The 112,500-nt window shown below is 64.1% G+C and carries 96 protein-coding genes, 1 tRNA gene and 2 riboswitches; of the genes, 59 read left to right on the top strand and 38 right to left on the bottom strand.

All coding sequences use genetic code 11. The annotated features are described in order from the left end of the window. Positions 1-14: 14 nt before the first annotated feature. Entirely contained in the window at positions 15-1,835 is a 1,821-nt protein-coding gene (locus A9D15_RS07870) for an ABCB family ABC transporter ATP-binding protein/permease (RefSeq protein WP_066763729.1), read from the top strand. 3 nt (positions 1,836-1,838) lie between these two features. Here A9D15_RS07870 and A9D15_RS07865 read toward each other — a convergent pair whose 3' ends face one another. Both A9D15_RS07865 and A9D15_RS07860 read right to left on the bottom strand, forming a co-directional pair. Next, positions 1,839-2,234 carry a GFA family protein gene (locus A9D15_RS07865; RefSeq protein WP_066763728.1) on the bottom strand — a complete coding sequence of 132 codons (396 nt, stop codon included), beginning with the start codon at positions 2,232-2,234 and terminating at the stop codon, positions 1,839-1,841. Between the two features lie 60 nt (positions 2,235-2,294). Then, positions 2,295-2,699, bottom strand: a complete 405-nt coding sequence (locus A9D15_RS07860; protein WP_066763727.1) for a hypothetical protein — start codon at positions 2,697-2,699, stop codon at positions 2,295-2,297. Between the two features lie 196 nt (positions 2,700-2,895). Between A9D15_RS07860 and A9D15_RS07855 the strand changes: the two genes are divergently transcribed. Continuing rightward, positions 2,896-4,386 (top strand): SulP family inorganic anion transporter, encoded by a 1,491-nt coding sequence (locus A9D15_RS07855; RefSeq protein WP_066763724.1) that lies wholly within the window; start codon positions 2,896-2,898, stop codon positions 4,384-4,386. Between the two features lie 229 nt (positions 4,387-4,615). Here A9D15_RS07855 and A9D15_RS07850 read toward each other — a convergent pair whose 3' ends face one another. The 4 genes from A9D15_RS07850 to A9D15_RS07835 all read right to left on the bottom strand — a co-directional run bounded on the left by A9D15_RS07850 (position 4,616) and on the right by A9D15_RS07835 (position 7,629). Next, positions 4,616-4,966, bottom strand: a complete 351-nt coding sequence (locus A9D15_RS07850; RefSeq protein ID WP_066763722.1) for a helix-turn-helix domain-containing protein — start codon at positions 4,964-4,966, stop codon at positions 4,616-4,618. 205 nt (positions 4,967-5,171) lie between these two features. Further along, complete coding sequence (gene hslU / locus A9D15_RS07845) at positions 5,172-6,473, bottom strand: ATP-dependent protease ATPase subunit HslU (protein WP_156521704.1); 1,302 nt, start codon at positions 6,471-6,473, stop codon at positions 5,172-5,174. Between the two features lie 11 nt (positions 6,474-6,484). Then, on the bottom strand, positions 6,485-7,072 hold the full coding sequence (gene hslV, locus A9D15_RS07840) for an ATP-dependent protease subunit HslV (protein ID WP_066763719.1): 588 nt from the start codon (positions 7,070-7,072) through the stop codon (positions 6,485-6,487). A 56-nt stretch (positions 7,073-7,128) separates the two neighbouring features. Further along, positions 7,129-7,629, bottom strand: coding sequence for an outer membrane protein assembly factor BamE (locus A9D15_RS07835; RefSeq protein WP_082924340.1), 501 nt, complete (start codon positions 7,627-7,629; stop codon positions 7,129-7,131). 214 nt (positions 7,630-7,843) lie between these two features. On the opposite strand from A9D15_RS07835, the gene A9D15_RS07830 reads away from it, so the two are divergent. Together A9D15_RS07830 and A9D15_RS07825 are read left to right on the top strand one after the other, a co-directional pair. Next, positions 7,844-8,356, top strand: a complete 513-nt coding sequence (locus tag A9D15_RS07830) for a ubiquinol-cytochrome C chaperone family protein (RefSeq protein ID WP_156521703.1) — start codon at positions 7,844-7,846, stop codon at positions 8,354-8,356. Then, on the top strand, positions 8,353-8,868 hold the full coding sequence (locus A9D15_RS07825; RefSeq protein ID WP_066763717.1) for a YceD family protein: 516 nt from the start codon (positions 8,353-8,355) through the stop codon (positions 8,866-8,868). Before A9D15_RS07830 ends, A9D15_RS07825 begins: the two co-directional genes overlap by 4 nt. A 10-nt stretch (positions 8,869-8,878) precedes the next feature. On the opposite strand, the gene putA is transcribed toward A9D15_RS07825, so the two are convergent. Then, a complete protein-coding gene (gene putA / locus A9D15_RS07820; protein WP_066763713.1) occupies positions 8,879-12,391 on the bottom strand; it encodes a bifunctional proline dehydrogenase/L-glutamate gamma-semialdehyde dehydrogenase PutA in 3,513 nt (1,170 codons plus the stop codon). Between the two features lie 121 nt (positions 12,392-12,512). On the opposite strand from putA, the gene A9D15_RS07815 reads away from it, so the two are divergent. Further along, positions 12,513-12,986: an Lrp/AsnC family transcriptional regulator gene (locus A9D15_RS07815; RefSeq protein WP_066763710.1), complete on the top strand. Its 474-nt coding sequence runs from the start codon at positions 12,513-12,515 to the stop codon at positions 12,984-12,986. Between the two features lie 4 nt (positions 12,987-12,990). Here A9D15_RS07815 and A9D15_RS07810 read toward each other — a convergent pair whose 3' ends face one another. The 6 genes from A9D15_RS07810 to A9D15_RS07785 form a co-directional block, all read right to left on the bottom strand. Then, complete coding sequence (locus A9D15_RS07810) at positions 12,991-13,791, bottom strand: TlpA disulfide reductase family protein (RefSeq protein WP_082924338.1); 801 nt, start codon at positions 13,789-13,791, stop codon at positions 12,991-12,993. Between the two features lie 21 nt (positions 13,792-13,812). Beyond that, positions 13,813-14,367 (bottom strand): single-stranded DNA-binding protein, encoded by a 555-nt coding sequence (gene ssb / locus A9D15_RS07805; protein WP_066763708.1) that lies wholly within the window; start codon positions 14,365-14,367, stop codon positions 13,813-13,815. Between the two features lie 150 nt (positions 14,368-14,517). Beyond that, positions 14,518-16,368: a ferrous iron transporter B gene (gene feoB, locus A9D15_RS07800; protein ID WP_066763706.1), complete on the bottom strand. Its 1,851-nt coding sequence runs from the start codon at positions 16,366-16,368 to the stop codon at positions 14,518-14,520. Continuing rightward, positions 16,365-16,673: a FeoA family protein gene (locus A9D15_RS07795; RefSeq protein ID WP_308419929.1), complete on the bottom strand. Its 309-nt coding sequence runs from the start codon at positions 16,671-16,673 to the stop codon at positions 16,365-16,367. The genes feoB and A9D15_RS07795 overlap by 4 nt, the downstream gene beginning before the upstream one ends. Positions 16,674-16,747: 74 nt before the next feature. After that, positions 16,748-17,413 carry a COQ9 family protein gene (locus tag A9D15_RS07790; protein ID WP_066763703.1) on the bottom strand — a complete coding sequence of 222 codons (666 nt, stop codon included), beginning with the start codon at positions 17,411-17,413 and terminating at the stop codon, positions 16,748-16,750. 6 nt (positions 17,414-17,419) lie between these two features. Beyond that, the gene (locus tag A9D15_RS07785) at positions 17,420-18,049 is read right to left on the bottom strand and encodes an ankyrin repeat domain-containing protein (protein WP_229660407.1); all 630 of its coding nucleotides are present in this window, start codon (positions 18,047-18,049) and stop codon (positions 17,420-17,422) included. A gap of 99 nt (positions 18,050-18,148) precedes the next feature. On the opposite strand from A9D15_RS07785, the gene A9D15_RS07780 reads away from it, so the two are divergent. Genes A9D15_RS07780 through A9D15_RS07755 form a run of 6 tightly spaced genes read left to right on the top strand, consistent with a single transcriptional unit; the run spans position 18,149 to position 22,089 of the window. Next, positions 18,149-18,751, top strand: a complete 603-nt coding sequence (locus tag A9D15_RS07780; RefSeq protein WP_229660406.1) for an SCO family protein — start codon at positions 18,149-18,151, stop codon at positions 18,749-18,751. Next, entirely contained in the window at positions 18,739-19,209 is a 471-nt protein-coding gene (locus tag A9D15_RS07775) for a YcgN family cysteine cluster protein (protein ID WP_066763699.1), read from the top strand. The genes A9D15_RS07780 and A9D15_RS07775 overlap by 13 nt, the downstream gene beginning before the upstream one ends. Further along, positions 19,206-19,970: a M48 family metallopeptidase gene (locus tag A9D15_RS07770; protein WP_082924337.1), complete on the top strand. Its 765-nt coding sequence runs from the start codon at positions 19,206-19,208 to the stop codon at positions 19,968-19,970. Before A9D15_RS07775 ends, A9D15_RS07770 begins: the two co-directional genes overlap by 4 nt. Positions 19,971-20,011: 41 nt before the next feature. After that, positions 20,012-20,479 carry a hypothetical protein gene (locus tag A9D15_RS07765; protein ID WP_066763697.1) on the top strand — a complete coding sequence of 156 codons (468 nt, stop codon included), beginning with the start codon at positions 20,012-20,014 and terminating at the stop codon, positions 20,477-20,479. A gap of 11 nt (positions 20,480-20,490) precedes the next feature. Then, complete coding sequence (ribD, locus tag A9D15_RS07760) at positions 20,491-21,459, top strand: bifunctional diaminohydroxyphosphoribosylaminopyrimidine deaminase/5-amino-6-(5-phosphoribosylamino)uracil reductase RibD (protein ID WP_066763753.1); 969 nt, start codon at positions 20,491-20,493, stop codon at positions 21,457-21,459. Between the two features lie 9 nt (positions 21,460-21,468). Beyond that, positions 21,469-22,089: a riboflavin synthase gene (locus tag A9D15_RS07755; RefSeq protein WP_066763696.1), complete on the top strand. Its 621-nt coding sequence runs from the start codon at positions 21,469-21,471 to the stop codon at positions 22,087-22,089. 22 nt (positions 22,090-22,111) lie between these two features. Here A9D15_RS07755 and A9D15_RS07750 read toward each other — a convergent pair whose 3' ends face one another. Both A9D15_RS07750 and A9D15_RS07745 read right to left on the bottom strand, forming a co-directional pair. Continuing rightward, a complete protein-coding gene (locus A9D15_RS07750) occupies positions 22,112-23,281 on the bottom strand; it encodes an amino acid aminotransferase (RefSeq protein WP_066763694.1) in 1,170 nt (389 codons plus the stop codon). 165 nt (positions 23,282-23,446) lie between these two features. Continuing rightward, the gene (locus A9D15_RS07745; RefSeq protein WP_066763751.1) at positions 23,447-24,298 is read right to left on the bottom strand and encodes a DUF1134 domain-containing protein; all 852 of its coding nucleotides are present in this window, start codon (positions 24,296-24,298) and stop codon (positions 23,447-23,449) included. A gap of 290 nt (positions 24,299-24,588) precedes the next feature. Between A9D15_RS07745 and A9D15_RS07740 the strand changes: the two genes are divergently transcribed. Both A9D15_RS07740 and A9D15_RS07735 read left to right on the top strand, forming a co-directional pair. Then, positions 24,589-24,680, top strand: a tRNA-Ser gene (locus A9D15_RS07740). A 92-nt stretch (positions 24,681-24,772) separates the two neighbouring features. Further along, on the top strand, positions 24,773-25,228 hold the full coding sequence (locus tag A9D15_RS07735; protein WP_066763692.1) for a DUF411 domain-containing protein: 456 nt from the start codon (positions 24,773-24,775) through the stop codon (positions 25,226-25,228). Between the two features lie 16 nt (positions 25,229-25,244). On the opposite strand, the gene A9D15_RS07730 is transcribed toward A9D15_RS07735, so the two are convergent. From A9D15_RS07730 to A9D15_RS07720, 3 genes are read right to left on the bottom strand one after another with little or no spacing between them, the layout of a single operon-like run. Beyond that, on the bottom strand, positions 25,245-26,228 hold the full coding sequence (locus A9D15_RS07730) for a HupE/UreJ family protein (RefSeq protein WP_066763690.1): 984 nt from the start codon (positions 26,226-26,228) through the stop codon (positions 25,245-25,247). Next, complete coding sequence (locus A9D15_RS07725) at positions 26,228-27,085, bottom strand: peptidyl-prolyl cis-trans isomerase (protein ID WP_066763689.1); 858 nt, start codon at positions 27,083-27,085, stop codon at positions 26,228-26,230. The genes A9D15_RS07730 and A9D15_RS07725 overlap by 1 nt, the downstream gene beginning before the upstream one ends. Further along, positions 27,082-28,995 (bottom strand): DUF3604 domain-containing protein, encoded by a 1,914-nt coding sequence (locus A9D15_RS07720; protein WP_216634382.1) that lies wholly within the window; start codon positions 28,993-28,995, stop codon positions 27,082-27,084. Before A9D15_RS07720 ends, A9D15_RS07725 begins: the two co-directional genes overlap by 4 nt. A gap of 142 nt (positions 28,996-29,137) precedes the next feature. Between A9D15_RS07720 and A9D15_RS07715 the strand changes: the two genes are divergently transcribed. Further along, entirely contained in the window at positions 29,138-29,794 is a 657-nt protein-coding gene (locus A9D15_RS07715; protein WP_066763688.1) for a TetR/AcrR family transcriptional regulator, read from the top strand. A 63-nt stretch (positions 29,795-29,857) separates the two neighbouring features. Here the strand turns inward: A9D15_RS07715 and A9D15_RS07710 are convergent, their stop codons facing one another. Beyond that, positions 29,858-32,317 (bottom strand): TonB-dependent receptor, encoded by a 2,460-nt coding sequence (locus A9D15_RS07710; RefSeq protein WP_066763747.1) that lies wholly within the window; start codon positions 32,315-32,317, stop codon positions 29,858-29,860. A gap of 192 nt (positions 32,318-32,509) precedes the next feature. Here A9D15_RS07710 and A9D15_RS17060 point away from each other — a divergent pair, with 192 nt between their 5' ends. The 8 genes from A9D15_RS17060 to A9D15_RS07680 are packed head-to-tail and all read left to right on the top strand — an operon-like array spanning position 32,510 to position 39,919. Then, positions 32,510-32,632 carry a hypothetical protein gene (locus tag A9D15_RS17060; protein WP_268237099.1) on the top strand — a complete coding sequence of 41 codons (123 nt, stop codon included), beginning with the start codon at positions 32,510-32,512 and terminating at the stop codon, positions 32,630-32,632. Positions 32,633-32,648: 16 nt separating this feature from the next. Then, positions 32,649-32,816, top strand: a complete 168-nt coding sequence (locus A9D15_RS16520; RefSeq protein WP_156521702.1) for a hypothetical protein — start codon at positions 32,649-32,651, stop codon at positions 32,814-32,816. Continuing rightward, positions 32,813-33,472 (top strand): CerR family C-terminal domain-containing protein, encoded by a 660-nt coding sequence (locus A9D15_RS07705; protein ID WP_066763686.1) that lies wholly within the window; start codon positions 32,813-32,815, stop codon positions 33,470-33,472. Before A9D15_RS16520 ends, A9D15_RS07705 begins: the two co-directional genes overlap by 4 nt. Continuing rightward, positions 33,469-34,470: an HlyD family secretion protein gene (locus A9D15_RS07700; RefSeq protein ID WP_066763684.1), complete on the top strand. Its 1,002-nt coding sequence runs from the start codon at positions 33,469-33,471 to the stop codon at positions 34,468-34,470. The genes A9D15_RS07705 and A9D15_RS07700 overlap by 4 nt, the downstream gene beginning before the upstream one ends. A gap of 1 nt (position 34,471) precedes the next feature. Continuing rightward, the gene (locus A9D15_RS07695) at positions 34,472-36,202 is read left to right on the top strand and encodes an ATP-binding cassette domain-containing protein (protein WP_066763681.1); all 1,731 of its coding nucleotides are present in this window, start codon (positions 34,472-34,474) and stop codon (positions 36,200-36,202) included. Next, positions 36,199-37,332 (top strand): ABC transporter permease, encoded by a 1,134-nt coding sequence (locus tag A9D15_RS07690; RefSeq protein WP_066763680.1) that lies wholly within the window; start codon positions 36,199-36,201, stop codon positions 37,330-37,332. Before A9D15_RS07695 ends, A9D15_RS07690 begins: the two co-directional genes overlap by 4 nt. Next, a complete protein-coding gene (locus A9D15_RS07685) occupies positions 37,329-38,489 on the top strand; it encodes an ABC transporter permease (protein WP_229660404.1) in 1,161 nt (386 codons plus the stop codon). The genes A9D15_RS07690 and A9D15_RS07685 overlap by 4 nt, the downstream gene beginning before the upstream one ends. Before the next feature lie 5 nt (positions 38,490-38,494). Further along, positions 38,495-39,919 (top strand): efflux transporter outer membrane subunit, encoded by a 1,425-nt coding sequence (locus A9D15_RS07680; RefSeq protein WP_066763678.1) that lies wholly within the window; start codon positions 38,495-38,497, stop codon positions 39,917-39,919. Here A9D15_RS07680 and A9D15_RS16515 read toward each other — a convergent pair. The 4 genes from A9D15_RS16515 to rpoB form a co-directional block, all read right to left on the bottom strand. Beyond that, positions 39,916-40,083, bottom strand: a complete 168-nt coding sequence (locus tag A9D15_RS16515) for a DUF2964 family protein (RefSeq protein ID WP_156521701.1) — start codon at positions 40,081-40,083, stop codon at positions 39,916-39,918. The two genes, A9D15_RS07680 and A9D15_RS16515, sit on opposite strands and share 4 nt — an antisense overlap. A gap of 89 nt (positions 40,084-40,172) precedes the next feature. Continuing rightward, the gene (locus tag A9D15_RS07675) at positions 40,173-42,494 is read right to left on the bottom strand and encodes a putative bifunctional diguanylate cyclase/phosphodiesterase (RefSeq protein WP_172807491.1); all 2,322 of its coding nucleotides are present in this window, start codon (positions 42,492-42,494) and stop codon (positions 40,173-40,175) included. A gap of 221 nt (positions 42,495-42,715) precedes the next feature. Continuing rightward, positions 42,716-47,035 carry a DNA-directed RNA polymerase subunit beta' gene (gene rpoC, locus A9D15_RS07670; RefSeq protein WP_066763674.1) on the bottom strand — a complete coding sequence of 1,440 codons (4,320 nt, stop codon included), beginning with the start codon at positions 47,033-47,035 and terminating at the stop codon, positions 42,716-42,718. Positions 47,036-47,109: 74 nt separating this feature from the next. After that, complete coding sequence (gene rpoB / locus A9D15_RS07665) at positions 47,110-51,273, bottom strand: DNA-directed RNA polymerase subunit beta (RefSeq protein WP_066763744.1); 4,164 nt, start codon at positions 51,271-51,273, stop codon at positions 47,110-47,112. A gap of 470 nt (positions 51,274-51,743) precedes the next feature. On the opposite strand from rpoB, the gene A9D15_RS16510 reads away from it, so the two are divergent. The 5 genes from A9D15_RS16510 to rplL all read left to right on the top strand — a co-directional run bounded on the left by A9D15_RS16510 (position 51,744) and on the right by rplL (position 53,989). Continuing rightward, complete coding sequence (locus tag A9D15_RS16510; protein WP_156521700.1) at positions 51,744-51,881, top strand: hypothetical protein; 138 nt, start codon at positions 51,744-51,746, stop codon at positions 51,879-51,881. 48 nt (positions 51,882-51,929) lie between these two features. After that, complete coding sequence (locus tag A9D15_RS07660; RefSeq protein ID WP_066763672.1) at positions 51,930-52,454, top strand: DUF2975 domain-containing protein; 525 nt, start codon at positions 51,930-51,932, stop codon at positions 52,452-52,454. Further along, positions 52,454-52,660 (top strand): helix-turn-helix domain-containing protein, encoded by a 207-nt coding sequence (locus A9D15_RS07655; RefSeq protein WP_066763670.1) that lies wholly within the window; start codon positions 52,454-52,456, stop codon positions 52,658-52,660. The genes A9D15_RS07660 and A9D15_RS07655 overlap by 1 nt, the downstream gene beginning before the upstream one ends. 363 nt (positions 52,661-53,023) lie before the next feature. Next, entirely contained in the window at positions 53,024-53,539 is a 516-nt protein-coding gene (gene rplJ / locus A9D15_RS07650; RefSeq protein ID WP_066763668.1) for a 50S ribosomal protein L10, read from the top strand. Between the two features lie 72 nt (positions 53,540-53,611). Beyond that, a complete protein-coding gene (gene rplL, locus A9D15_RS07645) occupies positions 53,612-53,989 on the top strand; it encodes a 50S ribosomal protein L7/L12 (RefSeq protein WP_066763667.1) in 378 nt (125 codons plus the stop codon). Between the two features lie 123 nt (positions 53,990-54,112). Here the strand turns inward: rplL and A9D15_RS07640 are convergent, their stop codons facing one another. After that, positions 54,113-54,400 (bottom strand): hypothetical protein, encoded by a 288-nt coding sequence (locus A9D15_RS07640; protein ID WP_066763665.1) that lies wholly within the window; start codon positions 54,398-54,400, stop codon positions 54,113-54,115. A 530-nt stretch (positions 54,401-54,930) separates the two neighbouring features. Here A9D15_RS07640 and rfbF point away from each other — a divergent pair. The 13 genes from rfbF (at position 54,931) to A9D15_RS07575 (ending at position 69,983) form a co-directional block, all read left to right on the top strand. After that, positions 54,931-55,698: a glucose-1-phosphate cytidylyltransferase gene (gene rfbF / locus A9D15_RS07635; RefSeq protein ID WP_066763663.1), complete on the top strand. Its 768-nt coding sequence runs from the start codon at positions 54,931-54,933 to the stop codon at positions 55,696-55,698. Beyond that, entirely contained in the window at positions 55,683-56,768 is a 1,086-nt protein-coding gene (gene rfbG, locus A9D15_RS07630) for a CDP-glucose 4,6-dehydratase (RefSeq protein ID WP_156521699.1), read from the top strand. The genes rfbF and rfbG overlap by 16 nt, the downstream gene beginning before the upstream one ends. Before the next feature lie 7 nt (positions 56,769-56,775). Next, on the top strand, positions 56,776-58,137 hold the full coding sequence (gene rfbH, locus A9D15_RS07625; protein WP_066763661.1) for a lipopolysaccharide biosynthesis protein RfbH: 1,362 nt from the start codon (positions 56,776-56,778) through the stop codon (positions 58,135-58,137). Between the two features lie 46 nt (positions 58,138-58,183). Then, positions 58,184-58,885 (top strand): hypothetical protein, encoded by a 702-nt coding sequence (locus tag A9D15_RS07620; RefSeq protein WP_066763658.1) that lies wholly within the window; start codon positions 58,184-58,186, stop codon positions 58,883-58,885. 3 nt (positions 58,886-58,888) lie between these two features. Beyond that, positions 58,889-59,602: a hypothetical protein gene (locus A9D15_RS07615; RefSeq protein WP_066763657.1), complete on the top strand. Its 714-nt coding sequence runs from the start codon at positions 58,889-58,891 to the stop codon at positions 59,600-59,602. After that, on the top strand, positions 59,589-61,370 hold the full coding sequence (locus tag A9D15_RS07610; protein WP_172807490.1) for a thiamine pyrophosphate-binding protein: 1,782 nt from the start codon (positions 59,589-59,591) through the stop codon (positions 61,368-61,370). The genes A9D15_RS07615 and A9D15_RS07610 overlap by 14 nt, the downstream gene beginning before the upstream one ends. Before the next feature lie 2 nt (positions 61,371-61,372). After that, the gene (locus A9D15_RS07605) at positions 61,373-62,359 is read left to right on the top strand and encodes an NAD-dependent epimerase/dehydratase family protein (RefSeq protein ID WP_066763656.1); all 987 of its coding nucleotides are present in this window, start codon (positions 61,373-61,375) and stop codon (positions 62,357-62,359) included. A gap of 137 nt (positions 62,360-62,496) precedes the next feature. Further along, positions 62,497-64,398, top strand: coding sequence for an SLBB domain-containing protein (locus A9D15_RS07600; RefSeq protein WP_066763655.1), 1,902 nt, complete (start codon positions 62,497-62,499; stop codon positions 64,396-64,398). A gap of 11 nt (positions 64,399-64,409) precedes the next feature. Continuing rightward, positions 64,410-65,525 (top strand): GumC domain-containing protein, encoded by a 1,116-nt coding sequence (locus tag A9D15_RS07595; protein WP_156521698.1) that lies wholly within the window; start codon positions 64,410-64,412, stop codon positions 65,523-65,525. Between the two features lie 2 nt (positions 65,526-65,527). Continuing rightward, complete coding sequence (locus tag A9D15_RS07590) at positions 65,528-66,526, top strand: glycosyltransferase family 2 protein (protein ID WP_066763653.1); 999 nt, start codon at positions 65,528-65,530, stop codon at positions 66,524-66,526. Beyond that, entirely contained in the window at positions 66,519-66,911 is a 393-nt protein-coding gene (locus A9D15_RS07585) for a GtrA family protein (RefSeq protein ID WP_066763651.1), read from the top strand. Before A9D15_RS07590 ends, A9D15_RS07585 begins: the two co-directional genes overlap by 8 nt. After that, positions 66,908-68,296: a glycosyltransferase 87 family protein gene (locus A9D15_RS07580; RefSeq protein WP_066763649.1), complete on the top strand. Its 1,389-nt coding sequence runs from the start codon at positions 66,908-66,910 to the stop codon at positions 68,294-68,296. The genes A9D15_RS07585 and A9D15_RS07580 overlap by 4 nt, the downstream gene beginning before the upstream one ends. A gap of 10 nt (positions 68,297-68,306) precedes the next feature. Next, a complete protein-coding gene (locus A9D15_RS07575; protein WP_066763648.1) occupies positions 68,307-69,983 on the top strand; it encodes an ArnT family glycosyltransferase in 1,677 nt (558 codons plus the stop codon). Here A9D15_RS07575 and A9D15_RS07570 read toward each other — a convergent pair. The 4 genes from A9D15_RS07570 to A9D15_RS07555 form a co-directional block, all read right to left on the bottom strand. Continuing rightward, a complete protein-coding gene (locus A9D15_RS07570; RefSeq protein ID WP_066763646.1) occupies positions 69,980-71,302 on the bottom strand; it encodes a sugar porter family MFS transporter in 1,323 nt (440 codons plus the stop codon). The genes A9D15_RS07575 and A9D15_RS07570 overlap by 4 nt on opposite strands. Positions 71,303-71,326: 24 nt before the next feature. Continuing rightward, positions 71,327-72,748 (bottom strand): alpha-amylase family glycosyl hydrolase, encoded by a 1,422-nt coding sequence (locus A9D15_RS07565; RefSeq protein WP_229660403.1) that lies wholly within the window; start codon positions 72,746-72,748, stop codon positions 71,327-71,329. Further along, the gene (locus A9D15_RS07560) at positions 72,745-74,259 is read right to left on the bottom strand and encodes an MFS transporter (RefSeq protein ID WP_066763645.1); all 1,515 of its coding nucleotides are present in this window, start codon (positions 74,257-74,259) and stop codon (positions 72,745-72,747) included. Before A9D15_RS07560 ends, A9D15_RS07565 begins: the two co-directional genes overlap by 4 nt. 134 nt (positions 74,260-74,393) lie before the next feature. Further along, positions 74,394-75,431: a LacI family DNA-binding transcriptional regulator gene (locus A9D15_RS07555; RefSeq protein WP_066763644.1), complete on the bottom strand. Its 1,038-nt coding sequence runs from the start codon at positions 75,429-75,431 to the stop codon at positions 74,394-74,396. 277 nt (positions 75,432-75,708) lie between these two features. Between A9D15_RS07555 and A9D15_RS07550 the strand changes: the two genes are divergently transcribed. The 10 genes from A9D15_RS07550 to A9D15_RS07505 all read left to right on the top strand — a co-directional run bounded on the left by A9D15_RS07550 (position 75,709) and on the right by A9D15_RS07505 (position 92,202). Beyond that, positions 75,709-78,516, top strand: coding sequence for a TonB-dependent receptor (locus A9D15_RS07550; protein WP_066763642.1), 2,808 nt, complete (start codon positions 75,709-75,711; stop codon positions 78,514-78,516). A gap of 155 nt (positions 78,517-78,671) precedes the next feature. Then, complete coding sequence (locus tag A9D15_RS07545; protein WP_066763639.1) at positions 78,672-80,174, top strand: tryptophan halogenase family protein; 1,503 nt, start codon at positions 78,672-78,674, stop codon at positions 80,172-80,174. Further along, the gene (locus tag A9D15_RS07540) at positions 80,171-82,012 is read left to right on the top strand and encodes an alpha-amylase family glycosyl hydrolase (protein WP_066763635.1); all 1,842 of its coding nucleotides are present in this window, start codon (positions 80,171-80,173) and stop codon (positions 82,010-82,012) included. The genes A9D15_RS07545 and A9D15_RS07540 overlap by 4 nt, the downstream gene beginning before the upstream one ends. Further along, positions 82,009-83,586, top strand: coding sequence for an alpha-amylase family glycosyl hydrolase (locus A9D15_RS07535; protein WP_066763633.1), 1,578 nt, complete (start codon positions 82,009-82,011; stop codon positions 83,584-83,586). The genes A9D15_RS07540 and A9D15_RS07535 overlap by 4 nt, the downstream gene beginning before the upstream one ends. Beyond that, a complete protein-coding gene (locus A9D15_RS07530; RefSeq protein ID WP_066763628.1) occupies positions 83,583-85,625 on the top strand; it encodes a glycoside hydrolase family 97 protein in 2,043 nt (680 codons plus the stop codon). Before A9D15_RS07535 ends, A9D15_RS07530 begins: the two co-directional genes overlap by 4 nt. Further along, entirely contained in the window at positions 85,622-87,109 is a 1,488-nt protein-coding gene (locus A9D15_RS07525) for a tryptophan halogenase family protein (protein WP_229660402.1), read from the top strand. The genes A9D15_RS07530 and A9D15_RS07525 overlap by 4 nt, the downstream gene beginning before the upstream one ends. A 299-nt stretch (positions 87,110-87,408) precedes the next feature. Continuing rightward, positions 87,409-88,038, top strand: coding sequence for a TetR/AcrR family transcriptional regulator (locus tag A9D15_RS07520; protein WP_066763627.1), 630 nt, complete (start codon positions 87,409-87,411; stop codon positions 88,036-88,038). Then, positions 88,035-89,720: an MFS transporter gene (locus tag A9D15_RS07515; protein ID WP_066763626.1), complete on the top strand. Its 1,686-nt coding sequence runs from the start codon at positions 88,035-88,037 to the stop codon at positions 89,718-89,720. The genes A9D15_RS07520 and A9D15_RS07515 overlap by 4 nt, the downstream gene beginning before the upstream one ends. Then, complete coding sequence (locus A9D15_RS07510) at positions 89,717-90,832, top strand: HlyD family secretion protein (RefSeq protein WP_066763623.1); 1,116 nt, start codon at positions 89,717-89,719, stop codon at positions 90,830-90,832. The genes A9D15_RS07515 and A9D15_RS07510 overlap by 4 nt, the downstream gene beginning before the upstream one ends. A gap of 2 nt (positions 90,833-90,834) precedes the next feature. Continuing rightward, on the top strand, positions 90,835-92,202 hold the full coding sequence (locus A9D15_RS07505) for an efflux transporter outer membrane subunit (RefSeq protein ID WP_066763622.1): 1,368 nt from the start codon (positions 90,835-90,837) through the stop codon (positions 92,200-92,202). Positions 92,203-92,394: 192 nt separating this feature from the next. Here A9D15_RS07505 and cobU read toward each other — a convergent pair whose 3' ends face one another. From cobU to A9D15_RS07460, 9 genes are read right to left on the bottom strand one after another with little or no spacing between them, the layout of a single operon-like run. Next, on the bottom strand, positions 92,395-92,898 hold the full coding sequence (gene cobU / locus A9D15_RS07500; RefSeq protein WP_172807489.1) for a bifunctional adenosylcobinamide kinase/adenosylcobinamide-phosphate guanylyltransferase: 504 nt from the start codon (positions 92,896-92,898) through the stop codon (positions 92,395-92,397). Next, positions 92,895-94,370 carry a cobyric acid synthase gene (locus A9D15_RS07495; protein ID WP_066763621.1) on the bottom strand — a complete coding sequence of 492 codons (1,476 nt, stop codon included), beginning with the start codon at positions 94,368-94,370 and terminating at the stop codon, positions 92,895-92,897. The genes cobU and A9D15_RS07495 overlap by 4 nt, the downstream gene beginning before the upstream one ends. After that, positions 94,358-95,293, bottom strand: a complete 936-nt coding sequence (cbiB, locus tag A9D15_RS07490) for an adenosylcobinamide-phosphate synthase CbiB (RefSeq protein WP_066763619.1) — start codon at positions 95,291-95,293, stop codon at positions 94,358-94,360. The genes A9D15_RS07495 and cbiB overlap by 13 nt, the downstream gene beginning before the upstream one ends. Then, on the bottom strand, positions 95,286-96,269 hold the full coding sequence (locus A9D15_RS07485; RefSeq protein ID WP_066763617.1) for a threonine-phosphate decarboxylase: 984 nt from the start codon (positions 96,267-96,269) through the stop codon (positions 95,286-95,288). Before A9D15_RS07485 ends, cbiB begins: the two co-directional genes overlap by 8 nt. Continuing rightward, positions 96,266-96,976, bottom strand: coding sequence for an adenosylcobinamide-GDP ribazoletransferase (locus A9D15_RS07480; RefSeq protein WP_066763615.1), 711 nt, complete (start codon positions 96,974-96,976; stop codon positions 96,266-96,268). The genes A9D15_RS07485 and A9D15_RS07480 overlap by 4 nt, the downstream gene beginning before the upstream one ends. After that, entirely contained in the window at positions 96,973-97,527 is a 555-nt protein-coding gene (locus A9D15_RS07475) for a histidine phosphatase family protein (protein ID WP_066763613.1), read from the bottom strand. Before A9D15_RS07475 ends, A9D15_RS07480 begins: the two co-directional genes overlap by 4 nt. A 20-nt stretch (positions 97,528-97,547) precedes the next feature. Further along, a complete protein-coding gene (gene cobT / locus A9D15_RS07470; RefSeq protein ID WP_066763610.1) occupies positions 97,548-98,564 on the bottom strand; it encodes a nicotinate-nucleotide--dimethylbenzimidazole phosphoribosyltransferase in 1,017 nt (338 codons plus the stop codon). Next, positions 98,561-98,968: a DUF1636 domain-containing protein gene (locus A9D15_RS07465; RefSeq protein ID WP_066763608.1), complete on the bottom strand. Its 408-nt coding sequence runs from the start codon at positions 98,966-98,968 to the stop codon at positions 98,561-98,563. The genes cobT and A9D15_RS07465 overlap by 4 nt, the downstream gene beginning before the upstream one ends. Further along, entirely contained in the window at positions 98,968-100,875 is a 1,908-nt protein-coding gene (locus A9D15_RS07460) for a TonB-dependent receptor plug domain-containing protein (RefSeq protein ID WP_066763606.1), read from the bottom strand. Before A9D15_RS07460 ends, A9D15_RS07465 begins: the two co-directional genes overlap by 1 nt. A 162-nt stretch (positions 100,876-101,037) precedes the next feature. Next, positions 101,038-101,227, bottom strand: a riboswitch (cobalamin riboswitch). A 74-nt stretch (positions 101,228-101,301) separates the two neighbouring features. Then, positions 101,302-101,509, top strand: a riboswitch (cobalamin riboswitch). 193 nt (positions 101,510-101,702) lie between these two features. On the opposite strand from A9D15_RS07460, the gene A9D15_RS07455 reads away from it, so the two are divergent. The 3 genes from A9D15_RS07455 to A9D15_RS07445 are packed head-to-tail and all read left to right on the top strand — an operon-like array spanning position 101,703 to position 104,286. After that, on the top strand, positions 101,703-102,308 hold the full coding sequence (locus tag A9D15_RS07455) for a hypothetical protein (RefSeq protein WP_082924332.1): 606 nt from the start codon (positions 101,703-101,705) through the stop codon (positions 102,306-102,308). Beyond that, a complete protein-coding gene (gene cobO / locus A9D15_RS07450) occupies positions 102,308-102,919 on the top strand; it encodes a cob(I)yrinic acid a,c-diamide adenosyltransferase (RefSeq protein WP_066763603.1) in 612 nt (203 codons plus the stop codon). The genes A9D15_RS07455 and cobO overlap by 1 nt, the downstream gene beginning before the upstream one ends. Further along, positions 102,916-104,286, top strand: a complete 1,371-nt coding sequence (locus A9D15_RS07445) for a cobyrinic acid a,c-diamide synthase CobB (protein WP_229660401.1) — start codon at positions 102,916-102,918, stop codon at positions 104,284-104,286. The genes cobO and A9D15_RS07445 overlap by 4 nt, the downstream gene beginning before the upstream one ends. Positions 104,287-104,294: 8 nt before the next feature. Here A9D15_RS07445 and A9D15_RS07440 read toward each other — a convergent pair whose 3' ends face one another. Then, positions 104,295-105,071, bottom strand: coding sequence for a ferredoxin--NADP reductase (locus A9D15_RS07440; RefSeq protein WP_066763602.1), 777 nt, complete (start codon positions 105,069-105,071; stop codon positions 104,295-104,297). A 92-nt stretch (positions 105,072-105,163) separates the two neighbouring features. Here A9D15_RS07440 and A9D15_RS07435 point away from each other — a divergent pair, with 92 nt between their 5' ends. The 6 genes from A9D15_RS07435 to istB all read left to right on the top strand — a co-directional run bounded on the left by A9D15_RS07435 (position 105,164) and on the right by istB (position 112,451). After that, positions 105,164-106,042: a LysR substrate-binding domain-containing protein gene (locus tag A9D15_RS07435; RefSeq protein ID WP_066763601.1), complete on the top strand. Its 879-nt coding sequence runs from the start codon at positions 105,164-105,166 to the stop codon at positions 106,040-106,042. A 455-nt stretch (positions 106,043-106,497) separates the two neighbouring features. Then, positions 106,498-108,012, top strand: a complete 1,515-nt coding sequence (locus A9D15_RS07430; RefSeq protein WP_066763600.1) for an alkaline phosphatase PhoX — start codon at positions 106,498-106,500, stop codon at positions 108,010-108,012. A 71-nt stretch (positions 108,013-108,083) separates the two neighbouring features. Next, a complete protein-coding gene (locus A9D15_RS07425) occupies positions 108,084-108,596 on the top strand; it encodes a hypothetical protein (protein WP_156521696.1) in 513 nt (170 codons plus the stop codon). A 123-nt stretch (positions 108,597-108,719) separates the two neighbouring features. Then, positions 108,720-109,679, top strand: a complete 960-nt coding sequence (locus tag A9D15_RS07420) for a LysR family transcriptional regulator (protein ID WP_082924331.1) — start codon at positions 108,720-108,722, stop codon at positions 109,677-109,679. A gap of 499 nt (positions 109,680-110,178) precedes the next feature. After that, positions 110,179-111,687 carry an IS21 family transposase gene (gene istA, locus A9D15_RS07410; RefSeq protein ID WP_082924210.1) on the top strand — a complete coding sequence of 503 codons (1,509 nt, stop codon included), beginning with the start codon at positions 110,179-110,181 and terminating at the stop codon, positions 111,685-111,687. Continuing rightward, positions 111,684-112,451: an IS21-like element helper ATPase IstB gene (istB, locus tag A9D15_RS07405; RefSeq protein ID WP_066761576.1), complete on the top strand. Its 768-nt coding sequence runs from the start codon at positions 111,684-111,686 to the stop codon at positions 112,449-112,451. Before istA ends, istB begins: the two co-directional genes overlap by 4 nt. The last annotated feature ends 49 nt before the right edge of the window (positions 112,452-112,500 follow it).

Genomic DNA, 112,500 nt, shown 5'->3' with positions numbered 1-112,500 from the left:
CTAGATAAGGGGCGATGCCGCCCGATCATGCCACGACAAAAACGCTCGACACCGCTGCCGACTGGCGGGTGATGAAGCGTTTCCTTCCTTACCTCTGGCCCAAGGGCAATACGCCCCTGCGCCGCCGGATCGTCATCGCCATGTTCATGGTGCTGATCGCCAAGGCGACGACGCTGGCGCTGCCCTTTGCCTACAAGAACGCCATCGATGCGATGACGACGCCGAGCAACGCGGCGGCGATGGCGGCCATGGCTTTGGTCATCGCCTATGCCGCGGGCAGGTTTGCGGGCGTCTTGTTCAACAACTTGCGCAACATCGCGTTCGAGCGGGTGGCGCAGGACGCGACGCAGACCCTGGCCGCCGACGTGTTCGCTCGGCTTCACCGCCTGTCGCTCAAATTCCACCTGTCGCGCCGAACCGGGGAGGTTACCAAGACGATCGAGCGCGGGACCAAGAGCATCGACACCATGCTCTACTTCCTGCTGTTCAACATTGCGCCGACCGTGATCGAGCTGATCGCGGTGGCGGTCGTCTTCTATATCAACTTCGGGTGGACACTTGTGGCCGCGACGGCCGCGACGGTCGTCGCCTATGTCCTCGTCACCCGCTGGATCACCGAGTGGCGCACCCAGTTGCGCGCGCAGATGAACGACCTTGACGGACAGGCGCTGTCGCGCGCGGTCGACAGCCTGCTGAATTACGAAACGGTCAAGTACTTCGGTGCAGAGCATCGCGAGCAGGAGCGGTACGAGCGCGCCACCCGTGCCTATGCCAACGCAGCAACCAAGAGCGAGAATTCGCTCGGCCTGCTCAACATCGCGCAGGCCGTGATCATGAACCTGCTGATGGGCGGGGCCATGGCCTATACCGTGTGGGGATGGAGCCAGGGACGCCTGACGACCGGCGATCTGGTTCTGGTGAACACCTACCTCACCCAGCTCTTCCGCCCGCTCGACATGCTCGGCATGGTCTATCGCACGATCCGGCAGGGCCTGATCGACATGGCCGAGATGTTCAAGTTGATGGATACGCCGCTGGAAGTGTCCGATGCGCCGAACGCGCCTGCACTGGACATGCGACGGCCTACCGTGGTCTTCGACAAGGTGCGCTTCGGTTACGAGAAGCACCGCGAGATCCTGCATGGCCTGACTTTCGCGGTCGAAGCCGGAGAGCGCGTCGCAATCGTTGGCCCGTCGGGCGCGGGCAAGTCGACGATCGCACGGCTCCTGTTCCGCTTCTACGATCCGCAAGCCGGGCGCATCCTGATTTCGGGCAAGGACATTCGCACCGTCACGCAGGAATCGCTGCGCCGACATATCGGCGTGGTGCCGCAGGATTCGGTGCTGTTCAACGACACCATCGGCTACAACATCGCCTATGGCCGTGAAGGCGCGACCCGCGGAGAGATCGAGGCAGCGGCGCGCGGTGCGGCGATTGCCGACTTCATCGAACGACTGCCCGACGGCTACGAAACCGAAGTGGGCGAACGTGGCCTGAAGCTGTCGGGCGGAGAGAAGCAGCGCGTGGCGATCGCGCGCACCCTGCTCAAAAATCCTGAGATCATCCTGTTCGACGAGGCGACAAGCGCGCTCGATTCCCGGACCGAGCAGGACATCCTGAAGACGATGCGGGCCGTGGCGCGCAACCGCACCACGCTGACCATCGCGCACCGCCTGTCGACGGTGGCCGATGCCGACCGCATCCTCGTGCTCGACGGTGGCAAGCTGGCCGAAAGCGGCAGCCACAACGACCTTTTGCGTATGGGCGGGCTCTATGCCGACATGTGGTCGCGCCAGCAGGCGGAGAGCGACGATCTGTCGAACGCGGCGGAATAGCGCCTAGTCGTTTTCCGGAAACCGCTGATAGCGGGGCAATTCGTGAAGGTTCGCTTCCCAGCCGACCGCATCGGCCAGTTGGACGTGCTTGGTCGGCGCAAGTTCGTCAGGCTCGTCGAGCGTGGCGATCTGGATATCGACTTGCTCCGGAGCCTCTACACTCGTGTAGAACAGGCCCGTCCCGCAGATCAGGCAGAAGCGCCGCTCAACCCCCGGCGTCGAGCAATAGACCGCGGTGTCTCCGCTCAGCGACAGGTTCTCGATCGGAAAGCCCGCCCAGGCAACGCTCGTCGCGCCGCCACACCGACGGCAGTCGGTGCAGTGGCAGACCGAGACGTGGTTCGGGTCGCCGGTAACTTCGTAGCGCACCGCCCCGCAGTGGCATCCGCCTTCAAGCATTGCGCCCCCTTGTCAGGAAACGACGCCGTGAGCCAACGCAACCCACGGCGTTTGTAAAGATCAGCCCTCGACCCGTTCGACTGTCGCGACATTCGCCGGATCGGCATTGCTGGTCGCAGTCCAGGTGCCGTCCTCGTTCATCGTTTCGGTGTAGCAAGCCTCTTCCCCGCCTTCGGGGGTTTCGCACCATGCACCGGGCGTGGCCTCGGTCCAGGTACCGGTGACGTTCGAACCATCGCTGCCAACGGCTGTATAAGTACCGTCTTCGCGCACGTCGTAATCGTAAGTCGTGCCGTCGCCGGCGGTCACCTTGTACTTGCCCCACGAAGGATTGCCGTCGACGCCCATCGCGGCTGCCTCGACCGGTTCGGCGGTCATGGTCTCTTCGACAACGGGCGGTTCGCTTGCAGTGTCATTGCACGCGGCCAAGGCAAGGACCGCGACGATAGTGGCCATCTTCTTCATGTCATCTACCCCCAAACTTCGCCGACTCGTGGCCGGCGCGCGAGGCTACCCCACCCGTGACCCCAAGGACACGCAATTCGTCCCGCGTCCCGGGCGGGGCTTGCCAAACGGCGGACAAGCGGGCAGTTCGCAGGCGCAACATGAAGGCGGGACGCGCCCGCCTCTCCTGAAGAAGACACAGTGGAAAGCTGAGCCCATGACCCAGCCCGGAGCGTTGAAGCGCGACTGGTTCTCGAACATTCGTGCCGATGTCCTTGCCGGTATCGTCGTCGCCCTTGCCCTCATTCCCGAGGCGATCGGCTTCTCGATAATCGCGGGCGTCGATCCACGCGTGGGCCTTTATGCCTCGGTCGCCATCGCGATCATCATCTCGTTCACCGGCGGCCGTCCGGGCATGATCTCGGCGGCGACGGCGGCGGTTGCCGTGCTGGTCGTGCCGCTGGTGCGCGATCACGGGGTGGAATACCTGTTTGCCGCGACGATCCTGATGGGCCTGTTCCAGATCATCGCATCGGTCCTGCGGCTCGACCTCCTGATGCAGTTCGTCTCCCGTTCGGTCATCACCGGCTTCGTCAACGCGCTCGCCATCCTGATTTTCATGGCGCAGCTGCCGCAGCTGACGAACGTGACCTGGCATACTTACGCCATGGTGCTGGGCGGCCTCGCGATCATCTACCTGTTGCCGCGCGTAACCAAGGCGGTGCCTTCGCCGCTGGTCGCGATCATCGTGCTCTCGGCAATCTCCATTCCGCTGGGCCTGCCGGTCTTTACCGTTGGCGACATGGGCGACCTGCCGCAAGGCCTGCCCAGCCTCGTCCTGCCCAACGTCCCGCTGACGTGGGAAACGCTGCAGATCATCGCGCCCTATTCGGCGGCGATGGCGGCGGTCGGTCTGCTGGAATCGCTGCTTACGGCGCAGATCGTGGACGACATGACGCACACCGATTCCAACAAGCGCCGCGAATGCTGGGGCCAGGGCGTGGCGAATATCGGCGCCTCTCTGGTCGGCGGCATGGGCGGCTGCGCGATGATCGGACAGTCGGTCATCAACGTGACGAGCGGGGGCCGCACGCGCCTTTCGACACTGACCGCAGGCGTCACGCTGCTGATCCTTCTGGCGGCGCTTGGCCCCTATGTTGGTCAGATCCCGATGCCCGCGCTGGTCGCCGTCATGATCATGGTCTCGATCGGCACGTTCTCGTGGAACTCGATCCCGAACCTTCGCAAGCACCCCTGGCCGTCCTCTGTCGTCATGGTGACGACGGTCGTCATGGTCGTGGCGACGCACGACTTGTCGATCGGCGTGCTTTCGGGCGTGCTGCTGTCAGGCATCTTCTTCGCCGGCAAGGTCCAGCGCATGTTCTCGGTGGTGCGTGTCCGCGAAGGCGACAAGGCGATCTACAAGGTCGAAGGCCAGATCTTCTTCGCCTCGGTCAACCGGTTCGAAAAGGCATTGGGCCCCGAAGGCCAGTACGAGGACGCGGCGATGCACGTGGTCATCGACGTGACCGCCGCGCATTTCTGGGACATTTCGGCCGTCGGCGCGCTGGACAAGGTGGTGGAACGTATGCGCCGCCATGGGCGCAGCGTTCAGGTTGTCGGGCTGAACACGGCAAGCGCGGACCTGGTCGACAAGTTCGCGCTGACCGACAAGACCGGGGTGGAAATCGGGCTGGCCCCTCATTGAGTCTGGGCCCCTCAGTGAACCTGGGTCTCCGCACCGATCGGGTTTGCAGCGGGTGACAAAGGTGACACCCTGTCACCCACTCGCGCCACATCGCAAAGCCGCGGCCTAGGCGGGTTTCGCACACGACCAGCTTGGGTGACAGGTCAGCGGCAGGATCGACGACAGGAAAGAACGGCGCCCATCATGACGCCGCCGTCGGATGTAGGAAAATTTTTTCGAAACGCTCGCGTCAGAGCGAGAAGAAGGACCGCGCCGCTCCGATCATGTTGGCGACGGGACGGCCCCGGCGCTTGCGTTCGTGGCGGATGTCCGACGCGCCCTGCCCGTCGCCCGACTTATTCAGGCACGCACGCACGGCATCGGCAATCTCGTCCGCGTCGATGCAAACGCAATTCGCAAAGGCGCGGGCAAAGCCGAGCGCGTGGATCTTGCTGGGAAGTTCGGAAAATGCGTCGTGTTCGAGCGCTTTTAAATAGCGCGTCGAAACCTTGGTAGAGGAAGCAATATCGGCAAGAGTAAGGCCCTGCCGAAGCCTTGCTTCGGACAGGATCGTTCCGACCTGACCAGTGCGACCGTCCATGTAAGCATCGTCCCGTATGCTGCGCGACTCGAGTCCCAAGAGCCGCGTTACGCATTGGGTAACATTACTTTTACACAGGAGCGAGTCCGCGGGTTGACCGCCATCGCAACCGAAAAACGGTTCGGCGTGAAACCATGTTGCAGCTGTGGATGGCCGCGGCACGAAAGCGCCGGAAGCGGTCGCTCCGCGACCGGCGCGTTAGCGATCAGAGGATATACTTCGACAGGTCCGCGTCGCCGGCCAGTTCGCCCAGCTTGTCGCGCACGTACTTTTCGTCGATCGTGACGGTCGTGCCGGTGCGTTCCTCGGCGTCGAAGCTGACTTCTTCCAGCAGCTTTTCCATTACCGTCTGCAGGCGGCGGGCGCCGATGTTCTCGACGCTTTCGTTCACGCGCGCCGCTGTCGCGGCGATTTCGCGGATCGCGTCGGGCTGGAAGTCCAGGGTGACTTCTTCCGTCGCGATCAGGGCCTTGTACTGTTCGACAAGGTTCGCCCGCGTTTCCGACAGGATGCGGATGAAGTCTTCCTCGGTCAACGCGCGCAGTTCGACGCGGATCGGCAACCGGCCCTGAAGCTCGGGCAGCATGTCGCTAGGCTTGGACACGTGGAACGCGCCGGATGCGATGAAGAGGATGTGATCGGTCTTCATCGGGCCGTACTTGGTGGCCACCGTCGTCCCCTCGATCAGCGGCAACAGGTCGCGCTGCACGCCTTCGCGCGAAACCGAACCGCCGCGAACGTCCGACACGGCGATCTTGTCGATCTCATCCAGGAAGACGATGCCGTTGGTTTCCGCGTTCTGCAGCGCGACGCGGGCAACGTCGTCCTGGTCCATCCGCTTTTCGGATTCCTCGTCGACCAGTTTGTCCCAGGCCTGCGCCACGGTCAGCTTGCGGCGTTTCATCTTGGCCCCGCCGAACGCCTTGCCCATCATGTCGGACAGGTTGATCATGCCGACATTGCCGCCAAGGCCGGGGATCTCCATCGAGGGATTGGGCGTGTCCTCCACCTCAATCTCGATCTCCTTGTCGTTGAGGTGGTTGTCGACCACGCGCTGGCGGAAGCTTTCGCGCGTCGCCTCGCTGGCGGAATCGCCGACAAGCGCGTCGAGCAACCGCTTCATCGCCGCGGCACTGGCCGCCTCACGAACGGCCTCGCGGCGGCGGTCCTTCTCCAGCCGGATCGCTTCTTCGGCCAGATCGCGGGCGATCTGTTCGACGTCGCGGCCGACATAGCCAACCTCGGTGAACTTGGTCGCTTCGACCTTCACGAAAGGCGCGTCGGCAAGCTTGGCCAGCCGGCGGCTGATCTCCGTCTTGCCGCAGCCGGTGGGGCCGATCATCAGGATATTCTTGGGCGTGACCTCGTCGCGCAGTTCGTCCTTCAGACGCTGACGGCGCCAGCGGTTTCGCAGGGCAACGGCAACGGCGCGCTTGGCGTCCTTCTGGCCGACGATGTGTTCATCGAGCGCGGCGACGATGGCCTTGGGGGTCAGGTTTTTCATGATTGTCTTTTCGATCAGGATTCGACGGATTCGAGCGTCACGTTGTCATTCGTGAAGACGCAGATATCGGCGGCGACCTTCATCGCCTTCCGGGCGATCGTTTCGGGATCGTCCTCGTAGTCGACCAGCGCGCGTGCGGCGGACAGGGCGTAGTTTCCGCCCGACCCGATCGCCGTGATCCCGCCTTCGGGTTCCAGCACGTCACCGTTACCGGTGATGACGAGGAGGACGTCCTTGTCCGCCACGATCATCAGCGCCTCGAGGTTGCGCAGATACTTGTCGGTACGCCAGTCCTTGGCCAGTTCCACCGCGGCGCGCATCAGCTGGCCGCGATACTGTTCAAGCTTGCGTTCAAGCCTGTCGAACAGGGTGAAGGCATCGGCGGTCGCGCCAGCGAACCCGGCGATGACCTTGCCCTTTTCCGGGCCGCCTTCGCCAAGGCGGCGTACCTTGCGGGCGTTGGGCTTCATCACGGTATTGCCCATGGAAACCTGCCCGTCACCGGCGACGACGGTCTTGCCGCCGCGCTTCACGCCGATGATGGTGGTGCCGTGCCACGGGGTGAGCCCGTGGGCCGAATGATGATGTGAATTTCCGTCCATGGCCGCGATATGGGATCGCGGCACGAGGGTTCAATATCGAACGGGTTCGGCCTGCCTCAGCTGCCGTTCGTTCCCCCGCCGACCCCGCCGCCCATGCCGCCGGCACCGACCGCGCCGATGTTGCCGAACAGGTCTTCGAGGAAGCCGCGGTCGCGGCCCAGGGTCGGCGTCTTGTCGCCGTCGGGGTTGATGTCGCGTACGTCGTCCATGCCCGCCGTCGTCACCGACGACACGTTACCGGCCGCATCGAATGCGACCTTCAGCACTTCGTGACCCTCGATCTCGGGCTGGCCGAACACGCGCTGTTCGGTCGTGCTGGAAACGTAGTAATAGACCGGATCGCCGAACTGGCTGGCGAAGCTGGGCTGGCCCAGTGTGCCTTCGACCGACTGGCGATTGTCGAGACCCGGCGTGATCGCGGTGGTCAACGCCTGGTCCATGACATAGCCGCGACGATCCTTGATCGACGTGCAGCCCGCCAGCAGCATCGGCGTCAGGGCCGCGAAAGCCGCGATCTTCAGCACGGAAACAGTCTTCTCGCTGCGGTTCGTCGCCATTGTGTTCCTACGCGCCTTTCGCCAATCGCACGGTGTGCCTATATCTTCGCACGAAGCCTTAGTGTCAGTGCGCCGCGCGCACAAGGCGCCGGGCACAGTCCCTGTGAACTTAAGGGTGCCCGCCCCGGCGGTTCGAGCGCTTGGCGCTTGGGCCTTGCGGGTTTAATCTTGGATGAATGACCGTGCGGGTGCGCGGCGTGAATGGAGCGTTTCGATGTTGCGACTGCTGGACCGGATCTTCGGGCGACCGCGCGAAGGCGACCTGACGAAGCTGTGGCACCGGATCGTCGAAATCGCGCGCGAGCCGCACTGGTACGCGATGCGCGATGTTGCGGATACCGTCGAAGGCCGGTTCGACATGGTGACGGCGGCAACCGCACTCGTCATCATCCGCCTGAACGAAGAAGGTGACGTAGAGGCCGCGGCGCGGCTGACCGAGCTTTTCATCGACGACATGGATGGCCAGCTGCGCGAAGCGGGCGTGGGCGATCTTGTCGTCGGCAAGTCGATGGGCAAGCTGGTCTCTGCGCTCGGCGGGCGGATCGGGGCCTACAAGGACGGGCTGGACGGCACGGACGCGGATCTTGCCGAGGCGGCGGAGCGTAACGTGACGCGGAACGATGGCGCGGGCAGTGCCCTGCCGCTGGCCGAGGGCTTGCGCGCCTTGCACGCCGACATTTCGGCGACTCCTTTCGAAAAGCTACTTGCAGGGGAGATCACGCGATGACCCATGAACTGTCCGAACTTTCCCGCTGGGTCTCCGTCGGCCAGGCGCAGGGGCGCGAGATCGTGGTGACCGCCGACGCGGCAGAACGCGACCGGCTGGCCGAACGCTTCGGCCTTGTCAGCGTCGAATCGCTCGACGCCAGCGTCGTGCTCGAAAAGGACGGCATGGTCGTTACCGCGACGGGCCGCCTTCAGGCATCCATCGTGCAGTCCTGCGCCATTTCGGGCGAGGACCTTCCTGCCGAGATCGACGAACCGCTGCTTTTCCGCTTCGTCCCCGAGGGCGAGGCAAGCGCACCGGACGAGGAAATCGAGCTTGACGCCAGCGATTGTGACGAAATCACCTATTCGGGCGACCGTTTCGACGTCGGCGAGGCCGTAGCGCAGAGCCTTGCGCTGGCCATCGATCCCTTCGCGACCGGCCCCGATGCGGAACGTATCCGCACCGAGGTCGGCCTGGAAGAGCCGGAGAAGGAGAACCCCTTCGCCGCGCTGAAGGGGCTCAATACCTAGGCCATCAAGATCAAGCGAGCGCCATCAGGCTCGCATTGCCGCCCGCCGCCGTGGTGTTGGTCGAGGTCGAGACTTCTTCCAGCAACCATTCGCGGTGGTAATGGCCATCGGGGCCCGGTGCCTGAAGCAGCGGGATCTGGCCGCCCATCGCCGCGATATTGCCCAGCGTGTCGGTATCGGGAGTCTCGATCAGGGCAGCGCCCCAGCGGCAATCGTCGGGCAGCACGTCCAGCCAGCGGACCGACAGCCCGTCGGGCACCACGATGTCGCGCATGTGTTCGCCCGCAAGGATCGCCGCGCTGCCGCCAGCCGAAAGCACGGTCATCAGCTGCTTCACCAACCCGTCCCGCGTGCTGGGCACGACGAGCACTTCGCCGCGCGGTTTCAGTTCATAGACGTTCTTCTCGCCCACCGGTCCCGGCAGTTCGACCGGCGCATCGGGAAGCGCGACCTTGGCACCGGTACGGACGAGGCGGCCCAGATAGAGCGGACCGCCCGCTTTCGGACCCGTCCCCGACAGCCCGCAGCCGCCGAAAGGCTGCACGCCGACAATCGCGCCGATGGTGTTGCGATTGACATAGACGTTGCCGACCTCGATCCGGTCGGTCACCTGCCTGATCGTCTCATCCAGCCGCGTGTGCAGGCCGAATGTCAGACCATATCCGGTATCGTTGATCGCATCGATCAGCTTCATCAGGTCGCGGCGCTTGTAGCGCACGACGTGCAGCACCGGGCCAAAGACCTCGCGGCCCAGCCAGTCGATGGAGGCGATCTCGATGATCGTGGGAGCAACGAACGTGCCGCGCTCCGTCTCAGGCGGAAGGGCGACGCGTTCAACCTTGCACCCTGCCTCTTCCATGCGGGCGACATGGCCCTCGATCATCTCGCGCGCTTCTTGCGTGATGACGGGGCCGACGTCGGTGTGCAGCATCTCGGTATTGCCGATGCACAGTTCGTTGAGTGCGCCTCTCAGCATGGCAAGCTGACGATCGGCGATCTCTTCCTGCAGGCACAGGACGCGCAGCGCCGAACAACGCTGCCCCGCGCTGTCGAAGGCACTGCCGATAACGTCGGAGACGACCTGTTCGGCCAGCGCCGAGCTGTCGACGATCATCGCGTTCTGCCCGCCGGTTTCCGCGATGAGCGGGATCGGCGCGCCGTGGCGCGACAGCCGCGTGGCCAGTTCCTTTTCGATCAGCTTGGCCACTTCGGTCGAGCCGGTGAACATCACGCCCTCGATTTCGGGCGCGGCAACCAGCGCCGCGCCGACATCGCCCGCGCCGGGAAGGAACAGCAGTGCGCTTTCGGGAATGCCCGCACGGTGCAGCAGACGCACCGCCTCTGCCGCGATCAGCGGGGTTTCCTCGGCAGGCTTGGCCAGAACGCTGTTGCCTGCGACCAGCGCGGCAACGGCCTGCCCGACGAAGATCGCCAGCGGGAAGTTCCACGGACTGATGCAGACGATAGGGCCGAGCGGTTCGGCTTCTGCCAACATCTCGCGTGCCTGCACCGCGTAATAGCGCAGGAAGTCGACCGCCTCGCGCACTTCGGCGATGGCGTTGGCCGCGCTTTTGCCCGCCTCGCGCATGGTGAGGCCCATGAGGCGTTCCATGTCCGCCTCCATCATGTCGGCCGCGCGTTCGAGGCAGGCGGCGCGTTCCTCGACCGGAACTTCGGCCCATTTCGCTTCGCCCTTGGCCGCTTCGCGCGCGGCATGGCGCACGTCGCGTTCGACGGCAAAGGCGCAGTATCCGACGATCTCCTGCAGGTCGGCGGGATTGCGAACCGGCATCCGCTTGCGTTCGACGCCAAGGCCCGGGACCATCGGCCCTGCCACCGGCATCTCGCGGCCCGACTGCTCCAGCTTGTCCGACAGCGCGGCGAGCGAGAATTCATTCGACAAGTCGATCCCGCGGGAATTGCGACGTTCGGGGTAGAGGTCGCGCGGGTTCAGGATTTCATCGTGCGAAGACCCGCGCGGAACGATCGTCTTCGCCTGCTCAACCGGATCGGTGGCAAGGTCGGAAACCGAAACGCCCTCGTCCCAGATGCGATGCACGAAGCTTGAGTTCGCGCCGTTTTCAAGCAGGCGGCGCACGAGATAGGCCAGCAGCGTCTCATGCGTGCCGACCGGCGCATAGATGCGGCACGGACGGTTCAGCTTTTTCGCCGCGACGACTTCCTCGTAAAGCGGCTCACCCATGCCGTGCAGGCACTGGTATTCCCAGTCGCCGATTTTGAAGTCGGGCCCGGCAAGGTGATAGATCGCGGCCAGCGTCTGCGCATTGTGCGTCGCGAACTGTGGGAACAACACGTCACGGTTGTCGAGGAGCTTCTTCGCGCAGGCGAGGTATGACACGTCGGTGTGGACCTTGCGCGTGAAGACGGGAAAATCTTCCAGCCCGTCGACTTGCGCGCGCTTGATCTCGCTGTCCCAGTAGGCGCCCTTGACCAGACGCACCATGATGCGGCGATCGGCGCGGCGGGCAAGATCGACCAGCCAGTCGATGACATAGGGGCAACGCTTGCCATAGGCCTGCACGACGAAACCCAGCCCGTCCCAACCGGCCAGCGCCTCGTCGGTGGCAAGGTCTTCGAGGATGTCGAGCGAGAGTTCGAGGCGGTCGGCCTCTTCCGCGTCGATGTTGAGGCCGATGTCGTAGGACTTGGCGAGCTTCGCCAGTTCCAGCACCTTGGGCGTCAGTTCCTCGATCACGCGGTGTGCCTGCGAACGGGCATAACGCGGGAAGAGCGCGGAAAGCTTGATCGAGATGCCCGGGCCGGAGTGAATGCCGCGCCCTGCCGAAGCCTTGCCGATCGCGTGGATCGCGCGTTCGTAGTCGGCGTAGTACCGATCCGCGTCCGAAGCGGTCGTCGCCGCCTCACCCAGCATGTCGTAGCTGTAGGAAAAGCCCTTCGTTTCATAGACGCGGGCGCGCTTCAGCGCCTCCTTGATCGTCTCGCCGGTCACGAACTGTTCGCCCATCAGTTCCATCGCGATGTCGACGCCCTGGCGGATGACGGGTTCGCCGGCGCGGGCAATCACGCGGGTCAGAGCGGTGGCAAGCGACTTGTCGTTGACACTCGACACCAGCTTGCGCGTGACGACGAGGCCCCACGTAGCCGCGTTGACGAACAGCGGGCGGCCCTGCCCCAGGTGCGACTGCCAGTCACCGTTGGCGATCTTGTCGCGGATCAGCGCATCGCGCGTGTCGGCATCGGGAATACGCAGCAAGGCCTCGGCAAGGCACATCAGTGCCACGCCTTCCTGGCTGGAGAGCGAGTATTCCTTTACCAGTCCCTCGACCCCGCCGCGCTGGCCCTTCTTACGCAGGGAACGGACGAGATTCTCGGTCAGGTCGCGCACGGGCGCGCGCAGATCGACCGGCAATTCGGCCTGCGGGATCAGCGCCTCGACACAGTCGGGTTCGGAACGTCGGTATGCCGCCGTGATCGCCTTGCGAAGGCGCGACGCGGGTCGAACGGGGGGAGCAAAGGAAGCAAACGGGTAGTGAAAGTCCACGGGCGGGCCTTCTCGGTCAGTGTGATGCTGCAAGGTATCACCGAGCAGATAGGAAAAGGCACCAAAGAGTGGCATATCGCATGCCGGTTCGTACCTTTCTTCACGGGACTAACTGATCGAAATGCCTAAATATCCCGAAAGCCAAGGTCCGATCGACCGACTGGACCGTCGGATCATCGAAGAATTGCGCACGGACGGGCGGCTCACCGTGACCGAACTCGCGCGCCGTGTCGGTCTGTCCAAGACGCCGTGCCAGCTGCGCATGAAGCGGCTGATGGACGAAGGGTACATACGCGGCTTCCGCGCGGTGATCGACCCGGTGAAGTTGGGCCTTGGCCAGATCGCCTTTGCCGAAGTGAAGCTGCTCGACACCGGCGACAAGTCGATGCGCGAATTCCGCAAAGCCGTGCTGGAGGTTCAGGAGGTGGAGGAGTGCCATATGATCGCGGGCAACTTCGACTTCCTGCTGAAAGTGAGAACCGCCGACATCGCCAGCTACCGGCAGGTTCTGGGCGAACGGATATCCACCCTGCCCAACGTGTCGAGCACGTCATCCTTCGTGGTGATGGAAACGATCGTCGAAGCAGGCGACTAGGCCGCTATTCGCTGATCCCGGCAACTTCTTCGCGGAAGCCGGCTCGCGAGATTTCGCCGACGTGTGTTGTCACCACTTTTCCCGAGGCATCGACGAAAACCGTCGTCGGGATCGTACCGTTGCCAAGATCGCGGCCAAGAACGCCTTCTTCGTCGAGAACGACACCGCTGGGCAGGAAGCCCGCGTCGTCAAAATATAGCATGATCGATTCGGCGTCCTCGCGCTGGTTCGCCAAAAGCACCGGTATGTCGCTGCGGGCTGCTTCGTCGGTCAGCATGGGCAGTTCGCGGCGACAGGGCGCGCACCAGATGGCCCAGACGTTCACGACGTAGGGCCGCCCCTTCAGCGAGGCGGTATCGAACGGCTCGCCCTCCAGCGTCGTCAGCGCGGGCAGGTCCGGCATCGGATAAGGCGCAGGCTTCAGTGCCGCGGCGCCCGCGAACCACACGAGAGCGCATAGGGCCAGCGCCGCCTCGGCCAAGATCAGCGCCCGCCCCTTGCGCAGCCGCCAGCCGAGAAACAGCGCCGCCGCGACGAAACCGGCCCATGCGACGAAGCCGCCCTGCCAGATCGCGATGGTGTCGAGATAGTCGTAGGAAAATGCCGTCCAATGCTTGGCCACATAGGCCGCGCGTGCCGCGACGATGGCCACCAGCAAGGTGGCACCCAGCGCTTTCGCATCGGTCCGGCCCGAACGCACCGCAATCCTGTCCATCGCGAACAGGAAAGCGAGCATGAGGGCCACCGCCAGAAGCCGGTCCGCCGCCAGCGCGATCGGCCCGAGTTGGACGATGCCGTCAGTCATTTACGATTGGAAAATCCGCGATCAGAACGGAATATCGTCGTCGAGATCGTCGTAGCCGCCGCCCGAGCCGCCGGAGCCACCCTTCGAACCGCCGCCCTGGTTCCAGCCGCCACCCGAGGAGCCGCCCGACGAGCCGCCACCCTGGTTCCAGCCGCCGCCGGAGCCACCGCCTGAGGAGCCACCCCAATCACCTCCGCCGCGGTTGCCTCCGCCTGCGCCGCCCGACGCACCGTCGAGCATGGTGAGCGTGCCGTTCATGCCGCGCAGCACGACTTCGGTGCTGTAACGGTCGTTGCCCTGCTGATCCTGCCACTTGCGGGTCTGCAGCTGGCCTTCGATGTAGACCTTCGAACCTTTGCGCAGGAAGCGTTCGACCACGCCGACCAGACCTTCGGAGAAGATCGCGACGGTGTGCCACTCGGTCCGTTCCTGGCGTTCGCCGGTGTTGCGGTCCTTCCACGTCTCGCTCGTCGCGATGCGCAGGTTCGCGACCTTGCCGCCGTTCTGGAAGCTGCGGATTTCGGGGTCCGCGCCGAGGTTGCCGATCAGCATGACCTTGTTGAGTGAGCCCGCCATGTTCTCTCCGCCTTGGATGGATTGAGGGCGCACGCAACGACTGGCTGCGCCCGGAAGGTGATTCTGCGGAAACGGATATAGGACTGCCCCCGCGCCCGCGCCAATGGCGACGGGGCGGATTGTGCGGGCTTATCGACAGTCGTGCGCGCGCTACAGCCCGGCGGCGGTCGCTATCCAGAAGGTCGCGCCAGCCGCGATGTAGGCAAGCACGAACAGGTAGGTGAGCATGACGATCGGCCACTTCCAGCCGTTCGTCTCGCGCCGGGCGACGGCGATGGTGGAGAGGCACTGCGGGGCGAAGACGAACCAGGCGAGGAAGGACAGCGCCATCGGCAGAGTCCAGTCTGCGACGAGGCGCGGGCCCAGTGCCTCCGCGGTCTCGTCCTCGTCGTCGCTTGCCACCGCGTAAGTCGTAGCCAGCGAGGACACGGCGACTTCGCGCGCGGCCATCGCGGGGATGAGCGAGAGGGCCATGTCGCGATTGAAGCCGATGGGTTCCACCACCACGGCAAGGCCATTGGCAAGCTGGCCCGCGATGGAGGCATCGACCTGGTTCTCGCCCGGCTCAGCCTGCGGGAACGACAACAACAGCCACAGGATGATCGTGACGCTGAAGATGATCGTACCCGCACGACGCAGGAAGATGTAGCCGCGCTGCCACAGACCGATGGCGACGTCGCGCACGCGTGGCACCTGGTAACGCGGCAGTTCCATGATGAAGCCGGAAACGCCCCCTTCCGTCACGCTGCGACGAAGGACAAAGGCAACCAGCATCGCGCCGACGATACCCGCAACGTAGAGCGCGAGAAGCACCAGCCCCTGAAGCCCGATGCCCGGCCCGACCGAACGGGCAGGAATGAAGGCGGCGATGATGACGGCATAGACCGGCAAGCGCGCCGAACAGGTCATGAGCGGCGCAATCAGGATCGTGGTCAGCCGGTCCTTGGGATCGGTAATCGAACGCGTCGCCATGATGCCGGGAATGGCGCAGGCGAAGCTGGACAGCAGCGGAATGAAGCTGCGGCCGGACAGGCCGACGAAAGCCATCAGCCGGTCCATAAGATAGGCCGCGCGCGCCATGTACCCGGTCGCCTCCATCACAAGGATGAAGAAGAACAGGATGATGATCTGCGGCAGGAACACGACGACGGAGCCGACACCGGCAAGAAGACCTTCCGTCACCGCGTCGCGAAGGAGACCGGCCGGGAAGTTCGCGACGACCGCGTCGGACACGAGCCCGACGACGGCTTCGAGCGCATCGGCAAAGGGCGTCGCCCATGCGAAAACTGCCTGGAAAACGATGAACAGCAGCGCGAAAAGGATGACCGGGCCGACCCACGGATTCAACAGAACCTTGTCCAACCCGCGGTGCAACCGGCGCTGTTTCGTTTCCGAAATGATCGCGCCCTTGGCCATGGCCCGCGCGCTGACGCGGCGTTCGACCATGTCGACATGGGTGGGCAGGGTCGGTTCGTGCGCGCCCTGTTCGGTCACTTTAGCGACTTCGGCGGTGAGTTCGGTGAGCCCCTTGCGGCGCACGGCCACAGTCTCGATCACCGGCACGCCAAGCGATTCTTCCAGCGCCTTGGGATCGAGCACCAGCCCGTCGCGCGCAGCAAGGTCCAGCATGTTGAGCGCGACGACCGTCGGCATGCCAAGCGCAATGACTTCCTGCGCGAAGACGAGATGCTGTTCGAGATTGTTGGCATCGACCACGACGATCAGCGCGTCGGGACGGCGCTGGCCTTCCTGGCGGCCCATCACGACATCGCGGGTCACCGCCTCGTCAGGGCTCGACGGTTCGAACGAATAGGAACCGGGAAGGTCGACCAGTTCTGCCGGCTCACCGCTGGCAAAGGTCATCCGCCCTGCCTTGCGTTCCACCGTCACGCCGGGATAGTTCGCGATCTTCTGACGGGCACCGGTGAGCGCGTTGAACAGCGCACTTTTCCCTGCATTGGGGTTGCCGACAAGCGCGATGGTGCGGGGGGCGCGGCTCACTTCACATACTCCGATGCCGAATGGCCAGCCGCGTGCACGCCTTCGTCGGGCGCGTCCTCTACCTTGATGGCCAGCGCGTGGGCGCGGCGCAGGGCTACGGTCATGCGGCCGATTTCGACGGCGATGGGATCGCGGCCCGAAAAGATTCCGCGATGGGCGATCTTGAGCACCGCCCCGCTATCGATGCCGAGCGCGCGCAGGCGGCGGGCCTCGCCCTCGTCAAGCACGGCCCAGTCGACCGCGACGACGCGGAGGGCGTTTCCAAGTGGCCTGTCGGCCAGCGACATCTCGGATTTTGCAGTCATGAGAATCGGGCGGGTCGCACAAGTCAGACGACTTTGCAACTCATTCTCAATAATTGACCTGAATCAAATTCGCCTCAGCGGGCGGGATAGCGCAGGCGCCCCATCAGGCGCGCAAGGCTGAAATGCTCGCGGTCCGCGCCAGTGAACTTCGCCTTGGCCTTGCCGAAGCGGGCCACGTCCTGCAGCCGCCGGTCGAGAAAAGCGTAAGTCTCCGCCTGGTTCGCGCTGCCGTCATCGACCAGCACCGCGAGAGTCGCGGCATAGATCGAGGCGAGGATCGCGCGTTTGGAATAGTGGTTGAAGTCGGTCGCGGTATCGCCCGCCATGCGCCACATCAGGTCTGCCGTTCGCCAGCTCAGCTTTGCGGTGCGCACTGCGTTTTGCGGCATCGCCATGACGACGAGCGCGCGGCGCAGCGCCTCTCGCTTTTTCGCGGCCTGTTCGATGCGGAAGACGACGAGCGAGCGGATGCGCTGCGAAAAGCCCATCTGCCGGATCATTTCGGCCGGAAGCGCTTCGGCCATGGCGCGGTCGGTCGCCGAAATCCACGCCTCGATCATGTCCATCGCGCCGCCGGGATAGGCGAGGCGCGCGACATCGGGGTCCAGCCCCTCGAACTCGGCGGCAGAGGCCACCGCCTTGTCGGTCCAGCCGTCGAAAATGGCGGCATCGGCAACGGCCGGAGCCAGCGCCTGCGCCATTTCGTCGAGCGTCATCGATGCATATTCGGGCTTGTCCATAAGGGCCTAACGCATGTCGGGGCCGTAGGTGCCCCCGTCCGTGCCTTCGCCGTCCGCGGCCTCGATCGCGGCAAGGACCGGGCTGTTACGCCCGTCGCGCACGGCATAGTCGCGCGCGCTGCGGCCCGAATTGTCCGCCTTGTCGGGGTTCGCCCCGTTTTCCAGCAGGATCTTGGCCATGTCGGCATCGCGTAGATGCGCGGCCAGCATCAACGGCGTTTCGCCGGTCGAGTTCGTCTCGTCCACTTGCGCGCCCGCTTCGGCCAACGCTTCCATCCCTTCGATGAAGCGCAGCGATGCGGCGAGTTCGAGCGGGGTCACGCCCTTGTTGTCGCGGATGTTGGGGTTCGCGCCCTTCTGCAGCAGGAACTTCACCCAGACGAGATCGCGGCGTTCGACCACTATGTGCAGACCGCTTTCGCCGGTCGTGATGTTGCGCGTGTTGACGATCGTCGTACCCGGTTCGGACAGGTATTCCGTCACCGCGTCGCCGTCGCGCTTCTTCACCGCTTCCAGGAACTTGTAGCCATCGGAGAACTGAGCGAGCGCCGGGGCGGCGACGGCAAGGCCGAGGCCTGCCATGGCCAGTGCGGCGGTCCGCATTATCGTGCGAAACAATTCAAGACCCTCTTTCATCGTGTCCAGCCCCTGCGGTTCGGCGTTCCATCCAAACCAAGGCTCTTGCGTCCGGCCTCTTAGCAGGACATGAACCGCCCCGCCATGCCCCGATACAATATGACACGTTCGCTCCTTCGCGCCCTCCCGCTTGCCGCGGCAGCCCTGCTTGCCGGCTGCGGCCCGCAAGGCGGCAGCGCCCTCGAAATCGAACCTCCGCTGGAAGGCGCGGCCATCGGCGGCGACTTCACGCTTGTCGGCAAGGACGGGCAGGCTGTCAGCTGGTCCGATTTTAACGGCCAGTGGCGCATCGTTTATTTCGGCTATACCTTCTGCCCCGACGTCTGCCCGGTCGATGCCGCGGCCATCGGACAGGGGTTGAGCGCGTTTGAAAAGGCGCACCCCGACCTTGGCAAGCAGGTCACGCCGATCTTCATCACGGTGGACCCCGAACGCGACACCCCCGAAGTCGTCGGCGAATTCGCGGCCAACTTCCACCCGCGCATGGTGGGCCTGACCGGCACGCAGGACGTCATCGACGCAACCGCCAAGAAATTCGTCGTCTATCACGAAAAGGGCGAACCGTCCGAAGGCGGCGGCTATCTCGTCAATCACACCAACCAGACCGTGCTGTTCGACCCCGAAGGCGAACCGGTGGCCCTGCTGCCGACCGACATGGGCGGGCCTGCCGTGGCCGAAGAACTGGCGAAATGGGTGAAGTGACGCCCCCGTTCTGGGAACGTCCGCTTGGTACGCTGGACGAAACCGAATGGGAAGCGCTGTGCGACGGGTGCGGGCAGTGCTGCCTGGTGAAGCTCGAGGACGCGGACACGGGTGAGATCTACGACACCGACGTGTCGTGCACGCTGCTCGACACCTGCACTGCGCGCTGCACCGACTATCCCAATCGCAAGGCCAAGGTCCCCGACTGCCAGCAGATGACCCGCGAGAATGCGGGCACGCTGCCGTGGCTGCCCGAAACCTGCGCCTATCGCCTCCGGGCAGAGGGCAAGCCTCTCTACGACTGGCACTATCTCATCAGCGGGGACCGCGAGGCCGTGGTACGCGCCGGCATTTCGGTCGCGGGCCGCGTCATCAGCGAGGATGAGGTCGACGCAATCGAGGACCATGTCCAGATCGAGGGCTTTGAGGCGATTCGCGTCGAGGATGAGGAGGAATGACCAACAGGGCGCGGCGCGGGCTTGAGGCTTTCCTCAAACGCAAGGCCGCCGTACCGACCGAGGACGTGTCGGCGCTCACCCTGCGCGATGGCCGAGAGCTGACCTTGCGCATCCGCCGCCACCCGACCGCACGCCGCCTGACCCTGCGGATTGCGCCCGACGGCAGCGAGGCGCGCGTCTCGATCCCGCGTTGGGCACCCTTTGGCGAAGGCCGCGTCTTTGCCGCATCGCGCATCGATTGGCTGACCGCGCAGCTTGCCAAGGTGCCGCAGCCGGAAACGGTCGGCGCAGGCTCTGCCCTGTCGTTCCGCGGCCGCGATCTTGTCGTGACATGGCGTCCCGACCTGCCGCGCAGCCCTGCGATTGTCGGCGACGCGCTCCAGCTTGGCGGACCTGCCGACAATGTCTCGCGCCGGGTGCAACGCTGGCTGGAGGCCGAGGCGATTGCCCTGATGCGGGCCGATCTCGCCTATTACTGCGATGCTGCCGGCATGGCCGCGCCCGACATCCGGTTGAGCCGCGCGCAACGACGCTGGGGTTCGTGCTCGACCAGCGGGACAATACGCGTGAATTGGCGACTGGTCATGGCGCCCGATCACGTGCGCCGCTCGGTCGTCGCGCACGAGGTCGCGCACCTTGCCCACTTCGACCACTCGCCCGCGTTCCACGCCTTCCTCGCCTCGATCTACGAACATGACATCGCCGTCGCCGACCGCTGGCTGAAACGGCACGGCCGCTCGCTCCACGCGCCGTTCGGGTAATTAGTGGCACATTCAGGCAGAAAGCCTTATTGAGCCGGGCAATGGCCCAGACATCTGCCTTTTCCCGTTTCTTCTCGCTGTTCAACCCGGTGAGCGCCATCCGCGACTTCAAGGAAGTCTGGGTGCAGGAAAACCCGTATCGCTGGCGCATCGCGCTTGTCTCGCTGGTCGCGACGGGGTCGATCTTCTCGATAATGTTCGGCGAATCGCAGCGCATCGAACCACGTGCGCCCGAAATCACGTGGATCTCGACGCTGGATGAAACCCGCACGGACGAGGAAATCATGGCCTCGAACATCGCGAACCAGAAAGAGAAAGACCGCATCCGGGCCGAGCGCGAGCAACTGGAGGCAGAAAAGCGCGAGATCTACGAAGCGATCGGCCGCGCATCGGGCATGGACGTCGAGGAAGCCCGCGCCAAGGGCGAGGCCGAACGCGCCGCCAAGGCCAAGGCCGAGGAAGAAGCCCGCCAGCGCGCGCTTGCCGAGATCGAGGCCCGCCAGAATTGACGAAAGCGGGGGTGCATGTTCGGGACTTGCGCTGGCTTTCCGCCGCCGCCCGCATTGCAGAGCGTGGCCGCCCGCTATCACGCCCCAATCCCGCCGTCGGTTGTATCCTGGTGAAAGACGGCCGCGTGATCGCGCGCGGCTGGACCCAGCCAGGCGGTCGCCCGCATGCCGAGGCGATGGCGCTGGCCGCCGCTGGCAACATGGCGAAAGGCGCGACGGCCTATGTCACGCTGGAACCCTGCGCTCATGAAAGCGAGCGCGGCCCGTGCTGCGCGGGCCTGCTGGCGCGTGCAGGCGTCGCAAAAGTCGTCGTCGGCGCGTACGACCCCGATCTGCGCACGGCGGGCAGCGGCAATGCCATGTTGCGCGATGCCGGTATCGAGGTGGCCGAAGTCGCGCACGAAGGCTGCGCTGATTCGCTGGCCGGATACCTGACGCGGGCGTCGCTGGACCGGCCTTTCGTGACACTGAAACTTGCGCTCTCGCTCGACGGCTGCATCGCACTGGCGAGCGGGGAGAGCCAATGGATCACCGGAGCCGCAGCACGGGCGCACACCCACCTCGAACGGGCGCAGCATGATGCGATACTCGTCGGTGGCGGGACTTTGCGGACGGACAATCCACGCCTCGACGTGCGCCTGCCAGGTTTAGAAGCGCGCAGCCCCGAACGCTGGGCGCTGACGCGCGGCGATGTGCCCGACGGGTGGCGGGCGCTGCGCGATCCGGCGGACCTGTCGGCGCTTGCGCCTGCGCAGTATCTCTTCGTCGAAGGCGGGGCGCAGACCGCTGCCGCTTTCCTTGCCGCCGACGCGGTCGACCGCTTGCTGATCTACCGCGCCCCCATCGTCGTCGGCGCGGGCCAAACCGGCGTTGCGGACATCGGGCTCGGTTCACTGTCCGATGCCCATGGCCGCTGGCGACAGGTGGACCGGCGCACGCTCGGCACGGACACGCTGGAAGTCTACGCCCGCACCCGCTAGCAGGGCGTCATGTTCACCGGAATCGTCACCGCCCTCGGCACCGTAACCTCCGTCGCCCGCACCGGCGACACGCGCCTCACCATCGCTTGCCCGTTCGATCCGGCAAAGATCGCCATCGGCGCATCGATCGCCTGTTCGGGCGTGTGCCTGACGGTCGTGGAACGCGGCGGACAGGCGGGCGATGCGTGGTTCGCTGTCGACGTTTCGGACGAGACGATCAGCAAGACGGCGCCGCAACAGTGGTCGGACGGGGCAACGGTCAACCTCGAACCGGCGCTGAAGCTGGGCGACGAATTGGGCGGGCATATCGTCACCGGCCATGTCGATGCCGTGGGCCGTGTCGCCGTTCGGGAAGAGCGCGGCGGTTCGCTGCACATCGAGATCGACGCGCCCGCTGCAATAGCGGCCTATATCGCCACCAAGGGTTCGATCACGGTGGACGGCGTCTCGCTGACGGTGAACGCTCTCGAAGACCTTGCCGACGGGTCTGCGCGTTTTTCGCTCAACATCATTCCGCATACCGCCCAAGTGACGACGCTGGGCACCTTGCAGCAGGGTTCCGCCGTCAATTTGGAGATCGACGTGCTGGCGCGCTACCTCAAGCGGATGAACGACCTGCGCGCCACCTGAGGCAGCGCGCAGACTTTGAAAATCAGGCGCTGACTTCTGCGACTGCGGCGATGAACTTGTCGATGTTGCCCATCGTCAGGCCCGCCACGTTGATGCGCCCCGAACCCGCCATGTAGATCGCGTGATCGTCGCGCAGCGACTGGATCTGTTCCTTCGACAGCGGCAGCATCGCGAACAGGCCGTTCTGCGTGCCATAGGGCGTCATGTCGACGCTACCCGCGGTGCCGGCGGCGGCCAGTCGCCCGCGAACCTGGCGCATGCGGGTACGCATCTGGTCAAGCTCGTCCAGCCACTGTGCGGTCAGCGCCTCGTCTTCAAGGATGACGCGAACCGCTGCCGCGCCGTGATCGGGCGGCATCGACCAGTTCGCACGGGCCAGCGAAGCACCGTTCGACATGATCGCGGGCATCGCGCCCTTGTCGGCCATGACGTAGATCGCGCCGACGCGGTCGCGATAGAGGCCGAAATTCTTGTCGCACGAATAGGCCAGCAGCGCCTCGGGCACCGCGTTCATCACGATGCGAATCCCTTGCGCATCCTCTTCCATCCCGTAACCGAGGCCCTGGTAGGCGAGGTCGAGGATCGGCAGCAGGCCCTTGTCCTTCAGCAGCGCGGCGATCTCTTCCCACTGTGCATCGGTGTAATCGATACCGGTCGGGTTGTGGCAGCAGCCGTGCAGCAGGATCGCATCGTTCGGACCAGCCGCGGCGATCGCGGCCTTCAGCGCGTCCATGTCGACGACGCCGCCCGACGCGTGGTTGAAGGCCACGGTGTCGAGGTCGAGATCTTTCATGATCTGCGCGTGGTTGGGCCAGCTGGGCGTGCCCATGATGACGCGCTGGATGCCGGCCTTCTTGGCAAGACCGACGGCAAGACGCACGCCGCCCGTGCCGCCCGGGGTCTGCATCCCGTCTATCTGGTCGATCTTGGCAAAGCCTTCGCCGAAGATGAAAGGCTTCAATGCATTCACGAAACCCATGTCGCCTTCGGGGCCGAGGTAGGCCTTGGAATCCTGCGTTTCGAGCAGTTTCTTCTCCGCGCCCTTGATCGCGCCGAAGACCGGGGTTTCGCCCTGTCCGGTACGGTAGACGCCGACGCCGAGATCGATCTTGTCCGCACGCTCGTCTGCGGCATAGAGCTTGATCAGCGCGAGCAGCGCATCGGCGGGCTGGGCGGGAAGGTTAGCGAGCATCGTGTGTAGTCCTGCTGTGATCGCGCCGCGCAGGTTTCCATGTTTGGAGTCGCGGCGCGCGCTCCATGCCCACGCAGGCGCGCGGGGGCAAGCCCCAGCGGGGACTTACTGGTGCTATAGGCAGGGAATCGCAGCGGTGTGGTCAATCATAAAGGGCTGCGCCGATCAGAACGGCAGCCAGCGCTGCTTTTCCGAAAACTTCATGTAGCCCGCGTTGACGCCAAGCCGCAGGCCTGCACCAACGCGGATCGGGATCAGCACGACGTCGCCCTTGCGCATGTAGCTCGCGTTGAAACCGCCGACGAGATAGGCCTGCCCTTCACCGGCGGGGTAACGCTCATAGAGCTCCTGCGAATCCCATAGGTTGTAGACCAGCACGAAAGTCGAACCGGCATTGGCGCCCGCGTCAAAACCGATCGACGGGCCGGTCCAGTAGACCTTGCGCTCACCCTCCACCTTGTGATGCAGCGTGCCCGAGCCATAGCGCACGCCAATGCCCAGCGCGCCGCCCGCTTCACGCCCGACGATATAGGCGTTGGGCTGTCCCTGCTTTTTCAGGATGTCGCGGATCAGGCCCGCCAGTCCTTCCGCGCCTTTGCCGAACACACCTTCGGCCGCGCCGATCAGGTCGTCTTCCTGGTAAGTCTGGTTGGTTTCGGTCGTTTGCACCGGGGCTGCGGACTGAGCCGGAGTGGCCGGATACTGCGGTGCCGGACCGGGCGCGACAGGCTCTTCATAGGGATCGGTCGGGTCGACGGGATAGCTGTCGGTCGCTGGCGGAACTTCGGTGCCATAGGCGCTGGCATAGGGGTCGCCGCTGACCGGCGGCAGTTCCGCGCTTTCGGCAGAGCCGGGAACGGGAGCCGCGCTGCCCCCGCCTGCCAGATCGCCGTCGATGGCGGTATCGGGATCGATCGTCTGCATCTGCGCGCTCGCCGGATTGGCCGAAAGACCCGCCATTGCCGCAAGCGCTACGGCCCAGCCGAAGCCGCGAGTGGATTTGGAGATGCGCGTCATGGTCTTTCCCTGTCCGTTTGTTCTTGCGGCCAACTTGTTCTTGCCGCCAGCCGCTTTGCGGCCCGCGGGCGCACGGCAAGCGATGCCCCTTCGGGCCTTGGCATGGATCCACACAGAGGCTGCGGGCAATGAATGGGCGGTGAATCGAATCGAATGTGCGGCGAAACGAGTCCGCATGTCGCCGGATGACCATCATTTTCACCAAATGTGAGACGCCCCTTGATGGCCCCGATTGCCCCCGCTATAGGCCGCGCTTCAGCGCCGGGGCCAAAGCCCCAATCGGCGCATGCGGAGACGTGGGTGAGTGGCTGAAACCAGCTCCCTGCTAAGGAGCCATACCTCTATCGGGGTATCGAGGGTTCGAATCCCTCCGTCTCCGCCACTTTCTTTTAAAAGCTGTCAAAGTTGAGCGACCGCGAATCTGGCGCTAGACAGCATGTCGGCACCCGCTCGCAACGAAACGAAAGTGACTTCATGAAGACTGCAAAGCTGGCCCGCATGGCAACGATCGTCGCGGCTTTCATCCTCTCGGCCTGCACCGTGGCCGCGCAGGCTGCGCCCTATGTCATGTATCGCGATCCCAATTGCGGGTGCTGCCACAAGTGGGCAGAGCACATTCGCGCCGACATGAAGGCCGAAGTCGTGATGCGCGAAGACGTGCCGATGCCGGAAGTGAAGGCGGCACTCGGCGTGCCCGCCGATCTGGTCTCGTGCCACACGATGAAGGTCGAGAGCTACGTGATCGAAGGCCACGTGCCTGCTGCCGAAGTCGCGCGGCTGCTGCGCGAAAAGCCTGCGGACGTGAAGGGACTTGCCGTGGCCGGTATGCCGATCGGGTCGCCCGGCATGGAAATGGGCGGCCAGACGCAGTCCTACCAGGTCATCGCGTTCGGCGATTTCGGGCAGCGGGTCTACGCCAGCTACAACTGAGGCGGTGCGCGGGACCTCAAGTGATCCGGCTGCCCTCCAGCAAGATGCCGACGCTGCGCTCGACGAACCAATAACCGCCGACTGAGCCGACGAGGGTGAGAAAAGCGAGCATCGCGTATTCGCCGATCCTTGGCGACGCGATCCGGTCGCGCAGGCAGACGAGCGCCTGACCCAGCAGCAATGCCGCCGCCACGAAGGCCAGCTGCCCCGCCTCTACCCCGAAGTTGAAGCCGACGAGCGAGAGGATCGGCCGCGTCTGTGCCGTGCCGACCCCCATCAGCGCGCCGGCAAAGCCCAGCCCGTGCAACAGGCCGAAGGCCGTGGCGATGATGGCGGGTTTGCGGAACACCAGCCCGCCGCGGTCACCCCGCACCAGTTCGGCGGCAAGAAACACGATCGAGAGCGCGATGATAGCCTCGACCGCGCCGGAATTGACGCGAACGAGGCCGAGCGTTGCCAAAGTGATCGTGACCGCGTGGCCGATTGTAAATCCCGTTACCGTGATCGCGGTGCGCCGCCATGTCCGCGCGATGAGCACGAGACAGGCGAGGAACAGCAGGTGGTCGAAACCGGTGAGGATGTGGACAACGCCGATCTTTACGTATCCGGTCAGTACCCCGCTCACGGTTTCCTCACGGGGCAGGAGCAGGCTGCCGCTGCCCGGCGGGGCCGCGGCGCTGAGCCGTTCTCCATTGGCGAAGCTGGCTTTCAAAAGGACAGCGGGTGCGCCTGACGCAGCGGGCTTGCCGATCGCGAGTTCGGTAGGGCGCCCGGCGCACGCGAACTGCCGTGCGCGGCCCGAGGGTGGGAGTTGCTCGCACGACCCGCGCAGGGACACGGGCGGCACGTCCTGCGGGCTCAAATTGCCGGGTGCGCGGGTGACGAGCGAATAGCGGGTCGCGTCCTGCTGGGTCAGTTCGACGATGACCGGCAGGCTTTCGTGCGCGGCCGCCGGGGCGACCATTGCGAACGCGAGCAGCAGGGCGATCAGCAGCCGCATCACTGTACCAAGACCGGATCGATCTGCGCGTCGTAAGTCGAGACGATGGCATCGACCCGCTTTTCCAGGTCCGCCGATTGCCGCGTCCGCTGCCAGTCGTCGAGTACGGCGGGGCGCACTTGGGCAAAGTCCGCCTCACCCGCCCGGTCATGCCGCACAACCCGCACGAGATGCGCTCCGAGGTCCGAGATCATCGGCCCTTGCCATGACTCTGAAGGCTTCATGGCGAAGACCTGCTTCGCGAAATCCTCGCCAAGCTGAGACGCGACCTGTTCGGCCCGAGCGCCGACGTAAGTGCGCTGATAGGCAAAGCGGTCGCCTGCGGCCTGCCAGTCGCTGCCGGGTCTATAGGCGCTTGCCCGCCGTACCGCGTCGCCGGCTCCGCCGCGGGCGGCGTCGAAAAAGACGTGTTCGAAAGTGACGAGATCGCCTTCGACATAGTCGGCCTTGTGAGATTCGAAAAACTTGCGCAGTTCGGCATCGTCCGGATCGGCGGCTACTTCGGGCCGCAGGGCAAAGCGCATAGACTGGCCCAGCCGCCGCCGGATCGCGGGGTCGTCCTTGTCGAGACCCCACGACTGCGCCTCGCGGAACAGGGCTTCTTCCTCGACATAGCGCTCGACCAGCGCCTTGCGTGCACTCGGCGCCATCGCGTCGAGCGTCAGCGGTTCGGACGACAGCGTTTCTGCAAGCCCGTTGCCCCCGCCCGACGCGAGATAGGCTTCGAGCGCAGGCCGGTCCACGCGAATGACCGAGGCATCGTCCGCGCCGTCGGGATCGATGAACGCGGCGAGCACGAAGATCGCCGTCCCAGCGCCGAGGAACCACCAGAGCGGATCGATCCGGCGGCGCGTCACGGGTGGTACCAGATCGGAGAGCTGTAGGCGCGGTCCTGCACGGTGCGCGGGACTTCGGCGGGCATCTCGATACCGAAATAGGCCATGTCGTAAGTCGTCCAGCGCGGGCGTGGGATCTCGATCACGCGGACATAGTAGAACGCGGGCTGGCTGGCGTCGAAATCCGGGTCGCGCCACCATGTCGCAAGTTCGGGATCGCCGATGGAGTTGTCGTAGGTCGCGTTGGCAATGTCGACCGTGCTTCCGACCGGCGGAGCCTTGCCGTCCCGCCCGACCTTCCGGCCATCGGACAGGGCGACGTCATAGACTCTCTCGTGCGTCCGGCCCTTCGCGTCGAGCCAGCCCTTCACCACCTGCACCCTGTCGAGGTTCGGCCCGTCGGGATCACGGACCGCGTGGACCATGAACGACGGCGCGGTACCATCGCTCGCCCTGCCCAGATCGCCGCCCATCGGCACGCCGCGGCGATAGCCGATGCGCGCATAGTCGGGCTTGTCGATGTCGTCTTTCCGGAAGCCGTAGCCGCCGAAGAACCGCAGGCGGATACGCGATCCGGTCGTGCCGTAAGTCTCGCGCCGCTTCAGTGCATCGAAGATCGCCTCGCGCGAATTTTCGGGCGCCCAGACGGCGGCAAGGCCCGACGCGGTCAGTTCCCAGCTTTCCTGCAGCACGGCCGACATCTTCTCGCGCCAGCGGTGGTCCGATGGTTCGGATTCGGGAAACTTGCCGAAGAAGTTGTCCTCGGCTGCGGTGGAGAGGCCGGTGTGCTGGTCGGTGCTGCCGATCATGCCGAATTCGAACGGGTTCGCGCCCAGCATGCGTTCGTAGCGCAGGCCTTCCTTCAGGGCCGAGCGTGCATATTCGTAAGGCAGCATCGCCTTCGTCTTGGGCTGAGAGAGAGTGATGTTGCCCTGGTCCCAGGTCTCGAAATCGGCAAATTCGTCATCGGGCGAAAGATCGGGATGCGTCTCTCCGTCGCCCTTCACTTGCGTGACTTCGTAGACCGGCTCCCACCGGCTGCGCTTGCGGGCATAGGCGGCGTTCAGTGGCTGGCCGCTGATCGTGACGGGGGCGAACATGCGCCCGTTCGACACGTTGCCGTTGTGCGCGATGGCCAGCGTGCGGACGCCCGCCTTCTCGTACTGCTCCAGCGCATTCCAAAGGTCTTCGGGGTCGGTCGAATCCTGCGCGGTATAGGGCAGGACCTTCTTCGCCTCGGCCCCGTCGCCGCGGAACAGCACGACGCGGTGCAGGTTGTCGCCGTTGATCATCGAGGTCCATTCATAACCGACAAGCGCGGTGAACTGCCCGGGCCGGTTGTAGCGGTCGGCGTTGTCGGCAACCTCGTTCCAGACGCTGCGGTTGGTGGCATCCGGCGTGCGCAGCGACGGATCGCTCGACTGGATCGCGTCGGCAAAGGCGACGCCGACCTTGGCGCGTTCGTTGCGCTGAAGATAACCCAGCCACTCGAATCCCAGCGGCCAGCGGGTCAGTTCCTCGTCCTCGTTCAAAAGGCGCGGGAAAACGCCGAGGTATTCGGCGTGGTCGGTGATAGCGATGAAGTCGAGCGGGCGGCGCAGCTTTGCCGGAACGCCGTTGTCGGCATCGACCGCCTGCCCCATGGCGAACCGGTAGGCTTCATCAGGCGTAACCGCGCGCGTTCCGTTCAAAAAGGCATCGGGCGAATAGCTGGTGTGAAGATGCAGGTCGCCGAAATAGAGATTGTTTTCGAGCGGAGTGCGTAGCGGCGGCGAATAGGCCATGGTGCGCGAAGGCTCGACGGTTTCGGGCACGGTGGCGGCCATCGGATCGGCAAGGGCGGCCTCGCCCTCCGGGACCAGAAGGCCAATAGCCGAGGCGGCAACAGCAGTCGTCCCGATGGCCAGCCACGGCCACGCTTTCGCAAGCATACCTATCTCCGATGTCCTATTTTTAAAACACACGCATTAGAAATGCAATTGAGCGAACGGTCAAGCGTCCCGCGGCCGAACTATGACAAGGTGCAGGTTCGCCTACTTACATTACAAAGGGTCGCAAGCTAATGCTCGGACAATGGCCAGCACCACGACCCAGAGCAGCGGCGAGAACGAACGCGGTATACGCTCGCGCCTGAAGATGATTCTCGTCGCCGAGGATCTCTTCGCACGAGAAGGCATCAACGAGGTTTCGCTGCGCACGATCGCATCGGCCGCGGGCCAGTCGAACGTGGCGGCGGTGCAGTATCACTTCGGCGGACGCGACGGTCTGTTGCGCGCGATCTTCGACTATCGCGTCCGCCAGATGGAAGTTACGCGGCGAGCACGGCTTGAGCAGTTGGGTCCGTTAGATGCGATTGCACCGCGCGATCTGATCGGGCTGGTCTACGAGCCCTATCTCGACCTCACGAACGAGGCGGGCGACCACTGCTATGCACGCCTGCTGCTGACGTATCTTACCCGCTTCGGTCGCCATGCCCTGCCCCACCCTGCCGAAGACGAAGGCGCGGTCGATTTCGTCATCCCTCAGATCCTTGCCGAGATGCGCGGGCGGCTGGAAATGGTCGATCCGGGTAAGGCGGACGCGCGAACGATGATGATGACGACCGGCTTTCTCTCGCTCCTGTGCGAACACGACGTGCGCCGCGCCGCAGGGTTGGAGGTGGGCGACGTGCGCGAACTGGCTAACTGGTCGCTCGACCTGATGGCGGCGGCCTTTACGCTTCGCGCTTAAGAAAAAGACCGGGACAGCTCGGCATGAGCTGCCCCGGCAGGAATGGCGCTTGATCGGGAGAGATCAGAAGCGCTTGGTCAATTCGATCTGAACAGTGCGCGGCAGGCTGCCGAAGCCGAGCTGGTCGGCCTTGGTGCCGTTCGCCGTACCGGTGCCGGCACCGGTGAACGGCCCGTCGACGACGCCCGTCACGTAGAACTCATTCGTCAGGTTCTTGCCGATCAGCGCGATCTTCCAGTTGTCGTCGGCAGCGCCGAAGCGGACACCGGCGTCGAGCGTGACGTAGCTGTCCTGAAGCGACAGCGGGTTGCCGAAGCCGGACGCGAGGTAGCTGTCCGAGTAACGGGCATCGACGCTGAACCCGATGCGGAAATCGCGGCCGACGTCGCGGTCGTAGGCAATACCCAGGTTGCCGGTCCATTCGGGCGAGACCGACAGGCGTTCGCCGGTCAGGTCCTGCCGCGATGCGATCGGGCTGATCGCCGCGCAGCCTTCCGCCGTCGTCTGGCCGGCATAGCAGGGAGCGCCTTCGAAGTCGGTGTACTTCGCCTCGGTGTAGTTGATCGAACCGTAAACGTTCAGCCCGTCGACCGCGTGGGGCGCGAACTCGAATTCCAGCTCGACACCGCGCGAGCGCGAGTCCGCAGTCAGCGTCTGGAACGCGAAGATCGGAGAGTTGAAGAAGTCGACCTGCAGGTTGTTGTAGTCATAAGTGAAGGCCGTGAGATTCAGGCGCAGCTGGTTGTCAAGGACCGTCGACTTCACGCCGAATTCAAAGCCTTCCGCCGTTTCCGGATCGAAAGTCAGGTCTCCCTGCGGATCGGGCGAGAAGCGCGAGTTGATGCCGCCGTTGGAGAACCCGCCCGACTTGTAGGCCGTCTTGTAAGCGCCATAGACCAGCACGTCGGGTGTCGCCCGCCAAGTCAGCGTCGCTTCGGGCGACACGTCGGTGAAGTGCTGACGCGCGGTGACGTACCCCAGCGGATCGGTGCCGATGCGGAAGATGCCCGCAAGGCCCGGATTGACGTAGGGCTGGACGAAGTAGCTGTCTTTGACCTCGTCGGTATAGCGCGCACCGCCCGCCAGTTCGAGTTCGGGCGTGATCGCATAAGTCAGCTGGCCGAATACGGCGAAGGTTTCGCCCTTCGTCTGGCTGAACTTCTGGTTGCCGAGGAACTCCAGCCCCGCGGGCGCCGCGCTGTTGTAGAGGTTCGCCTGCGCTGCCTGCTGGTTAAAGTCGCGCGTCGTGTTCTGGTATAGACCGCCCAGCATGAAATTGATCGGCCCATCGAAGGTCGAAAGGAAACGCAGCTCTTCCGACCATGCCTTCCACGTCGAATTTTCGGTCGCCCAGACGCTGGTCGGGGTCGACTGGAAGTCGCACGCGCAAGTCCATTTGTTGTTGACCCACTGGTAGTTCGTGACCGACGTGATCTGCAGGAAATCGGTCTCGTACACGGTGTTGAGCGTAGACGATGCCGATTCGTAACGGTTGTAGAGCGCCCCGTCGTCGCGCGACCACGGCACGTTGCCGGCCAACGCTTCGGGCAGGTTGTTCTGGAACGTCACGAAGTCGGTGCGGCACGGCTGGCCGGTCTGCTGCGACAGCCCGTCCTCGCGCCCACAGGCATAGGCAACGTAGTTCCACGACGAGTTGTTGACCGTGTTCCAATCGTAGTTGCCCTTCAGCGTCAGGGTCAGGCTATCGGTGGGTTCCCACTTCAGCGTGGCGCGGGCCAGCACTTCTTCTTGGCCCGGTTCGTTGCGTGCAGCCGGGGTTGCGGTCGAAGTGATCGGGTTGCCGTCACCGCCTGCAAGGATGTCGGCAATGTCGCGGGTGGTGTATTCGAAGGGTTCGGCAAGGTTGGTGTAATACCCGTCCTCCATCTTCGAATAGCGCGCGGCAAGGCGGAAGCCGAGCCGGTCGCCCAGCGGCACCGAGCCCATGGCCTCCAGCTTGTATTCCTGCGCTTCGAACTCGTACCCGGCCTTGACCATGAATTCTGGCGCGGAGCCGGGGTCCTTGGTGGTGATCGAGATGACGCCTGCCGTCGCGTTCTTGCCGAAGAACAGCGCCTGCGGGCCCTTTAGAACCTCGACGCGGGCAAGGTCGAAGAAGCCTTCGTTGATGACGCGGCCCTGCCCGTAATAGGCGCCGTCGACGACGACCGCGACCGACTGTTCGATACCGATCGAGGTCGAGGACGAACCGATGCCGCGAAGGGTAAGCTGCGCGCCCGACCCGTTCGATGCCCGGCCCACGTTGAATTGCGGTGCAATGGCGGCGATCTTCTCGACGCTAGTGATATCGCGGTTCTCGATCAGTTCTTCGGAAAGCGCGGTGACGGCAACCGGCACGTCCTGAACCGATTCCTCGCGCTTGCGCGCCGTGACGATGATTTCGGACAGGCCGCCGCTACGGGCCTCGGCTGTTTCGTCGTCTGTCTGGGCAAAGCCCGGCTGCGCGACGAGCGCACCGAACGCTGCTCCTACCAACAAAACGGATTTTCGGCGTGAACGCATAAACCACTCTCCCTTGTGAACCCCGGCGACCATCCGGCTCCGACTCTTATAATTCGCGTGTTTTAATTAAGCGGAGTTTGCGCGGCTACCTGTCGGAATGATGAGGTCGCATTTTGGCTAGGTCGGACAAGCGGGCACCTCGGCGCGGGGTGGCCGGAAGGGCTGCAGGGCAATCACCGCCGGTCGATCCGCATGGTGTTCTTCGACGCGCCGATCCATTTCGAGCTTGCCCAACGCATCGACGTGCCTCCGGGCACGGTGAGAAGCGGGATCCGGCGCGGGCTGGAAAGCCTGAAGGGCTGCCTCGCTGGCTGATCCGGCGGACAAGGCGATGCTGCCCGGCGGAAACGACCTTCGCGCGCCGGAAGGCGACCACCTGGCCAAGGCACGCTGCCGCCTGCTGTCCGACCCCGAATTCGTGCGCAAGGTGCAATGGTGGGAAGACCTGGCGGCATTGTCCTTGCCTGAACGGAAAAGCGAGCGTAATTCGTTCGAATGAACGAGATTCGCGAAGCGCCTCACGCCGACCTCCTGAACGCCGCGATCGAATTGTTCGGACGGTCCGGTTTCGAAGGGGCCAGCACCCGCGCAATTGCTTCGGCCTGCGACAAGCCAATGTCGGCGATCACTTATCACTTCGGGGGCAAACAGGGCCTCTATCTCGCCTGTGCAAGGCACATTGCCGAGATTCTCGGCGAGCGTATCCAGCCGGTGGTGGAAGGCATCGACGCGCTCAATGCGCTGAGCGCAACGCGCGAGGAGATCGAGGCCGCACTGATCCCGCTCGTGGAAGCGGGCGTTGCCATCGTCACCGATCCCCGGCTCGACACCGTGGCGATGTTCATGCTGCGCGAACAGGCCGCCCCTACCGAAGCGTTCGATCTTCTCTACGAACGCGTGATGTGCCCGCTGCTGACCAGCATCGCCGGGCTGCTTGCCGCTGCCGCGAACCCGCCGATCGAGCCTGAGCGCGCCCGTGTTCTGGCGATCATGCTGATGGGCCAGATCCTCATGTTCCGCACCTGCCGCGCCACCACCATGCGCTTTAGCGAGTGGGAGGAGATCGGCGCGGACCAGAAACGCCAACTGGTCGGCGCAGCCCGCGTCCACCTTTCGGCCATCCTGCACAGCCTGAGTTCGGGAGAACACGCGTGAACCGTCGCAACATCATCATCGCGGCACTCGTCGTCGTGCTCGGCGTCATCCTGTTCACCACGCGCGGCTTCGGCCTGTTCGCTGCGGACGAGACCGGCCTGAAGCTCTATGGCAATGTCGACGTGCGTCAGGTCGATCTCGCCTTCCGCACCGGCGGCCGGATCGAGGCGATCGCGCCCGAAGAAGGCCAGGCGGTCGAGGCGGGACAGGCCGTTGCGCGGCTCGACATGGCGCCGATGCGCGATGCCCTCGCCGCTGCCGACGCGCAGTGGGGCGTGGCCCGCGCCGAACTGGCCAAGGCCCGCGCCGGAAGCCGCCCGCAGGAAATCGCACAGGCACAGGCGCGGCTCAATCAGGCACAGGCCGCTCTCACCACGGCGCGGGAGGATTACGAACGCCGCGCCGCACTGGTCGAAACGGGCGCCGTCAGCCGACAGGTATTCGAGGCGACCAAGGCGCGATACGAGAGTGCACAAGCCGATGCCCGCGCAGCCTCTGCTGCACTCTCGCTCGCCCGCGAAGGTGCGCGGGTAGAAGACAAGCGAGCCGCCGCGGCCCAGGTCGATGCCGCCCGCGCCCGACGCGATGCCGCCCGCACCGATTTGGAAGACGGTATCCTGCGCGCGCCGAATGCAGGCCGCGTGCTGACCCGCGCCCGTGAACCGGGGGCCATCGTCGGGCCGGGAGAGACTGTACTAACGCTCACCATCGATCGCCCGATGCGCGTGCGCGCTTATGTCGGTGCCGAAGACCTGTCGCGCATTTCGCCGGGCATGGACGCGGTGGTGACGGCCAGCGGCAACGCGAAACAGTACAAGGCAAAGATCGCCCAGATCGCGCCCAAGGCGGAATTCACACCCAAGACCGTCCAGACAGAGGACTTGCGCGCAGACCTCGTCTACCGCGTCCGCATCCTGATATCCGACCCCGACGACGGCTTGCGTCAGGGCCAGCCGGTGACCGTCGCCATCCCTGCCGCACGTCCGGCCGCCGACTGACGTGACCGAGCCCGTCGCTCTTGCTCCGGTCGCATCGGCCAAGGGCCTGACCAAACGCTTCGACGGGCTGGACCGTCCCGCGCTCGACGATGTGGCAATCACCATCGCGCCGGGCGAAATGACGGGGCTGGTCGGTCCCGACGGAGCGGGCAAGACGACGCTGATCCGCATCCTTGCGGGATTGATCGATCCGGATGCGGGCGAAGCGACCGTGGGCGGCAGGCCCGCGACGGTGCAGGATCGCAATGCTCTGGGCTATATGCCGCAGCGCTTCGGGCTCTACGAAGACCTGACTGTTCGCGAGAACCTCGATCTCTACGCCGACTTGCGCGCATTGCCGCATGACGAGCGCGCCGACAGGTTCGCCACCCTGCTCGACTTCACCGATCTCGACCGGTTTCAGGCACGCCTTGCAGGGAAGCTGTCGGGCGGCATGAAGCAGAAGCTTGGTCTTGCCTGCGCGCTCACCCGCGAACCGCGTCTGCTCCTGCTCGACGAACCGGGCGTCGGCGTCGATCCCGTCTCGCGGCGCGAGTTGTGGGCGATGGTAAGCCAGCTTGCGGGCGAAGGCATCGGCATCCTGTGGTCCACCGCCTATCTGGACGAGGCGGAAAAGTGCGACACCGTATTCCTGCTGAACGAGGGCAAGATCCTCGCCTCTGGCGAACCGGACGAACTGACCGGCCAGATGGATGGCCGCGTCGTGCGCTATCCGGTGGCGAGCGACCGCCGCCGCGTCCTGCGCGAGGCGCTCGACGAGGACAGCGTGATCGACGGCATGGTGCAGGGCGATTCGATCCGACTGCTGCTGAAGGACGGGGCCGACGCACCGCCCGCATCCGCGATCGACGCATCGGGAGAGCCGCGACAGGCCCGCCCGCGCTATGAAGACGCATTCGTCGATCTGCTTGGCGGCGGGCCCGGCGGCACTTCGGCGCTGGCCGCGCGGTATCCCGAGGTCCCGGCAAGCGACAAACCCGCGATCGAGGCCCACGGCCTGACCCGTCGGTTCGGCGATTTCACTGCCGCCCACGACATTCGTTTTTCGGTGGGTCGCGGGCAGGTGTTCGGGCTGCTCGGCCCCAATGGCGCGGGCAAGTCGACGACGTTCAAGATGCTGTGCGGGTTGCTCACGCCTAGTGAAGGTACCGGCACCGTCAATGGCTTCGATCTTCGCACCGCACGCGCCGATGCGCGGCAGTCGCTGGGCTACATGGCGCAGAAATTCTCGCTCTACGCCGACCTGTCGGTGCGGCAGAACCTCGCATTCTTTGCGGGCGCCTACGGGCTCGACAATTCCGCCGCGCGCGAGGCGGTGGAGAGCGCGATCGAGACGTTCCACCTCGGTCCCTATCTCGCCAGCGATTCCGGCCTGCTGCCGCTGGGTTACAAACAACGTCTCGCGCTCGCCTGCGCGGTGCTGCACCGCCCGCCGGTGCTGTTCCTCGACGAGCCGACATCGGGCGTCGATCCCATCGTGCGGCGCGAGTTCTGGAGCCACATCAACGGCCTTGTCGAACGCGGCGTCTCGGTCCTCGTCACGACCCATTTCATGGACGAGGCCGAATACTGCGACGAGATCGCCCTTATCTATCGCGGCGAGCAGATCGCCACCGGCAGTCCCGATCACCTGAAGGAGGTCGCAGGCACCGGCGACGCACCGATGGAAGACGCCTTCATCGCTCTGATCGAACAGTCAGACGCGCGGCGCGAGGAAATGGAGGCGGCATGATCGATCCGGCCAGCCACCCGCGCCTCGCCCGCTTTGCCGCGATGATGAGCAAGGAAACGCGCCAGATCCTGCGCGATCCCTCGACCTTTCTCATCGCCTTCCTGCTGCCGGTCATGCTGCTGTTCCTGATGGGGTATGGCGTGAACCTCGATGCCACCAGCACGCGGGTCGGCATGGCGGTGGAGGATGACAGCGGCGAAGCCAGCTCGCTCGCCGGGGCATATGCTTCGTCGCGCTATTTCGACGTGGTGGAAACCGGACCGCTGCAAAGGCTGCGAAAGTCGCTGGTCTCCGACGACATCCGCGCGATCATCGTCATTCCGCAGGACTTCGGCCGCGACGTTGCCGCCGGCGGCGGCGAAGTTCGCGTCATCACCGACGGCTCGCTGCCCAACACGGCCAGCTTTGTCGCGGGCCAGGCCGAGGGCGTGCGCGCGACATGGGCGGCCCAGCGGGCAAGCGACAGGGGCATGGCGGCAGACCCGCCGATCGACCTGCTCTCGCGATTCTGGTTCAACCCCGAACTCGCCAGCCGCAACTTCCTCGTCCCCGGCTCCATCGCCATCGTCATGACGATGATCGGGTCGCTGCTCACCGCGCTCGTCGTTGCGCGCGAATGGGAGCGTGGCACGCTGGAGGCGTTGATGGCGACGCCCATCGGCATGGGCGAATTCCTGCTGACCAAGGTGATCCCCTACTTTGCGCTCGGCATCGTTTCGATGGCGCTGTGCACGCTGCTCGCCATCTTCGTGTTCGGCGTGCCGTTTCGCGGCTCGGTCTTCGCGCTATTCCTGATCGCGTCGGTCTATCTCGTCCCCGCGCTGGGGCAAGGATTGCTGATCTCCTCGGCCCTGAAGAACCAGTTCGTGGCAAGCCAGGTCGCGCTACTCACCGCGTTCCTGCCGACGATGCTGCTGTCGGGATTCGTCTTCGAAATCGCCTCGATGCCAAAGCCGATCCAGGCGCTGACCTACATCGTGCCTGCGCGCTACCTGATCCCGCAGATCCAGACGGTTTTCATCGCGGGCGACGATTGGGGCCTGTTCCTGCCCGACATGGCGATCCTGCTGGCATTCGGCGCGGTCCTCTTCGGCCTGTGCCTGCGGTTCACGCGGCGGAGGATCGCGTGAGCTTCAGGTGGCCCGAGTTCCTGCGAAAATCCCTCATCGGCCCGCGCCTGCGCGCCATTTTCGCCAAGGAAATGCTGGCGGTCCTGCGCGATCCGCGCGCGCGGCTGATCCTCGTCACCCCGCCGCTGATCCAGTTCTTCCTGTTCTCCTTCGCCTCGACCATGGAAGTCACCAATATCCGGGTCGGCGTGCTGGACCTCGACGGCGGGCAGTGGAGCCGCGAGATCGTGGAGCGGATCGAGGGTAGCCCCAACATGCGCGAGGTTCGTGCCCTGCGATCCGACGCTGCGCTGAAGACGGCGATAGACCGGCAGGAAGTCATCGCGGTCCTGCGCTTCGGGCCCGAGTTTTCCGCCGATGTCGCGGCGGGCCGTCCGGCGTCGGTCGGCGCGGTCTATGACGGCCGGCGATCCAACGCCGCGCAGATCGTATCGAGCTACATGCAGCGGATCGTCGGCGACGTCTCGGCGCAGACCCCTCGCGGGTCGGCCATCGCAGTGCGTCTGGAGGGGCGCGGATCGGGCACGGCGGTGCGGCACTGGTTCAACCCGAACCTCGATTACATCTGGTTCGTCATGCCCGCGCTCATCGCGATCATCGCGGCGGTATCCTCGATCGCCGTCGTCTCGCAGTCGGTGGCGCGCGAACGCGAACTGGGCACGCTGGACCAGCTGCTCGTCTCGCCCCTGCGCACGCATGAAATCCTGATCGGCAAGATGTTTCCGCCCATTGTTGTCGGCCTTTTCAACGTGACGATGTTCGTGATCCTGACACCGCTGGTCTTCGGCGTGCCGCTGACCGGATCGGTGCCGCTGTTCTACCTCTCGCTGTTCTTCTACCTGCTGGCGCTGACCGGCATCGGGATGCTGATCTCGGTCGTCTCGGCCACGCAGCAGCAGGCGTTTCTGGGCATGTTCGCGCTGACCGTGCCGATGATCATCCTGTCGGGCTATGCCAGCCCGGTCGACAATATGCCCGGCTGGCTTCAGGCGATCACCTGGCTCAACCCGCCGACGTGGTTCCTCGTCGTGTCCGAAGGCACGTTCCTGAAGGCCATGCCGGCATCCGATATCCTTTCCAACACCTGGCCGCTTGCGGTGCAGGCGGCGGTGTCGCTCTGGGCGGCATCGGCGCTGTTCCGTTCGCGGATGGAGTAGAACCGTTGCGCAAGCTTCTCGTCCTTGCCCTGCCGCTCGTCGCCCTGTCGGCCTGCACCGTCGGGCCCGATTACGAGCGTCCAGAAATCACCGGCGAAGTCGGCGAGTGGTCGCAAGGCGACATCGACAGTGCCGCCCCCGATGTCGAGGCATGGCGCGAACTGGGCGATCCGGTGCTGGCCCGTCTTGTCGAAGAAGCCGTCGCCGCCAATCTCGACATCGCGCAGGCAGAGGCGCGGCTACGGCAGGCGCGCGCTGGGCTCGATGCGGCAGCAGGCGGACGCGTGCCCGAAGTTGCCGCCAATGCATCGGCCACGCGCCAACGCCTGTCCGAGAACGGCCAGCTACCCGTAGGCTCGCTGCCCGGTTTCGCACCCGAATACTCTCTGTTCGACGCAGGGTTCGACGCCTCGTGGGAACTGGACCTGTGGGGCGGCACGAAGCGCGGGATCGAAGCTGCACGCTATCGGCTTGGCGCTGCCGATGCGCTGGCGGCAGAGTCTCGCCTGCGCGTCGTGGCCGAGACGGTCCGCGCCTATGTCCAGCTTCGCGAGGCCCAGGCCGAAGGTGAACTTGCAAGGCGCGACGTATCGGCCCGCGAAACCATCGCAAGGCTCGCCCGCCAGAGCTACGAGGCGGGTGAAATCGCGCGCGGCCCCGCCGCCGATGCCGACGCGGCGCTCTCCGCAGCCCGTGCCCGCGTTCCTGCTGCCGAGGCCAAGGCGGTTGCCGCCGCAAATGCCCTTGCGGTCCTGACCGGCAAGCCACCCGAAGGCACCGCCGATCTTCTGGACGAGCCTGCCCCCGTCCCCACCCCTCCGCGAGCTGTGCGCGCAGGGCTTCGCGCCGATGTCCTGCGCCGCCGCCCCGACGTGATCGCAGCCGAGTACCAGCTAGCCGCCGCGACCGCCGACGTCGGAGTGCAGACCGCGCAGCTTTTCCCGAAGATCTCTCTCCTCGGCTCGATCGGACAGCAGGCGCGGTCGGTCGGCGATCTGGCGTCAGGGGACTCGCTGCGCTTTACGGTCGGACCGACGCTGGCGTGGCCGATCTTTGCAGGCGGGCGGATCCGCGCGCAGATCAGGGCGGCGGATGCCAGGGCCGACGAAGCCGCGGCCACATACGAACAGGCCGTGCTGTCAGCGCTGGCCGACAGCGAGACCGCGCTCAACCGCTACAACGCGGCGCGGGCGGCATGGGCCGCGCTGGAGACCGCGCGGGCCGATGCAGCGACGAGCGTGGAGATGGCTCGGCAGCGGTACGAAGCGGGCGAGGATTCGCTTATCGCCTTCAACCGGGCGCGGCTTGCCTATGACGAGGCGGAGCGCGCAGCCCTGTCGGCCAAGGCGCAGGCGATCGATGCCCATGCCGCCGCGATCAAGGCGCTGGGCGGCGGGTGGAGTTATCCTGAAGAGGGCGCATCCGGTTAGATTACGGCGAGGACGATACCGAGGACAGCGAGCACGACGCCCGAGGCGATCAGCTTCTTGTTGTCGCCTTCTCCGCCCTTACGCATGTGGTCGACGCCCATCAGCGTCACGAAGATGCCGATCGTTGCAAAGACGATGCCGAGCAGGAGTTGGGGCGTAAACATGGGGCGAGGCTAAAAACGGCCGCGCGTGTCAGCAATCCGGAAAAGCGCCCAATCCACGAGCATGACGGCAATTGTCATGCCCGAAGCGATCAGGCCGCGTCTTCGAGCGCGTCCCCGTCGCCTGCACTGCGGGCCTCACCTTCGTCATCGCATTTTTTGCCGCGCATTTCAGGCGGCCTGAACCACTGGGCGCGATCCTCGTTGAAGGGGCGTCCGTCGCTCAGTTCCTCGGCATTGACGGGATAGGAGATGAGATAGCCCTGGATCTGCGTGATCCCTTCGGCGCGCAGCCATTCCAGCTGGCTCTTGCGCTCCACCCCTTCGGCCACTGTCGACATTCCCAGCGCGCCCGCGAGATGCATGACGGCGCGCACGATCGCCTGACAGTCCTCGCGGTCCTCGATGTCCTCGACGAAGCACTTGTCGATCTTGATCTTGTCGAAGGGGAACGAGCGCAAATAGTTCAGCGAGGAATACCCGGTCCCGAAGTCGTCGAGAGAGATGCGCATACCCATGTCGCGCAGTTCGTGGAGCATGGCCACGTTCCGCTCGCTGTCGTGCATCAGCATGTTCTCGGTGATTTCCAGCTCGATCCGCGCAGGGTCGATGCCGGTCGTGCAGATTGCCTCGGCCAGGGTCGGGATCAGTCGGGGCGACCGCATCTGCAGCGGCGACAGGTTGATCGCCACCGTTTCCTTCTCTTCCCAGCTCGCCGCTTCCTCGATGGCGTTGCGAATGATCCATTCACCCAGCGAGACGATGAGGCCGCTGTCTTCGGCGAGCGAGATGAATTCGCCGGGCATGACGACGCCCCAGATCGGGCTCTGCCAGCGCACCAGTGTCTCGAAGCCGAGAGTCCTGCGCTGGGCAATGTCGTAGAGCGGCTGGTAGTGGAGCGTGAACTCGTCGTTCTGGATCGCGGTCTTGAGATCGGCTTCGAGCTGTGCGCGTTCGCGGTCGCGTTCCTCCAGCCACGGCTCGAACTCCGCAAAAGTGCCCCGGCCCAGCGCCTTGGCGGCATAGAGCGCAAGGTCGGCTTGGCGCAGCAGCGTATCGGGACTGCGCGCCGCGCCTTCCATTGTGCGATCGACATGCGCGATGCCGATCGAGGTGCTGGTCGACAGCTTCTGGTCACCCAGGACAAAGGGCTTTTCCATCTCGTCGACGATGCGCTGCGCGACGACCTTGGCGGTTTCCTGATCCGAGAGGCGCGTCAGCAGGACCGCGAATTCGTCACCGCCAAGGCGCGCGACGAGATCATGGGACTTGACGGCGCCGCTGATCCGCTTCGATGCTTCGGTCAGAAGGCGGTCGCCGGTCGAATGCCCGAAAGTGTCGTTGATCTGCTTGAAATGGTCGAGATCGAGATAGAGCAGCGCCAGCCCACCTGCCGTCTGCTTTCGATCCAGCACTTCGGCCAGCGTTTCGCCGAACAGGAAGCGGTTGGCGATGCCGGTCAGCATGTCGTGGTGCGCCATGAAGCTGACGCGTTCGACCGCCTGGCGCGTATCGGTGGTATCGCGCGCCACGCCATGCATCGTGCCGTCGTCCCAGACGTTTGCCGACATCGTCCACCAGCGGGTTTCGCCGCCGACGGTAAGGCTGATCGTCAGGTCGCGGAACGGCTGGCGCACCAGCAGGCGATGGGCCAGCAGTTCGCGCTGCGGCCCGTGATCGAATAGCGAGACCATTTCCCGCCCTTCGAGGTTCCACGATTCGCAGCCCGCAGCTTCACCGAAACGGTCGCAGACCGCGACGAGACAGGCGCCCTTGTCGACCTGCCACAACCAGTCGGCACTCTGCGCTTCGTAGTCGTGGAGGAGCAGCTGGATGGTTTCCGCGCTTTCGGCCAGCTCCGCCTCGCCCTCGAACTTGCGCTTGTAGAGCTTGGCGTCATCGTAGATCCCGCGAAACAAAATCATGGCGAGCGCGGTGATCAGCGCGAAGGAAACAACCTCGATCCGTCCGAACGTCGCGTAGCTGATGCCGTATCCGGTCAGCGCCATTGTGCCGACGAATACTGCGCAGATGCGCGGCAGCGCGCGATAGTAGATCATCGATGCGGTCACCACCCCGGCGACGAGGACCGAGAGAAGGTAGAGTTCGGCATCCTGTGCGAAAGTGGCGAACATCGCGATGCCCACGCCCCAGCCGATCGAATCGGCAATGCCGAGGGCAATGACGTAGCGCTGCTGTTTCTGGAAATAGGTCAGGTCGATCGATTCGGGGACGAACCGGCGGATCAGTTCCACGCGGGCGAGGCTGATCGCAAGCATGAAGCCGAGCCACGCGAACTGGATCAGCACGCCCTGCCCGCCAATGCGGATGACACATGTGATGAAGGCCCCGAAAGCCGACGTTGCCGCCGCGAGTTGGCCGCGATCGGCATAGTCCTGCAGACGGCGGACCATCAAATAGTCCGAGCGACCAAAAAGGGCGGCCTGTCTGCCTCCCATAACCGGTTCATTCCCCCGAATAAGCAAAACCGTTCAGGGGGGCGAGCGTAAAGCGGGAAGGTAAATCGCCAGTAAACGACGAAAACGGCGATCATGTTGTTCCAAAACGAAACCCCCGCCGGATTGCTCCGGCGAGGGCTCATTGTTTCAGGATTTGGAAAATCCGCGGAGAACTATCAGTTCTCGCGCTTTTCCTCGCTACCGTCGTGATCGGCAGCATCTTCGTTCAGATAATCGCCCGCATCGGCGTCGAGACCGTGGGTCTCGCCTTCGACGGCGGCCAGCGGATCGTCACCGATTGCCGCTTCGGGGCCCTGTGCCAGTTCGGCCGCGTGCTCTTCCTCGGCCGTGTCGGCAGCGATCAGCGCTTCCTGCATCTTGCGATACTGGGCGCGCAGGGCCGCGTCGCGGCTGGAAGCGGCCACGCGGACGCGGTTCATGCCCGCGCCGGTACCGGCGGGGATGAGACGGCCGACGATGACGTTTTCCTTCAGACCGATCAGCGAGTCCTTCTTGCCTTCGACCGCGGCCTGCGTGAGCACGCGCGTGGTTTCCTGGAAGGATGCTGCCGAGATGAACGAACGGGTCTGCAGCGAAGCCTTGGTAATGCCGAGGAGGACAGGCTTGCCCTCTGCCGGCTGCTTACCCTTGTCGAGCTTCGCGTTGTACTCGAGCATTTCCTCGTAATCGACCTGTTCACCGGGAAGCAGCGTTGTGTCGCCGCCGTTGGTGATCTCGACCTTCTGCAGCATCTGGCGAACGATCACCTCGATGTGCTTGTCGTTGATCTTCACGCCCTGCAAACGATAGACTTCCTGGATCTCGTTCACGAGATATTCGGCCAGCGCCTCGACGCCGAGCACTTCCAGGATGTCGTGCGGATCGGGCGAGCCGGAGATCAGGTTGTCGCCCTTCTTCACGAAGTCGCCTTCCTGAACGTCGATCACCTTCGACTTCGGGATTAGGTACTCGACCGGATCACCCTCTTCCGGAATGATCGCGATCTTGCGCTTGGCCTTGTAGTCGCGAACGAATTCGACACGGCCCGAGACCTTGGCGATAACCGCGTTGTCCTTCGGCTTGCGGGCCTCGAACAGCTCGGCAACACGCGGCAGACCGCCGGTGATGTCGCGGGTCTTGGCAGCTTCGCGCGAAGCACGGGCGAGAATGTCACCGGCCTGCACTTCCTGGCCGTCCTCGACCGACAGGGTCGTGCCGGGTGCCAGCATGTAGCGGGCGGCCTCGGTCTCGTCACCTGCCTGGCCCAGAAGGGTGATGCGCGGACGCAGGTCTTCCTTCTTGGCACGACCGGCCGAGCGATACTCGATCACGACGCGCTGGGCGATGCCGGTGGCTTCGTCGACGCGCTCTTCCAGGGTCTTGGTGTCGACCAGGTCCTGGTACTTCACGATGCCCGACTGCTCGGTGATGATCGGCAGGGTGAACGGATCCCATTCGGCCATGCGGTCGCCCTGCTTCACCTGGGCACCGTCCTCGAACATGATGACGGTACCGTAGGGTACGCGGTGCATCTCGCGCTCGCGCCCTTCGGCGTCGATGACGAGGATTTCACCGCTGCGGGCCATCGACAGACGGCGACCACGCTTGTCGACGATTGTCGGCATGTCGCGATAGACGACCTTGCCGTCCGAAACCGCCTCGAGGTGCGAGGTTTCGTTAAGCTGCGCCGCACCACCGATGTGGAACGTACGCATCGTCAGCTGCGTGCCGGGTTCACCGATCGACTGCGCCGCGATGACGCCGACGGCTTCGCCGATGTTCACCGGCGTACCGCGGGCAAGGTCACGGCCGTAGCACGTGCCGCAAACGCCCTGCTGCGCTTCGCAGACCAGCGGCGAACGGATCTTCGCCACCTGCGTTTCGGCTTCCTCGATAACCTTGATCGCCGCTTCGTCGAGCAGGTCGCCCGCCTTGGCCAGCACTTCGCCAGTCTTGGCGTGGACGATGTCCTCGGCCAGCGTGCGGCCAAGAATACGTTCGCCAAGCGACGCGATGGTCGAACCGCCCTGGACGATCGCGCGCATTTCGAGCGCGTTTTCGGTGCCGCAGTCGTTTTCGACGATGACGCAGTCCTGCGACACGTCGACCAGACGACGGGTCAGGTAACCCGAGTTCGCGGTCTTCAGTGCGGTATCGGCAAGGCCCTTACGCGCGCCGTGGGTCGAGTTGAAGTATTCAAGAACGGTCAGACCTTCCTTGAAGTTCGAGATGATCGGCGTTTCGATGATCTCGCCCGACGGCTTGGCCATCAGGCCGCGCATACCGGCCAGCTGCTTCATCTGGGCCGGGCTACCACGCGCACCCGAGTGGCTCATCATGTAGATCGAGTTGATCGGCTTCATGCGGCCGGTCTCTTCGTCCACGGGCTGGGACTTGATTCGGTCCATCATCTCGGCAGCGACCTTGTCACCGCACTGGGACCAGGCGTCGATCGCCTTGTTGTACTTTTCCTGCCAGGTGATGAGACCGTCCTGGTACTGCTGCTCGTACTCGGCAACCTGCGCCTTGGTCTCCGCGATCATCTCCTCCTTAGTTTCGGGGATGATCATGTCGTCCTTGCCGAACGAGATGCCGGCGCGGCAGGCGTGACGGAAGCCGAGGACCATGATCGCGTCGGCAAACAGGACCGTGTCCTTCTGGCCGGTGTGACGATAGACCTCGTCGATGACGTCACCGATGTCCTTCTTGGTGAGAAGGCGGTTGACGACTTCGAAGGGCACCTTGTGGCTCTTCGGCAGGCACTCTGCGATGAGCATGCGGCCCGGCGTCGTTTCGACGCGGGCGGTGTACTCGTTGCCGTCCTCGTCCGTCTGCGGGACGCGGGCGGTAATTTTCGAGTGCAGCGTAACGGCCCCTACCTGAAGTGCCTGGTGCACTTCGGCCATGTCGGCGAAGGCCATGCCCTGCCCCGGCTCGTTCTCCAGCTCCATCGAAAGGTAGTAGAGACCCAGGACCATGTCCTGCGAAGGCACGATGATCGGCTTGCCGTTTGCGGGCGAGAGGATGTTGTTGGTCGACATCATCAGCACGCGTGCTTCGAGCTGGGCTTCCAGCGACAGGGGCACGTGGACGGCCATCTGGTCACCGTCGAAGTCGGCGTTGAAGGCCGAGCAGACGAGCGGGTGCAGCTGGATCGCCTTGCCCTCGATCAGCACGGGCTCGAAAGCCTGGATGCCGAGGCGGTGCAGCGTCGGTGCGCGGTTCAGGAGGACGGGGTGTTCGCGGATGACTTCATCCAGGATGTCCCAGACTTCCTTGCGCTCCTTCTCGACCCACTTCTTGGCCTGCTTCAGGGTCATCGAAAGACCCTTGGCATCGAGGCGGGCGTAGATGAACGGCTTGAACAGCTCGAGCGCCATCTTCTTGGGCAGGCCGCACTGGTGCAGCTTGAGTTCCGGGCCGGTCACGATGACCGAACGGCCCGAATAGTCGACGCGCTTACCCAGAAGGTTCTGGCGGAAGCGGCCCTGCTTGCCCTTGAGCATGTCGGACAGCGACTTCAGCGGACGCTTGTTGGCGCCCGTGATGACGCGGCCGCGGCGGCCGTTGTCGAACAGGGCGTCGACGGCTTCCTGCAGCATGCGCTTTTCGTTGCGGACGATGATGTCCGGCGCGCGCAGTTCCATCAGGCGCTTCAAGCGGTTGTTGCGGTTGATGACGCGGCGATAGAGATCGTTGAGATCCGAAGTCGCGAAACGGCCGCCGTCCAGCGGAACCAGCGGGCGCAGTTCGGGCGGAATGACCGGAACGACGTCGAGGATCATCCATTCGGGGCGGTTGCCCGAATCGATGAAGCTTTCGACGACCTTCAGGCGCTTGATGATCTTGGCAGGCTTGAGCGTCGACTTGGTCGTCGCCAGCTCTTCCATCAGGTCATCGCGTTCCTTCTCAAGGTCCAGTTCCATGAGCATGATCTTGACCGCTTCGGCGCCGATGCCGGCACTGAACGCGTCTTCGCCATACTCGTCCTGCGCGTCGAGCAGTTCGTCTTCGGTGAGAAGCTGGAACTTCTCCATCGGGGTCAGGCCCGGTTCGATGACGACGTAGCTTTCGAAGTAGAGCACGCGCTCCAGCTGCTTGAGCTGCATGTCGAGCAAAAGGCCGATGCGCGAGGGCAGCGACTTCAGGAACCAGATGTGCGCGACGGGCGCGGCCAGTTCGATGTGGCCCATACGCTCACGGCGGACCTTGGTCACGGTGACTTCGACGCCGCACTTTTCGCAGACCACGCCCTTGTACTTCATGCGCTTGTACTTGCCGCACAGGCACTCGTAGTCCTTCACGGGGCCGAAGATGCGCGCGCAGAACAGGCCGTCACGTTCGGGCTTGAACGTGCGGTAGTTGATCGTTTCCGGCTTCTTGATCTCGCCGAACGACCAGGAACGGATGCGCTCGGGCGAGGCAAGGCCGATCTGGATCTGGTCGAACGTTTCCGGCTTGGCCACCGGGTTTGCGAATTTGGTCAGTTCGTTCATTTTTCAAATCCCTTGAGGGGAAAAACCTTCAGCGAATGGGGTGCGGGCGGGCGCGTGGGCCCGCCCGCGCTTCCTCATTCGGCAGCCTCGGCCATGCCGTCTTCGTCGCTCTCGTCGGTGAGCGAGGACAGTTCGACGTTGAGACCCAGCGAGCGCATTTCCTTCACGAGCACGTTGAAGCTTTCCGGAATGCCGGCCTCGAAGGTGTCGTCGCCCTTGACGATCGCTTCGTAGACCTTGGTACGGCCGACAACGTCGTCCGATTTCACGGTCAGCATTTCCTGCAGCGTGTAGGCCGCGCCGTAGGCCTGGAGAGCCCAGACCTCCATTTCACCGAAGCGCTGGCCACCGAACTGCGCCTTACCGCCCAGCGGCTGCTGGGTGACGAGCGAGTAGGGGCCGATCGAACGCGCGTGGATCTTGTCGTCGACGAGGTGGTGCAGCTTGAGCATGTAGATGATGCCCACGGTGACCTTGCGGTCGAAGGCTTCACCGGTACGACCGTCGTAAAGCACCGACTGGCCCGAGCTTTCGTAGCCTGCCTTTTCCAGCATCGTCGTCACGTCGCCTTCGCGCGCGCCGTCGAAGACCGGGGTGCCCATCGGGACACCGCGGCGCAGGTTGTTCGCCAGTTCGGCGACCTCCTCGCTGGTGCGGTTCTCGATGTCGTCGTAGTAGTTTTCGCCGTAGACGTCCTTCAACTTGTCGATCAGCGCGGCGGGCGGAGGGCCGGCCATCGCGTCGGGGTTGTTGGAGCGCCATTCGTCGAGCTGCTCTGCGATCTGCATGCCAAGACCACGTGCGGCAAAGCCGAGGTGGGTCTCGAAGATCTGACCGACGTTCATGCGCGACGGCACGCCCAGCGGGTTCAGAACCAGATCGACCGGAGTGCCGTCTTCGAGGAAGGGCATGTCTTCGGCCGGCAGGATGCGCGAGATGACGCCCTTGTTGCCGTGACGGCCGGCCATCTTGTCGCCCGGCTGCAGCTTGCGCTTCACCGCGACGAAAACCTTGACCATCTTCAGCACGCCCGGTGCCAGTTCGTCACCGCGTTCGAGCTTTTCCTTGCGGTCCTCGAACTTGGCGTTGATGGCCTTCACGGCCTCGTCGTACTGTTCCTTGACGGCTTCGATCTGGGCCTGGCGACCATCGTCGGCAACCGCGAACTTGAACCATTCGTGGCGTTCGACTTCGTCGAGCAGTTCCTCGGTGATCTCGCCGCCCTTCTTCACGCCCTTCGGAGCCGCCGAGGCGGTCTGGCCGACGAGCATGTCGCGAAGGCGGTTGTAGGTCGCACGGTTGAGGATGGCGCGTTCGTCCTCGCGGTCCTTGGCGAGGCGTTCGATTTCCTCGTTCTGAATCGCGCGGGTACGGTCGTCGACCTCGATGCCGTGACGGTTGAAGACGCGAACGTCGACAATCGTGCCCGACACGCCCGGCGGCAGGCGAAGCGAGGTGTCGCGCACATCGCTTGCCTTTTCACCGAAGATGGCGCGCAGAAGCTTTTCTTCCGGCGTCATCGGGCTTTCGCCCTTCGGCGTGATCTTGCCGACCAGGATGTCGCCCGGGTGCACTTCGGCACCGATATAGACGATGCCTGCCTCGTCGAGGTTGCGCAGCGCTTCCTCGCCGACGTTCGGGATGTCGCGGGTGATATCCTCGGGGCCGAGCTTCGTATCGCGGGCCATGACCTCGAACTCGTCGATGTGGATCGACGTGAACACGTCGTCCTTCACGATGCGTTCGCTGATCAGGATCGAGTCTTCGTAGTTGTAGCCGTTCCACGGCATGAACGCGACGAGGCTGTTACGGCCCAGCGCCAGTTCGCCCATGTCGGTCGACGGGCCGTCGGCGATGATGTCGCCGGCCTGCACGACTTCGCCCACCTTCACCAGCGGACGCTGGTTGATGCAGGTCGACTGGTTCGAGCGCTCGAACTTCTGGAGGCGGTAAATGTCGACGCCCGACTGGCCGGGTTCGACATCGCCAATGGCGCGGATCACGATACGGGTCGCGTCGACCTGGTCGACCACGCCGCCGCGGCGGGCCGAGATGGCGGCGCCGGAATCGCGGGCCACCGTTTCTTCCATGCCGGTGCCGACCCAAGGCGCTTCGGCCTTGACCAGCGGCACGGCCTGACGCTGCATGTTCGAGCCCATGAGTGCGCGGTTGGCGTCATCGTTTTCCAGGAACGGAATGAGCGATGCGGCGACCGAGACGAGCTGCTTGGGCGACACGTCCATCAGCGTGACCTGTTCGGACGGGCTCATCACAAACTCGCCGTTCTGGCGGGCCGAGACGAGATCCTCGACGAACGTACCTTCGCTGGTGAGGTCTGCCGAGGCCTGCGCCACGGTGTTCTTCTGCTCTTCCATGGCAGACAGGTACTGGACCTCGCCGGTCACCTTACCATCGATCACCTTGCGGTACGGAGTTTCGATGAAGCCGTACTTGTTGACGCGGGCGAAAGTCGAAAGCGAGTTGATCAGACCGATGTTCGGGCCTTCGGGCGTTTCGATCGGGCAGATGCGGCCATAGTGCGTCGGGTGGACGTCGCGGACTTCGAAGCCTGCGCGCTCACGGGTAAGACCACCCGGGCCAAGCGCCGAAACGCGGCGCTTGTGGGTGACTTCCGACAGCGGGTTGGTCTGGTCCATGAACTGCGAGAGCTGTGAAGAACCGAAGAATTCACGAACGGCAGCCACCGCGGGCTTCGCGTTGATGAGATCGTTCGGCATCACGGTCGACACGTCGACCGAGCTCATGCGTTCCTTGACCGCGCGTTCCATGCGCAACAGGCCGACGCGGTACTGGTTTTCCAGCAGCTCGCCGACCGAACGGACGCGGCGGTTGGCGAGGTTGTCGATGTCGTCGACTTCGCCCTTGCCGTCCTTGAGGTCGACCAGTTCCTTGACGACGGCGAGGATGTCCTCGTTGCGCAGGGTCGTGATCGTGTCTTCGGCGTCGAGGCCAAGACGCATGTTGAGCTTCACGCGCCCGACGGCCGAAAGGTCATAGCGTTCGCCGTCGAAGAACAGGCCTTCGAACAGCGCTTCGGCGGTTTCCTTCGTCGGCGGTTCGCCCGGGCGCATGACCTTGTAGATGGCCTCGAGACCCATGTCGCGGTTCTCTGCCTTGTCGGCCTGCATCGTGTTGCGGATCCACGGACCCTTGTTGATATGGTCGATGTCGAGCAGCTCGAGCTTGTCGACGCCCGCGTTGTCCAGCGCTTCGAGATTCTCGGGGCTGACTTCCTCGCCGGCCTCGATCCAGATGCGACCGGTCGATTCGTCGATCATGTCCTTGGCTGCATAGCGGCCGAAGATTTCCTCGGTCGGGATCAGCAGGTTGGCAAGACCGTCCTTGGCCGCCTTGTTGGCAGCGCGCGGGGAAATCTTGGTGCCGGCCGGGAAGACGACTTCGCCCGATGCCGCGTCGACGATGTCGAACGCCGGCTTCTGGCCGCGCCAGCCTTCTGCGGTGAACGGGATCTTCCAGCCGCCTTCGCCGCGTTCCCACACGACGGTGTCGTAGAAGTGGTCGAGGATCTGTTCGCTGTCGAGGCCCAGTGCATAGAGCAGCGCGGTGACCGGCAGCTTGCGCTTGCGGTCGATACGCACGTTGACGATGTCCTTGGCGTCGAATTCGAAGTCCAGCCACGAACCGCGGTACGGAATGACGCGGGCGGCGAACAGGTACTTGCCCGACGAGTGCGTCTTGCCGCGGTCATGGTCGAACAGGACACCGGGTGAGCGGTGCATCTGCGAGACGATGACGCGCTCGGTGCCGTTGACGATGAACGTGCCGTTCTCGGTCATGAGCGGCATGTCGCCCATGTAAACGTCCTGTTCCTTGATATCGAGGACCGAACGGGCCTCGGTGTCAGGATCGATCTCGAACACGATCAGGCGCAGCGTGACCTTCATCGGGGCCGCGTAAGTGATGCCGCGCTGACGGCACTCGGTCGTGTCGTACTTGGGCTCTTCCAGTTCGTAGTGGACGAAGTCCAGTTCCGCCGTGCCCGCAAAGTCGCGGATCGGGAAAACCGAGCGCAGGGTCTTTTCAAGGCCCGAGACATAGCCGGTCGCCGGATCGGAGCGCAGGAACTGTTCATAGCTCTCGCGCTGAACCTCGATCAGGTTCGGCATTTCGACGACTTCGTGAATGTCGCCGAAGATCTTGCGGATGCGCTTCTTGGCAGTCGGGCGGATGCCCGCCTCGTTCAGCTGGGTTGCCATAAAGGTATGGAGCCTCTGCTTCGTGTTGTGCCGATTCGGACCTGCCGACATTCGAGTCGGTCTGCCGCCCCGGCAGGGGATTTCGTCGCACGCGTGCGATACTGCAAAAACGACAAAAGGCCGCAGGACAAACGGGAATCCGCCCCTTTCCGAGGTATTCCCGGCCCACAGCCGTCGCGTCGTTTCGCTGAATCCGAGGCCTCCATCCCGGGTCGGCCCCCGCGCCAGGGCCGCCTTGCTCGAAGCCTTCGAACGAGGCCGCATATAGGAGCCGCCCCCGCCCCTGTCAAAGGGTGCGGACCGCGTTTCGATCCTGCTTTTTTGCTGTCTCGGCCGGCCTGATGCGCTCTGCCGCACCTGGATTTTCCGTAAAACAATCAACGACATATCGTTTTTCGATATTTATCGATTGACGATAATTGCATCCCGTATTATTGAATATCGATATCACCCATATCGGAGTTCGGAAAATGACGTTCAATCAGACCAACCTCACCGCCGTGTTCGCCGCCATCTTGCTGACGGTCGGCATGTGGGCATCCACGGTCACCACGCCCGCCATGACTTACGCCTCGGCAGCGGTTGCGGTTGCGCCGGTCGTCGCCTGACGACCGGTCCTTCCCGACCTGACACTCTTACACGAAGGAGCCCCGCCCATGTCGCTAAAACGCATCGACCCCTTGCTTGCCATCGCGCGGGTCATCCTCATCATCATCCAGGTGATCACCGGGCTCGCGGCCGTCATCTGCACCGTCGCGGTCCCGGCCATCTTCCTGTTCCGCGCCCAGATCATCGCAGAGCTGAACGCCGAAGGCGTCGTGCCCGACGCGCTGCCCGTGCTTGCCGGCATGGCCGGGCTTGGTGCGATCGTCCTTGGCATGGTCTTCGTCGTGACATGGCTGTGCCGCCGCATCGTCAATACCGTGGGCGAAGGTGATCCCTTCGTGCCGGAAAACGCGACGCGCCTTGCCCGCATGGCCTGGCTCATGCTTGCCATCCAGATCATCAGCCTGCCGCTTTCCGCAGGGGCCGTCATGCTGGAACAGATGACCGAAGGTAATACCATCGAAGGCGATGGCATCTCGCTCAGCGCGATCCTGCTGGTCATCATCCTCTTCGTCCTCGCCCGCGTTTTCCGCAAGGGAACCGAGATGCGCGCCGACCTGGAAGGAACCGTGTGATGCCCGTGACCGTGAAACTGGACGACCTGCTCCACGAACGCCGCATGACGCTGACCGAGCTGGCAGACCGCGTCGGCCTCACTCTTGCCAACCTCTCGATCCTGAAGACCGGCAAGGCCAAGGCCATCCGGTTCTCCACGCTGGAGGCGATCTGCCGGGAGCTCGACTGCCAGCCGGGCGACCTGCTGGGCTACGACGGAGAGTAAGGGGGACGCAGAGTAAGGGGGACGCAGAGTAGGAGGAAGGCCCGGTCCCGGCTTGACTCTCTCGCCAAACCCTTTAGAGGCCCGCCGCGATGTCGGTGGGCCTTTTCGGTTTGCCGTCGTCATCCGTCCGAGACAGTTGGTGACCGGAATATGCCGGTCTTAATTTCCAGCCTAGACGGGGAAACGAGATTTCAGGCGACTTTCGGGTCTGCCATTCGCGCCCATCCTTTTGCGAAAGGGCAAGCGCTCCTCCTTCCCTGATCGAACGGACTCGCCCGCACGCCGGAGCCTTCGGGCAATGGCGCGTGGACACAATGAGCCGATCGCCTGTTTCGGCAGGCGATCAAACGTGAAGGAGCAAACATGGATCGTTCGCAAAAAGCCGACGCGGTCGCAGAGCTCAACGCAACCTTCAACGAGGTCGGCGTGGTGGTTGTCACCCGCAACCTCGGCCTCTCGGTCGCCCAGTCGACCGAGCTGCGCTCGAAGATGCGTGACGCTGGTGCGACTTACAAGGTTGCGAAGAACCGTCTTGCCAAGCGGGCAATCGTGGACACCGACTATGCCGGTATCGACGATTTCCTGACCGGCCCCACCGCGCTGGCGACTTCGGTCGATCCGGTTGCGGCGGCAAAGGTCGTCATCGACTTCGCCAAGACCACCGACAAGCTCGAGGTCGTTGGCGGTTCGATGGGTTCGCAGGTGCTCGATGCCGATGGTGTGAAGGCGCTCGCCTCTATGCCCTCGCTCGACGAACTGCGCGCCAAGCTGGTTGGTCTTGTCAACGCACCGGCGACGAAGATCGCCCAGCTGTCGACTGCCCCGGCTGCGAAGCTTGCCCGTGTCTTCGGCGCATACGCCGCCAAGGACGCTGCATAAGACGTTTCAAGCGATTTGCCGGCGGACAGGCAATTTCAGCCGCGCCGGGCATGAACTTAGGAGTGAATACAAATGGCTGATATCCAGAAGATCGTCGAAGAACTGTCGCAGCTGACCGTTCTCGAAGCCGCTGAACTTGCAACTGCCCTTGAAGAAGCATGGGGCGTTTCGGCTGCCGCTGCTGTTGCTGTTGCCGCACCTGCTGGTGGTGGCGACGGCGCTGCCGCCGCTGAAGAAAAGGACGAATTCGACGTGATCCTCACCGGCGACGGTGGCAAGAAGATCCAGGTCATCAAGGAAGTCCGCGCCATCACCGGCCTGGGCCTCGCCGATGCCAAGGCTCTCGTCGAAGGTGCGCCGAAGGCCGTCAAGGAAGGCGTCAACAAGGCAGAAGCCGAAGAGATCAAGGGCAAGATCGAAGCAGCTGGCGGCACCGTCGAGCTCAAGTAAGCCTTATCGCTTACCTTCGATCTCGTTCAGCGAGATCATACGGGAAAGGGCAGCTTTCGCGGGCTGCCCTTTTCTTATGCGTCTTCGGTTTTTACAAATAGCACGTCGTGTGTTCGTCGCAGATCAGCCGTTGGGCGAAGCCATCGTCCGCCCTACGCTGCCCGAACCGCGCTCCAGCATGTGCCGGTTGAGCCGCGCCTCTTCCTCGGCCTGCGCGCGCGTGCGGCAGATCTTCTCGCGGATGCGGCTGCCTGTCGGACGGCGGTATTCGCAGACGATCTCGTTGGGATCGGGCTTCTGCGCGTTCTCGCCATCGTCGGTGACGGCGGTCTCGTCGTTTTCTCCCGCCACGACCGGCACCGCCATGGCCAGTGCGGCACACCAGACAACGGTGCGATAAAAGTTCGTCATGTCGATTGTCCCGATAGAATGGCGGACCGTGTGTCCCCAGACGTCGTTAGGATAACATATCCAAGGCGATTGCCCAGAGCCGCTGTCGAACTACTCATTGCCGAATTTCTACAAAGCAGGATTCGGATGCGAGCTTGCCACCCGATTGTCACATTCAGGTCAATTCGTCGTTTGTCGGGAACTACTCGTCGATTTCGGGCGTTGTGCATCCCGGTCTGTCTATAGCCATACTCGAAAGCTATCATTTATGCTGCACTGCAGGTTGACGGTTGCTTCAGGTTGGTTGAGAGAGCCGCAACATTGAGTAAGATTTTCCAAGCTTTCCGGGGGGATAGCTATATCATTTGTTAAGTTTGCTGTACCCGCAGAGTAATGTGCCGAACCGACGGTGAAAATTATTGTGCAGTGCAGCATAAGTTTGTATCATACCACGGGTCGCCAACCGACCGTCCGGCCATGCGCGGGGCGGTCGTTCAATTATGCATTTCCGGTGCCCGGAGACCTTTCGAGGCAACCTACGAGAGAGAAACTTGAAAGCAGTAATTCTGGCAGGTGGCCTCGGCACGAGGCTCGGTGAAGAAACTTCCGTTCGCCCCAAACCGATGGTCGAAGTCGGCGGGATGCCGATTCTCTGGCACATCATGAAGATCTATTCTTCGCATGGTATCAAAGACTTCGTGATCTGCCTTGGCTACAAGGGCTACCTGATCAAGGAGTATTTCGCGAACTACTTCCTCCACACCGCCGACGTCACGATCGATCTGGCGGAAAACAAGATGGAAGTGCATCGCAACTGGAACGAGGGCTGGCGCATCACGCTGGTCGAAACCGGACCCGAGACGATGACCGGCGGCCGCCTCAAGGCCGTTCGCTCCTACCTCGATGAAGGCGAGGCCTTCTGCTTCACCTACGGCGACGGCGTTGCCGACATCGACGTGACCGCGCTGGTAAACTTCCACAAGTCGCACGGCGGCAAGGGCACTGTCACCGCGGTTGCCCCTCCGGGCCGCTTCGGCGCGCTGGAATTCGATGGCGACCGGGTCAGCGGCTTCCGCGAAAAGCCGGCTGGTGACGGCGGTCTCATCAACGGCGGCTTCTTTGTGCTCGATCCCTCGGTGATCGATTACATCGACGGGCCTTCCTCGATCTGGGAGCGTGAGCCGATGGAAGCCCTTGCCAACGACGGTGAACTGCACGGCTACCATCACAAGGGCTTCTGGCAGCCGATGGACACGCTGCGCGACAAGCTGCATCTCGAAGAACTTTGGGAAAAGGGTGCTCCTTGGAAAACTTGGTAAACCCGGACTTCTGGGAAGGCCGCAGGGTCTTCCTCACCGGTCACACCGGTTTCAAGGGGTCATGGCTCGCGCTCTGGCTGGTTGAGATGGGGGCCGAAGTTACCGGCTTCGCTCTTCCGGCAGAGGACGTTAGCCTGTTCAATCAAGCAGGCATCGCGAATCTCGTCACGCATATCGAAGGCGACATTCGGGATCTTGACGCAGTCGATGCGGCGATGGCCGCCTGCGACCCGCAAGTCGTCTTCCATCTCGCCGCACAGCCGATCGTACGCACGTCCTACGACGATCCGGTCGGCACTTACGCGACGAACGTGCAGGGCACGGTCCACGTGCTCGACGCGTGTCGCCGCGCGGCCTCGCTAGATGCCATCGTCTGCGTGACGAGCGACAAGTGCTACGAGAACCGCGAATGGATCTGGCCCTACCGCGAAAGCGACCCGATGGGCGGTCACGATCCTTACAGTTCGTCGAAGGGCGCGGCCGAAATCGCCATTGCATCCTACCGCCGCTCCTTCTTCGAGGGAGAGGGCGCGCCCCTGCTCGCCTCGGTCCGCGCCGGTAACGTCATCGGCGGCGGCGACTGGGCGGTCGACCGGCTGATTCCCGACATCGTGCGCGCCATGGTCGCAGGCGAACGCGTCCAGATCCGCTCGCCCCACGCGGTCCGCCCGTGGCAGCACGTTCTGGAGGCGCTTGGCGGCTACCTTTTGATCGCGCAGCGTCTTGCCAAGGGCGAGCGCGACTATGCCGACGGCTGGAACTTCGGTCCGGCCGACAGCGATACACAGCCCGTCGGCTGGATCGTCGAGAAGATGATCAACGAATGGGGCGAAGGCGGCTTCGATCTCGACGACGGCCCCAAACCGCACGAGGCGAACCTCCTGCGGCTCGACTGTTCCAAGGCCCGTGCGAAACTGGGCTGGCAGCCCGCCCTCGGCCTTGCCGAAACCATCCGCTGGATCGTCGCATGGCACCGATCGGTCGCCGACGGCGGCGATGCCCGCGCAATTACATCCGAACAACTCACACAATACCGTGCACGCATGGAGCGTGCCCTCCAGGGAGCCTAATTTTCCGATGAACGACAAACCCGCAATCGATCCGCGGCAGGTTCCCGGCGACCTCTCCGAACCCGAGTTCCGCAACCTGATCGTCGATCTCGTCGGCCAGTATGCGCGCAACTTCCACGCACCCAAGGAATTCGTCCCCGGCGAGAGCCCGGTGCCGGTTTCGGGCAAGGTCTACGGCGATACCGACATGCAGCTGCTGGCCGAAAGCTGCCTCGACTTCTGGCTGACCACCGGCCGCTTCAACACCGAGTTCGAGGCAAAGCTTGCCGCTCGCATCGGTGTCGAGCATGCGATCACGGTGAACTCGGGCTCGTCGGCGAACCTCGTCGCTTTCCAGACGCTGACCTCGCACTATCACCGCAGCGAAGCGCTGAAGCCCGGCGATGAAGTCATCACCGTCGCTACCGGCTTCCCCACCACGGTGAATCCGGCGCTGCAGTTCGGCGCGGTTCCGGTCTTCGTCGACGTCGATATCCCGACTTACAACATCAAGCCCGAGATGATCGAGGCCGCCGTCACCGACAAGACGCGCGCGATCATGATCGCGCACACGCTCGGCAACCCGTTCGATCTCGGCGAAGTCATGCGCGTGGCTGAAAAGCACAACCTGTGGGTGGTCGAAGACTGCTGCGACGCGCTCGGCGCGACGTACAACGGGCAGAGCGTCGGCACCTTCGGCGACCTCGGCACGCTCAGCTTCTACCCCGCCCACCACATCACGATGGGCGAAGGCGGCGCGGTCTTCACCAACAAGCCGCGCCTCAAGCGCGTCATGGAATCGTTCCGCGACTGGGGCCGCGACTGCTGGTGCGCGCCGGGCGAGGATAACACGTGCGGCAAACGCTTCGGACGCCGCCTCGGTTCGCTGCCCTTCGGCTACGACCACAAGTACACCTACAGCCACTGCGGCTATAACCTGAAGATCACCGACATGCAGGCCGCCGTCGGCCTTGCCCAGCTCGGCCGCCTCGACGGGTTCATCGCCGACCGTTCACGCAACTTCGCGCTGCTGACCGAAATGCTCAGCGACTTAGAGGACGTGATGATCCTGCCCAAGGCCACGCCCAACAGCGAGCCGAGCTGGTTCGGTTTCCCGATCACGCTGCGCGAGGACGTGGGCTTCAGCCGCGACGACCTCGTGAAGTTCCTCAACGACAAGAAGATCGGCACGCGCCTGCTGTTCGGCGGCAACCTTCTGCGCCAGCCTTACATGAAGGATCGCAACTATCGCGTCGTTGGTGAGTTGACCAATGCCGACGCAGTTACCGAGCGTTGCTTCTGGATCGGTCTCTACCCCGGTCTGACCGAGGCACACCTCAACTACGTTTCCGAGACGATCCACGGGTTCGTCGCGGGCAACCGTTCCTGACGGTCGTTTCAGGGTCGCCAACAAGAAAAGAAAAGACGAGGGAAACATGGATCTATCGAGAATCGTCGGCCTGAAGGGAGAGTTCGAGGCCGAGGGACTATCGCGTGATACCGTCGCTGCGGAGTTTGCCTTCGCACTGCGAAACAACCTGCCGTACCTGATAAAGATCGGCGGTTGCGAGGCGAAATCCGACATCCGCTTCCTGCAAATGCTCGGCATTCGCTCGGTCGTCGCGCCGATGATCGAAAGCGGCTTTGCCATGTCGAAGTATATGGACATGCTGCCCAACGGCGCATTCGACCACGTCGGCGTCACGGTGGAAACGAAGAATGCGGTCGAACGCATCGAGGAACTGCTCGACGCCGGCACCAAGCTGACCGAAGTGACCGTCGGACGCACCGACCTAACCGCCAGCTTCGGCGGCAACGGGGTCAACTGCGACGAAACGATCGCGATGGTGAAGACCGTCGCCCGCGCTGCGCTCAAGCGTGGCCTCAAAACCACGATGGGCGGTTCGGTGAACCGCGAGACGCGCGAAACCCTTCTGGCCGACGACGAGCTTCGTTCGCTCGTCGCCTGTGTCGAGACGCGCAAGTGCGTCATGCCCGTCGACAAGTTCCTCGACGAAGGCGCGCTGGCCGATGCTTTTGCGGTCGAGGTCGCACTTCTGGACATGCAGGAAGCCCATCACGGCGCAATCTCGCGCGCTGCGCAGGAACGCGCCAAGGCACTCAGGGAAAGGCTCTGATCCATGGACGTCAAATTCGTACTCGATTTCGACGGGGTGCTCTTCAACAGCGCCTACGAGGCCTACTCGGTCGCCGAGAAATGCACCAAGGGGCGGGAAGGTTTCCGCCAGGACATCGAGTACGAGGAGTTTCTGGAATTCCGGAAAGTCGTCACCGACGCCTGGCAGTACAACCGTCTTTATAGCGTCACCCGCTATACCCAGCCTGCCGCCGTCCCGATGATCAAACCGATCGACGAGGACTGGGACTTCGCCAAGGCGTTCTTTGCCGCGCGCGAGGAAATCATGGCCGATCCCGAATGGCCCAAGGTCATGCCGGTCTACGACTTCTTCCTTCGCCTGAAGCCTCTGCTCGTCGAGAACCGCGACAAGTTCGCGATCCTCTCGACCCGCAACGTCAAATCGATCCGCGAGGCGCTGGCCTTCCACGATGCCGACGTGGTCCCCGTGTTCGGGCAGGAAGACATCCGCATGCACGGCAGCAAGCTTGCCGTCGCGCAAAGCCAGGGCTGGTGCGAGAAGGGCCGCTACATCGTCGTCTATCTCGACGACATGAACAGCCACCTCGAACCCTTCGAAGGGCAAGTCCACCTTCCGCTTCACGCCGACTGGGGATACGACGACAACACGCCCGGCTCGCTCACCGCGAACCAGGTCATGACGATCTTCACCTCATTGCTTGCCCTCACGAAGGAGAAGCACGATGAAAAAGCCTGACAACGGCGGGATCAAGTATAGCGACCAGATGGGTGCATGGCTGAAGGCAGCCGGATATACGCACTACTTCTATGTCGGCGGGGGCAACATCATGCACCTCACCGAAAGCCTCGACCGCTATCTGACGGGCGTTCCCGTCGTGCACGAAGTCGCGGCCGGCATCGGCGCTGAATACTTCAACGAGATCGCGGCACCCGCAAAGGCGCTGGCGCTCGTCACGGCGGGCCCGGGCCTTACCAATATCGTTACTGCCGTCAGCGGGGCGTGGCTGGAAAGTCGCGAACTGCTGGTGATCGGCGGTCAGGTGAAGACCGCCGACCTTGCCCGCGGGCAGGTCCGTTCACGCGGCATCCAGGAAATCGACGGCGTTGCCCTGCTGGAATCGACCACCAAGGTTTCCCGCCGCCTCGATGCACCGGTGAGCGCGCAGGAATTCCTCGACCTCATTTCGCCCAGCTGGACCCCGCGCAAGGGTCCGGTCTTCCTCGAACTGCCGCTCGACGTGCAGGCAGCAACGGTCGAGGAAAGCATACTTCCCGAATTCGGTGCGCCCGTCCTTCCCATCGCGGACGAGGACGAGATCCGCGAAGTCGCCGGGCTTTACGCCCGCGCGAAACGTCCGGTGCTGCTCGTCGGCGGCGGCGTCGACCAGACGACCGCGAACACCCTGCGCGCCCGGATCGAGGAACTCGGCATCCCGGTCATGACGACCTACAACGGGGCCGACCGGTTCGACGGCGATGCTCCGAACTATCTCGGCCGCCCGAACACCTGGGGCCAGCGCAGCTCGAACATCGCAATCCAGAAATCCGACCTGATCATCGCGGTCGGCACCCGCCTCGGCATGCAGCAGACCGGCTTCAATTGGCAGGAATTCGGCCGCGACGCCAAGATCGTGCAGGTCGAGATCGACCCGCAGGAACTGCAGAAGGGCCACCCGCGCGTAGATATCGGCCTGCCCTACGACGCCAACGACTTCCTTGCCCAGTTCGTCAGCCACGAACTGCCCCGCAAGGATGACTGGCTCGAAGAGGCTCAGGCGATCCGCCGCGCCGTCCCCCGCGTTGAGCCGGTGAACAATACCGGCGAGGGTTATCTCTCGCCCTATGACTTCATCGTCGCGCTCGAAACGCTGACTACGCCCGATGATCTCATCATCCCCTGCTCGAGCGGGAGCGCGTTCACGCTCTCGATGCAGCTGTACAAGCAGAAGCTGGGCCAGCGGATGCTGACCAACAAGTCGCTCGCCTCGATGGGCTATGGCCTGTCGGGTGCGGTCGGCGCGGCGGTTGCCGGGCGCGATCATCTTGGTGGACGCCGCACGATCCTCATCGAGGGCGACGGCGGCTTTGCCCAGAACATGCAGGAACTGGGCACCGCGGCGATCAACGACCTCGATCTGAAGATCTTCATCTTCCACGATCAGGGCCACGCCTCGATCCGCATGACCCAGCGCAACTACTTCGACGGCAAGTACCTCGGCTGCGACACGCGTTCGGGCCTCGGCCTGCCGCAGTGGTCGAAGCTGTTCGCGGCCTGGGACATCCCGGTCATGACGCTTCCGCTCGACTTCACGAAAGACGAGGAAGTGCTGAAGCGCATGGCAACGCCGGGCGTGCAGGCCTTCATCGTGCCTGTCGATCCGGAACAGACCTACCTGCCCAAGATCAGCAGCCGCATCACGGCCAGCGGATCGATGGAATCGAACCCGATCGACCGCATGAGTCCCGAGATCGACTACCTCGCGACGAAGGACGTGGAAGCCTGAACTTGGCCCGGGCTGCTGCCCTTCCCCGCCTTGCCGAGGCGGTCGCCCTGGCGCCTGCCGCGTGCGACGCCTTGCGCCGCGACGACCGGCGCATCGTCATCGTGGGCGCAAGCGGCTGGATCGGCCGCGCGCTTCTGGCAGGGTTGTTCGATGCCCTTGGCGAAGAGGCGGCGCGGGCGCGTATCGCCTGTTTCGGCAGTTCCGAACGCGAAGTGCGCTTCGGCGATCACGGCATCGTGCAACAGCCGCTGGACAGTCTCGCCGATCTCGAAACGAAGCCGACGATCCTCTTCCATCTCGCCTTCCTGACCAAGGACAAGGTCGGCGGGATGAGCGAGGAAGCATACGTCACTGCCAACCGCTCGCTTTCGGGCAAAGTTCTGGATGCGCTCGGTTCAATCGGCGCGGACCGGATCTTCGTGGCATCCTCGGGCGCAGCGGCCTTTGCCGACGATCCCGATGCAGCGCACGACCTCAGGCTCTACGGCTCGCTCAAGCGCGATGACGAACAGGCCTTTGGCGCCTGGGCCGAAAGCGCACCGGGCCGCCGGTCGCTGGTCATGCGTATTTATGCCCTCTCCGGTCCCTTCATCAACAAGCACGAGACTTACGCACTGGCGAGCTTCGTCATCGACGCGCTGGCCGACCGCCCGATCGAAGTGCGCGCGCCGATTCGGGTGGAGCGCAGTTTCGTCCCCGTGCGCGAGGTCACATCGCTGGCGCTGGCCGAATTGATGAGCGAAGGTCCACCCTCGCTGCTCATCGACAGCGGCGGCACCGCGATGGAACTGGCGGACGTCGCCGAAGCGGTGGCGAACAGGCTCGGCGGCAGTGTCGAGCGGGCCGCCATCGGCGAAGGCAGGCCCAACATCTACACGTCCGATCCGTCAGCGTACGATGCGCTGCTGGCACGACACTCCATCACTTCGACCCCCATGGGCGAACAGGCGGCACAGACCGCCGTTACGCTCATGCGGCAAATCGCGTGACATGGCTCTTGGCATCGCGGAAAGGGCCGTGTTACTTGCGAAATTCACGAACAAGAACGGGGTCGCATAGCCTCTCGCCGCGCGCGGGTATGGCCGGGATCGAGACCCTTTCGATAGATATATGACGGGATTAGTTCATGAGGTTTAGCCGCTTCCGGTTCAGGAGCATCCTGTTCACCTTGCTGGCCGCGTTCTGCGTTGCCGGCGCTGCACCGGCCATGGCGCAGCTGATTCCCGGACAGACGGGCACCAATCAGGAAGAGGAACAGCAGCAAGGAGAATCGCAGAGCGGTTCGCCCGGCTTCTCCACGCCGCAGTCCAACATCTACGGCGCAACCTCGATCCAGGAAGTCGGCAACGACGAAAGCACGCAGCTCCAGCGTTTCCTCGAGGCGCAGGAAGATCTTCTCGACCAGAGCAAGCGCCTGACCGAACCGCCAGAGCCCGGCGAGTTCGAAAAGTATGTCGAGCGCGTGATCGGCCGTCCGCTGCCGCGTTACGGCGCCGACCTGCTCCTGCCCGAAAGCCGCAATTTCGCCGCGCCCGCAACCGCGACGGTTCCGCCCGACTACCGCCTCAACGTCGGTGACGTCGTGTCGATCTCGCTCGCCGGTTCGGTCGAGGGCAGCACCGAGCGTACGATCGATGCCAACGGCAACATCTTCCTTCCCGCAGTCGGCCAGATCCACCTCGCCGGTGTGCGGAGCGGCGACCTTGGCGACGTGCTCGACCGTGCCATCGGCACCCAGTACCGCAATTTCCGCTACGGCGTCCGCGTTGCCGAACTGCGCGGCATCCGCGTTTATGTGACCGGCTTTGCGCGCAGCCCCGGCGCATTCTCGGTCGGCTCTTTGTCGACTGTCGCAAATGCGATCCTCCAAGCCGGCGGCCCCAATCCCAACGGTTCGATGCGTTCGGTGAAGCTTATCCGCAACGGGCAGGAAGTGGCCGACTTCGACCTTTACGAACTGCTTTTGGGCGGTAGCCGCGTGAACGACGCGGTGCTGCAGAACGAGGACGTCCTGTTCATTCCGCCCGCAGGCCCGCAGGTTGCCGTCTTCGGCAGCGTGACGGCAGAGGCAATCTACGAACTGCGCGGGACCGAATCGCTGGCTGACGTGCTGGCGATTGCCGGTGGTACGACGCAGCTCGGCGATGCCGAACGTCTCGTCCTTTACCGCGTTGCCGACGGTGCGCGCCCCGGCCCGATGGAAGTCGTCATTCGCGACGCCGCGACGATGAAGGCGCGCCCTGCCGACATCATTCAGGTCCTGTCCGAAAAGAACCTCGTGCAGCCCACCGCCTCGCAGCGCGTCTTCGTGAAGATCGAGGGCGAGGTCGAGAAACCCGGAAACTACTACGTCGAGCCGGGCGCAAGCCTTTCCTCGGTTATCGCGCTTGCCGGCGGCATGACGAGCCGGGCCTTCCCCTTCGGCACCGAACTCAACCGCAATTCGGTTGCGGCACAGCAGCGCAAGAACTTCGACGACGCGATCGACCAGTTCGAAATGACGCTGGCTTCTGCCCCGCTGACCGCCGATTCCAGCATCAGCGCGGACCGTCTCGCGGCACAGAACGAAGGCGCCCGCCTGTTTCTCGAAAAAATGCGCGAGGCAGAACCCGACGGCCGTCTCGTCCTCGAGATCGAGCCGACAGCAACGTCGCTGCCCGACCTCCCTCTCGAGAACGGCGACCGCGTCTATGTTCCGCCCGTGCCCAGCAGCGTCGGCGTGTTCGGCGCGGTCTATCGTCCCGCTTCCTACATGATCGCCGACGATCCGAAAAAGGTGAAGGAATACCTCTCGCAGGCAGGCGGCCCGGTCCGCGCAGCCGACAAGCGCAGGCTTTTCGTTGTGCGCGCCAACGGCGAGGTCTTGCCCCGCTCGTCCGGCGCCATGGGTGAAGAAGCCCTGCCCGGCGATGTGATCTTCGTCCCGGTCAAGACCAGCTCGAAGGACCTGCTGACCAAGATCGGCCAGATCAGCTCGATCATCTTCCAGTTCGGCATCGCTGCGGCGACCGTGGCGGCGATAGACTGATGCTGCCGCGCATGTCCATCGTGGGTCAGGTGACCCACATGAAGATCTTCGACAAGGCTTGGCGCCGTGCCGCGATCTTCCTGCCGCTGGTCCTGATCTTCGGGGTGCTGAGCTTCTTCCCCGAACGCTTCCACGCCTCGACCTCGCTGACCCCGACCGACCCGGAAACGCTGGGCCTGTCGGGCACGCTGGGTCAGCTTGGCGCAATCAATTCGGTTTTCGGCAAGCAGGCCGACGTCGAGATCGCGCTGCGCGTGGGCACCAGCCGTTCGACGCGCGAAAAGGTGATCGCGGATCTCGACCTCGAGAACCGTCTCGACGAACCCGACCTCGACCTGCACCGCTGGCTCGAACGCAAGGTCACTGTCCGTTCGCTGCGCGGAGGGATCATTTTGATCGAGATGGAGGACCGCGACGCGGACCTCGCCCGCGACATCGTCGGCGCCTATGCAGCAGCGACCCGCGAGCGCCTGTCAGAAATCACCATCCGGCAGACCAAGTACAAGCGTGAAGTGCTTGAAACGCTGGTTGAGGAAGCGGGCGAACGCCTCGTTTCCGCAGAAGCCGCGTACAACGATTTCCGCCTCAAGCACGGCTATGCCAACCCGACCGTGTCGGTCGAATCCATCGCGATGCGCATCCCTGCCCTGCAGCAGGCGGTGCGCGACAAGCAGACGGCCATCGACACGGCCCGCCGTGTCTATACCGACAATCACATCACCGTTATCCAGCTAAAGGCCGAACGGGATGCGCTGCAGGCCCAGCTGAATCAGGCACTGGCGGCGGATTCGCGCAGCAACTCGGGATCGGTCGGTGAAGCTGTCGGCGTGACGGCGGAACTGTTCCGGCTCGAACGCGAACTCGGAATGGCCCGCTCGCTGCACTCCAGCTATCTCAACTACCTCGACGGTACGATGCTGGAAGACCTGACCTCGGCAGCGAACATCCGTATCCTCGAGGATGCGCACATCGAAACCTCGCGCCAGATCTGGCTTCCCGCGGCGGCACTGACAGTCCTTTTCATCCTGATCTGGGCGGCGATGGAATTCTATCGCCTGCGCCCGCCGGTCGGCTCGCGCTTTGATCGCGCGCGTCGCGTCGAGATGGTCGAGAGCCCGGCAGAGTGAACATGACCCTCCCGCTCAAGAGCCGCCCCGAAGTCACCGTCTGCATTGCCTGCCGCAACGAGGAGGCCAATGCCGAGGCGATCGCCGCCGCCGTGTGCGAAAAGATGGAGAGCGTCGGGGCCGACTTCGACATCATCTTCATCGACAACGAGTCTAGTGACCGGACGGTAGAAATCGTCAAAGGCATGTGCGCCCGCGATCCGCGCATCAAGCTGATCAAGAATACGCGCAACTACGGCCAGATGCGATCGCCTACGCATGCCATCTACGAAGCCGGTGGCCGCGCCGTGATCTCGATGTGCGCCGATTTCCAGGATTCGCCCGACCTGCTGCCCGAATTCGTGCGCCGCTGGCGTGCAGGCGTGCCGATCGTGCTGGGCATCCGCGAGCGTGAGAAGAGCGGGCTGATCCTCTCTGCCGTCCGCTCGATGTCCTATGCAATGCAGCGCCGCTTCGGCGACTACCAGATCATTCCTAATGCGACCGGCTTCGGCATCTACGACGCCAAGGTCGTGCGCGCGATCGAACAGTTGAACGAGCCGGAGCCGTTCTTCCGCGGCCTGCTGGTCGAAACCGGCTACAAGATCGAACAGATCCCTTTCGCCCGCCCGCCCCGCGCCGGTGGCCGGTCGAAGAACAATTTCTTCACGCTGCTAGACTTCGCACTCAACGGGCTTGCCGGTTCTTCGGGCAACCTGCTTCGAGCGCCGCTCTACGTCGCCTTCCTGTTCGGACTTCTGACCGCGGCCTGCATGCTGGGTGCCGTCTGGGCTGCCTTTGCCGGACAGTCGTGGCAGCTGTGGCTTTTCGCCGCGATGCTGGAGGGACAGTTCACTCTGCTCTTCCTGTTCCTCGGCCTTCTGGGCGTGCAGGTGAAGCTCATTTCCGACCGGACCCGCAACCAGCCGCTGGTGCTGGAGGAGGAACGCGTCAACTTCCCCCCCGACTACAAGGGAACGGCCAGCACGCCGGAGTACGAGAAAGCGGGGACCGGTGTTTGACTGGCGTTCCGCAAGCGAATGGCAGCGCCTGTTCAAGTACTATCAGGCAGGCATCGTAAACACTGCCTTCGGGTACGGCCTGTTCGCGCTGTTCGTGTGGCTGGGTCTCAACATCTTCGTCGCACAGATCGTCAGCCACGTGATGGGCATGACGTTCAACTACTTCACCTACAGCCGCTATGCCTTTGCCGGGCACAAAGCGTCGCGGGTCAACTTCATCGTCTCCTACGGCCTTAATTACCTCGTGAACCTCGCGGTGCTGTGGGGCTTCGACCAGTTCATCGATTCCCCGTACCTTGCGGGCGCGCTGACGGTGCTGATCGCATCGGTCATCAATTATTTCGTCCTGAAGCGGTTCGTGTTCACGGCGCAGGAAGCGGCGTGAAGCCTCCTGCCGACTTCTGGCGAAGCGGGCGCGGGTTCGAGTGGCTGTTTGCCGCAGGCGTCGTCGCCTCGGTGATCTACACGATCTGGTACCTGCTGACGTACTACTACCTGCCGCCGCCCTATTTCTACGAACCCAGCGATATCTACGCCGACTGGTTCAACACTGCCTACTGGGCGCGTGATCCGGGCACCTACGATGTCTGGACCACGCTCTACCCGCCACTGTCCTTCGTGATGCTGCGGGTAGTCGGGCTGGAGCAGTGCTATCCGCGCGTACGGGCCTACGAATCCAGCCCCGGCCTTGCGGTGCGCGATTGCGACTGGCTCGGGGTTGCGGGCATCTGGGGCTTCTGGCTGGCCAGCGTGGTGATCATGTACTTGGCGCTGCGCAAGTGGGACAAGAGCCGCGCGATCCCGCGTACGATCTGTGTCGGCCTCGGCTGGCCGCTGCTTAACGGGATCGAGCGCGGGAACCTCATCCTGATGGCGTTCCCGTTCTTCCTGCTGGCGACGATGCCTCTGCTCAAATCGACGAAGTGGCGCTGGTTCTTTGCGGGCATGGCCGTGAACCTGAAGGTCTATCTCATCGCCCCGCTGCTCACCCCGCTGTTCAAGCGGCGCTGGCGCTGGGTCGAAGGGGCGATGCTGGGCGTCGTGATGGTCTATCTGGTCAGCTTCGCGATCCTTGGCCGCGGCACCCCGTTCGAGATCCTGCGCAACATCACAAGTTGGTCGAACAAGGAGTTCGAGAACATTCTCGATTTCTGGCCGGCCACGACGTACCAGGGCCTGCGTTCGGTCCTTACGAACGAGAATGCGACAGTCCCCATCGGTTTGCTGATCGGTTCGCGTATGGTCGAATACACGGTCCTGTTCATCGACGTGCTGCTTCGCGTGACGCAAGCCTTTCTGCTCGTTGCCTTCGCCGCCGCGTGGCTGCGGCCCGAAGTCGTCACACGTTACAGGCTCTACCTTCTCGGCATCCTCATCGCTCTCGTCACCAGTGAGGCAGGCGGCTATACGCCGGTATTCATGATGGCGCTGCTCATGATGGAGCCGTGGAAGGGCTTCGGGCGGATCTTCTCGATCTGCGCATGCTACCTCCTCGCCCTGTCGGCGGACATCAAGCTGGAGGAGATGATGGAACTGACGCGAACCACCTATTACCGCGACAGCCAGGTCATTTCGGCGACTTACCTCACTGTCTGGCCGTTCGTCCGGCCGCTGCTGATCCAGGCGGTCGCGATCGCGATGTCCTGTGTGACGATCCGCGAGGTTTGGATGGACGTGCGGTTTCAGGGCTGGGCCTCGCGCTGGCGGTTTCGCGGCGATGCGCCGATGCTTCCGGGCATAAAGCACCCGACCCCGCCGGGTCAGGGCTAACGATCCTGCCATGCGAGAAAACGGGGTAGAACGAACGGGCGGGCTTCGCGCGTTCATCGGGCCGCAGGCCGACCGCGGGCTTGCGCGGGTAGCGCTCGTCGCGATACTTGTCGCCGCCTTCCTGCTCCGCCTCGATTCCATCCGCTTCGGCCTGCCGGCCATGCTCGATCCGGACGAACTCATCTTTGAGTTGGGCGGGTACCGCATGATTTCCAGCGGCACGCTGAACCCCGGCTGGTTCGGACACCCCGCCACGATCACGATGTACGTCCTGGCCATCGTCGACGTGCTGGTCTTCGCCGTCGGCTGGATCGGCGGCCATTTCGCCTCTCCGGCACAGTTCGGCGACGCAATCTATAGCGATCCGGGCATGATCGTCCTGCCGGGGCGTATCGTCATGGCGCTGTTCGGCGTGGCCTGCGTCTGGCTGACCCACAAGCTGGCGCACCCCCTGTTCGATCGCCCCGTCGCGCTGATCGCGGCCGCGCTCGTCGCGGTGAGCCCGGTTCATGTCGGCCTGTCCCAGATCATCCGGTCAGACATGATGGCGACCTGCTTCCTGCTTGCCGCCCTGATCTGCGCTGTCGACATCATGCGGGACGGAAACCGGGGAAGCTACGTGCTTGGCGCACTTTTCGTGGCGCTGGCAACGACGACGAAGTGGCCTTTCGCATTGGCTTTCCTCGCCATTGCGGCCGCCATTGGCATGCGCGCCGCCAAGGGCGAGATCGGGCTGGGCACTGCGCTCGTGCGCGTTGTTGTCGTCTCCGTCCTCTCGGTCGTTTTCGCCGTACTGCTATCGCCCTATCTCGTGCTCGACTGGCAAACGCTGGTCTCGAACCTCGAGGGCGAGGCGCAGAAGCATCACATCGGCGCGACGGGCGGGACCTGGCTGCAGAACCTGGCCTTCTATGCCAGCGGCCCGCTCTGGCGCTCACTCGGCCCGGTGGCGCTCGCGCTTGCCGCGATCGGCTTGTTCACGCGGTCTTCGCGGCGCGAGTTCCTGCCGCTTGCCGGTCCGGTCGCGGTCGGCTTTCTTGTTGCCTTCGCGGTCCAGACACTGGTCTGGGAACGCTGGATCCTGCCGTTCATCCCTCTTGTCGCGATTGCCGCGGCACTGGGTCTGCAAGCCGCGTGGCGCATGGTCGGCCATGGACTGAAGCCCAAGGTGGCAGCAGGTCTGGCCGGCATCGTCGGGTTCGCGATGATCCTGCCACCGATGATGGAGACGAGCGCCGACACGGCAGAGCGCAAGGCCGACACCCGTGTCATCGCGACGAATTGGCTCAAGGCCAATGCCGCCCCCGATGCCTCGATCCTTGTCGAACACTTCGCCTTCGACCTTGCGCCGACCGACCACCGGGTGCTGTTCCCGCTGGCCGAGGCTGGGTGCCTTGATGCGCGCGACATTCTTTCGGGCAAGATACAGTACGACGAGGTCGATGCCGTGCGAGGGGGCAATTCCAACCTCGATTACGCGGCCATCCCTGCCGACATGCGCGAAACGTGCCGCGCCGACTATGCAGTGCTGACCCAGTTCAGCCGCTATCGCGCCGAAGCGGATCGCTATCCCGAAAAGTGGGCTGCCTATCGCGACCTGATTGCCAGCGGCCGCGTGGTCGCCCGCGTCCGCCCCGTGCGTGGAAAGATCGGCGGCTACGAAGCGGTCGTCGTCGACTTGCGCTAGGCGCGCTTCAGCAGGTCCGCCGCAATATTTTCGAGGCTGCGCCCGCGCGTCTCGACCATTGCAAAGCGTACCCAGACCAGTTGCAACACCATCATCGCGGCAAAAAACGCGAAGATCGCGACCGGCGACACCTTGGCCAACACGACCGGCATGACCAGCGTCAGCAGGGCTGCAAAGACCCAGTGCGTACCTGCGCCCAGCGACTGGCCCTTGGCGCGGGCGGCGCTGGGGAAGATCTCGCTGATATAGACCCAGATCACCGCGCCCTGCCCGATGGCGTGAACCGCGATGAAGGCGAAGATGAAGGGCAGTACAAGCGCGAACTGGCCTACCGCAAAGCCATAGGCAGTCATGCCCAGCGACACGATGTAGCCGAAGCTGCCCAGATACATCAGGAACTTGCGCCCCGTCCGGTCGATCAGCATCAGGCCGGTCAGCGTGAAGACGAGATTCACGACCCCGATCCCCACCGTCGCCAGCAGCGCGGTCGACGATCCCGCGCCCGACATCTCGAAGATGCGCGGCGCGTAGTAGATGATCGCATTGATGCCAGAGAGCTGGTTGAAGAACGCTATCAGGAAGGCGAGCATCGCGGGGCGGCGATAGTGCTTCGACAGGAACTGGCCCCAGGTGATCGAGCGCGCCTCGGCCCGTGCCTCCGCCTCGATCGCGGCGACGGTTTCGTCCACCGCGGCCGGGTTGACGCGCGCCAGAATGCTGCGCGCCTCGGCCTCGCGGCCCGAATGGAGCAGCAACCAGCGCGGGCTTTCGGGAATGGCGAATGTCGCGGCGAGATAGGCGAGCGCGGGGACGACTTCGGCGCCCAGCATCCAGCGCCAGTCGTCGCTGCCCGTGCCGCCGATCAGCCAGTTCGTGGCAAAGGCGACAAGGATTCCGGTGACGATCATCGTCTGGAACAGCGCAACCAGCCGCCCGCGCTGTGCCTTGGGGGCGATCTCGGCGATATAGGCGGGTGCGGCGACCGAACTGGCGCCCACGCCAAGCCCGCCGATCAGGCGGAACAGGATGAACGAGGTGGGATCCCACGCCAGCGCCGAACCGATGGCCGACACGGCATATAGCACGCCGATGGCGATCAGCGTCGGCTTGGGCCCGAAGCGATCGGACGGCCAGCCGCCGAGCAGCGCGCCGACGACCGTGCCCCAGAGCGCTGCCGATATGGCAAGCCCGTGCATTGCGTCCGACAGGTTCCAGACCCGCTGCACCGCCTGTTCCGCGCCCGATATGACCGCGGTATCGAACCCGAAAAGAAACCCGGCGAGCGCGGCGACGAGCGCCCATCTTGCGTGACTGCCCATCGCCCCTGCCCTTTTCCCGCTCTCTTACTTCGCGCCCGACGACAGCAGGCGATAGCCCCATGCCGGAAGCTCGACCGTGTCGCCATCCTTGATGGTCACGCTCTCACCCGAGCGGAACTCGGTATAGGTGCCCGCCGCCAGCGCATCGGTCAGCTTCGCGCTGACGGGCTTTGCCGAAAGGTTGAACAGGCCGACGACCTTGTTGCCGTCCTCTTGCCGGACCCATGCGAAAAGCTGCTGCGGCTTGTCGTTCACCACCTGGCTCATCCGCGCGCCCCACTGGCCGTTCGCCAGCACCGGATTGGCCTTGCGGAAGGTGATCAGATCGCTGATCAAATCGCCAAGCTCGCAATCCTCGCCCTGGCTCCAGTCGATCGGATCCTTCTCGAAGAACTCCAGCCGCTTGGCGTTGCAGGCTTCCTGGCCGTTGTAGACCATCGGCAACCCCTCGCCGGTGAAGGAAAGCGCCATGAACGCCGGAAGTGCATCGCCGAAATTCTCGTACTGCGTGCCTTCCCAGGAATTGCTGTCGTGGTTTGCGATATAGGTGAGGCGCATGGCCTCCTCCGGCCAGTTGCTCTGGTTTTCTGCGTAATAGCCGAACAATGCGGTGGCGTCGGCCTTGCCCTGCGCGATGTTCTTGACCGTCGTGTGCCATTCCCACGCATAGACCGCGTCGAAGGCCTTGCGGGTCAGATCGGGAGTCTTCCATTCGGCCAACATGAAGACCGGCTTGATCGCGTCGAGCCTTGCGCGTTCGGTTTCCCAGAAGTCGATCGGGACATAGCCGGCCACGTCGGCACGGTATCCGTCGACATCGAATTCGCGGACCCAGTATTCCATCGCCTCGCCCACGTGCTGGCGCACGCCGGGCTTTGACCAGTCGAGGTCGATGACGTCGGACCAGTCCCACCAGGGCGTCGGACGGAAGTCGCCTTTCCAGTCCTTTTCGTACCAGTCGGGATGCTTGGCCGCGAGCTCGTTGTCCCAGGCGGTATGGTTGGCGACGAGGTCGAGGATCACGTGAAAGCCCTGCTCATGGGCGGCGTCGACAAAGTGCCTGAAGTCCTCCTTCGTTCCGAACTCGGGGTTCACATCGTAATAGTCCTTCACCGAATAGGGGCTGCCCAGCGTCCCCTTGCGGTTCTTCTCGCCGATCGGGTGGATCGGCATGAGCCAGAGGATGTCGACGCCCAGTTCCTTGAGCCGCGGCAGTTCCTTTTCGGCGGCGCGGAACGTGCCTTCCTCGGTGAACTGGCGCGTGTTTATCTGGTAGAGAACCGCGTCCTTCGACCATTCGGGATGGCTCAGCTCCACGTAGGGCTGCGGCGTCCACGGGTCGGCGCTGACTTCGGGTTCCTCGGGCGCGCTGCCCATGGCGTAGAGCGAGCCGGCACCCAGCAGGGCGGCACCAGCGGCGATGATGAGGGGGCGGGTCAGTTTCACGCGTTCCTCGCAGGTATGGCGGCCGAAACGCGGGTCATCGCCAATGCGGCAATGGCCCATGCGGCGGCGGCGAAAAGCATCGTCCAGACCGGCTCTCCGGGGAAGAACGCCAGCATGATCGAGCCCATGACGGTCGCGACCAGAAGCTGCGGCACGACGATGAAGATGTTGAACAGGCCCATGAAGATGCCAAGCTTCGCCTGCGGCAGGTTCGACGCGAGGATGGCATAGGGCATGGCCAGGATCGAGGCCCAGGAGATGCCGATCCCGATTTCGCACACGATCAGCGCTTTGGCATCACGCAGGAAGAAAAAGCCGAGAAAGCCCAGCGCGCCCAGCGTCAGACAGATCGAGTGCGTGCGGACCTGCCCGAACTTGCGCGACAGCCACGGCAAAAGGACCAGCGCAGCGATCGCCGCGACCCCATTGTAGACCGTGAAGAGCACGCTCACCCAGTTCGCGCCTTCGTTATAGGCGGCGCTGGCCGTGTCGGTGGAGCCGTAGACATATTGCGTGACGACAGGCGTGGTGTTGATCCACATGATGAACAGCGCCGACCACGAGAAGAACTGAACGAGCGCGAGCCGCTTCATGACCGGCGGCATACCCGAAAAGTCGCCGACGATACTGGAAAGCATGTTGGGCTTCGTGCCCTGCCGCGCCATGCGGATCGCGACGATTTCGAGTACGCCGTAAATCGCGAGCAGCGCTCCGAGGAGAAGCACTTCCTTCTGCAGGCCCAGCATGTCGACCGCCAGCGCCACGATGATGCCAGCGACGATCCACGCAATACCGCCCAGCGGGTTCTTCGCGGCCAGACGCGCTGTGATCTCTCCGGCGTCGTCCGCTTCGACGTGGCCGGTGAACGCGGCCTGTTCCTCGGGGCTGTATTCGCGCGTGGTGACGACCGTCCAGACAACCGCCGCAAGGATGGCAAAAGCGCCGAACCAGAAGGCATAGCGCACCGTATCGGGCAGCGCGCCTTCGGGCGCGACGTTGGCGACACCCATGTGTTCAAGCAGCCAGGGGAAGATCGAGCCCAGCACCGCGCCCGCGCCGATGAATGCGGTCTGCACGGCATAGCCCGCCGCGTGCTGGTCGGTGCGCAGCATATCGCCGACGAAGGCGCGGAACGGCTCCATCGAGATATTGAGGCTGGCATCGAGCACCCAGAGCATGGCCGCGGCAAAGACCAGCGGCGCAGCGATGGCAGGGGCGAGCGGCATGAGGAACAGCGCGATAGCGGCCAGTACCGCACCGGTCAGGAAATAAGGGCGGCGGCGGCCAAGGCGGTTCCACGTCCGGTCCGACAGGTGCCCGATGATCGGCTGCACGATAAGGCCCGTCAGCGGTGCCGCGACCCAGAGCGCGGGGAGATCGTCCTTGCTGGCGCCCAGCGTCTGGAAGACGCGGCTCATGTTCGCGTTCTGCAGCGCGAAGCCGACCTGGATGCCGAAGAATCCGAAGCTGATGTTCCACAGGCCCCAGAAGCCCTGCCGCGGTTTTTCCATCGCGGAACGATCCTTTCCCGTTGCCCCGCAGCTGTCATCGCGCCGCGTGGGGTCGGGTCAGGTCACACGGCGCACGCCGGTCGCACAACAAGAATACGAATGTATCGCGCTGCACCACAACCGCAGTGCATGGCCTAGCGCGGGACGGTACTGCCCCTCACGATAAGCCGTGTCGGCAAGCGAACATCAGGGCCGGCGCGGCGCGCGATCTGCGCCATCAGGGTATCGACCAGCCTTGCGCCAGCGCCCGCCACGTCCTGCTGTACGGTGGTGAGCGGCGGGCTCGTCAGGCTGGCGGCGGGGATGTTGTCGAAGCCGATGACTGCGACGTCCTCGGGGATTTTCAGGCCCGCACCGACCAGCGCCCGCATTGCGCCGATGGCGATAAGATCGCTGGCGGCAAAGATCGCGTCGAAGGATTTTTTCGAGGCCAAGAGCTCGCTCGCCGCGCGATAACCTGCGTCCTCGGTGGTCAGCGCGTCGTATTGCAGCGAGGGATCGGGCTCGACGCCTGCGTCGCGCATGGCGGCGCACAAGCCTTCGTAGCGGTGGGCGAATTCGGGATACCGGCTGGTCGCATGGCCGAGGAAGGCGATCTTGCGGCGGCCGATGGACAATAGGTGCTCACCCGCCAGCCGCCCTGCACCGAGGTTATCCGAGCCGATCGTCGATCCGCTGTCGTCGCTGCGCACCGATCCCCAGCGGGCGAAATGCGTGCCCTGCTCGACCAGCTTGTCGAGGCGCGAGCGATAGAGGTCGTAGTCGCCGTAACCCAGCAGGATCAGCCCGTCGGCACGGTTCGAATCCTGGTACCGGACGTGCCAGTCGTCCTCCAGCCGCTGGAACGAGATGAGCAGGTCCAGCCCCCTGTTCGCGCAGGCCCGCGTGATCGACCCCAGCATGGCGAGGAAGAACGGGTTGATCATGCTGTCGTCGGACGTCGGATCCTCGAAGAACAGCAACGCGATCGTGTTCGACCGCTGCGAGCGCAGGGAAGAGGCGTTCTTGTCGACCGTGTAATTCAGGTCGCGGGCGATCCGCTCTATCTTCTCGCGTGTTTCCTTGCTGACCGACAGGTCCCCGCGCAGCGCGCGGCTGACGGTGGGCTGCGATACCCCCGCCGCATATGCGATGTCGAAACTGGTGGGCTTGCCGGTCGGCCTGCGCCCCATCGCTCCCTCCCGCTGAGCAATTGCCGCACGGGTCAGCATAGCCCAGCATCTCACATACGGGAAGCAAAACAGCACCGGTCAAACCGATGATTTGGAACGATTTAACCCGCTATCATCAGCTTTTCGCAGTGGCAGCGTATACGTATGCTGTCTTCTCGGGCGGGGCATTTCGGATTTATCAGCGGCCAATCGCCTGCATCCCACGATGGATTGCACGGCCAGAATCCAAGGGGGCACGCGGACAAGCGAAGCCTTCGCGCCAAGGGGACTGAGGAAGATGAATTTCCGGACCAAGTTGAGTCAGAGCGCCAGCGCCACCGCATTCACGGTCGCGCTCGTCACGCTTGCAGCGCCTGCCGTAGTTCACGCGCAGGAAGCCACCGTCGAGCCCGGTGACCAGGACGTTTCCGAAGAGGACGCGCAGAGCGTCATCGTCGTGTCGGGCTATCGCCAGGCGCTGGAAACCTCGATCAACCTGAAGCGCGAAAGCCCGGTCATCGCCGAGGCGTTCAGCTCCGAAGACATCGGCAAGCTGCCCGACGTCTCAATCGCGGAAACGCTGGGCCGCCTGCCCGGTCTTGCCGTGCAGCGCATCAACGGCCGCGCCCAGTCGCTTTCGGTTCGCGGTCTTGGCCCCGACTACTCGACCTCGCTCCTCAATGGTCGCGAGCTCGTTTCCTCGGGCGATAACCGCGCCGTCGAATATGACCAGTATCCCTCCGAACTGATCGACCAGGGCGTCGTCTACAAGACGCCCTATGCCGGTCTGATCGGTCAGGGCCTTGCCGGCACCGTCGACCTGCGCACGATCCGTCCGCTGTCGAAGGGTGAGCGCATCGTCTCGGTCGCAGGCCGTATCGAAGTCAACGAAGACGGCTCGCTGAACCCCGATCTCAAGGGCTGGGGTTATCGCGCCACCGGCACCTATGTCGACCAGTTTGCCGACGACACGCTCGGCGTTGCCCTCGGCCTCGCGCTGCAGTCCAGCCCGAGCCAGGTCGAGCGTTTCAACGCATGGGGCTATCCGGACGACGCCGGCTACATGGTGCTGGGCGGCATGAAGCCGTTCTCCAAGTCGGTCGACCTCGATCGTCTGGGTGCATTCGGCACGATCGAGTGGGAGCCCAGCCCCGACTGGAATACTTCCGTAGACCTCTTCTACGCCGATTACCGCGAACGCATCCCGATGCGCGGCATCGAGTTCCCGCTCAACCCGGGCTGGGGCGCAAGCACGACGATCACCGACAACTCAGGCGGCGACTTCCCCGATTCGGTGACTTTCGCCAACGTGCAGCCGGTCGTGCGCAACGACTATGACCGCAAGGACACCGAGACTTTCGCCGCTGGTTGGAACACCAAGTACGAAAACGACGACATCCTGCTGAACCTCGACGTTTCCTACTCGAAAGCGGATCGCCGCCTGCAGCAGATCGAGAGCTACTCGGGCTTCGGCTATGGCGCGAGCAGCGACGATCCGTCGGACACCGTCACCTATACCCGCAGCGACAGCGGCTTCCCCTTCCAGTTCTCGAACACCGCGGATTATTCGGACACCGGCACGATCGTGCTGACCGACCCGCGCGGTTGGGGCGGCGGGCGCAACATCGTCCAGACCGGCTTCATCAACGACACCATGACCAAGGACGAACTGTGGTCGGCCCGCGGCGAGATCGTCGGCAAGCTCGAACACCCGTTCGTGAAGCAGCTGGTCGCCGGCGTCGCCTACTCCGATCGTTCGAAGACGCGCGACATCACGCAGAACTTCCTGAGCCTTTCGGGCGGTTCGACCAACCCGAACGATGCGAACGCGGTCCTCGAAATGACGATCCCGTCAGACGCACTGCTGAGCCCGATCGACTCGCTCGGCTTCCTCGGCTTCGGCCCGCAGGTCGCGTACAACCCGTTCACGCTGATCGAGAACGGCACTTACGTCCTTACCGACGTCCAGAGCTCGGACCTGCCGTTCCCGGGTGACTGGACCGTGACCGAGAAGGTCTGGACCGGCTACTTACGTGCAGATCTCGACACCGACCTCGGCGCTATGTCGATGACTGGCAATATCGGCGTGCAGGTCGTCTATACCGACCAGTCGTCGAGCGGTTTCGATTCGCCGGGTGGCATCAATGCGGTACGCACGCCGGTAACGTCGGGTGACAAGTACGCTCACGTCCTACCCTCGATGTCGCTGAACTTCGAAGTGGCGCCGGACTCGAAGGTCCGCTTCGGCGCGGCCCGTACGCTGGCCCGTCCGCGCATGGACCAGCTGAACGCCTCGTCGAACGCATCGGTCTCGAACCTGCCGCAGGGCGCCCTGAACTCGCTGTTCTCGGCCAGCGGCGGCAACCCGAAGCTGCGTCCGTACATCGCGGACAGCGTCGACCTGTCGTTCGAACACTACTTCGCGGGCGGCAAGGGCTACATCGCGGTCGCGGCCTACCACAAGTGGCTGGACGACTTCGTGAACCCGAACGCGGTCAGTGTTGTGCGTGATTTCTCGTACCTGCTGCCAACGCTCAGCCCCGAGCAACAGGCCATTGTCGATGCGACTACCACGCTCGGCTTCGTCAGCGGCCCGGACAACACGGCCGACGGCACGATCCGCGGCATCGAGGCCAGCATGGCGATCCCGTTCTCGATGTTTTCGGAAGCTCTTGACGGCTTCGGTTTCCAGACCAGCGTCGCCTATACCGACAGCAAGCTGACGGTTTACGACACGGTCGCCGACACCTCGTTCGAAAGCGACGTTCCGGGCCTGTCGAAGTGGGTCGTCAACTCGACGGCGTTCTTCGAAAACGGCGGCTTCGAGGCGCGCCTGTCGCACCGTTACCGCTCTTCGTTCCTGGCCGAGTTCATCGGCATCTCGGCCAGCCGCCAGTTCCGCCAGACTTACGCGGAATCGATCTTCGACGCACAGGTCGGCTATCGCTTCCAGTCCGGCGCACTCGATGGCCTGTCGCTGACGGTCCAGGCTCTGAACCTGACCGACGAGCCCTTCGTTTCGTACCAGAGCGACGACCGCGACCAGGTCATCGACTACGAACGTTATGGCCGTACCTACCTTGTCGGCGCGTCCTACCGGTTCTGATCGCCAGATCTGATCGGTAGACGTCTCCCCCACCCCCGGCCGGGCTCTCTCCCTCACCTCGCCCGGCCGGGGATCTTCCTTCGCGAAGAACCCCGGGATACCGCTCTGGCACGAAGCGTCGAGATACGGGCGCAAGAACACAGGGGCGAAGTGACATGGAGCAGACCAGACCCTCTATCCTCATCGCCGGCGGCGGGACTGCCGGATGGATGGCTGCAGCCGCGCTCTCGCGGTTCGCGACCGGGCACGACATCGTGCTGGTCGAAAGCGAGGCGATCGGCACGGTGGGCGTCGGCGAAGCGACGATCCCCCAGATCCACCTTTTCAACAGCGCGCTCGGCATCGACGAGGCTGAATTCCTTCGCGAGACGAAAGGAAGCTTCAAGCTCGGCATCGAGTTTGACGGCTGGCAGCGCGAGGGCGAGGCCTACATGCACGCCTTTGGCGCCATCGGGCGCGGCGCGGGGCTGTTGCCCTTCCAGCATTACTGGCTGCGCGCGAAGAAACTGGGGCTGGCCAAGCCGCTGCAGCGCTATTCGCTGAACGAACTGGCCGCGCGCACCATGCGGATGCAGCGCGGACGGCGCGCACCGGGTTCGCCCGAGATGCCTTATGCCTATCATTTCGATGCAGGGCTCTACGCCGCATACCTTCGCCGCTATGCCGAAGCGCGCGGCGTCACGCGGCACGATGGGCTGATCGCCAGCGTCGAGCGTGATGGCGAGAGCGGCGAAATCGCCTCGGTCACGCTGGATGACGGGCGCCTACTGGCGGCTGATTTCTTCATCGACTGCACCGGCTTTCGCGGGCTTCTGATCGAAGGCGCGCTTGAAACCGGTTTCGACGACTGGACGAATTACCTGCCCTGCGACCGCGCGATGGCCGTCCCTTGCGCGGGCGGCGGGGACTTCACGCCCTACACCCGTTCCATAGCGCGCAAGGCGGGCTGGCAGTGGCGCATTCCGCTGCAACACCGCATCGGCAACGGCATCGTTTTCTCCTCGACTCACATGGACGAGGACGAGGCGGCATCGATCCTCCTCGCCAATCTCGACGGCGAGGCGCTGGGCGATCCGCGCCCGATCCGCTTCCGCACCGGCAAGCGCCGCCTGCACTGGAACCGCAACTGCCTTGCCATCGGGCTTGCCGCGGGCTTCATGGAGCCGCTGGAATCGACCAGCATTCACCTGATTCAGAGCGCGATCAGCCGCTTTCTCGCCGTCCTGCCTGCGGGCAAGCCGAGCAAGGCGGTGATCGACCATTTCAACGCGCAGGCCGATTTCGAGTGGATGCGCATCCGCGATTTTCTGGTGCTCCACTACACCGCGAACGAACGGGTTGGTCAGCCCTTCTGGGACGCGGTGCGGAGCATGGAACTGCCCGCAACGCTGACCGACAAGATCGCCCTGTGGCGCGAAGCGGGCTTCATCCACCGCGAGCACGAGGAACTGTTCACCGAAGTCGCCTGGTTCCAGGTCTTTGCCGGACAGGGCGTGGAGGCGGAGGGCTACAACCCCATCGCCGATGCCATGCCCGAGGATGACCTTCGCACCCTGCTGGATGGAACCGAGGCCGCGCTGGTCGAGGAAGTGCGCGCCATGCCGCGCCACATCGATTTCCTGGAGCAGATGATCTCGCAGGCGAAGGTATCCGCATGACGATCCGCCACGCCCTTCTCGGCTCTCTCGCTGCGCTTGCTCTTGCAGGGTGCGCCACGACGCAGGCCCCTGCCGAACCGCCGGTCGACGGCACATTCCGCCTGCGCGCGCCTTCCGAGGAAGTGGTCTATTTCGTCCTGCCCGACAGGTTCGAGAACGGCGATGCCTCGAACGACCTTGGCGATTTTACCGGCGACCGGCTGGCAACGGGCTATGACCCGACGGCCAAGGGCTTCTTCCATGGCGGCGACCTCAGGGGGCTGACGCAGCGGCTCGACTACCTGCAGGGCATGGGCGTCACCGCGATCTGGTTCGCGCCGATCTTCCAGAACAAACCGGTGCAGGGGCCGAAGGGTGACGAAAGCGCGGGCTATCACGGATACTGGGTCACCGACTTCACCCGCCCCGACGGGCACTTCGGCACGCGCGCGGAATTCCGCGACTTCGTCGATGCGGCGCACGCGCGCGGGATGAAGGTCTACATGGACATCATCACCAACCACACCGCCGACGTTATCATGTTCCGCGAGGACCAGGCGCATGGCTTCCCTTATCGCAGCCGCGCCGACTACCCCTACTCCACTAGGGGAGGCACTAACGGCGCGCCGATCAATCCCGGCTTTGAAGGCGATCAGGACAGCAGCGCGGAGAACTTTGCCAGGCTGATCGATCCTGCTTTTGCCTATACGCCGATCGTCCCGGCGGGCGAAGAGGACGTGAAGGTCCCGGCCTGGCTGAACGATCCGATCTACTATCACAATCGCGGCAATTCGACCTTCACGGGCGAGGACAGCCGCTTCGGCGACTTTTCGGGCCTCGACGACCTGTTCACCGAACATCCCCGCGTGCGCGAAGGGATGATCGAGATCTACGCATCATGGGTGGAGGATTTCGGCGTCGACGGCTTCCGCATCGATACCGCGCGCCACGTCGATCCCGGCTTCTGGCAGGAATTCGTCCCCGCGCTGAAGGCCCGTGCCGCTGCGCGCGGCATTCCGAATTTCCACATGTTCGGCGAAGTCTACAAGGATGTGCCCGACAGCGGCTACATCGCGCAATACACGCGCCGCGATAATCTGCCCGCCGTGCTGGACTTCGCATTCCAGGCCGCGATGCGCGAACTGCTGGGCCGCGATAAGGGCACGGTGGTCCTTGCCCACATGTTCGACGGCGACGTCCTGTATGAAGGGGGCGAGGAAGCGGCGATGAACCTGCCAACCTTCCTTGGCAATCACGACATGGGCCGGTTCTCGACCCTGATCCGCGAAGACATGCCCGAAATCTCGCAAGACGAACTGCTCGCCCGCGTCATGCTGGGCCATGCCATGATGATGACCCTGCGCGGATCGCCGGTGATCTATTACGGCGACGAACAGGGCTTCGTTGGCGACGGCAACGACCAGCTCGCCCGCGAGGACATGTTCCCCAGCCGTACCGCGGTCTACAACGACAATGTCCTCATCGGCACCGACGCCACGACCGCGACTGCCAATTTTGACACTGGCCACCCGATCTACACGCTGATCGCCGAGTTATCGGCTCTGCGCCGCGCCCATCCCGCCCTGTCGCGGGGCAGGCAGGTCGTGCGCGGGTATGAACAGGAACCGGGGCTTTTCGCCGCCTCCCGCTTCGACCCCGAAACGGGCCGCGAATACCTTCTCGCATTCAACACCACCGCCAAACCGATCACCCGCAACGTCGTCGTCGGGACCGCTGCCCGCACGATCTCCGCGCTGTCGGGAACCTGCCCTGCCGGCGTCACGGCGCCGGGCAGCGTACGGGTGTCCCTTGCGCCATTCGGTTGGGCGGTGTGCCGCATCGAAGAGACTGACCAATGACCGATACCCTCCCCTGGTGGCGCGGCGCGACGATCTACCAGATCTATCCGCGCAGCTTCATGGATTCGAACGGCGACGGCATCGGCGACCTGCCGGGCATCACGGCAAAGCTCGACTATGTCGCGCGGCTGGGCGTCGATGCGATCTGGGTCTCGCCCTTCTTCCTCTCGCCGATGAAGGACTTCGGCTACGACGTCGCCGATTTCCGCGCCGTCGATCCGATCTTCGGGAATCTGGACGATTTCGACGCGTTGGTTAAGCGCGCCCACGAACTGGGACTGAAGGTCCTGATCGACCAGGTCATGTCGCATACGTCGGACGAACACGCCTGGTTCGTCGAAAGCCGGTCCAGCAGGGACAATCCAAAGGCCGACTGGTACGTCTGGGCCGATCCCAAGGACGAAGGATCCCCCCCGTCGAACTGGCAGTCGGTGTTCGGCGGACCGGCGTGGACGTGGGATGCGCGACGCAGGCAGTATTACCTGCACAACTTCCTTTCCAGCCAGCCCCAGTTGAACGGGCATTGCCGCGAAGTGCAGGACGCGATGCTGGCCAACCTGCGTTTCTGGCTGGACCGGGGCGTCGACGGGTTCCGTATGGACGCGCTGAACTTCGCGATGCACAATCCGGAGATGACGGACAATCCGCCCGCCTACGACCGGCGCGTGGAACGGACGCGTCCTTTCGACTACCAGCTTCGCATCAACAACCAGTCGCACGCCGACATCCCGGCCTACGTCCGGCGGATCCGCGAACTGACCGACCAGTACGATGCCATCTTCACCGTCGCCGAAGTGGGCGGCGACGATGTCGAGGAGGAGATGCGCGCCTTCACGTCCGACGACAAGCATCTCAACTCCACCTACGGCTTCAACTTCCTCTATGCCGAGAAGCTGACGCCCGCCCTCGTCTGCAAGGCGCTGACCGAGTGGCCGGACGAGCCGGGCACGAACTGGCCGAGCTGGGCCTTCGAGAACCACGACGCGCCGCGCGCGATCTCGCGCTGGTGCCCGCCAGAGGACCGGACACGCTTCGGCCTGATGAAGATGGCGCTTCTCGCCACGGTGCGGGGCAACATCATCATCTACAACGGCGAGGAACTGGGCCTGGAACAGGTCGACATCCCTTTCGACCAGTTGCAGGACCCGGAGGCGATCGCCAACTGGCCGCTCACCCTGTCGCGCGACGGTGCCCGCACGCCGATGCCGTGGACGCCCGAAGGCGGCTTCACCACCGGCGATCCGTGGCTGCCCTATGGCGCGCAGAACCTGGCGAAATCCATCGCCGCGCAGGAGGCGACCCGCGACTCGCTGCTCAGCCACACGCAGGCGATGCTGGCACTTCGCAATGCCCATCCCGCCCTGCACCACGGCGCGGTCGTCCATTGCCGGCACGAAGGCGCGTTGCTGTCCTTCCGCCGCCGGTACGGGGACGAAACCGTCGACTGCTTTTTCAACTTGTCTGCCGATCCCGTCGCGCTTTCGGGCGTGGCGAACGGCGAAATCCTGCTCGCGCTGAACGATGCGACGCCGCGCGAACTTCCCGCATACGGAGCCCTGATCGTAAGCCTATGACTCTCACTCGCCTGCTGTCGGCCTCCCTTGCCGCAATCGCCTTTTCGACCACCGCCCTTGCCGGGACCGTGCAGTCGCCGGACGGGCGCATCACGGTCACGCTCGACACCGACAACGAGGGCAAGCCCTTCTACGAGGTGTCCCGCGACGGCGAGACCCTGATCGCGGCATCGGCACTGGGCTTCAACTTCACGGACGAGGACCCGCTCCGCCGCAACATGGGCATCGTGGCAGAGGCGAGAGACAGCGTCGACACGCGCTGGGAACAGCCCTGGGGCGAACGCCAGTTCGTCGCCGACCGCCACAACGAACTGGCCGTAACCTTTGCCGAAAAGTCGAAGACCCCGCGCGGCTTTACCGTGCGGATGCGCGTCTTCGATGACGGCGTCGGCTTCCGCTACGAATTTGCCGGCCGCAAGGATCATCCCGAAACGCGCATTGCCGAGGAACTGACCGAATTCGTCATCGCACCCGAAGGCAAGGCATGGTGGATCCCGGCAGGCGACTGGAACCGCTACGAATATCTCTATTCCGAAACGCCCATCGACGCGGTCTCGATGGCGCATACGCCCATGACCGTGCGGCTTGCAGACGGCACGCACCTATCTTTCCACGAAGCCGCGCTGGTCGATTATTCGGGCATGTGGCTTCAGCGCCTTCGGGGCCAGCGTTTCCGCGCCAATCTGGCGCCGTCTTCGCGCGGGGCGAAAGTCGTGCGGCAGGGCGCGTTCGAAACGCCGTGGCGCACAATCCGCATTTCCGACGATGCGGCCGGTCTTGTAGAGAGCGACCTCGAACTCAATCTCAACGAGCCGAACAGGCTGGGCGATGTCAGCTGGTTCGACCCGGCCAAGTACATCGGCATCTGGTGGGGCATGATCTCCAACCGGTGGAGCTGGGCGCAAGGCGACAAGCACGGCGCCACGACCGAGCGGACGAAGCAGTACATCGACTTTGCGGCCAAGCACGGTTTTCGCGGCGTGCTGGTCGAAGGGTGGGACTATGGCTGGGACGGGACATGGTTCGGCAATGGCCGTGACTTCAGCTTCACCAAGGCATACCCTGACTTCGATATCGAGGCGCTTTCCGCCTATGCGAAGAAGAAGGGCGTGCACCTGATCGGTCACCACGAAACCGGCGGCAACATCGCAAACTACGAAGCGCAGCTGGCCGACGCGATGGCGCTTTACGGCAGACTGGACATCGACGTGGTGAAGACCGGCTATGTCGCCGATGCCGGCAGCATCATCGCCTGCAATGCCGACATCGCCGATCCGTGCGAAGGGCAGGTCATGGAATGGCATGACGGCCAGCGACAGGTGCAGCACCACCTGAAAGTCGTCGAGGAAGCGGCGAAGCACAAGATCGCGGTGAACCCGCACGAACCGGTCAAGGACACCGGACTTCGCCGCACCTACCCCAACTGGGTCGCCCGCGAAGGCGCGCGCGGTCAGGAATACAATGCGTGGGGCGCGTTCAACAACGGGCCGGACCACGAACCGACGCTGGTCTATACCCGCATGCTGTCGGGGCCGATGGACTACACGCCGGGCATCCTGAGCCTCAAGGGCGACAACGACGTTCCGCTCGCCTCTACACTGGCGAAACAGCTCGGCCTCTATCTCGCGATCTATTCGCCGATCCAGATGGCGGCGGACTTCGTGGAAAGCCTTGCCGAACATCCGAAGGAACTGGAGTTCATCAAGGCCGTCCCCGCCGACTGGGCCGAAAGCCACCTGATCGCGGGCGAAGTGGGCGACTATGCGATCTTTGCGCGCAAGGACCGCAACAGCGACGACTGGTACGTCGGCGGCATCAACGACGCGACCGAGCGCGAAGTGACGGTCGCCTTCGACCACCTCGACGAAGGCCGCACTTATGATGCGACGATCTGGAAGGACGGCGAAAACGCGACCTACCTTACCGATGCCCGGCACGAAATCGCCTACGATGCCCGCAAGGTTCGCAAGGGCGACACGCTGAGGGTCCGCCTCGCCCCCGGTGGCGGGCTGGCGATCAGGCTGCAACCTCGCAAGTGAACGCGTCCGCCGCCTCGATACCGCCGCGCGTGGTGGTGCTGGGCGGCGGCAGTGCCGGGTGGATCACCGCCTGCCTGCTGGCCAGGGAATGGGGCGCGGATCGCGTCACCGTGGTCGAAAGCCCCGAGATCGGTATCATCGGAGTGGGCGACGGGTCCACGCCGCAGCTGAAGGCACTGTTCGAACATCTCGGCATTGCCGAGGCCGAGTGGATGACCGCCTGCGACGCGACCTTCAAACTGGGCATCCGCTTTACGGGGTGGAGCGAGCGGGCGGGCTATGACAGCTATTTCCATCCCTTCCCCAGCCCGGTCGACCTGCATACCGAACCCGGCTTCGTCCACGCCTGCGCGCTGGCGCGGCGCGGGTTCGAGGCACCGGCTCATCCCGACGCATGGTTCCTCGCAGCGAAGCTGGCGGATGAGGGCAAAGGACCGCAAGCCGCGCCGAACTTCCCCTTCGCGCCGACCTACGGCTACCATTTCGATGCCTACAAGCTGGGCGCATTCCTGCGCGAATGGGCAACCGTGCGCGGGGTCAGGCACCTGCCGCTGAAGGTGGCGAACGTGGAGATCGGCGCTGACGGAAACGTCGCCGCGCTCGCCTGTTCGGACGGCACGCGGATCGAGGGCGATATGTTCGTCGACTGTTCGGGCTTCCGCTCGATCATCGCGCAGCAGGCCTTGCGCGAGCCTTTCGTGTCGTTCGCCGACAACCTGTTCAATGACCGCGCCGTCGTCATGCCGACACGGCGCGGAGACAGCTACACGCCCCAGACCGAGAGCATCGCGATGAAGGCGGGCTGGCGCTGGTCGATCCCGCTGACGACGCGGGTGGGCAACGGCTACGTCTATTCCTCGCGCCACATCAGCGACGACGATGCCGAGGCGGAACTACGCACGGCTCTGGGCGCCGAGGCCGTGGGGGCCGAGGCGCGGGTCCTCAGAATGAAAGTCGGGCGGGTCGAAAAAAGCTGGACCCGCAACTGCCTCGTCGCAGGGCTTGCCCAAGGGTTTATCGAACCGCTGGAGGCAACGGCGCTCCACATCGTTATCGCAACAGCCCTCGATTTCGTCCGCGCCTATGAGGCAGGCGACATGGGCGATGGCCACCGCGACGAATTCAATGCCCGAACGGCTGCGCGATACGACGCGATCCGCGACTACATCGTCGCGCACTACCGGATGAGCCAGCGTACCGATACGGACTACTGGCGCGAGAATGCGGCGAACCAGGCGCTGTCGGACAGCCTGAAGGCAATGATGACAGCTTGGTTCACGCAAAAGGACATCGCGGCAGCCAATATCGAGACCTACCAGACCCCGCACTACGCCCCGATGAGCTGGCACTGCCTGTTCGCAGGCTATGGGACATTCCCGCCCGAAGCGAAGATGCGCCCCCGCCCCGCCGAACTGGCCGCGCCGCCATTGGCGGAGGCAGAGACGCTCCTCGCCGCCAGCGCTTCGAACTTCGCGCCGCTATAGGCTTCAGCCGCGGCGATAATCGGGCTGCGATCCGGCAGCGTCCCAGTATCCCGGCAAGCCCCAACCGCGCGAACCGCCGGTCGGCGCGCATGGGGGCGGTCACCGGCTCGAACGGCTGGCGCGTGTCGCGCCACTCTATCCAAACGCCGCCATCCGGTGTGCAGTCGGGAACCCTGCCGGTGTTGTGCAGGCGATGTGAGTCGCACCGGCCGTGAAGGCGAGCGATCTTGTCGGTTTATTCAACAGTCATTGAATATCAGAATGTCGTCACTTATGTTGCACCGCACAAGGAATGGTGAATGGTTGAACGACGCGGGCGCGGACGCCCAAAGGAAACCGATACCGATACCAGCGCGGCCATCTCCAGAGCCGCGCTGCAACGCTTCGCAGCCCAAGGGTTCGAGGCGACGTCGCTGCGCGAGATCGCGGCGGACGCAGGCGTCGATGTCGCGCTCATCTCCTATCGCTTCGGAGGCAAGCTGGGCTTGTGGAAGGCCATCGTCTCGCAGTCGGGCCTCGATCTGCGCGATGTGTTGGAACGGGCGGTCGAAGGCATCGATGAGGATGATGCGCAGGCGCGGCTCGACCGGTCGGCGCGCGCGTTTCTCGCCCATCTGCTTGAGCGTCCCGAAGTGCCCAAGCTGCTGTTGCGCGACATTACGGTGAATGGCGATCGTTCGCAGTGGCTTCTCGAAACGCTTTCGATGCCGCTCCATCGGCGTTTCGTAAGGCTTGAACAAGCGGCGGCCGAGAAACGACCGACCCCGCCGGCACACCTCGAGTTCAAGGTCGCCAGCTTCATCTATGCCGCCGCCAGCTCGGTCGCCCGCCGCGACCGGCTCGGCAAGCTGATCGATGGGATCGATAGCGACGCGGAATTCGCAGCGGCATTGGAAGCCACCCTGATCGAAGGGCCGCTCGCGCCATGAACGACCGCGACACTCTCATCGACGATCTGGGCGGTTACAGGTTCAAGCCTCACGAGATGCCGATTCTCCCCGGCTCTCCCGCCAATCCCGATCACCCGAACACGCGCCGCGCGGCTTATCTGGCAATCGGCGTGTTCATGGGGCTTGTCGGCGGGGCGCAAAACGGCTTTCTCCTCGCCAACACACCCGCGCTTCAGGCAAAGTTCGCAATCACCCCGGTCGAGGCCGGCTGGCTGACGGTCGCGTTCTATTCGACTTACGCGACGATGAGCATGCTGCTGTTTCGCGTAAGACAGGAATTCGGCATTCAGCCTTTCGTACGCTGGGCCATGGCGGGGCTGGTCGCGGCCAACTTCGTACAAATGATCGAGCCGGGTTATTACCCCGAACTCGCCGCCCGCGCCGTTGCGGGCATGACGGCGAGCGGGCTTTCGGCGCTGGCCATCTATTACCTGATGCAGGGGCTTCCGCCCAAAATCAGGGTCGGCGGCCTCGTGATTTCGCTCGGCCTTACACAAGTCGCCTTCCCGCTTACGCGCGCGCTTTCACCGGCATTGCTGGTCGATGGCGACATCGGTCATGTCTTCCAGTTCCAGTTCGCCATGTCGCTGCTGGGCTTCGGCATGGTCTACATGCTTCGCCTGCCCCCCGGCGTGCGCCACAAGACGTTCGAGAAGCTCGACATACCCAGCATCGCACTCTTCGTCATCGGCGTCGCCTCGCTTTGCGCGTTCCTCATCCAGGGCCGCATCCAGTGGTGGGACACCCCATGGCTCGGCCAGGCGCTGGCCGTCGCGATCCTCGGCCTTGGCGGCTGTCTCCTGATCGAGGCTAACCGCAAGAGCCCGATGCTCGACCTCAGCTGGTTGTCGAGCCGCTCGATCCTTTCGCTTGCACTGGTCGGCGCGACGGTGCGCATACTGGTTGCCGAACAGGGCTTCGGGGCCAGCGGCCTGTTTTCTGCCCTCGGTTACGGGAACGAGCAGCTGACCGGCTATTTCTGGGTGCTGGCCGGCGCCACCTTCGGCGGCATGGCGCTGTCGGTCGCGCGGCTCGATCCAAAGGACCTGACCCGGCCCGTGCTTTTCGCGATCCTCGTCATCTGCATCGCAGCCTTTGCCGACACGCGAACCGGCGTGATGACCCGCCCACAGGATCTGTACGTCACGCAGGCAGCCATCGCCTTTGCCGCGGTCTTCGCGATGGGTCCGATCATGATGGAAGGCATGCTGCGCGCGATCGCAGCGGGCCCCAGCTTCGTGATCGGCTTCATCGCGATCTTCTCGCTTTCGCAATCGCTCGGCGGCCTTGCGGGCATATCGCTGCTTTCGGCCTTTCATACCGTGCGCCTCAAGACGCACCTCATCGATGCCGGCAGCACGCTGACGCTGGCAAACCATCAACTGGGGCAGGCGCTGGGGAATGCCGCGCGGACCGTCGCCCCCTTCCAGACCGACCCCGCGCTGCGCCAACAGGTGGCAGCATCGGGCATAACGCAGAAGGTGGGCCGCGAAGCGGCAGTTCTCGCCTTCAACGACGTCTTCTTTCTCATCGGCATGCTGGCGGCGCTGACATTCGTCGCCGTCTTCGTGCCGTGGCTCATCAACAGGATCCGCGGGCGCAATCCGCTCGCCAAGGAATTGGCCTTCATGGAGGCCATGATCGCAAGGACCAGACAATGACGAATACCCCTCCGTCACAGCCCGAAACCGAGGCCGCGCCGGACAGCGCGCCCGCACCCGAACAGGCTACCGGGTGGTCGCCCAATCCCTCGCGCCAGCGCGTCGTCATCGCCGCCGTTGCCATCATGCTCGGCGTTCTGGCCGCGCTCTTCGCATGGGGCCTACCGCCGTTCGATGGCGGCGACGAAACCACCAATAATGCCTATGTCCGTGGGCGCACCACGGTCGTCAGCCCGCAAGTCGGTGGCTATCTCGTCGAAGTGCCGGTGGTCGACTTCCAGCGCGTGAAGAAGGGCGATCTGCTTGCGCGGATCGACGATGCGCCTTTTCAGGAAAAGGTGCAGCAGGGCGCAGCGAATACCGCGGCGCAGAAGGCCACGCTTGCCAACAGCGCGCAAAGCCTGCGTTCCGCGCAGGCGCAGCTCGAACTTCAGGATGCAGCAGTCGCGGCTGCGCGTGCAGGGCTGCAGAAGGCGCAGGCCGACATGAACCGCATCGCCGAACTCGTCGACGAAGGCTCGGTCTCGCTGCGCGAACGCGACCAGGCCCGCGCCGCGCTGCAACAGGCGCAGGCGGGCGTGCGACAGGCGCAGGCCCAGCGCGCGATCGCGCTAGAAAACATCCGTTCGGTCAATGTCGGGCGCGGCGCGCTCGAAGCGCAAGTCGCCGGTGCCGAGGCCACTAAAGGGCTTGCCGAGTTCGAACTGTCGCGCACCGAAATCCGCGCGCCGCGTGCAGGCCGGTTGAGCGAGGTGACCGCGCGTGTGGGCCAGCTCGTCACTGCCGGAACGCAGCTCATGTACATCGTCCCCGACGACCTTTGGGTGGTCGCGAACTTCAAGGAAACGCAGACTGCCGACATGGCCGTCGGCCAGCGCGCCACGCTGGAAATCGACGCGCTGGGCGGCGTGAAGCTGGCGGGCCGCGTCCAAAGCATCGCACCTGCCGCCAGCAGCGAGTTCAGCGTGGTAAAACCTGACACCGGCGCAGGCAATTTTGTGAAAGTGCCGCAGCGCATCGCCGTGCGCATCGTGCTCGACACGGGGCAGGAAGCGGCCAGGCGGCTCGGCCCCGGCATGTCGGTAGTCGCCACAGTACACACGGAGGACTGATCGTGAAGCCCAAGTCCACCGCGCTTCTGTCGCTCTGCGCCCTCGCGCTGTCCGCCTGCGCGCCCACGCTTCAGGACGCCCCGGTTGGCGCTGCGGTGTCAGCGCCCACGGACTGGCGCACGCAGTTGGAAGTCACCGCGCCTGTCGAACAGGACTGGTGGGACACCTTCGGCGATCCGCAGCTTTCGCGCCTTGTCGAACAGGCCCGTCTCCACAATCCGGATGTGCAGATCGCAGCGGCGCGCGTGGAAGAAGCCCGCGCGACCGAACTCGGCTCTCGTGGATACCTGTTGCCATCCATTGGGGCCGGGGCGCAAAGCGCCGTGCAGCGCGAGCTTTCCCCCTTCGGACAGCCGCGCACCACGGTCGGCGTGCAGCCCGCTTTCCGCGCCTCCTACGAAGTCGACCTGTTCGGCAAGAACGCGGCCCGTGTCGATGCGGCAGAGGCAGGCGTCGCCGCCAGCGCCGCAGCCGAAGAAGCCGCGTGCCTCTCGGTCAGCGCCGCGACGGCCAGCGGATACATCACGCTCCTCGCACTCGACAGGCGTCAGGAAGTGCTGGCAGCAACACTCGAAGCCCGCGGACAGGCTCTGAAGTTCGCTCGCGACCGCGCCGAAGTCGGCTATACCTCACAGCTCGAACTGCGACAGGCGGAGGCCGAGTACCAGGCCACCGCGCAGCTCGTCCCGCAGCTGAAGGCACAGATCGCGCGGCAGGAAAACGCGCTCTCGGTCCTGACCGGCGAGCTGCCTTTCGCGATCGAGCGTGGCGGCACGCTGGCCGACTTGCGTCAACCGGCTCCGCCCGCAACGCTACCGTCCGAATTGCTGCGCCGCCGCCCCGACGTGGCCGCGGCCGAGTATCGCATCGCTGCGGCCGACGCGAAAATGCGCATGGCGCGGGCCGACTTCATGCCCTCGATCGACTTGGGCGCCAGCGCAGGCCTCGTGATTTCCGACCTGCTTGCCGATCCGATCGGCGTCTGGTCGCTGGGCGGCAGCATTCTCGCCCCGATCTTCCAGGGCGGCAAGCTGCAGGCGCAGCTCGACGGCGCCACGGCCCAACGCGACCAGGCCGCCTGGGCCTATCGCTCGACGGTCCTCAACGCCTTTCGCGAAGTGGAGGACCGGATGGCGGTTCTCGCCAATCTCAAGGATCAGGAAACCGCGCGCGTGGCGCAGCAGACCGCCGTCGCCGACGCGCTGCGCCACGCGCGCAATCGCTACCGCGCAGGCTACACGCCCTACATCGAACAGGTCGACGCCCAGCGCGCCCTGCTCGGCGTCGAACTCTCGCTGGTGCAAGTCAGGGCCGACGAACTCACGACGCTGGTCGGGCTATATCAGGCGGTAGGCGGCGCGCCCTGCTGATGCGCCGTTTGCCGTACAGTCGCGCGACCCCATGGCAACGGGGTCCAATGCACCAGAAAATCGCTCAGGTCTGTGGTGACACGAGAAATACGATGACACCGCATTCGAGTTGATGATTCGGACAGAGGATAGCAGCCGCTCCTGAGCGGCTGATCGCCTTGACAATCGCCGATCTTACTACTGGCCCCGCAATCATGGTTTCACGAACACTGGCAGGCCAGCTACTACAAGCGCTACCGCATCAACCGCCGCGGCAACCTGCTGGTTGAAGCGCCCGGCCTCGTCGCGGAAACGGCGGGCGAGGCCGTTCTCGGGTACGATCCCGTAACCCACTTCGTTCGAAACCAGGATTACCGGATGCCTGCATTGCGCCACGGTGGCGCACAGTTGCGCTGCCGGGATCGGCTTGTCCGCAAGCATCAGGTTGGAGAGCCACAGAGTCAGGCAATCGATAAGGATCGCGTCCGCCTGCCGGTCCGCTTCCCGGATCGCGTCTATCAGGTCGAATGGCGCCTCGATCGTATGCCACCTTTCGCCCCGGTCCGCCTTGTGCCGGTCGATCCGTTCCCGCATTTCGGCATCGAACGGCTGCGCGGTCGCAATGAAGGCGAGCTTGCCCGCATACTGCTCGATGCGTTGCTGTGCAAAGCGGCTCTTGCCCGAACGCGCACCGCCCAGGACAAGCAGGCTGCTCATGTCCGCGCACCCATGGCCAGCTCGAGCAACCCCTCGATATCGAGCGTCTCTTCAAGAACGCCGGCGATGTCGTTCAGCGCCGCATCGACCCGAGCGCTTTGATTACCGCCGTGCGATTGCGCGCCGATCCGGGCCAACAGCGACCGTCGCAACCGTCCCGAACCCATCAGTCCGTGGCAATAAGTGCCCATCACCGCACCGTCGGCGCTTTGCGCACCATCGGCGCGGCCATCGCCCAGCATTGCGAAGGGGCGTTCGCTATCTGGGCCCTCGGTATGCCCCATGTGGATTTCATATCCGTCGAAATCGGCATCCAGTGCCTGTCCTCGCACCTGGGCGACTTGTTTCTTGCCAGACAGCACGGTTGCCACATTCAGCAGGCCCAGCCCTTTGGCGTTTCTCATCTCACTCTCGACACCATGTGGATCGCTGACCGTGCGGCCCAGCATCTGGAACCCGCCGCAGATGCCCAGGATCACACCGCCGCGCCGATGGTGCGCGATAATGTCGATGTCCCAACCCTGTTCGCGAATGAAACCAAGGTCGGCGATCGTCGCTTTCGATCCGGGCAGGACTATCATGTCGGCAACGGGGATCGGGCTGCCCGGAGGGATCATGGCAAGTTCCACGCCGGGTTCCGACCGTAGCGGATCGAGGTCGTCGAAATTGGCGATGCGCGGCAGGATCGGGCAGACGATCCGCCTTTTGGCCCTTGCCGTTCCTGCCGCGCGCTCCAGAACCACGGCATCCTCGCTGGGCAGGTGATGCGCCTTTGTCAGCCAGGGGACGACGCCGTACCCGCGCCAGCCGGTCATCCGTTCGATAGCGGCATAACCGTCGGTAAACAGCGCCGGATCGCCGCGGAATTTGTTGATGATGAAACCGCGAACCATGGCTGCGTCGTGCGGGTCGATTACTGCCTTCGTCCCGGCCAGCGCCGCGATCACGCCGCCCCGGTCGATATCGCCCACCAGCACGACGGGAACGCTTGCTGCGCGGGCAAAGCCCATGTTGGCGATGTCGCCTGCGCGCAGATTGATCTCTGCCGGAGAGCCTGCGCCTTCGATGATGACCACATCGCACCGTGCCGAAAGGCGCGCATGGCTTTCCATCACCGCACCCAGCAACTGTCCGCGCGCCTCGCGGAAAGAGGATGACCCAAGCGTTCCGCGCACACGGCCATGGACGATGACTTGCGAAGTTCGATCCGCCTGCGGTTTCAACAGCACGGGGTTCATGTCCACGTGCGGTTCGGCCCGCGCGGCAATGGCTTGCAACGCCTGAGCCCGGCCGATTTCGCCGCCATCGGGCGTGGCGGCGGCGTTGTTCGACATGTTCTGCGGTTTGAACGGCAGGACCGAGATCCCGCGATTGGACAGTGCCCGGCACAACCCGGCGACAAGCACCGATTTGCCCACGTCGGAGCCGGTACCCTGCAACATCAGACTGCCCTGCGAACCTAGACCGGCCATGCCAGAACTCCCGCGATAATCCATGCCAGCGCGCAGGCCTTGATGTAGATGCCGATGGCCTTGCGAAGTTCGCCCGGCCCGGCCTTGCCGCCCGCTCCGATGACGGGCTTGTCATGGCATACGCCATCGTAGGCGACAGGACCGGCAAGCCAGACGCCCAGCGCGCCGGCCATCGCCGCTTCAGGCCATCCGGCATTGGGTGAAGCATGTTCGCCATGGTCGCGCGCCATCGTGCGCCAACCGCCTGCGCCAGACAGACATATCAGCGCGCCCGCGATCCGGGCCGGCAGCCAGTTGGCAAAATCGTCCGCCCTGGCCGCCGCCCAGCCGAAATCGCGCCAAGGCTGCTCGACATGGCCGATCATGCTGTCCGCCGTGCTGATCGCCTTGAACGCCCAGACGCCGGGTAAGCCCAGCACGATTAGCCAGAACAGCGGTGCGATCACGCCGTCGCAAAAGCTTTCGGCAAGGCTTTCGATGGCGGCGCGCGACACGGCGGGCGCGTCCAGTTGCTCGGTGTCGCGCCCGACGATCAGGGCCACGGCATCGCGGGCTTGTCCGAGGTTGCGGCTTTCAAGAGCCGCAAGGACGGGGCGGACATGTTCTAGCAGGCTGCGTTGCGCGATCGCCGGAAAGGCCAGTATCGCGACGACAAGCCAACCATGGGAACCCAACAGTTCAATCGCCACCCACTGCAATAGGAGGGCCACCGCAGCTGCGATCCCGGTAACAAGCAGCAGCGTCGCGATTCCGCCAAGACGGCGCTGGCGCGGGCTGCGCATCGGCAGCTTCCATCGCCGTGCGCCCCATTCGATGATCCGGGCAAACCCGCCCACCGGATGGCCAACGCGCCGATAAAGCCAGCGGGGCCATCCCAGCGCGCCATCCAGCGCCAGCGCAATCAGGGCTATGGGCTCAGCCATCGGCGAAAGCAGCCTCGATCCGGGCAAGATCATTCCGGTCGGCCGGAACGCCGAGCCGCAGCCAATGCGGGTAATCGGCGAACGGGCGGGTCAGGATCCGGTTGCGGCCAAATCGTTCAAACAGGGCACCTGCGCGTTCGTTTTCGATCAGTCTGAAAAGGCAAGTGCCGCCCTTCACCACAAGGCCGTGCCTGTGCAGCAGATCGTCGAACGCCCTTTCCCGCACGGGAAGTTCCGTGCGCGCCTTTGCGATCCACACCGTATCGGCATAGGCCCTAGTTCCGATCGCGATGGCCGCGGCCGAAACCGGCCAGTCGCCCAGCATTTCGCGCAGCCCGCCAACGATCGGCGGCGGCGCGATGGCAAAGCCCAGACGCACACCCGCAAGCCCGAAAAACTTACCGAACGAGCGCAGGACGATCATGTTGCGGCCCGCACCGACAAGACCTGCGATACTCGTTTCCGGCACGGCGTCGGCAAAGGCTTCGTCCACGATCAGCCATCCGCCCGCAGCTTGCTGCGCCGACAGCCAGCGTTGCAGTTCGGCGTGCTTGAGGATGCGGCCGTCGGGATTGTTGGGATTGGCGATCACCACCGCATCGGACCTGCCCTCGCACCGTGCCGGATCACCGGTATGGCTGTTCCGAAAGGCAGCGGTGTGCGTGCGATAGCATGGGGCCATATGGCGGCCCGGTAGATCGAGCAGGCGGCCCAAGACGCGCAGGCCGATCTCGCTGCCGGGCAAGGCGCAGCACAGGGCCGGATCCACCCCGAAATGGCGGGCGGCAGCCTGTTCCAGCGTGGCAAGTGCCGATGGCGTGGGCAGGGCCTGCCAGTCGATGCCGATATTCTCCGGCACCGGCCAGGCGCGCGGGTTGATGCCGGTCGACAAGTCCAGCCAGGGCAGATCGCCATTGCCGAACCGCTCATGCGCCTCGTCCAGCCTGCCGCCGTGCCAGTCGAACGCGTCCGTCACGCCGACACCACGCAGGCGATCAGCAAGGCTGTTTCCACCAGTTCGATTCCGGCACCGTGGCTGTCGCCTGAAATACCGCCAAGCCGCGATCGGACCCACAGGGCCCATACCCCCAGCGCAGGAACGGCAAGCAGTATTGCGGGCAGAAACCACGCCAGCCCTGCGCCGACCAGCGCCCAGATCGCAAGATGGCGCGGTTCCATGGCGGTGGCGAACTTGGTGCCGATCCCTTCATGCAGCGGCGGCAACAGCATGGCCCATGCCAGCGGCCCGATCCGCGCCACGCAACCGATGGCGGGCAGCGCATGGAGCCCGCTCCGTTCAGCCAGAAGCCCCAGAAGGACAATTTTCGCTGCCAGTTGCAGGACGATCGCGACAACCCCGAAACTGCCAATATGCGGATCGGCCATCGCCGCCGACAGGCGCGCCTTGTCGCGGTGCGCGGCGCCTGCGCCATCGGCAACGTCGCCCAATCCGTCCAGATGCAGCGCGCCCGTAATCGCAACCCAGGCGACAACGCCCGCCAGCGCGGCGAGGTTTGTATCGACCTCCCCGGCCATCCAGGTCGCACCCCAGACCACCGCGCCGACCGCAACGCCCGCCAGCGGAAACCATCGCATCGCCGCCGCGAGGTCGGCGGGCCGCGCATCGACCGCAGGAAGCGGGATGCGCGTCATGAACTGGAAGGCGATGACGATGGCCTTCACGATCGCAGGTCCGTGATCTGTCCCGACAGCGGCGTATCCGCCGTCTCACCCCGCCAGACCCGCAGCGACACGCACGCGCCATAAGGCAGATCGAAAGCCCATACGCCGCGGTGATCGAGCCCGGTGAGCACCGATATCGCCGCCCGCATTGCGCCGCCGTGCGTGACCACCAGGGCGGGCCCGGCCAGCGCATCGATGGCGGACAGAACTCGCCGCCGCAACGCGCTCCACCGCTCACCCCCGGGCGGCGGATAGGCATCGGGGTCTGCCCAGAAACGTTGCAACCCCTGCGGGTCGATCTCCGACGCGGGCATCCCGTCCCACACGCCGAAATGCAACTCGCGCCAGCGCACATCACGGCGCAGCGGCAGGCCGCGCGCACGCGCGATGGCCGCGGCACCATCCACCGCCCGGCCAAGATCGGAAGACACGATCGCCCCGAATTCCAGCATCGCCGCACGCGAAACCATGTCGGCATGCGCGCCCGATGCCGCAGGCTCGTCATGATGTCCCAGCATCAGACCGGTGCGCAAGGGCGGGCCGTGGCGCATCAGGTGGAGAGTGAAAGGTATCACGAAACCCCGGCCACCGCCGCCTCGGCAAAAGTCGCCATGCGGTTGTGCGCGGCGAGCGCCGAGTGGACGATCTGCGCCGCCACTGCCGCACCCGACCCCTCGCCCAACCGCATGTCGAGCGTCAGCAGCGGCGCAAGGCGAAGCGCGGCAAGCAAACGTCCATGCGCCGCCTCTGCCGACTGGTGCGCGGCAAGGCAATGATCGACGATACCAGGCACATCGCGCGCCAGCGGCGCAATCGCAGCGCAGACGATGAAACCGTCGAGAAGGACGGGGATGCGCCGCAGTCGCGCGGCAAGGACCGCACCCGCGATCGCCGCGATCTCGCGCCCGCCGAGACGGCGCAGCGTCTCGAACGCGGTGGCACGGTGCAGGCCGTGCAAGTGCACAGCCGTCTCGATTACGCGCCGCTTGGCGGCCAGCGCGGCATCGTCGATGCCGGTGCCTCGCCCCGCCCAGTCCGCCGCGCTGCCACCAAAGGCGGCCATGCACAGCGCTGCGGCGGGCGTGGTGTTTGCGATGCCCATTTCGCCGGGAATGAAAAGCTGGCAATCGTCAGGCACCGCCGCCGCGCCGCGGTTCAGCGCGTCGAGGCATTCCCGTTCGGTCATCGCCGGGGCCCTCGAGATGTCGGCGGTGGGCCGGTCGAGATCGAGCGCCACGACAGAGAGGCTGGCCCCGCAGGCATGGGTCAACGCGTTGATCGCCGCACCGCCCGCCTCGAAGTTGGCCACCATCTGCGCGGTGACTTCTGGCGGAAAGGCGCTAACCCCTTGCGCGGCACAGCCATGGTTGCCCGCGAAGATGGCCGCCGCGATGCGATCGGCCCGTGGTCGGCCATTGCCCTGCCACCCCGCCATGAACAGCGCGATTTCTTCCAACCGGCCCAGCGAACCGGCAGGCTTGGTCAGTTCGGCCTGTCGCTGAGCGGCGGCCTTTCGCGCGGCAGGATCGGGCGCAGGCAGGCTGTACAACGCTGCGGCGAAGGCGGCGGGATCGGCGAACAGGGTCATGCGACGATCCCTCCTTCGGGCGGTACGCGCACGATGAAGTGGCCTTTGACGCCGTCGGGCCAGTCGGCATAGCGCACCTGCCCCTCGGCGCTGGCGTCATGGTGCACCGCATAGTCGAGAATCGCCTGCGCGCTCTGTGCATCGGGCGTGAAATCGCCGAGGACGTATCCGATCTTGCCGGGCGCGCGCAGATGCACCGCGCAATGCCGCGAACAGGCGAACAGGCAGGACATCTCCTCTACCTCGATGGCGGCATAGCGGTCGTCCGCCTGCTGCAACGCGCGCATTTCCTGCGCGAGCAGCGCGCCGCCGCGCTGCCCGGCATCGTCCTCTCGGCTCTCGGCGGACAGGCGGCACGTGCTGCACACCACCACCGAAGGGCCGCTGCTGCCCCGCGCCAGCATCAGAACCGTGCCCTTGCGCCGGCATAAAAGCTGCGGCCCAATGTGCCATAGCCGCTGGCCGTAGCGTAATCGGTATCGAACAGGTTCTCGACCCGGCCATAGAGCGACAGGTCTTCTGCCAACGCGACTTCACCGCGCAGATCGGTCAGCCAATAATCGTCCAGCATCACGCCGCCCGCCCGGTCCCGGCTCTTGCCTGCGTATCTGAGCGCGACCGACAGTGAATGACCGGCAGGCGCCGAATAGCCGAGCGTGGCATTGGCCAGATAGCGCGGCACGCGTGGCAGCTGCCTGCCATCGCTGCGGTCCTCCGCATCGATCCAGCTGAAATTGCCGCGCGCGAAAACCGGCCCGAATTGCGCCGATGCGGTCGCCTCCACCCCGCGTGCGCGGGTGCGGTCGATGTTGGCGTAATAACCGAACCGCTCCACTTGAGTGCCGGGAATATAGCACTGGGCGGGCGGCGTCCCGGTGGTCGGGCAATAGGCAAAATCGATTAAATTGTCGCTCTTGCGCTGAAAATAGGTGACCGCAATCGTGGCGCGATCATCGGCGAGGCTTTGTTCGATCCCCGCTTCCCAGCCACGCGCATGTTCGGGCCGCAGGTCCGCCGATCCGTATTGCGTGAACAACTGGTAAAGCGAGGGCGCCTTGAACCCCTCGGCATAGTTGGCGCGCACGACGGTATTGCCGTTGCCGGGCGCGAAAGCGGCGCCCAGGCTGAACACGGTGTTGCCGCCGAACCGCGAATGGCTGTCGTGGCGGATGCCGCCCTCGGCAGTCAGCGCCTGCATAGGGCTGATGCGCGCCTGGGCGTAGAGGCTGTCGATATCCGCTTCGGCCCGGGTGACGCTGATCGGCGCGGTGTTGTTGCCGGGCGAAGCGGTCCGCATCCGCTGCTCCTCTCGCTCGGCCCCGAAGGCGAGGTCGATGCCGTCTGCCAGCGCCAGTCCGCCCTGGTATTCGTAGCGGCGGGTGCGGCCTTGCGCGTCGAAGGTCTGCTGGCGAATGCTGCGGACCGGGTCAAAGTTGTCGCGGTCGGTGCGGTTCTCGATCACCGCGATGCGGTTGGTGAACCGGCCGTCGAGAAACGCGGCGTTCAGGCCCGAATAGGCGGACCAGGTCTGCGTCAGGCCATAGGCGCGGCTGTCGCCCGAAAACCCGTCGAAATCGTTGCGCCCGTTGGCGTAATATCCGCGCAGGTCAAGCGCGAGGTCAGGTGCCAGCCGCGCCGTCAGCGTGCCACTGCCCGACTGGCGGCTGTAACCGTCGCGCTCGTTCCCGTTGGCGCGGGCCGAGATGCCGTCGGTGGTGAACGTGCTGCCCGCGATACGCCAGTCGATGGCGTCGCTGCTGCCGCCCGCCCCGGCGCGCGCGTTCAGCGTACTGCGCGACCCGCCCTCGACTGCAAAGCGGCCTTCCAGCGGCGCGGTAGGCCTGGCCGTGACGACGTTGACGACGCCGCCGATGGCATTGCTGCCCCACAACACGGACTGCGGCCCGCGCAGGATCTCTATCCGTTCGATGTCGTCGGCGAACAGTCCGCCGAAATCGGCGCCGCCATCGGTGGTTGAGGTGTCGGACAGGCGCATCCCGTCGATCACCAGCACGCTGTGCCCGGCATCGGCACCGCGAATACGCAACGACGTCGCCGTGCCATATCCGCCGTTGCGGGTGATGCCGATGCCGGCGGTACGTACCAGTACGTCGGTCAGCGCAACAGGCTGCTGCGCCTCGATCTCTTCCAGATCCAGCACGGTCACGGAAGCAGCGACGCGGTCGATTTCTACCGGCGTACGCAACACCGATACGACGATCTCTTCGCCGACTGCGTTGGCCAAAGCGGCGGGCGCGATGGAGAGGCCAAAGGCAACGGCCGGAAGGGTGAAAAAACGGTATTCGGGCATGGACAATCCCCACAAGTGACAAGACGCCACGCGCGGATTGCGTCGGGGGGAAAGGCCGATGCCAACACGCAACGACCATCCCGTCCGGCACGCGCCGCACGAGGCAATGGCTGTCGTTTCGCGAGGGAACTTCCCCGTTCGGCCGGCACACCCTGTCCGGACGAAGAACGACGGCGTCAGGCAGGTCTCCTGGCTTGCGGGTCGATGCCGGTCCGGCCGCCTTCTCGGGGCTGTGAAACCCCAATGGCATGATGGCCGATGGCTCTCCGCTCACAGTTGCAGGGGCAGCCGCGGTCTTGAACCGCGTTCCCTTTCAATCCCCTTGCGGGGAACCTGTCGCTTGGGCGGGCGGATAATCGCATGGCGCGTGGCTGGCAAGCGTGTTGTGCAAATGCGAACACTTGCCTGCCGCTTTAATCGGCCCTATTGCCGCCGGCGTAACGGGTGCCCGCAAGGGCTTAATCGGGAAGTCCGGCACGATGGTCCGCCATCGCGATCCGGCACTGCTCCCGCAACTGTCGCTGGTGAGCGGCTTGCCACTATGCCATTGGAAGGAAGTGTTTCTTTCCGAGAAGGCGGCAAGTTTCGCGTCGAACCGGCTAGTCAGGAAACCGGCCCGTTGCCGTCGTTCTTCGCCCGGGCGGGATGTACCGGACGAACGAGGGGCCTTGTTCCTTGATGGACGACACTTGTGTGTGCGTTGAGGGGAAGGGCCGCGTCATTCGGCACTTGCGAAGATTGCTGCGCGCCGTGGATCCCAGTCCCGGCCTCCCGTCCTGTGGCATCGTCCACGGGCGACGCATCGCTCTCATCCGAAAAGGAGACCGATGATGACTGCCTTGCCAACCCATTCCAATTCGCTACCCGCCATCCGGCGTTTCGACGCGATCGTGTTCGCCGCCCTTGCCATCGTCATGCTGGCGACCCGGCCCCATTCGCTCAGCGAATATATCCACCTTCCCGAAACCAGCCTTGCCAGCTTTTTCGTGGCCGGTTTCTACATCCGCTCGCGCCTCGCCTTTCCGGCGCTGTTCGTGCTGGGCTTTGCCATCGATGTCGTGACGATCGGCGTGATGGGCGGGTCCGATTTCTGCTTCACCGTCGCCTACTGGATGCTGCTGCCTGCCTATGGTGCGATGTGGCTGGCCGGACGCTTCGGCGCCGCGCGCATCGGCATGACGCCGGCCACGCTGCCCGCGCTGATCCTGCTGGTGAGCTTTGCGGCCCTGCTGTCCAACGCGTTTTCCAGCGGCGGTTTCTACGCGCTCAGCGGGCATTTCCCCGATGCGACGATCGCGGGCTGGCTGCCGCGGCTGGAACGTTATTTCCCCGGCACGCTGATGGCGACGCTCAGCTGGACGGGCATCGCGGCCATCGCGCATATCGCGGCCGAACGGTTTGCCGGACTGACCGTGCCGGTCAGCAGCCGGTGATGACAGCCGACAAGGCCGCCGCAGATCGTCAGCACAAGGCCCGCACCGCGAAGCATAAGGAGGCGGTGGACAAGCGCATCGCCGCCGCCAATGTCGACAAGGGGCTGCTGCTGGTCGTCACCGGGAACGGCAAGGGCAAGTCATCGTCCGCGTTCGGCATGGTTGCCCGCACGCTGGGCTATGGCCAAAAGGCCGCTGTCTTCCAGTTCATCAAGGGCAAGGCGGAAGTGGGCGAACGCGCCTACTTCGCCCGCGATCCGAACATGCGCTGGGAACGCTGCGGCGAAGGGTTCACCTGGGAAACGCAGGACCGGGACCGCGATATCGCCGCCGCCCGCGCCGGTTGGGAAAAGGCGAAGGAGGCGCTTTCCGATCCGTCGGTCCACCTCGTCGTTCTGGACGAGCTGACGTATCTCGTCACTTATCGCTATCTCTCGCTGGAAGAGATCATGCCCGCGATAGAGGCGCGGCCCGCAATGCAGCATGTCGTCATCACCGGACGGGCGGCGCACGATGCCTTAATCGAGGCCGCCGATACGGTCAGCGCCATTCGCGACGTAAAGCACGCCTTTCGCGCCGGAATCAGGGCACAGCAAGGCATCGACCTGTGATCGACGATACCACGCCCGACGCGGCGCAGTGCCCGGCCCTGATGGTCGCCGCGCCCGCATCGGGACAGGGGAAGACGACGGTGACGGCGGCGCTGGCCCGTCGTTATCGCAACGTAGGGCTGCGCGTGCGCGTCTTCAAGTGCGGGCCGGACTTCCTGGACCCGATGATCCTTGAGCAGGCAAGCGGGCATCCCGTCCATCCGCTTGACCTGTTCATGGTGGGTGAGGCGGAATGCCGCCGCCTGCTGCACGAAGCGGCACGGGCAGCGGACATCATCCTTGTCGAGGGGGTCATGGGCCTGTTCGACGGCGATCCGTCCAGCGCCGACATCGCCGCGCGGTTCGGACTGCCTGTGCTGGCGGTAATCGACGGTTCGGCCATGGCACAGACATTCGGCGCGATCGTGCACGGGCTGGCGAAATACCGCGACGATATCCGCATCGACGCCGTCATCGCCAACCGCGTGGCGGGCGCGCGACACGCAGAGATGCTTCGCAACAGCGTTCGCGGCCCGGTTCGCTGGATGGGTGCGATCGAGCGAAGTTCCGGTCTTGAATTGTCATCGCGGCATCTGGGCCTGCTGATGGCGGAAGAGATCGCGGACCTCGATCACCGTCTTGACACCGCTGCCGCTGCCCTTCCGACAGGTGTCGACACCCTGCCGCCCGCAGTGGCTTTCACGGCTTGTCCGCAATCGGCGGTCGATGGCACTGCCTTGTCGGGGGTGCGGATCGGCATTGCCCGCGATGCCTGCTTCGCCTTCCTCTATCCCGACAACCTGGCCGTCTTGCGCGAGTGGGGAGCAGACCTGCGTTTCTTTTCTCCCTTGGCGGACGAGGGCCTGCCTGATTGCGATGCGCTCTGGTTGCCGGGCGGTTATCCGGAGCTTCATGCCACGACCTTGGCCGCGAACGGGAACTGGCAGCGCGATCTTCGCCGCCATCATGCGCAAGGCAAGCCGGTTCTCGCCGAATGTGGGGGCATGATGGTTTGCATGCAGTCATTGCAACTGGTCGACGGGTCAAACGCGTCGATGGCGAACCTGATGCCAGGCCGCACCATCATGCAGGAACGATTGGCCGGTCTTGGCCTTCAAGTGGTCGGATTGCCGGATGGTCCGGTGCGGGGGCACGCATTCCATTATTCGCGCGTCGAAACGACCCTGCCCCCGTCCGCGCGATCCCGAAATCCGAACGGCGGACGCAGCGAGGCGGTATACGAACACGGCTCGCTGCTTGCCAGCTACGTGCATCTCTATTTCCGGTCGAACCCCAAGGCGATCGCGGCATGGTTTTCTGCACAGCAGGAGGTGGAGGTTGCCGAGCATTCGACATCCACTGACAGGCCGACGTTCGAATTGCCCTGACAAGGCACTTATTTCTCTGCGAACGCGCGCTCGATTACGTAATCTCCGAGTTCGCCCGTGCCTGGCGAGATTTCGAAGCCCAGGTCGTCCAGTACGCCAGACATGTCGCGCAGCATGGCGGCGCTGCCGCAAATCATCGCCCTGTCCAGCCGCGGATCGAGCGCAGGCAGATCGAGGTCGGCTGCGAGCTTTCCGGACTGCACGAGCCCAGTGAGGCGCCCGGTGTTACGAAACGCCTCGCGCGTGACAGTGGGGTAGTAGTGCAGTCTGCCGGCAACGAGTTCGCCCAGATAGGGGTGCTCGGGAAGCTCCTTGCCCAGAAAGTTTGAGTAGGCCAGTTCGCCGACAGTCCGCACGCCGTGCGCGACGACCACATTCTCGAACTTCTCGTAGGTCTCCGGATCCTGGACGATGCTGAGAAACGGCGCGAGTCCGGTTCCGGTCGCAAACAGGTAAAGTGTCCGGCCGGGGCGAAGGTCGCGAATGACAAGCGTACCCACCGGCTTGTTGCTAACGACGATATCCTGGCCGGGGACGATATGCTGCAGCTGGGATGTCAGCGGGCCATCTGGCACCTTGATGCTGAAGAATTCCAGTTCGTCCGCATAGTGGGGGCTGGCGATGCTGAACGCGCGCATCAAGGGCTTGCCGCTCAGACGCATGCCCAACATCACGAAGTGCCCGCTTTCGAACCGAAACGAAGGATCGCGGGTCGTCCGGAAGCTGAAGAGCCGATCGTTCCAGTGATTGACGCTGAGGACGCTTTCGGTGCGCAGACTTGCCATCTCAATTCTCCATGCTGGACGTCTGCGATCTAGGTGATCCTCCATTATCCAGAAAGCTGGTAATATCGATTTGATATATCTACGTGATAGATATGAAGTTCAGTCTCCGGCATCTCGAAATCTTTGTGGCCGTCGCGCGTGCGGGAAGCATTTCGGCTGCCGCTACGGAGCTTTCGATGTCGCAATCCGCAGCGAGCACCGCGCTCATCGAACTGGAACGGCGCTATGGCCGTTCGCTTTTCGACCGTGCGGGCAAGCGACTGAAGATCAACGAGACCGGTCGCTCGCTCCTCGTGCCTGCGCTGGAACTTCTGAGCCGCGCCGTAGAAATCGACGAACTTCTGGCCGGCAGGGCCGGGCCGGGGCCTTTGCGTCTGGGTGCCACGCAGACAATCGGCAACTACATCGCGCCCCGCCTGATCAGCGCCTACTGCCAGCGGCACGAAGGATCCACGCCTACGCTGGAAATCAGCAATACCGCGGAGATCGCGGCCCGGATCGTCGACTTCTCGCTCGATCTGGCGCTTGTCGAAGGGGCATATGAACACCCGGACCTTGTCCTCACGGACTGGCTCCATGACGAACTGATCCTGATCTGCGGGTCATCGCATCATTTGGCCGGGAGAGAGGCGTGGAGCATCGATGATGTCCTGGCCGAGCGTTGGGTCGTCAGGGAAAAGGGATCGGGTACCCGGCAGACTCTCGACACGGCCATCCGGCCGCACCTGAGCCGCTGGCGCATCGGCATGGAGCTTCAGCAGATAGAAGCCATTCTCGAAATGGCGGCCGTCAGTCCGTTGATTGGTTGCGTCCCGCGCGTCGCAGCGCAGCATCTCATTTCGCAAGGCCGGCTTGTTGAAATCAAAGTCCCCGAACTCGATTTGCAGCGCCGGTTCTACATCATGACGCACAAGGCCAGGTACTTCACGGCGGGGATCCGCGCCTTTCTGAAAATCTGTGAAGGCGCCTGATGGCGCTTCTTCGGATTCCGCTGCCGGTAAGGTTGACCCCGAGTTTCTGGTTTGCGCCCCAGTCTTCGCCGTTCCAAACCGTGTGAAGTCTTCTCGACGCCGTGATCCCAGCAGTCGGGTGTCCGCTCAAATCCTGAAAGCCATCGTTTGGGCAGAAAATCTTGAAAAATATCCACACGCCATTCAATATCAAAGCCCAAAGACCTCCGATATTTAATTCAAAACAAATATATATCTCGGCTTAATTTTGGTAATGGTAGAAGATTTTCAATTAATCATAATACAACTTAGCCGATATTTGATCGACAGGATTTATGACATAATTGTCGTACTGCAAAAGCATATCTGTCACTTTCACCAAACCGTCTTGAACTCGAAAAAACTGTAATAGTTAACACCTAACTACCGTGTGTCGATTCGTCGTCGGCTTTGCCCCGACGCAAATGGAGGGACACATGGAAATCAATGCAATCAACCGCCGCGCGCTGTTGCGCGGTAGTGCCAAGGCCGGTGCGGCCACCGCTCTGGCAGGCGTTCTTGGTGGCCTGATGACGCGTCAGGCCATGGCTGCCCACACCAACGGTCAACTTGCCCCCGTCGCAAGCCCCTATGGCCCGCTTTTCCCGGTCAAGGATCAGGAAACCGGCCTTGAACTGCTGAAACTGCCGCGCGGGTTCACCTACCGCTCTATGAGCTGGACCGGCGACAAGATGACCGACGGCGGCATTGTCGCGCCGCGACACGACGGCATGGGCGTGGTTTCCATGGGCGGCAAGGGCGGTCAGGACACCTACCTCATCCGCAACCACGAAGTTCAGGGCGCCCCCAGCCTTATCGACGCGCCTGCCCAGTACGACACCGCAGTACAGAGCGGACAGCTCGTCGGCGGCGGCTGCGACGTTCTCAAGGTTCGGAACGGCAAGCTGATCGAAAACTACGCCACGATCGGCGGCACCTTCAACAACTGCGCCGGCGGCGTGACGCCCTGGGGCACCTGGATCACCTGCGAAGAGACGTTCTACGACGGCACTGCGCTGGGCGGAAAGAAGCACGGCTACGTCTTCGAATGCTCGATCGATCCGAAAGAAACCACCGGCCAGCCGATCGTCGCCATGGGCCGCCTCTATCACGAAGCAATCGCCGTCGATCCGGCAACCGGCTACGTTTACGAAACCGAAGACCGCCGCAATGTCTCGGGCTTCTATCGCTTCAAGCCGAACGACACGACGCCGGCATATGGTGCCCTGGCAAAGGGCGGCCAACTGCAGGCGGCGAAAGTCGTCGGCGTCGATCAGGCGAAGCTTCTCGCCCTCGGCGGTGACAACGCGGTCGCCGAAGTCGGCCAGACGCTCGAAATCGAATGGGTGGACATCGACAATCCCGATGCCGACCCCGTCGGTGGCGCCTCGGGCCCCTACCTCGAAGGTCTGGGCAAGGGCGGCCTGACGATGAGCCGCGGCGAAGGAATCTGGCAGCATGGCGATACGATCGCCATCGTCGACACCGCATTCGGCCGTGACGGCAGCGGTCGTGACGGCCGCGGTCAGGGCGCAGTGTGGATCTACACGCCGAGCACCTCCGATCCGGAACGCGGCACGATGACCCTGCTCTATGCTGCGGCCAGCGAAGTCGCCGGTAACAACCCCGATAACATCACGATCTCGCCGCGCGGCGGCATCCTCACTTGCGACGACGGCGATGCCGTCGAAGACGAGTTCGGTGCCGGCAACCGCCTGATGGGCTACACCGATCACGGTGAGGCTTACATCTTTGCCAAGAACAACATCAACCTCAGCGATGCCGATCTGGCAGCGATGGGCCGTTCGGGTCAGTTTGCGGCAAAGGACGACCGGGGCAACGAGTTCGCTGGCGCGACGTTCGATTTCGACGGCCAGACGCTCTTCGTCAACGTCCAGACCCCGGGCGTGACCTTCGCGATCCGCGGACCGTGGGCACTCGGCAACCTTTGACGAAGCCGGCACCAGCAGCTGGTCTGTCGCGCCTTCTTGGCGCGGCGGGCCGGCTTGCGCCGATTGCGGCCGTGGCGGCGATTGTCATCGTCGCCGCGACAGCTCTCTGGCAGGGTGCATCGCACAGTACGACAATGGCAGGCGACGAATTCGTCCTGCTGCAAGGCGGTCAGGATACGACAGGCCTTGGCACGATTGGCGCAACGCCTGCCGCCGAAGCATATCTGGGCGAAACCGAAGGCCGCGATTTTGCCGAAGGGTTGCGTTTCGGCCCCGCAACGCCGCGCATGGGCACGACCGGCTATCCGATCACCGCGCAGACCGACCGGGAACTCCTATCACGGTTCGGCCTGCAACCCGGCGACGTGATCGTCGGGATCGACAATCTTCCGCTCGACGCAAGCCGCATGGCCGCACTTGGCAACGAACTCGCCACAATGGACAAAGTGGAGATTGCCTACGAACGAGGCGGCATTGTCGAAGACCGTTTGCTGAAATTCAAACGTCCGGCGTCTGCGAGAATAGCGCACGATAGAGCTGAGCAAGGCGACATTCGCCCTGGGGGCAGCGGACCCTATCGATGACGCCCCCCTTACCCCCGCTATAGTCGTGGCAACTTGAATTCGCGGGGATCGCGAGCCAGAATGCGCCTACTGGCTGGGTAATTCTGAAAGGTACGGGATGCGATCGCTCGATCGGGCTGCGGAATGAGCGCAACGCCATCGGCAGGTGACGGCGAGTCCGTGCGGCGTCTCAATATCAATCTTCTATATCCGCTCGATGCAATCCTCCATGCCCCGACTCTAACAGAAGCCGGCCGCCGCGTGCGGCTTAGTCAATCGGCGATGAGCCATGCGCTTCGCCGATTGCGAGAACATTTCAGCGACGACCTTGTCATCCATGCGGGCGGCGAACAACAACTTACCCCGCTTGGCCTTGCGCTCAAAAGTGAGGTACGGCGGGTGCTGCGAGACGTAGACGGGGTATTCAATTTCGCGCTGTCCTTCGATCCGCTGACAAGTTTGGGCACTGTCACCGTCGCTGCTTCGGATGTCGTGGAGCAGATGTTGCTGGGGCCGGTCGTCCGACGGCTGCTGGCCGCTGCCCCCGGTCTTTCGGTCGACGTCATACCACTCGATCTGTCGACACCCCATCAAGCGATCAACCGGGGGGCGGACCTGCTTCTGATGCCACAGGACGTTGCTCTGGCGGGACTCGACACCTTGCCCATCCTCACGGAATATGTGTCATGCATGATCTGGACCGGTCATTCCTCGCTGGCCGGACAATACGAGATTGACGACGCACAATATCGTGCCGCACGCCACGTTGTTGCGCGTGACGAAAGGACGGCCTTTCTCACCGTCAATCCGCGCACGGTCGAGCTGTTGAACGAACGGCGTATTGCCATGCGCACCAGTTCGCAGGCAGCATTGCCCGCCATCGTCATCGGCAGCGATCTCGTCGCTACCGGCAGCGGCTGGCTTTTTCAGCATTTTGCCGAGACAATGCCGGTGAAAGTGGTTTCGGCTCCTTTCGAAAGGGAGGAAACAACGATCGTCGCCCAGTGGGCCGCGCACCGGCGGCGCGATCCGATGGTGGCGTGGTTCGTCGAACAGGTCGAAAGCTATGTCGCGCTCTTTTCCAACCGACAGGGAAATCGGTGATCGATCGCGTTCATGACAGCCATGAGCACTTCGAATTTGCCTGCATTCCGATCGCTGCATAGCATTTCTTCGACGGCACGATCCCGCTGACAACCCAAAGTCGGGCCACAGCCATAATAACGCCGTCGTTCAGGGGGGCGCGGCCGCGGTCGCACCCGAATTGGGAAGCGACTGCTTTGTCTGCCGGAAGGGCAGCATCGTCCAGTAACCGGTGTTCCGCTTTGGCGGGCGGGTGCTTGCACTCGCACGGAGCTGTCGCTTGGCTATCAAGGAGGTCTTGCATATGACTGCCAGAATCCACTCTCTGCTCGGGGCCGCAAGCCTAGGCATCATGGCTGCGGCGGCCGCTGTCGCGCCGACATCCGCCATGGCACAACTGAGAACGGCGGTGCAAAATTAGGCCACGGTAGCGGCGGCGCAGTGCTGCTGCGGGCGGCGTAAAAGTCGTCCACTTTTCCCTTTTCGCGAAGCTGGCGAGGAGGGATGAGGGATTTACACCGTGGAACTTTACCTGAGGGTTCGTCTGGCGTGTTCTGAAGGGATGAGCCAGCGCGAGGCAGCGAAGCATTTCAACATATCGCGCGACACGGTTCGCAAGATGCTGTCGTATTCGGTGCCGCCCGGTTACCGTCGCAGCGCCCCGGTGCGGCGACCGAAGCTGGAAGCGTTCATACCGATCATCGATGGCTGGCTGGAAGGGGACCGGTCGGTTCCGCGCAAGCAGCGCCATACGGCGAAGCGTGTGTTCGACCGCCTTCGCGCAGAGCATGGCTTCACCGGCGGTTACACGATCATCAAGGATTACATCCGGGAGCGGGTTCAGCGCAGCCGGGAGATGTTCGTGCCGTTGGCGCACGCCCCCGGCCACGCACAGGCTGATTTCGGCGAGGCTCTGGTTGAGATCGGCGGTGTGGAGCAGAAGGCGCACTTCTTCGTGCTCGATCTGCCGCACAGCGATGCCTGCTACGTGCGGGCCTATCCGGCGGCCGTTGCCGAGGCGTGGATGGACGGCCACGTTCATGCCTTCGCGTTCTTCGGCGCGGTACCGCTCTCGATCGTCTACGACAACGATCGCTGCCTGGTCTCTAAGATCCTTCCTGACAGCACGCGGCGGCGCGCGAGGCTGTTCAGCGCCTTTCTGTCGCACTACCTGATCCGCGATCGTTACGGCCGCCCTGGCAAGGGGAACGACAAGGGCAGCGTGGAAGGTCTGGTCGGCTATGCCCGCCGCAACTTCATGGTCCCGATCCCCCGGTTCGCGACATGGGAGGCGTTCAACCTGTGGCTCGAGGAGCAATGCCGCAAACGGCAGAACGATCGGCTGCGCGGCGAGAACGAGACGATCGGCGAGAGACTGCAACGCGATCTGGCGGCGATGCAGGACCTTCCGGCATCGCCGTTCGAGGCCTGTGACCAGACCAGCGGCCAGGTCTCGTCGCAGGCGCTGGTGCGCTACCGGACCAATGATTACTCGGTACCGGTACGCTTCGGCCACCAGGAAGTATGGATCAGGGGCTATGTCGGCGAGGTGGTGATCGGCTGCCGGGGCGAGGTCATTGCCCGTCATCCCCGCAGCTATAGCCGCGAAGACGTGACCTTCGATCCGGTCCATTACCTTCCCCTGATCGAACAGAAGATCAATGCCCTCGATCAGGCCGCGCCCTTGCAAGGCTGGAACCTGCCCGAGGCGTTTGTGACGCTGCGCCGGCTGATGGAAGCGCGCCTGAACCGTCATGGGGGCAAGCATGGCCGGCGCGAGTATGTGCAGGTGCTGCGCCTGCTGGAAAGCTTCACGCTTGCCGATCTGCATGCCGCGGTGAAGCAGGCCCTTGATATGGGCGCGATCGGCTTCGATGCGGTGAAGCACCTTGTATTGTGCCGGGTTGAACGCCGGGTGCCCAGACTGGATATGGCGATCTATCCCTACCTGCCCAGGACGAGGGTGGAGACGACATCGGCGCGCTCGTACATGCGGCTGTTGTCGGGCGAGACGAAGGACGCGGCATGAGCAGCCCGGCTCCCGAACTGCTGCTCACCAATCACCTCAAGACGCTCAAGCTGCCGACGTTCCTGCGTGAGCATGACAAGCTGGCCCGGCAATGCGCGGCAGAGGGCGTGGATCATGTCCGCTATCTTGCCCGGCTTGTCGAACTGGAACTGATCGACCGGGAACGGCGGATGGTCGAGCGCCGGATCAAGGCCGCGCGGTTCCCGGCGGCCAAGAGCCTCGACAGCTTCGATTTTACCGCCATCCCGAAGCTCAACAAGATGCAGGTGCTCGAACTGGCGCGCTGCGAATGGATCATCCGGCGCGAGAACGTCATCGCCCTTGGCCCGTCAGGAACCGGCAAGACCCATGTCGCGATCGGCCTGGGCCTCGCGGCCTGCCAGAAGGGTCTGACAGTCGGTTTTACCACCGCGTCCGCGCTGGTCAGCGAAATGATGGAAGCACGCGACGAACGCCGCCTGCTGCGCCTGCAAAAGCAGATGGCCGGATACAAGCTCCTCATCATCGACGAGCTGGGGTTCGTTCCCCTGTCAAAGACCGGCGCGGAACTGCTGTTCGAACTGATCTCGCAGCGTTACGAGCGTGGCTCGACGCTGATCACCAGCAACCTGCCGTTCGACGAATGGACCGAAACGTTCGGTTCCGAGCGCCTGACCGGCGCGCTTCTCGACCGGCTTACCCACCACGTCAGCATCCTGGAAATGAATGGCGAGAGCTATCGTCTGGCCCAGAGCCAGGCACGAAAAGCACGCCCCAACCCCTGACAGAAATGACAATCCGGGTGTTGGCGACCCCCGCTCGGGCTACGCCCTC

Origin of the sequence: Croceicoccus pelagius, assembly GCF_001661915.1 — a bacterium.
Classification (GTDB): Bacteria; Pseudomonadota; Alphaproteobacteria; order Sphingomonadales; family Sphingomonadaceae; genus Croceicoccus; species Croceicoccus pelagius.
Note: the sequence above shows the minus strand (reverse complement) of the source record. Positions and strands in the feature narration are given on the sequence as shown.

Excerpts from the sequence above, each read along its gene's own strand:
- A9D15_RS16510 (WP_156521700.1), top strand. The coding sequence starts at position 51,744 with ATGACGTTCAATCAGACCAACCTCACCGCCGTGTTCGCCGCCATCTTG.
- rfbH (WP_066763661.1), top strand. The coding sequence starts at position 56,776 with ATGAACGACAAACCCGCAATCGATCCGCGGCAGGTTCCCGGCGACCTC.
- A9D15_RS07855 (WP_066763724.1), top strand. The coding sequence starts at position 2,896 with ATGACCCAGCCCGGAGCGTTGAAGCGCGACTGGTTCTCGAACATTCGT.
- cbiB (WP_066763619.1), bottom strand. The coding sequence starts at position 95,293 with ATGGCTGAGCCCATAGCCCTGATTGCGCTGGCGCTGGATGGCGCGCTG.
- A9D15_RS07455 (WP_082924332.1), top strand. The coding sequence starts at position 101,703 with ATGATGACTGCCTTGCCAACCCATTCCAATTCGCTACCCGCCATCCGG.
- A9D15_RS16520 (WP_156521702.1), top strand. The coding sequence starts at position 32,649 with ATGCTGCCCGGCGGAAACGACCTTCGCGCGCCGGAAGGCGACCACCTG.
- A9D15_RS07785 (WP_229660407.1), bottom strand. The coding sequence starts at position 18,049 with ATGAAAGAGGGTCTTGAATTGTTTCGCACGATAATGCGGACCGCCGCA.
- A9D15_RS07620 (WP_066763658.1), top strand. The coding sequence starts at position 58,184 with ATGGATCTATCGAGAATCGTCGGCCTGAAGGGAGAGTTCGAGGCCGAG.
- A9D15_RS07835 (WP_082924340.1), bottom strand. The coding sequence starts at position 7,629 with ATGGCGACGAACCGCAGCGAGAAGACTGTTTCCGTGCTGAAGATCGCG.
- A9D15_RS07830 (WP_156521703.1), top strand. The coding sequence starts at position 7,844 with ATGTTGCGACTGCTGGACCGGATCTTCGGGCGACCGCGCGAAGGCGAC.
- A9D15_RS07570 (WP_066763646.1), bottom strand. The coding sequence starts at position 71,302 with ATGGGCAGTCACGCAAGATGGGCGCTCGTCGCCGCGCTCGCCGGGTTT.
- A9D15_RS07710 (WP_066763747.1), bottom strand. The coding sequence starts at position 32,317 with ATGCGTTCACGCCGAAAATCCGTTTTGTTGGTAGGAGCAGCGTTCGGT.
- A9D15_RS07755 (WP_066763696.1), top strand. The coding sequence starts at position 21,469 with ATGTTCACCGGAATCGTCACCGCCCTCGGCACCGTAACCTCCGTCGCC.
- A9D15_RS07420 (WP_082924331.1), top strand. The coding sequence starts at position 108,720 with ATGAGCGCAACGCCATCGGCAGGTGACGGCGAGTCCGTGCGGCGTCTC.
- rpoB (WP_066763744.1), bottom strand. The coding sequence starts at position 51,273 with ATGGCAACCCAGCTGAACGAGGCGGGCATCCGCCCGACTGCCAAGAAG.
- A9D15_RS07515 (WP_066763626.1), top strand. The coding sequence starts at position 88,035 with ATGAACGACCGCGACACTCTCATCGACGATCTGGGCGGTTACAGGTTC.
- A9D15_RS07790 (WP_066763703.1), bottom strand. The coding sequence starts at position 17,413 with ATGGACAAGCCCGAATATGCATCGATGACGCTCGACGAAATGGCGCAG.
- A9D15_RS07655 (WP_066763670.1), top strand. The coding sequence starts at position 52,454 with ATGCCCGTGACCGTGAAACTGGACGACCTGCTCCACGAACGCCGCATG.
- A9D15_RS07550 (WP_066763642.1), top strand. The coding sequence starts at position 75,709 with ATGAATTTCCGGACCAAGTTGAGTCAGAGCGCCAGCGCCACCGCATTC.
- rpoC (WP_066763674.1), bottom strand. The coding sequence starts at position 47,035 with ATGAACGAACTGACCAAATTCGCAAACCCGGTGGCCAAGCCGGAAACG.
- A9D15_RS07810 (WP_082924338.1), bottom strand. The coding sequence starts at position 13,791 with ATGACTGACGGCATCGTCCAACTCGGGCCGATCGCGCTGGCGGCGGAC.
- A9D15_RS07745 (WP_066763751.1), bottom strand. The coding sequence starts at position 24,298 with ATGACGCGCATCTCCAAATCCACTCGCGGCTTCGGCTGGGCCGTAGCG.
- hslV (WP_066763719.1), bottom strand. The coding sequence starts at position 7,072 with ATGGACGGAAATTCACATCATCATTCGGCCCACGGGCTCACCCCGTGG.
- A9D15_RS07715 (WP_066763688.1), top strand. The coding sequence starts at position 29,138 with ATGGCCAGCACCACGACCCAGAGCAGCGGCGAGAACGAACGCGGTATA.
- A9D15_RS07850 (WP_066763722.1), bottom strand. The coding sequence starts at position 4,966 with ATGGACGGTCGCACTGGTCAGGTCGGAACGATCCTGTCCGAAGCAAGG.
- A9D15_RS07660 (WP_066763672.1), top strand. The coding sequence starts at position 51,930 with ATGTCGCTAAAACGCATCGACCCCTTGCTTGCCATCGCGCGGGTCATC.
- A9D15_RS07475 (WP_066763613.1), bottom strand. The coding sequence starts at position 97,527 with ATGCGCCACGGCCCGCCCTTGCGCACCGGTCTGATGCTGGGACATCAT.
- A9D15_RS07690 (WP_066763680.1), top strand. The coding sequence starts at position 36,199 with ATGATCGATCCGGCCAGCCACCCGCGCCTCGCCCGCTTTGCCGCGATG.
- A9D15_RS07600 (WP_066763655.1), top strand. The coding sequence starts at position 62,497 with ATGAGGTTTAGCCGCTTCCGGTTCAGGAGCATCCTGTTCACCTTGCTG.
- A9D15_RS07780 (WP_229660406.1), top strand. The coding sequence starts at position 18,149 with ATGACACGTTCGCTCCTTCGCGCCCTCCCGCTTGCCGCGGCAGCCCTG.
- rplL (WP_066763667.1), top strand. The coding sequence starts at position 53,612 with ATGGCTGATATCCAGAAGATCGTCGAAGAACTGTCGCAGCTGACCGTT.
- A9D15_RS07555 (WP_066763644.1), bottom strand. The coding sequence starts at position 75,431 with ATGGGGCGCAGGCCGACCGGCAAGCCCACCAGTTTCGACATCGCATAT.
- A9D15_RS07765 (WP_066763697.1), top strand. The coding sequence starts at position 20,012 with ATGGCCCAGACATCTGCCTTTTCCCGTTTCTTCTCGCTGTTCAACCCG.
- A9D15_RS07750 (WP_066763694.1), bottom strand. The coding sequence starts at position 23,281 with ATGCTCGCTAACCTTCCCGCCCAGCCCGCCGATGCGCTGCTCGCGCTG.
- A9D15_RS07495 (WP_066763621.1), bottom strand. The coding sequence starts at position 94,370 with ATGGCCGGTCTAGGTTCGCAGGGCAGTCTGATGTTGCAGGGTACCGGC.
- cobT (WP_066763610.1), bottom strand. The coding sequence starts at position 98,564 with ATGACCCTGTTCGCCGATCCCGCCGCCTTCGCCGCAGCGTTGTACAGC.
- A9D15_RS07440 (WP_066763602.1), bottom strand. The coding sequence starts at position 105,071 with ATGGCAAGTCTGCGCACCGAAAGCGTCCTCAGCGTCAATCACTGGAAC.
- A9D15_RS07720 (WP_216634382.1), bottom strand. The coding sequence starts at position 28,995 with ATGCTTGCGAAAGCGTGGCCGTGGCTGGCCATCGGGACGACTGCTGTT.
- rplJ (WP_066763668.1), top strand. The coding sequence starts at position 53,024 with ATGGATCGTTCGCAAAAAGCCGACGCGGTCGCAGAGCTCAACGCAACC.
- A9D15_RS07530 (WP_066763628.1), top strand. The coding sequence starts at position 83,583 with ATGACTCTCACTCGCCTGCTGTCGGCCTCCCTTGCCGCAATCGCCTTT.
- A9D15_RS07510 (WP_066763623.1), top strand. The coding sequence starts at position 89,717 with ATGACGAATACCCCTCCGTCACAGCCCGAAACCGAGGCCGCGCCGGAC.
- A9D15_RS07575 (WP_066763648.1), top strand. The coding sequence starts at position 68,307 with ATGCGAGAAAACGGGGTAGAACGAACGGGCGGGCTTCGCGCGTTCATC.
- A9D15_RS07675 (WP_172807491.1), bottom strand. The coding sequence starts at position 42,494 with ATGGTCCGCCGTCTGCAGGACTATGCCGATCGCGGCCAACTCGCGGCG.
- A9D15_RS17060 (WP_268237099.1), top strand. The coding sequence starts at position 32,510 with ATGGTGTTCTTCGACGCGCCGATCCATTTCGAGCTTGCCCAACGCATC.
- A9D15_RS07610 (WP_172807490.1), top strand. The coding sequence starts at position 59,589 with ATGAAAAAGCCTGACAACGGCGGGATCAAGTATAGCGACCAGATGGGT.
- A9D15_RS07705 (WP_066763686.1), top strand. The coding sequence starts at position 32,813 with ATGAACGAGATTCGCGAAGCGCCTCACGCCGACCTCCTGAACGCCGCG.
- A9D15_RS07590 (WP_066763653.1), top strand. The coding sequence starts at position 65,528 with ATGACCCTCCCGCTCAAGAGCCGCCCCGAAGTCACCGTCTGCATTGCC.
- A9D15_RS07460 (WP_066763606.1), bottom strand. The coding sequence starts at position 100,875 with ATGCCCGAATACCGTTTTTTCACCCTTCCGGCCGTTGCCTTTGGCCTC.
- A9D15_RS07770 (WP_082924337.1), top strand. The coding sequence starts at position 19,206 with ATGACCAACAGGGCGCGGCGCGGGCTTGAGGCTTTCCTCAAACGCAAG.
- A9D15_RS07640 (WP_066763665.1), bottom strand. The coding sequence starts at position 54,400 with ATGACGAACTTTTATCGCACCGTTGTCTGGTGTGCCGCACTGGCCATG.
- A9D15_RS07860 (WP_066763727.1), bottom strand. The coding sequence starts at position 2,699 with ATGAAGAAGATGGCCACTATCGTCGCGGTCCTTGCCTTGGCCGCGTGC.
- A9D15_RS07815 (WP_066763710.1), top strand. The coding sequence starts at position 12,513 with ATGCCTAAATATCCCGAAAGCCAAGGTCCGATCGACCGACTGGACCGT.
- A9D15_RS07465 (WP_066763608.1), bottom strand. The coding sequence starts at position 98,968 with ATGCTGGCGCGGGGCAGCAGCGGCCCTTCGGTGGTGGTGTGCAGCACG.
- A9D15_RS07540 (WP_066763635.1), top strand. The coding sequence starts at position 80,171 with ATGACGATCCGCCACGCCCTTCTCGGCTCTCTCGCTGCGCTTGCTCTT.
- A9D15_RS07870 (WP_066763729.1), top strand. The coding sequence starts at position 15 with ATGCCGCCCGATCATGCCACGACAAAAACGCTCGACACCGCTGCCGAC.
- A9D15_RS07730 (WP_066763690.1), bottom strand. The coding sequence starts at position 26,228 with ATGCGGCTGCTGATCGCCCTGCTGCTCGCGTTCGCAATGGTCGCCCCG.
- A9D15_RS16515 (WP_156521701.1), bottom strand. The coding sequence starts at position 40,083 with ATGTTTACGCCCCAACTCCTGCTCGGCATCGTCTTTGCAACGATCGGC.
- A9D15_RS07430 (WP_066763600.1), top strand. The coding sequence starts at position 106,498 with ATGGAAATCAATGCAATCAACCGCCGCGCGCTGTTGCGCGGTAGTGCC.
- A9D15_RS07865 (WP_066763728.1), bottom strand. The coding sequence starts at position 2,234 with ATGCTTGAAGGCGGATGCCACTGCGGGGCGGTGCGCTACGAAGTTACC.
- cobU (WP_172807489.1), bottom strand. The coding sequence starts at position 92,898 with ATGAGCAGCCTGCTTGTCCTGGGCGGTGCGCGTTCGGGCAAGAGCCGC.
- A9D15_RS07795 (WP_308419929.1), bottom strand. The coding sequence starts at position 16,673 with ATGACTGCAAAATCCGAGATGTCGCTGGCCGACAGGCCACTTGGAAAC.
- A9D15_RS07435 (WP_066763601.1), top strand. The coding sequence starts at position 105,164 with ATGAAGTTCAGTCTCCGGCATCTCGAAATCTTTGTGGCCGTCGCGCGT.
- A9D15_RS07735 (WP_066763692.1), top strand. The coding sequence starts at position 24,773 with ATGAAGACTGCAAAGCTGGCCCGCATGGCAACGATCGTCGCGGCTTTC.
- cobO (WP_066763603.1), top strand. The coding sequence starts at position 102,308 with ATGACAGCCGACAAGGCCGCCGCAGATCGTCAGCACAAGGCCCGCACC.
- istB (WP_066761576.1), top strand. The coding sequence starts at position 111,684 with ATGAGCAGCCCGGCTCCCGAACTGCTGCTCACCAATCACCTCAAGACG.
- A9D15_RS07560 (WP_066763645.1), bottom strand. The coding sequence starts at position 74,259 with ATGGAAAAACCGCGGCAGGGCTTCTGGGGCCTGTGGAACATCAGCTTC.
- ssb (WP_066763708.1), bottom strand. The coding sequence starts at position 14,367 with ATGGCGGGCTCACTCAACAAGGTCATGCTGATCGGCAACCTCGGCGCG.
- A9D15_RS07595 (WP_156521698.1), top strand. The coding sequence starts at position 64,410 with ATGTCCATCGTGGGTCAGGTGACCCACATGAAGATCTTCGACAAGGCT.
- A9D15_RS07825 (WP_066763717.1), top strand. The coding sequence starts at position 8,353 with ATGACCCATGAACTGTCCGAACTTTCCCGCTGGGTCTCCGTCGGCCAG.
- A9D15_RS07615 (WP_066763657.1), top strand. The coding sequence starts at position 58,889 with ATGGACGTCAAATTCGTACTCGATTTCGACGGGGTGCTCTTCAACAGC.
- A9D15_RS07545 (WP_066763639.1), top strand. The coding sequence starts at position 78,672 with ATGGAGCAGACCAGACCCTCTATCCTCATCGCCGGCGGCGGGACTGCC.
- A9D15_RS07520 (WP_066763627.1), top strand. The coding sequence starts at position 87,409 with ATGGTTGAACGACGCGGGCGCGGACGCCCAAAGGAAACCGATACCGAT.
- A9D15_RS07775 (WP_066763699.1), top strand. The coding sequence starts at position 18,739 with ATGGGTGAAGTGACGCCCCCGTTCTGGGAACGTCCGCTTGGTACGCTG.
- A9D15_RS07535 (WP_066763633.1), top strand. The coding sequence starts at position 82,009 with ATGACCGATACCCTCCCCTGGTGGCGCGGCGCGACGATCTACCAGATC.